Source organism: Nonomuraea sp. NPDC052116, assembly GCF_040680035.1.
In the GTDB taxonomy this organism is placed as follows: Bacteria; Actinomycetota; Actinomycetes; order Streptosporangiales; family Streptosporangiaceae; genus Nonomuraea; species Nonomuraea angiospora_A.
This window is the reverse complement of the sequence record NZ_JBFAWA010000030.1, coordinates 55,466-170,808: the sequence shown is the minus strand read 5'-3', so window position 1 is coordinate 170,808 and position 115,343 is coordinate 55,466. Positions and strand designations below refer to the sequence as shown.

At 70.5% G+C, this 115,343-nt stretch carries 98 protein-coding genes and 2 pseudogenes (2 of these 100 running past the window's edge); 50 read left to right on the top strand and 50 right to left on the bottom strand.

Translation table 11 applies throughout. The annotated features are described in order from the left end of the window. A protein-coding gene (locus AB0L65_RS43930; protein ID WP_364258812.1) for a glycoside hydrolase family 3 N-terminal domain-containing protein crosses the window boundary here: on the top strand, positions 1–1,697 show its 3' portion. It extends 1,324 nt beyond the left edge of the window; the window shows 1,697 of its 3,021 coding nt (coding positions 1,325–3,021); the start codon falls outside the window, past its left edge; its stop codon occupies positions 1,695–1,697. Positions 1,698–1,742: 45 nt separating this feature from the next. On the opposite strand, the gene AB0L65_RS43925 is transcribed toward AB0L65_RS43930, so the two are convergent. Then, entirely contained in the window at positions 1,743–2,114 is a 372-nt protein-coding gene (locus AB0L65_RS43925; RefSeq protein ID WP_364258809.1) for a VOC family protein, read from the bottom strand. Positions 2,115–2,189: 75 nt separating this feature from the next. On the opposite strand from AB0L65_RS43925, the gene AB0L65_RS43920 reads away from it, so the two are divergent. Continuing rightward, positions 2,190–2,753 carry a thioredoxin family protein gene (locus AB0L65_RS43920; protein WP_364258806.1) on the top strand — a complete coding sequence of 188 codons (564 nt, stop codon included), beginning with the start codon at positions 2,190–2,192 and terminating at the stop codon, positions 2,751–2,753. 284 nt (positions 2,754–3,037) lie between these two features. Here AB0L65_RS43920 and AB0L65_RS43915 read toward each other — a convergent pair whose 3' ends face one another. Further along, positions 3,038–3,355: a hypothetical protein gene (locus AB0L65_RS43915; protein WP_350739125.1), complete on the bottom strand. Its 318-nt coding sequence runs from the start codon at positions 3,353–3,355 to the stop codon at positions 3,038–3,040. A 139-nt stretch (positions 3,356–3,494) separates the two neighbouring features. Between AB0L65_RS43915 and AB0L65_RS43910 the strand changes: the two genes are divergently transcribed. Then, on the top strand, positions 3,495–3,989 hold the full coding sequence (locus AB0L65_RS43910) for a carbonic anhydrase (protein WP_364258802.1): 495 nt from the start codon (positions 3,495–3,497) through the stop codon (positions 3,987–3,989). A gap of 1,296 nt (positions 3,990–5,285) precedes the next feature. On the opposite strand, the gene AB0L65_RS43905 is transcribed toward AB0L65_RS43910, so the two are convergent. After that, on the bottom strand, positions 5,286–7,352 hold the full coding sequence (locus tag AB0L65_RS43905; protein ID WP_364258799.1) for a DNA topoisomerase IV subunit B: 2,067 nt from the start codon (positions 7,350–7,352) through the stop codon (positions 5,286–5,288). Positions 7,353–7,599: 247 nt separating this feature from the next. On the opposite strand from AB0L65_RS43905, the gene AB0L65_RS43900 reads away from it, so the two are divergent. Continuing rightward, the gene (locus AB0L65_RS43900; RefSeq protein WP_364258796.1) at positions 7,600–7,830 is read left to right on the top strand and encodes a hypothetical protein; all 231 of its coding nucleotides are present in this window, start codon (positions 7,600–7,602) and stop codon (positions 7,828–7,830) included. Between the two features lie 495 nt (positions 7,831–8,325). Here AB0L65_RS43900 and AB0L65_RS43895 read toward each other — a convergent pair whose 3' ends face one another. After that, positions 8,326–9,066 carry a GNAT family N-acetyltransferase gene (locus tag AB0L65_RS43895; RefSeq protein ID WP_364258794.1) on the bottom strand — a complete coding sequence of 247 codons (741 nt, stop codon included), beginning with the start codon at positions 9,064–9,066 and terminating at the stop codon, positions 8,326–8,328. 347 nt (positions 9,067–9,413) lie between these two features. Between AB0L65_RS43895 and AB0L65_RS43890 the strand changes: the two genes are divergently transcribed. After that, the gene (locus tag AB0L65_RS43890; RefSeq protein WP_364258791.1) at positions 9,414–10,160 is read left to right on the top strand and encodes a peroxide stress protein YaaA; all 747 of its coding nucleotides are present in this window, start codon (positions 9,414–9,416) and stop codon (positions 10,158–10,160) included. 1,306 nt (positions 10,161–11,466) lie between these two features. Here the strand turns inward: AB0L65_RS43890 and AB0L65_RS43885 are convergent. From AB0L65_RS43885 to AB0L65_RS43875, 3 genes are all read right to left on the bottom strand, one after another. Continuing rightward, a complete protein-coding gene (locus tag AB0L65_RS43885) occupies positions 11,467–13,119 on the bottom strand; it encodes an RNA polymerase sigma factor (protein WP_364258788.1) in 1,653 nt (550 codons plus the stop codon). 242 nt (positions 13,120–13,361) lie between these two features. After that, entirely contained in the window at positions 13,362–15,458 is a 2,097-nt protein-coding gene (locus AB0L65_RS43880; protein WP_355204572.1) for a SpoIIE family protein phosphatase, read from the bottom strand. A 246-nt stretch (positions 15,459–15,704) separates the two neighbouring features. After that, the gene (locus AB0L65_RS43875; RefSeq protein WP_350739143.1) at positions 15,705–16,268 is read right to left on the bottom strand and encodes an HhH-GPD-type base excision DNA repair protein; all 564 of its coding nucleotides are present in this window, start codon (positions 16,266–16,268) and stop codon (positions 15,705–15,707) included. 154 nt (positions 16,269–16,422) lie between these two features. Here AB0L65_RS43875 and AB0L65_RS43870 point away from each other — a divergent pair, with 154 nt between their 5' ends. The 6 genes from AB0L65_RS43870 to AB0L65_RS43845 all read left to right on the top strand — a co-directional run bounded on the left by AB0L65_RS43870 (position 16,423) and on the right by AB0L65_RS43845 (position 21,360). Continuing rightward, positions 16,423–16,647, top strand: a complete 225-nt coding sequence (locus AB0L65_RS43870; protein WP_185078019.1) for a hypothetical protein — start codon at positions 16,423–16,425, stop codon at positions 16,645–16,647. Between the two features lie 175 nt (positions 16,648–16,822). Beyond that, entirely contained in the window at positions 16,823–18,313 is a 1,491-nt protein-coding gene (locus AB0L65_RS43865) for a hypothetical protein (protein ID WP_350739327.1), read from the top strand. 53 nt (positions 18,314–18,366) lie between these two features. Then, entirely contained in the window at positions 18,367–19,137 is a 771-nt protein-coding gene (locus tag AB0L65_RS43860) for a thioesterase family protein (protein WP_364258785.1), read from the top strand. Between the two features lie 23 nt (positions 19,138–19,160). Next, positions 19,161–19,916 (top strand): 5-oxoprolinase subunit PxpA, encoded by a 756-nt coding sequence (locus tag AB0L65_RS43855; protein WP_364258782.1) that lies wholly within the window; start codon positions 19,161–19,163, stop codon positions 19,914–19,916. After that, entirely contained in the window at positions 19,913–20,527 is a 615-nt protein-coding gene (locus AB0L65_RS43850; protein ID WP_364258779.1) for an allophanate hydrolase subunit 1, read from the top strand. The genes AB0L65_RS43855 and AB0L65_RS43850 overlap by 4 nt, the downstream gene beginning before the upstream one ends. Next, positions 20,524–21,360: a biotin-dependent carboxyltransferase family protein gene (locus tag AB0L65_RS43845; RefSeq protein ID WP_364258776.1), complete on the top strand. Its 837-nt coding sequence runs from the start codon at positions 20,524–20,526 to the stop codon at positions 21,358–21,360. The genes AB0L65_RS43850 and AB0L65_RS43845 overlap by 4 nt, the downstream gene beginning before the upstream one ends. Here AB0L65_RS43845 and AB0L65_RS43840 read toward each other — a convergent pair. Beyond that, on the bottom strand, positions 21,338–22,168 hold the full coding sequence (locus AB0L65_RS43840; RefSeq protein ID WP_364258774.1) for a PhzF family phenazine biosynthesis protein: 831 nt from the start codon (positions 22,166–22,168) through the stop codon (positions 21,338–21,340). The two genes, AB0L65_RS43845 and AB0L65_RS43840, sit on opposite strands and share 23 nt — an antisense overlap. A 60-nt stretch (positions 22,169–22,228) precedes the next feature. Here AB0L65_RS43840 and sthA point away from each other — a divergent pair, with 60 nt between their 5' ends. Further along, the gene (gene sthA, locus AB0L65_RS43835; protein WP_350739158.1) at positions 22,229–23,644 is read left to right on the top strand and encodes a Si-specific NAD(P)(+) transhydrogenase; all 1,416 of its coding nucleotides are present in this window, start codon (positions 22,229–22,231) and stop codon (positions 23,642–23,644) included. On the opposite strand, the gene AB0L65_RS43830 is transcribed toward sthA, so the two are convergent. The 4 genes from AB0L65_RS43830 to AB0L65_RS43815 all read right to left on the bottom strand — a co-directional run bounded on the left by AB0L65_RS43830 (position 23,645) and on the right by AB0L65_RS43815 (position 29,222). Further along, positions 23,645–25,489, bottom strand: a complete 1,845-nt coding sequence (locus AB0L65_RS43830) for a ricin-type beta-trefoil lectin domain protein (protein ID WP_364258771.1) — start codon at positions 25,487–25,489, stop codon at positions 23,645–23,647. 131 nt (positions 25,490–25,620) lie between these two features. Continuing rightward, positions 25,621–26,643, bottom strand: a complete 1,023-nt coding sequence (locus AB0L65_RS43825; protein WP_364258768.1) for a LacI family DNA-binding transcriptional regulator — start codon at positions 26,641–26,643, stop codon at positions 25,621–25,623. A gap of 348 nt (positions 26,644–26,991) precedes the next feature. Next, the gene (locus AB0L65_RS43820) at positions 26,992–27,657 is read right to left on the bottom strand and encodes a DoxX family protein (protein ID WP_364258765.1); all 666 of its coding nucleotides are present in this window, start codon (positions 27,655–27,657) and stop codon (positions 26,992–26,994) included. A gap of 35 nt (positions 27,658–27,692) precedes the next feature. Then, positions 27,693–29,222: an MFS transporter gene (locus AB0L65_RS43815; protein WP_364258762.1), complete on the bottom strand. Its 1,530-nt coding sequence runs from the start codon at positions 29,220–29,222 to the stop codon at positions 27,693–27,695. 261 nt (positions 29,223–29,483) lie between these two features. Between AB0L65_RS43815 and AB0L65_RS43810 the strand changes: the two genes are divergently transcribed. The 8 genes from AB0L65_RS43810 (at position 29,484) to AB0L65_RS43775 (ending at position 41,464) form a co-directional block, all read left to right on the top strand. After that, positions 29,484–31,259, top strand: coding sequence for a hypothetical protein (locus AB0L65_RS43810; RefSeq protein ID WP_364258759.1), 1,776 nt, complete (start codon positions 29,484–29,486; stop codon positions 31,257–31,259). Positions 31,260–31,274: 15 nt separating this feature from the next. After that, positions 31,275–32,171, top strand: coding sequence for a haloalkane dehalogenase (locus AB0L65_RS43805; RefSeq protein WP_364258756.1), 897 nt, complete (start codon positions 31,275–31,277; stop codon positions 32,169–32,171). Between the two features lie 64 nt (positions 32,172–32,235). Continuing rightward, complete coding sequence (locus AB0L65_RS43800; protein WP_364258753.1) at positions 32,236–34,587, top strand: AAA family ATPase; 2,352 nt, start codon at positions 32,236–32,238, stop codon at positions 34,585–34,587. Positions 34,588–34,687: 100 nt separating this feature from the next. Continuing rightward, positions 34,688–35,671, top strand: a complete 984-nt coding sequence (locus AB0L65_RS43795; RefSeq protein WP_350739178.1) for an ABC transporter permease — start codon at positions 34,688–34,690, stop codon at positions 35,669–35,671. Continuing rightward, complete coding sequence (locus AB0L65_RS43790; protein ID WP_364258749.1) at positions 35,671–36,585, top strand: ABC transporter permease; 915 nt, start codon at positions 35,671–35,673, stop codon at positions 36,583–36,585. Before AB0L65_RS43795 ends, AB0L65_RS43790 begins: the two co-directional genes overlap by 1 nt. Next, on the top strand, positions 36,582–38,594 hold the full coding sequence (locus AB0L65_RS43785) for an ABC transporter ATP-binding protein (RefSeq protein WP_364258746.1): 2,013 nt from the start codon (positions 36,582–36,584) through the stop codon (positions 38,592–38,594). Before AB0L65_RS43790 ends, AB0L65_RS43785 begins: the two co-directional genes overlap by 4 nt. 30 nt (positions 38,595–38,624) lie before the next feature. Further along, complete coding sequence (locus tag AB0L65_RS43780) at positions 38,625–40,316, top strand: ABC transporter family substrate-binding protein (RefSeq protein WP_364258743.1); 1,692 nt, start codon at positions 38,625–38,627, stop codon at positions 40,314–40,316. Positions 40,317–40,357: 41 nt separating this feature from the next. Next, positions 40,358–41,464: a winged helix DNA-binding domain-containing protein gene (locus AB0L65_RS43775; RefSeq protein WP_364258740.1), complete on the top strand. Its 1,107-nt coding sequence runs from the start codon at positions 40,358–40,360 to the stop codon at positions 41,462–41,464. A gap of 28 nt (positions 41,465–41,492) precedes the next feature. On the opposite strand, the gene AB0L65_RS43770 is transcribed toward AB0L65_RS43775, so the two are convergent. After that, on the bottom strand, positions 41,493–41,744 hold the full coding sequence (locus AB0L65_RS43770; RefSeq protein ID WP_350739188.1) for a hypothetical protein: 252 nt from the start codon (positions 41,742–41,744) through the stop codon (positions 41,493–41,495). Positions 41,745–41,845: 101 nt separating this feature from the next. Continuing rightward, complete coding sequence (locus AB0L65_RS43765) at positions 41,846–42,934, bottom strand: MFS transporter (protein WP_364258737.1); 1,089 nt, start codon at positions 42,932–42,934, stop codon at positions 41,846–41,848. Between the two features lie 80 nt (positions 42,935–43,014). On the opposite strand from AB0L65_RS43765, the gene AB0L65_RS43760 reads away from it, so the two are divergent. After that, positions 43,015–43,464 carry a hypothetical protein gene (locus AB0L65_RS43760; protein ID WP_364258734.1) on the top strand — a complete coding sequence of 150 codons (450 nt, stop codon included), beginning with the start codon at positions 43,015–43,017 and terminating at the stop codon, positions 43,462–43,464. Positions 43,465–43,487: 23 nt separating this feature from the next. Here AB0L65_RS43760 and AB0L65_RS43755 read toward each other — a convergent pair whose 3' ends face one another. Continuing rightward, complete coding sequence (locus tag AB0L65_RS43755; protein ID WP_364258731.1) at positions 43,488–46,958, bottom strand: serine/threonine-protein kinase; 3,471 nt, start codon at positions 46,956–46,958, stop codon at positions 43,488–43,490. Positions 46,959–47,046: 88 nt separating this feature from the next. On the opposite strand from AB0L65_RS43755, the gene AB0L65_RS43750 reads away from it, so the two are divergent. Further along, on the top strand, positions 47,047–47,490 hold the full coding sequence (locus tag AB0L65_RS43750) for a carboxymuconolactone decarboxylase family protein (RefSeq protein ID WP_364258728.1): 444 nt from the start codon (positions 47,047–47,049) through the stop codon (positions 47,488–47,490). A 293-nt stretch (positions 47,491–47,783) separates the two neighbouring features. Continuing rightward, positions 47,784–47,951 carry a hypothetical protein gene (locus tag AB0L65_RS43745; protein WP_364258725.1) on the top strand — a complete coding sequence of 56 codons (168 nt, stop codon included), beginning with the start codon at positions 47,784–47,786 and terminating at the stop codon, positions 47,949–47,951. A 64-nt stretch (positions 47,952–48,015) separates the two neighbouring features. On the opposite strand, the gene AB0L65_RS43740 is transcribed toward AB0L65_RS43745, so the two are convergent. Genes AB0L65_RS43740 through AB0L65_RS43730 form a run of 3 tightly spaced genes read right to left on the bottom strand, consistent with a single transcriptional unit; the run spans position 48,016 to position 51,027 of the window. Continuing rightward, a complete protein-coding gene (locus tag AB0L65_RS43740) occupies positions 48,016–48,636 on the bottom strand; it encodes a pyridoxamine 5'-phosphate oxidase family protein (protein ID WP_350739204.1) in 621 nt (206 codons plus the stop codon). Between the two features lie 48 nt (positions 48,637–48,684). Then, positions 48,685–49,758, bottom strand: coding sequence for a PrsW family intramembrane metalloprotease (locus AB0L65_RS43735; RefSeq protein ID WP_364258722.1), 1,074 nt, complete (start codon positions 49,756–49,758; stop codon positions 48,685–48,687). Positions 49,759–49,815: 57 nt separating this feature from the next. Next, positions 49,816–51,027 (bottom strand): amidohydrolase, encoded by a 1,212-nt coding sequence (locus AB0L65_RS43730; RefSeq protein ID WP_350739210.1) that lies wholly within the window; start codon positions 51,025–51,027, stop codon positions 49,816–49,818. A 113-nt stretch (positions 51,028–51,140) separates the two neighbouring features. Here AB0L65_RS43730 and AB0L65_RS43725 point away from each other — a divergent pair, with 113 nt between their 5' ends. Beyond that, entirely contained in the window at positions 51,141–51,605 is a 465-nt protein-coding gene (locus AB0L65_RS43725) for a PPOX class F420-dependent oxidoreductase (protein WP_364258719.1), read from the top strand. Here AB0L65_RS43725 and AB0L65_RS43720 read toward each other — a convergent pair. Then, entirely contained in the window at positions 51,556–52,965 is a 1,410-nt protein-coding gene (locus AB0L65_RS43720; protein ID WP_364258716.1) for an MFS transporter, read from the bottom strand. The two genes, AB0L65_RS43725 and AB0L65_RS43720, sit on opposite strands and share 50 nt — an antisense overlap. 158 nt (positions 52,966–53,123) lie before the next feature. Between AB0L65_RS43720 and AB0L65_RS43715 the strand changes: the two genes are divergently transcribed. Further along, a complete protein-coding gene (locus tag AB0L65_RS43715; protein ID WP_364258713.1) occupies positions 53,124–53,942 on the top strand; it encodes a glycerophosphodiester phosphodiesterase family protein in 819 nt (272 codons plus the stop codon). A gap of 96 nt (positions 53,943–54,038) precedes the next feature. On the opposite strand, the gene AB0L65_RS43710 is transcribed toward AB0L65_RS43715, so the two are convergent. From AB0L65_RS43710 to AB0L65_RS43695, 4 genes are all read right to left on the bottom strand, one after another. Then, positions 54,039–56,879: a vitamin B12-dependent ribonucleotide reductase gene (locus tag AB0L65_RS43710; RefSeq protein ID WP_350739220.1), complete on the bottom strand. Its 2,841-nt coding sequence runs from the start codon at positions 56,877–56,879 to the stop codon at positions 54,039–54,041. Further along, a complete protein-coding gene (gene nrdR, locus AB0L65_RS43705) occupies positions 56,876–57,331 on the bottom strand; it encodes a transcriptional regulator NrdR (protein WP_185078046.1) in 456 nt (151 codons plus the stop codon). Before nrdR ends, AB0L65_RS43710 begins: the two co-directional genes overlap by 4 nt. A gap of 1,282 nt (positions 57,332–58,613) precedes the next feature. Beyond that, positions 58,614–58,925 (bottom strand): LysM peptidoglycan-binding domain-containing protein, encoded by a 312-nt coding sequence (locus tag AB0L65_RS43700; RefSeq protein ID WP_364258710.1) that lies wholly within the window; start codon positions 58,923–58,925, stop codon positions 58,614–58,616. A gap of 182 nt (positions 58,926–59,107) precedes the next feature. Beyond that, positions 59,108–59,326 (bottom strand): hypothetical protein, encoded by a 219-nt coding sequence (locus tag AB0L65_RS43695; protein WP_364258707.1) that lies wholly within the window; start codon positions 59,324–59,326, stop codon positions 59,108–59,110. Positions 59,327–60,431: 1,105 nt separating this feature from the next. On the opposite strand from AB0L65_RS43695, the gene lexA reads away from it, so the two are divergent. After that, the gene (gene lexA / locus AB0L65_RS43690; protein ID WP_364258705.1) at positions 60,432–61,139 is read left to right on the top strand and encodes a transcriptional repressor LexA; all 708 of its coding nucleotides are present in this window, start codon (positions 60,432–60,434) and stop codon (positions 61,137–61,139) included. 579 nt (positions 61,140–61,718) lie between these two features. Here the strand turns inward: lexA and AB0L65_RS43685 are convergent. Further along, positions 61,719–62,564 carry an aminoglycoside adenylyltransferase domain-containing protein gene (locus tag AB0L65_RS43685; RefSeq protein ID WP_364258702.1) on the bottom strand — a complete coding sequence of 282 codons (846 nt, stop codon included), beginning with the start codon at positions 62,562–62,564 and terminating at the stop codon, positions 61,719–61,721. Positions 62,565–62,629: 65 nt separating this feature from the next. Between AB0L65_RS43685 and AB0L65_RS43680 the strand changes: the two genes are divergently transcribed. Continuing rightward, on the top strand, positions 62,630–63,739 hold the full coding sequence (locus tag AB0L65_RS43680; protein ID WP_364258699.1) for an aminotransferase class I/II-fold pyridoxal phosphate-dependent enzyme: 1,110 nt from the start codon (positions 62,630–62,632) through the stop codon (positions 63,737–63,739). A gap of 580 nt (positions 63,740–64,319) precedes the next feature. Here AB0L65_RS43680 and AB0L65_RS43675 read toward each other — a convergent pair. Further along, on the bottom strand, positions 64,320–67,421 hold the full coding sequence (locus AB0L65_RS43675) for a PDZ domain-containing protein (protein ID WP_364258696.1): 3,102 nt from the start codon (positions 67,419–67,421) through the stop codon (positions 64,320–64,322). A gap of 165 nt (positions 67,422–67,586) precedes the next feature. Here AB0L65_RS43675 and AB0L65_RS43670 point away from each other — a divergent pair, with 165 nt between their 5' ends. Together AB0L65_RS43670 and AB0L65_RS43665 are read left to right on the top strand one after the other, a co-directional pair. Further along, positions 67,587–68,009, top strand: a complete 423-nt coding sequence (locus AB0L65_RS43670; RefSeq protein ID WP_364258693.1) for a hypothetical protein — start codon at positions 67,587–67,589, stop codon at positions 68,007–68,009. Between the two features lie 29 nt (positions 68,010–68,038). After that, on the top strand, positions 68,039–69,007 hold the full coding sequence (locus AB0L65_RS43665; protein ID WP_364258690.1) for a TIGR03557 family F420-dependent LLM class oxidoreductase: 969 nt from the start codon (positions 68,039–68,041) through the stop codon (positions 69,005–69,007). A 1-nt stretch (position 69,008) separates the two neighbouring features. Here AB0L65_RS43665 and leuS read toward each other — a convergent pair whose 3' ends face one another. Continuing rightward, positions 69,009–71,459 carry a leucine--tRNA ligase gene (gene leuS / locus AB0L65_RS43660; protein ID WP_364258687.1) on the bottom strand — a complete coding sequence of 817 codons (2,451 nt, stop codon included), beginning with the start codon at positions 71,457–71,459 and terminating at the stop codon, positions 69,009–69,011. Between the two features lie 562 nt (positions 71,460–72,021). Between leuS and AB0L65_RS43655 the strand changes: the two genes are divergently transcribed. Beyond that, positions 72,022–73,968, top strand: coding sequence for a hypothetical protein (locus tag AB0L65_RS43655; RefSeq protein WP_364258684.1), 1,947 nt, complete (start codon positions 72,022–72,024; stop codon positions 73,966–73,968). Here AB0L65_RS43655 and AB0L65_RS43650 read toward each other — a convergent pair whose 3' ends face one another. Next, positions 73,969–75,210 carry a cytochrome P450 gene (locus AB0L65_RS43650; RefSeq protein WP_364258681.1) on the bottom strand — a complete coding sequence of 414 codons (1,242 nt, stop codon included), beginning with the start codon at positions 75,208–75,210 and terminating at the stop codon, positions 73,969–73,971. Positions 75,211–75,427: 217 nt separating this feature from the next. Between AB0L65_RS43650 and AB0L65_RS43645 the strand changes: the two genes are divergently transcribed. Beyond that, complete coding sequence (locus tag AB0L65_RS43645; RefSeq protein ID WP_364258678.1) at positions 75,428–76,474, top strand: methyltransferase domain-containing protein; 1,047 nt, start codon at positions 75,428–75,430, stop codon at positions 76,472–76,474. On the opposite strand, the gene AB0L65_RS43640 is transcribed toward AB0L65_RS43645, so the two are convergent. Continuing rightward, positions 76,464–77,345: an alpha/beta hydrolase gene (locus AB0L65_RS43640; protein ID WP_363966313.1), complete on the bottom strand. Its 882-nt coding sequence runs from the start codon at positions 77,343–77,345 to the stop codon at positions 76,464–76,466. The genes AB0L65_RS43645 and AB0L65_RS43640 overlap by 11 nt on opposite strands. A gap of 75 nt (positions 77,346–77,420) precedes the next feature. On the opposite strand from AB0L65_RS43640, the gene AB0L65_RS43635 reads away from it, so the two are divergent. After that, positions 77,421–78,713, top strand: a complete 1,293-nt coding sequence (locus AB0L65_RS43635; RefSeq protein WP_364258675.1) for an MFS transporter — start codon at positions 77,421–77,423, stop codon at positions 78,711–78,713. Here the strand turns inward: AB0L65_RS43635 and AB0L65_RS43630 are convergent. Next, complete coding sequence (locus tag AB0L65_RS43630) at positions 78,701–79,954, bottom strand: cytochrome P450 (protein ID WP_364258672.1); 1,254 nt, start codon at positions 79,952–79,954, stop codon at positions 78,701–78,703. The two genes, AB0L65_RS43635 and AB0L65_RS43630, sit on opposite strands and share 13 nt — an antisense overlap. Positions 79,955–79,998: 44 nt before the next feature. Beyond that, complete coding sequence (locus AB0L65_RS43625; protein ID WP_364258669.1) at positions 79,999–81,543, bottom strand: GMC family oxidoreductase N-terminal domain-containing protein; 1,545 nt, start codon at positions 81,541–81,543, stop codon at positions 79,999–80,001. A 141-nt stretch (positions 81,544–81,684) separates the two neighbouring features. On the opposite strand from AB0L65_RS43625, the gene AB0L65_RS43620 reads away from it, so the two are divergent. Together AB0L65_RS43620 and AB0L65_RS43615 are read left to right on the top strand one after the other, a co-directional pair. After that, on the top strand, positions 81,685–83,220 hold the full coding sequence (locus AB0L65_RS43620) for a long-chain fatty acid--CoA ligase (protein WP_364258666.1): 1,536 nt from the start codon (positions 81,685–81,687) through the stop codon (positions 83,218–83,220). 64 nt (positions 83,221–83,284) lie between these two features. Next, on the top strand, positions 83,285–83,833 hold the full coding sequence (locus AB0L65_RS43615) for an AAA family ATPase (RefSeq protein WP_364258663.1): 549 nt from the start codon (positions 83,285–83,287) through the stop codon (positions 83,831–83,833). On the opposite strand, the gene AB0L65_RS43610 is transcribed toward AB0L65_RS43615, so the two are convergent. After that, entirely contained in the window at positions 83,799–84,227 is a 429-nt protein-coding gene (locus AB0L65_RS43610) for an SgcJ/EcaC family oxidoreductase (RefSeq protein ID WP_364258660.1), read from the bottom strand. The genes AB0L65_RS43615 and AB0L65_RS43610 overlap by 35 nt on opposite strands. Before the next feature lie 80 nt (positions 84,228–84,307). Between AB0L65_RS43610 and AB0L65_RS43605 the strand changes: the two genes are divergently transcribed. The 7 genes from AB0L65_RS43605 to AB0L65_RS43575 all read left to right on the top strand — a co-directional run bounded on the left by AB0L65_RS43605 (position 84,308) and on the right by AB0L65_RS43575 (position 88,773). After that, positions 84,308–84,754 (top strand): MarR family transcriptional regulator, encoded by a 447-nt coding sequence (locus AB0L65_RS43605; protein WP_364258657.1) that lies wholly within the window; start codon positions 84,308–84,310, stop codon positions 84,752–84,754. Beyond that, the gene (locus AB0L65_RS43600; protein ID WP_364258654.1) at positions 84,751–85,398 is read left to right on the top strand and encodes an HAD family hydrolase; all 648 of its coding nucleotides are present in this window, start codon (positions 84,751–84,753) and stop codon (positions 85,396–85,398) included. The genes AB0L65_RS43605 and AB0L65_RS43600 overlap by 4 nt, the downstream gene beginning before the upstream one ends. A 26-nt stretch (positions 85,399–85,424) precedes the next feature. Then, on the top strand, positions 85,425–86,357 hold the full coding sequence (locus AB0L65_RS43595) for a phosphotransferase (protein WP_364258651.1): 933 nt from the start codon (positions 85,425–85,427) through the stop codon (positions 86,355–86,357). Between the two features lie 34 nt (positions 86,358–86,391). After that, positions 86,392–86,652 carry a hypothetical protein gene (locus tag AB0L65_RS43590; RefSeq protein WP_364258648.1) on the top strand — a complete coding sequence of 87 codons (261 nt, stop codon included), beginning with the start codon at positions 86,392–86,394 and terminating at the stop codon, positions 86,650–86,652. A 293-nt stretch (positions 86,653–86,945) separates the two neighbouring features. Further along, positions 86,946–87,542 (top strand): MarR family transcriptional regulator, encoded by a 597-nt coding sequence (locus AB0L65_RS43585; RefSeq protein WP_364258645.1) that lies wholly within the window; start codon positions 86,946–86,948, stop codon positions 87,540–87,542. 32 nt (positions 87,543–87,574) lie between these two features. After that, positions 87,575–88,003 (top strand): hypothetical protein, encoded by a 429-nt coding sequence (locus AB0L65_RS43580; RefSeq protein ID WP_364258642.1) that lies wholly within the window; start codon positions 87,575–87,577, stop codon positions 88,001–88,003. 224 nt (positions 88,004–88,227) lie between these two features. Next, positions 88,228–88,773 (top strand): YceI family protein, encoded by a 546-nt coding sequence (locus tag AB0L65_RS43575; protein ID WP_364258639.1) that lies wholly within the window; start codon positions 88,228–88,230, stop codon positions 88,771–88,773. On the opposite strand, the gene AB0L65_RS43570 is transcribed toward AB0L65_RS43575, so the two are convergent. The 5 genes from AB0L65_RS43570 to AB0L65_RS43550 all read right to left on the bottom strand — a co-directional run bounded on the left by AB0L65_RS43570 (position 88,774) and on the right by AB0L65_RS43550 (position 92,212). Continuing rightward, entirely contained in the window at positions 88,774–88,992 is a 219-nt protein-coding gene (locus AB0L65_RS43570) for a hypothetical protein (protein ID WP_364258636.1), read from the bottom strand. Further along, positions 88,989–90,239 carry a hypothetical protein gene (locus tag AB0L65_RS43565; protein ID WP_364258633.1) on the bottom strand — a complete coding sequence of 417 codons (1,251 nt, stop codon included), beginning with the start codon at positions 90,237–90,239 and terminating at the stop codon, positions 88,989–88,991. The genes AB0L65_RS43570 and AB0L65_RS43565 overlap by 4 nt, the downstream gene beginning before the upstream one ends. Continuing rightward, positions 90,232–90,738, bottom strand: coding sequence for a SigE family RNA polymerase sigma factor (locus AB0L65_RS43560; RefSeq protein WP_364258630.1), 507 nt, complete (start codon positions 90,736–90,738; stop codon positions 90,232–90,234). Before AB0L65_RS43560 ends, AB0L65_RS43565 begins: the two co-directional genes overlap by 8 nt. 125 nt (positions 90,739–90,863) lie before the next feature. Beyond that, on the bottom strand, positions 90,864–91,340 hold the full coding sequence (locus AB0L65_RS43555) for an SRPBCC family protein (protein ID WP_364258627.1): 477 nt from the start codon (positions 91,338–91,340) through the stop codon (positions 90,864–90,866). 176 nt (positions 91,341–91,516) lie between these two features. Then, positions 91,517–92,212 (bottom strand): Scr1 family TA system antitoxin-like transcriptional regulator, encoded by a 696-nt coding sequence (locus tag AB0L65_RS43550; protein ID WP_364258624.1) that lies wholly within the window; start codon positions 92,210–92,212, stop codon positions 91,517–91,519. Between AB0L65_RS43550 and AB0L65_RS43545 the strand changes: the two are divergent. Continuing rightward, positions 92,198–92,386: pseudogene (locus tag AB0L65_RS43545) on the top strand (ISKra4 family transposase); the annotation flags it as partial. The gene AB0L65_RS43550 and the pseudogene AB0L65_RS43545 sit on opposite strands and share 15 nt — an antisense overlap. 197 nt (positions 92,387–92,583) lie before the next feature. Here the strand turns inward: AB0L65_RS43545 and AB0L65_RS43540 are convergent. Continuing rightward, positions 92,584–93,357 carry a maleylpyruvate isomerase N-terminal domain-containing protein gene (locus AB0L65_RS43540; RefSeq protein ID WP_364258621.1) on the bottom strand — a complete coding sequence of 258 codons (774 nt, stop codon included), beginning with the start codon at positions 93,355–93,357 and terminating at the stop codon, positions 92,584–92,586. Between the two features lie 42 nt (positions 93,358–93,399). Here AB0L65_RS43540 and AB0L65_RS43535 point away from each other — a divergent pair, with 42 nt between their 5' ends. Then, positions 93,400–93,621 carry a hypothetical protein gene (locus AB0L65_RS43535; protein ID WP_364258619.1) on the top strand — a complete coding sequence of 74 codons (222 nt, stop codon included), beginning with the start codon at positions 93,400–93,402 and terminating at the stop codon, positions 93,619–93,621. Positions 93,622–93,656: 35 nt separating this feature from the next. Here AB0L65_RS43535 and AB0L65_RS43530 read toward each other — a convergent pair. The 5 genes and pseudogenes from AB0L65_RS43530 to AB0L65_RS43510 all read right to left on the bottom strand — a co-directional run bounded on the left by AB0L65_RS43530 (position 93,657) and on the right by AB0L65_RS43510 (position 99,788). Then, positions 93,657–94,348: pseudogene (locus tag AB0L65_RS43530) on the bottom strand (helix-turn-helix domain-containing protein). Between the two features lie 177 nt (positions 94,349–94,525). Beyond that, on the bottom strand, positions 94,526–95,785 hold the full coding sequence (locus tag AB0L65_RS43525; protein WP_364258616.1) for a cyclopropane-fatty-acyl-phospholipid synthase family protein: 1,260 nt from the start codon (positions 95,783–95,785) through the stop codon (positions 94,526–94,528). Positions 95,786–95,788: 3 nt separating this feature from the next. Continuing rightward, entirely contained in the window at positions 95,789–97,138 is a 1,350-nt protein-coding gene (locus AB0L65_RS43520; RefSeq protein ID WP_363966626.1) for an FAD-binding oxidoreductase, read from the bottom strand. A gap of 131 nt (positions 97,139–97,269) precedes the next feature. Continuing rightward, on the bottom strand, positions 97,270–98,253 hold the full coding sequence (locus AB0L65_RS43515) for a 2-hydroxyacid dehydrogenase (protein ID WP_364258613.1): 984 nt from the start codon (positions 98,251–98,253) through the stop codon (positions 97,270–97,272). Next, positions 98,250–99,788 (bottom strand): serine/threonine-protein kinase, encoded by a 1,539-nt coding sequence (locus tag AB0L65_RS43510; protein WP_364258610.1) that lies wholly within the window; start codon positions 99,786–99,788, stop codon positions 98,250–98,252. Before AB0L65_RS43510 ends, AB0L65_RS43515 begins: the two co-directional genes overlap by 4 nt. A gap of 119 nt (positions 99,789–99,907) precedes the next feature. On the opposite strand from AB0L65_RS43510, the gene AB0L65_RS43505 reads away from it, so the two are divergent. Beyond that, complete coding sequence (locus AB0L65_RS43505; protein ID WP_364258607.1) at positions 99,908–101,029, top strand: CaiB/BaiF CoA-transferase family protein; 1,122 nt, start codon at positions 99,908–99,910, stop codon at positions 101,027–101,029. Here the strand turns inward: AB0L65_RS43505 and AB0L65_RS43500 are convergent. Beyond that, positions 100,984–102,213 carry an FAD-dependent monooxygenase gene (locus AB0L65_RS43500; RefSeq protein WP_364258604.1) on the bottom strand — a complete coding sequence of 410 codons (1,230 nt, stop codon included), beginning with the start codon at positions 102,211–102,213 and terminating at the stop codon, positions 100,984–100,986. The genes AB0L65_RS43505 and AB0L65_RS43500 overlap by 46 nt on opposite strands. A 78-nt stretch (positions 102,214–102,291) precedes the next feature. Here AB0L65_RS43500 and AB0L65_RS43495 point away from each other — a divergent pair, with 78 nt between their 5' ends. Continuing rightward, positions 102,292–102,810, top strand: a complete 519-nt coding sequence (locus AB0L65_RS43495; protein WP_363966351.1) for a TetR/AcrR family transcriptional regulator — start codon at positions 102,292–102,294, stop codon at positions 102,808–102,810. Here AB0L65_RS43495 and AB0L65_RS43490 read toward each other — a convergent pair. Beyond that, the gene (locus AB0L65_RS43490) at positions 102,807–103,259 is read right to left on the bottom strand and encodes an effector binding domain-containing protein (protein WP_350739316.1); all 453 of its coding nucleotides are present in this window, start codon (positions 103,257–103,259) and stop codon (positions 102,807–102,809) included. The two genes, AB0L65_RS43495 and AB0L65_RS43490, sit on opposite strands and share 4 nt — an antisense overlap. A 97-nt stretch (positions 103,260–103,356) precedes the next feature. On the opposite strand from AB0L65_RS43490, the gene AB0L65_RS43485 reads away from it, so the two are divergent. After that, positions 103,357–104,796, top strand: coding sequence for a GuaB1 family IMP dehydrogenase-related protein (locus AB0L65_RS43485; RefSeq protein ID WP_350739319.1), 1,440 nt, complete (start codon positions 103,357–103,359; stop codon positions 104,794–104,796). 131 nt (positions 104,797–104,927) lie between these two features. Here the strand turns inward: AB0L65_RS43485 and AB0L65_RS43480 are convergent, their stop codons facing one another. Continuing rightward, positions 104,928–105,683 carry an SDR family oxidoreductase gene (locus AB0L65_RS43480; protein WP_350739322.1) on the bottom strand — a complete coding sequence of 252 codons (756 nt, stop codon included), beginning with the start codon at positions 105,681–105,683 and terminating at the stop codon, positions 104,928–104,930. A gap of 72 nt (positions 105,684–105,755) precedes the next feature. On the opposite strand from AB0L65_RS43480, the gene AB0L65_RS43475 reads away from it, so the two are divergent. The 3 genes from AB0L65_RS43475 (at position 105,756) to AB0L65_RS43465 (ending at position 109,499) form a co-directional block, all read left to right on the top strand. Further along, complete coding sequence (locus AB0L65_RS43475) at positions 105,756–106,130, top strand: FKBP-type peptidyl-prolyl cis-trans isomerase (RefSeq protein ID WP_364258601.1); 375 nt, start codon at positions 105,756–105,758, stop codon at positions 106,128–106,130. 642 nt (positions 106,131–106,772) lie between these two features. Continuing rightward, on the top strand, positions 106,773–108,296 hold the full coding sequence (locus AB0L65_RS43470; protein ID WP_364258599.1) for an ATP-dependent DNA ligase: 1,524 nt from the start codon (positions 106,773–106,775) through the stop codon (positions 108,294–108,296). 480 nt (positions 108,297–108,776) lie between these two features. Next, positions 108,777–109,499 (top strand): septal ring lytic transglycosylase RlpA family protein, encoded by a 723-nt coding sequence (locus tag AB0L65_RS43465; RefSeq protein ID WP_364258596.1) that lies wholly within the window; start codon positions 108,777–108,779, stop codon positions 109,497–109,499. Positions 109,500–110,419: 920 nt separating this feature from the next. On the opposite strand, the gene AB0L65_RS43460 is transcribed toward AB0L65_RS43465, so the two are convergent. Next, entirely contained in the window at positions 110,420–110,971 is a 552-nt protein-coding gene (locus AB0L65_RS43460; RefSeq protein ID WP_364258594.1) for a DUF1707 and DUF4870 domain-containing protein, read from the bottom strand. A gap of 180 nt (positions 110,972–111,151) precedes the next feature. Here AB0L65_RS43460 and AB0L65_RS43455 point away from each other — a divergent pair, with 180 nt between their 5' ends. Then, on the top strand, positions 111,152–111,499 hold the full coding sequence (locus AB0L65_RS43455) for a hypothetical protein (protein WP_350741812.1): 348 nt from the start codon (positions 111,152–111,154) through the stop codon (positions 111,497–111,499). A 633-nt stretch (positions 111,500–112,132) separates the two neighbouring features. On the opposite strand, the gene AB0L65_RS43450 is transcribed toward AB0L65_RS43455, so the two are convergent. From AB0L65_RS43450 to AB0L65_RS43435, 4 genes are all read right to left on the bottom strand, one after another. Continuing rightward, positions 112,133–113,158 carry a DUF4192 domain-containing protein gene (locus AB0L65_RS43450; protein WP_364258819.1) on the bottom strand — a complete coding sequence of 342 codons (1,026 nt, stop codon included), beginning with the start codon at positions 113,156–113,158 and terminating at the stop codon, positions 112,133–112,135. Between the two features lie 769 nt (positions 113,159–113,927). Next, positions 113,928–114,662, bottom strand: coding sequence for an EI24 domain-containing protein (locus tag AB0L65_RS43445; RefSeq protein WP_364258591.1), 735 nt, complete (start codon positions 114,660–114,662; stop codon positions 113,928–113,930). 10 nt (positions 114,663–114,672) lie between these two features. Next, the gene (locus AB0L65_RS43440; protein ID WP_364258589.1) at positions 114,673–115,254 is read right to left on the bottom strand and encodes a Maf family protein; all 582 of its coding nucleotides are present in this window, start codon (positions 115,252–115,254) and stop codon (positions 114,673–114,675) included. A 34-nt stretch (positions 115,255–115,288) separates the two neighbouring features. Beyond that, a protein-coding gene (locus AB0L65_RS43435) for a DUF937 domain-containing protein (protein ID WP_364258586.1) crosses the window boundary here: on the bottom strand, positions 115,289–115,343 show its final stretch. Its footprint extends 695 nt past the window's final position; the window shows 55 of its 750 coding nt (coding positions 696–750); its start codon lies beyond the right edge, outside the window — the gene reads right to left on this strand; its stop codon occupies positions 115,289–115,291.

Sequence of the window (115,343 nt, the reverse complement as noted above, 5' to 3'; positions counted from 1 at the left end):
CCCGCGAGGTCAAGGCCACCGGCATCCCCTGGGACTTCGCGCCGTGCCTGTGCGTGTCGCGCGACGACCGGTGGGGGCGGGCCTACGAGTCGTTCGGGGAGGACCCGGCGCTGGTGTCGCGGATGGCCACGGTCATCGACGGCCTGCAGGACAACGGGGTGCTGGCCACGGCCAAGCACTACGTCGGCGACGGCGGCACCGCGTACGGCTCCTCGACCAGCGGCGACTACACGATCGACCAGGGCGTCACCAAGGTCGGCCGCCAGGAGCTGGAGGCGGTCCATCTGGCGCCGTTCGTGGAGGCGGTCAAGCGCGGCGTGGCCACCGTCATGCCGTCGTTCTCCAGCGTCGACTTCGGTGACGGACCGCTCAAGATGCACGCCCACAAGGAGCTGATCACGGACGTGCTCAAGGGCCGGCTGGGCTTCAAGGGGTTCGTGATCAGTGACTGGCAGGCCATCGACCAGATCCCCGGCGACTACCCGAGCGACGTGCGCACCTCCGTCAACGCCGGGCTCGACATGATCATGGTGCCGTACGCCTACCCGGCCTTCGAGAGCACGCTGAAGGCCGAGGTCGAGGCCGGGCGCGTGCCGGTCGGCCGGGTGGACGACGCGGTCGCCAGGATCCTGACCCAGAAGTTCCGGTTAGGGCTGTTCGAGCGCCCGTACGCCGACCGGTCGGGGATCGACGACGTCGGCTCGGCGGCGCACCGGGCGGTCGCGCGCACGGCCGCGGCCAGGTCGCAGGTGCTGCTGAAGAACGACGGCGGCCTGCTCCCCCTGCGCCGCGACGCCAGGATCTACGTGGCCGGCTCGAACGCCGACGACATCGGTAACCAGACCGGCGGCTGGACGGTCACCTGGCAGGGCTCGTCCGGGCCGATCACCCCCGGCACCACGATCCTGTCGGCCATCCGCTCCCGCGCGTCCTCCGTGACGTACTCGCGCGACGCCTCGGCCGACCTGGCCGGGCACGACGTGGGCGTCGTGGTGGTGGGCGAGACCCCGTACGCCGAGGGCCAGGGCGACGTGGGCCGCGCCGGGCGCACGCTGGAGCTGTCGGCCGCCGACCGGGCCGCGATCGACAAGGTGTGCGGGGCGATGAAGTGCGCGGTCCTGGTCGTCTCCGGGCGTCCGCTGCAGCTCGGCGCCCTGTCGGGCGTGGAGGCCGTGGTGGCCTCCTGGCTGCCTGGCACCGAGGGCGCGGGGGTGGCCGACCCGCTGTTCGGGGCGGTGCCGTACACGGGGCGGCTGCCGTTCACCTGGTTCCGCTCGGTGGCGCAGTTGCCGATCAACGTGGGTGACGCGGCTTATGACCCGCTCTGGCCTTACGGGTGGGGGCTGCGTACCGACCGGGCCCGCGACCGGCTCAAGGCGGCGCGCGACCGGCTCGCCTCCGGCGACGGCTTCTCCAAGGCCGCGTCGCTGGTCCTCACGCTGCCCGCGCGCGCCTGGAACGCCGACGGGTCCGTACGTGACGCGCGGGCCGTCCTGGGCGCCCTGGGCACGGCCGCGACGCTGCTCGAACGGTCGAAGACGGACGCGTACACCGTGGACGACGCGGTCGTGTCGGTGGCCAGGGACGTCGCGCAGAGCGCGGGCAGGCGGCCCGACCTGCAGGCGGCGGCCGACCACGAGCTGGCGGCGGGCAACCTGAGGAAGGCGGTGGACCTGCTGGCCCAGGCCGCCCGCTGAGGTCACGAGGGGCTGCTCCCGCCGGGGCGGGGGCAGCCCCTCACGTCAGGCGCGGCACAGGCAGAACGGGTGTCCGGCCGGATCCAGGAACACCCGGAAGCTGCCGTCCTCGCTCGGCTGGTGCTCGTGCTTGGTCGCGCCGATCTCGATCACCTGCTTCTCCGCCTCGTCCATGTCGACCACCGTCACGTCGAGGTGGAGCTGCTGGGGGCGCTCCGGATCCGGCCAGGTGGGCGGCCGGAAGTCGGGCGCGAGCTGGAACCCGACTCGCTTGGGAGCCCCGCCGTCGCTCACCAGCGCCCACTCGTCATCGGCATAGGTGACAGGCCATCCCAGCAGCCGGGAGTAGAACTCGGCCAGCGCCCTGGGGTCGGGACAGTCGAGCACGACAGTGCGGAACTCCGCGATGCCACTCACGCGATTCACCTCTCAGATTCGTTTTGCGGGCACGTCTTCGTTTTGCGGGCACGTACGCAGACAAGAATGGATGCCATGGCTGCCAACTCGTACATGGTGCCGCTCGGCACCCCAGCACCCGCCTTCGACCTGACCGCCATCGACGGCGGCAGTGTCTCACTCGCGGATCTCAAAGGCTCGCCCGCCACTCTGGTGGTCTTCCTGTCCAACCACTGCCCGTATGTGCGCCACATCGAGAAGGGCCTCGGCGTCTTGGCCGCCGACTACGGCGCCAGGCTTTCCATCGTCGCGATCAGCAGCAACGACAGCGTGAACTACCCGGACGATGATCCGACACACCTTGCGGAGCAGGCGGCGCGGGCCGGGTTCACGTTCCCGTACCTGCTGGACGACACGCAGGAGGTCGCCAAGGCCTACCGGGCGGCGTGCACGCCGGACTTCTTCCTGTACGACGCGCACCTGCAGCTCGTCTACCGGGGCGAGTTCGACGGCGCCAGGCCGGGCAACTCGGTGCCGGTGACCGGCGAGTCGCTGCGCGCGGCCATCGACGCCGTGCTCGAGGGCGAGCCGGTGCCCGGGGAGCAGAACCCGTCGCTCGGCTGCGGCATCAAGTGGAAGCCGGGCAACGCGCCCGCGTGACCCGGTTCCGGCCCTGCTCACCGGGCGGTGCCCAGCCGAGCAGCACCGGGACGCGGTGACGGCCGACCGACCTCGGCAAGCCGGGCTGCGGTGCCCCGCTGCCTGCCCCCGGCAGTCACCTGGTCGGCCCTGGCCGTGGGGGTGGGGGTGGGGGTGGCGGTCAAGGAGGCGTGCGAGGGCGCCGCGGCCGCGAGAGGGTGGCACGCATGTTCGCCGGGTTCGACGTGCTCGAACCCGGCGGCACCCGCGTGGCGGAGCCCGCGGGAGGCGAGTGGGCGTGCCGCTCAGGCGCCGGCGGCGCTGACGGCGGGCGGGAGGGCCAGCAGCAGTTCGTGCGGCTCGCCGCCGTCCCAGTGGCGGATCAGCTGGTTGCCCCCCTCGCCGGGGTCAAAGCTCTCGCACCCCAGGGGCCCGTAGCAGCCCGCCTGGTCCAGCATGAGGATCAGCGGATCGTCCTCGGGCAGGCTGGCCGCGTAGGCGGCGGTGTCGAGGAGAGCCAGGGCCAGCCTGGCGTTGCGACCGCCGTCCTTGGACTCCACGCGGTCGAGGCGGCGCCGGGCTTGGGCACGGAGGTACTCGGCGAGCGATTCGGACCTACTCACGACAAACCTTCTTCGATCACGTACATACGGCTACGACATCATCACGCAAGGTGACGGTTTTTCGTGGGACGTTTGCCAACTCCAGCCAGTCGCCACCCCGTCCATCACTGGCTTTGGGGCGCAGTGCATCATTTGTTGCATGAGTGCGTTCGACGACCTGTATGCCGCCAACGCGAGGTTTGCCAAGAAGTTCGGAGACTCCGGCCTCACCGGCCGCGCCGGCCGTGGGCTGGCCGTCGTGACCTGCATGGACTCCCGCATCGACCCGCTCGGCCTGCTGGGCCTGAAGCCCGGCGACGCCAAGATCCTGCGCAACGCGGGCGCGCGGGTGACGGACGACGTCCTGCGCACCCTGGTGCTGGCCGTCTACCTGCTCGGCGTGGAACGCGTGCTCGTCATGCCCCACACGGACTGCGGCATGGCCAAGGTCACCGACCCGGACGTCCACGCCCTCACCCAGGAACGCGGGGTGGACACCCGCAGCCTGGAGTTCCACACGGTCCCCGACCAGACCGAGGCGCTCCGCCACGACCTCACCCGCGTCAGGACCAGCCCGTTCCTGCCGGAGGGCATGCCGATCGCGGGAGCCATCTACGACGTCCGCACGGGCCGGCTGACGCCTGCCGCGTTCTGAAAGAATTCAGCTGACCTGAGTGGTGCCCGGTTGTGCGGCCGTACAACATGACCGGGCGCCCCCGGACCCGCCCTGGGCGCGTACGAGAGGACGCGCTTTGGGCGATCTGAGCTCTCCCCCGTCCTCGACGGCACGAGCGCGGACGGCTTCGTGAAGGCACTGCGCCGGTTGCGGTTGTGGGCGGGCTCGCCGTCGATGCGGCGTCTGTCCAGGCTTGGTGGAACCGAGGTCGTCTCAGGGACCGAAGTCGCCGTCATTCCCCCGAGCACGATCTCGTACGTGCCGGCGGGGTCGGGGCTGCCCAAGCTGCCGCGCCTGGAGTTCGTGGAGGCGTACGTCACGGCCTGCCTCGCGGCCTGCGCTTGGCCGGAGGGGGACAAACGGGAGCAGGTGGAACACTGGCGCACGATCTGGCACCAGTTATCCCTCCCATCCCCCTTCCTCAGCTCGACGTCGCCCTCGCACACACCAGCAGTCCGGAGGCGCCACAGACGCGCAGACCACCCATCCAGAACCCGGAACCCCACAACCGACCAGCCCACACGCCAAAGCCCTGGGACAACCTGTGAAACCCGCACACCAGGCAGCTAAGACGACCTGACCAGCCCGCCCCAAGGCACCCAAGTCGACCCGAGCGGCCCGCGCATCCAGAGCCCAGGACCCCCGCAACCGAGCGGGGAGCGCCGCCACTGGCGCGACCACGACCAGGTGACGGCGCCGGATGAGCATCTCACCCTGCCCCCGGCGGCGTCCGCCGACTGGGACGCCCGTACACCACGGCCCCTGAGACGACGCGACCAGCCCGCACATCGAGGCCCTTGAAACGACCCGAGCGGCTCGGACATCGTGAACCCTGGGACAACCCGAGCGGCCCGCACAAAGGCCCTGAGAACCGTCAGCGAGGAGCCCGCGGCGCGCGCGTAGCGATCTGGAGCCCCGCTCCGCGCGTCAGAGCCCCCAGAGGCCGCGCTTAGCCGCGACCCGGCGTACCGCTCCAGGAGATCGCCAAACGGCCCTGCATGGCACCTCAGAGCCGCGCGAGCATGCCTCAGGAACTCCCTTGACCGTTCACAGCGAGCTCACCAGCCACCCTGGGCACCCCGGCCGGTCTCTCCCTGGGCGCTGTGGGCGGTCTCCCAGACGCCCGCCGCGTACCCAACCTCGCCGGACGACAGAGCAGCTCCCCGTCCTCACCAGACGGCGGAACAGCTAGGCGTCCTCGCCGGACGGCGGAACAGCTAGGCGTCCTCGCCGGACGGCGGAACAGCTAGGCGTCCTCGCCGGACGGCGGAACAGCTAGGCGTCGATGTGGTCGCGGTCGACCTCGGCGGCGCTGTTGACGATGAACTCCCGCCGAGGCGCCACCTCGCTCCCCATGAGCAGGTTGAAGATGGCCTCGGCCTCCTCGACGTCCTCGATGCGGACTCGGCGCAGGACGCGGTGGCGCGGGTCCATGGTCGTCTCGGCCAGCTGGTCGGCGTCCATCTCGCCCAGACCCTTGTACCGCTGCACGGGGTCCTTCCACCGCTTGCCCCGGCGTTCGAGATCACGCAGCACCTTCTGCAGCTCGGCGTCCGAGTAGCAGTAGATGTACTTCTCCTTGCCCCGCCCGGGGTTGGTCAGCTCGATGCGGTGCAGCGGCGGCACGGCGGCGAACACGCGCCCCGCCTCCACCATCGGCCGCATGTAGCGGTGGAACAGGGTCAGCAGCAGGCAGCGGATGTGAGCGCCGTCCACGTCGGCGTCTGCCATGAGGATGACCTTGCCGTAGCGGGCGGCCTCGATGTCGAACGAGCGCCCGGACCCGGCCCCGACGACCTGGATGATGGCGGCGCACTCGGCGTTCTTGAGCATGTCGCTCACGGACGCCTTCTGGACGTTGAGGATCTTGCCCCGGATCGGCAGCAGCGCCTGGAACTCCGAGTCGCGGGCCAGCTTGGCCGTGCCAAGGGCCGAGTCACCCTCGACGATGAACAGCTCGCTGCGGTCGATGCCGTCGCTGCGGCAGTCGACCAGCTTCGCCGGGAGCGCCGAGTTTTCCAGCGCGCTCTTGCGCCGCTGGTTGTCGCGGTGCTCGCGGGCCGCGATGCGGGCCTTGGCGGCGGCGACGATCTTCTCGAGCACGGCGCGCAACTGCTGCTTGAAGCCGCGCGGCGGGTTGGTGAACAGCTCCCTCAGCTCGCGGGAGACCACGTGGGAGACGATGCGGGTGGCCGCCGAAGTGCCGAGCACCTCCTTGGTCTGGCCCTCGAACTGCGGCTCCGGCACCCGGACCGTGACCACGCCGGTCAGGCCCTCGGAGATGTCGCTGTTGGTGACGGGGTCGTCGCCGTTCTTCAGCAGGCGCGTCTCGCGCAGCAGCTCGTTGACCGTGCGCACCAGGCCGCGCTCGAACCCGGTCAGGTGCGTGCCGCCCTTGGGGGTGGAGATCACGTTGACGAACGAGCGGACGGTCGACTCGTAGCCCTTGCCCCAGCGGATCGCCACGTCGACGGTGAGCTCGCGCTGCACCTCGGTCGGCGTCATGTGGCCCTGGTCATCGAGGACCGGCACGGTCTCGTGGAAGTGGCCCAGGCCCTGCAGCCGCAGCACCTCGCACACAGCCTCGTCGCGGGCCAGGAACTCGGTGAACTCGGAGATGCCGCCGTCGAAGCGGAACTCCTCCTCGGTGCGCTCCTCGTGCCTGCTGTCGAAGACGGCCAGCGTCAGGCCGGGCACCAGGAACGCGGTCTGCCGCAGGCGCACGTGGATCTCGTCGAGCGAGACCTCGGCGTCGGGCAGGAAGATCTGCTTGTCGGCCCAGAAGCGCACACGGGTGCCGGCGACGTTCTTGGGGAGCTTGTCGCCGATGCGCAGGCCGGACTTCTTCTTGAACTTCGCGGTGGGCCCGGGGCCGTCGAAGATCCCGGGGACGCCACGGCGGAAGCTGATCTCGTGGACCTTGCCGTCGCGGTCGACCTCGACATCCACTCGCGAGGACAGGGCGTTGACCACGGAGGCGCCGACGCCGTGCAGACCGCCGGACGCGCCGTAGGAGCCGCCGCCGAACTTGCCGCCCGCGTGCAGCTTGGTATAAACCAGTTCGACCCCGGCCAGACCGCTCTTGGGCTCGATGTCGACGGGGATGCCCCGGCCGTTGTCGCGCACCTCGATGGAACCGTCGGCGTAGAGCTCGACCTCGATGCGGTCACAATGACCCGCCAGCGCCTCGTCGACGCCGTTGTCCACGATCTCCCAGAGGCAGTGCATGAGCCCGCGGCTGTCGGTGGACCCGATGTACATACCAGGGCGCTTGCGAACTGCTTCCAGGCCCTCAAGCACCGACAGGTGACGAGCCGTGTAACCCGCCTCCACTAGCGTCACTCCAGCTCCCCTGGTCTAGGCATCGAACACGTGTGCGTAGCTTACCGTTCTTCCCACACACGCGCGTACAAGCTTGCCATGCCGACACGTTTGCTGTTACCAACCGGCTGATCGTCATTACTTTGGGACACATTCCGCTCTGGGCGTAGAGAGGGGGCGGTTGGGAACGTCCACGTCCGGTTAGATGTTGTTCCAAGTGACTGACGCCAGATCCTCGCTTCGGCGGGGGTGACCCGAAAGGCGATACGTGACTGGAGCTCTCGCCCCCGTTAAGCCGCTGACGGCCCTCGACCGCTGCGACCGCTGCGGCGCCCAGGCCTACATTCGCGCGACCCTGCCTGTGGGTGGGGAGTTGCTGTTCTGCGCCCACCACGGGCGTCAGCACATCGCAGTGCTGCGCGAAAAGGGTGCCGACATCCTGGACGAGTCGGCTCGACTCAGCGAAACCCCTTCAAATGCCCCCAACGACGAGCGCTGACGCAGCGCCTGTCGTGCTGAGATAACCACATATAGCGACAACGCAGAACGGCGACCCCGGCACCGCCCGGGGCCGCCGTTCTGCGTTCAGTCACTCGGGTATGCCCGGAGACACGCCGTCATGCACGGAAAACGGGGTTAACGGGGTTTATACGAGCGGAACGGCCGGTGCACACGCAGACGTGCGACTTCGCAGGCAGACCGGCCACTTCGCAGGCAGACGCGCGACTTCGCGACGGACACGCCGCTTCGCAGGCAGACACGCCGCTTCATGAGCAGACACGTGACTTGGTAGGCACGCTGCTTCACGCTGCTTCACGGGCAGGCACGTGACTTGGCAGGCATGCCGCTTCACGCTGCTTCACGGGCAGGCACGTGATTTGGCAGGCAGACGCGCGACTTCTCAGGACGCCAGAGCCCCAGGGCGGCCACCGGGACCGATGACGACGCGGTCGTGCCCAAAGCAGCGGCCGTGCCCAAAGCGACAGTGGGCCGGTCAGCGGACCCGGTAGTGGTACCGGTCCACGATCTCGAATCCCTCACCACGGTAGAGAGCCTGCGCGGCCAGGTTCGGGGCTGTGGTGACCAGGTAGGCGGATTTCGCATCCGCATGCCGTACGAGCGCCCGGATGACCGCACGAGCCAGTCCTCGCCTGCGGGCCCGGGGCAGGGTGGCCATGCAGTAGATCCCGAGCGTGTCGCTCTGCGGGGACGCCTCGTCCCGGGGCACACCGTACGTGCCGGCCTGGGGCACGGCCCGGCCGACAGCCAGCGCCACGCCGTCCTCCTCGAACGCCGCGTACCAGGCGGGCACCCCGGTGCAGATGCGCTCCGCCTCCTCGAACCCGGTGCCGTAACGACCGTCCACGGCCCACCACGTCTCCAGCCAGCCCTGCCACGGCCGGTCCTCGATCCTCACCTGGTACGGGGGCGGAGGGCCGGCGGGCGAGCCGGCCATGATGACGGTCGGATCGACCAGCTCATAGCCTCTCCGCTCCAGCTCCTCGTCCAGCCCCGGTGTGGCGTTCGGCCCCAGCGAGAAGACGCAACGCACCCCGCGCTCCCCGTAGAAGGCCTCCGCCGCCTCGATGGCCCCGTCCAGGTCGGCGGGCTCGTCCAGAGGGAGCACCGAGTTGGCCCGCTTGGTCACGCCACCGGCGTAACGAAGCACCCATCCGTCGTGAACGCGCTGCTCATAGGCGGGCCAGGCCTCATGGACAAGGAGGTCGAAATTCACCCGCGCAGCCTAGCCGACCTCCGAATACGCCTACCCTCCTGCCTGCCGGGCGCCGGTTGCCCGGGCTGAAGCCTCCTCAGAACGCTTCAACAGCGTGCTGCGGGGCCCGGGCCCACGCCAGAGCGGGACTTGCCGCCATGCCGGGAGCCTGGGACCGAGGCCGACGATTCAGCGAAGAACGTGGCCCAGGGGGCGCCGTTGCGGCGGCCGGCCATGTCCACCCGGTGAGCGTCACCCTGGACAGGGCCCGGCCATGGTCGGCGGGTGGTGCCCCCTTGGGCCACCGTAAAAGATCGTGACGGGGACGGCGGGAGAGCCTCCGACCAGGAGCAATAAGGTAAGGGGTTGTGCTGATCCTGTTGCCGCCGTCCGAGGGGAAGGCGCCCGAAGGCAGCGGGCCGCCCGTCGGCGAGCTGTCCTTCCCCGCCCTCGACAAGGCCCGCAAGCGCGTGCTGAACGCGCTCGTACGGGCCTCCAAGCGCCGTGACGCCCTCGACGTGCTCGGCCTCACACCCGGGCTGGCGGGCGAGCTGGTCAAGAACGCGGCCCTCAAGACCGCCCCCACCCTGCCCGCCGCCGATCTCTATACCGGCGTCCTCTACGACAACCTCGGGCTGGGCACCCTCGACGACGAGGCGCGGAGGCGGGCGGAGGAGTCGGTGCTGATCTTCTCCGGCCTGTGGGGTGTGGTGAGAATCACAGATCTCATCCCGCCGTACCGGCTCTCGATGGGCGTCAATCTCCCGGTTCTCGGCGGGCTGGCCCCGTTCTGGCGTCCGTTGATCGCCAAGGAACTGGACCGGGTGCCGGGGCTGGTGGTGGATCTCCGTTCGGCCACGTACGCGAGCGCCTGGCAGCCTGGTGCGCGGTCTGTGACGGTACGGGTGTTCCGGGACGGCAAGGTCGTCAGCCACATGGCCAAGGCGACCCGGGGCGAGATCGCCCGAGCCCTTCTGCGGCACGACACCACCCCGGACACCCCTGACGAGTTGGCCAAGACCCTCGATGCCCTGGGCTACACCATCGACCTGGCCGAGCCCGCCCGCGCCAACCGCCCCTGGACCCTCGACGTGCACGTCACCGACCCGGCGTAAGGGTCGCGGGCGCGGCTACTGCCCATCGCCGGGAGCCGTTCAAGGGCGGGCCTGCCCTGGTGATGCCACCTCTCGACGGTGACCGTCCGTAGCAACGACCCTCAGGCGGGGGTACGTCTCCACGAGCCGTGCCACAACGGGCGGGGCGGGGCGGTGGGCGTGCGGTGGAGGTGCTGGCACTGCTGACCGTCGCTGACGCGGGGGCATACATCCGGGCTCGGGCGAGGCGCATGCGCCTGAGCCCGGGCGTGTCGGAGGCGCGTTGCGGGCTGCGGGCCACGATCGTCGGTGCGGCGCCTTGAGCGTTTCGATCGGTCACAGGCTGCCCGGGCGTGTCGGAGGCGCGTTGCAGGTTGCGGGCCACGATCGTCGGTGCAGCGCCTTGAGCGTTTCGGACGATCACGGGCCGCCCGGGCGTGTCGCACGATCGCGGGCTGCCCGGGGCGTGGCGGAGGCACATTGCGGGCTACGGGCCCAAGTCGTCGGTGCAGCGCCCGAGAGTTTCGCACGATCACGGGCCGCCCGGGCGTGTCGCACGGCCGCGACGCTGGATATGCGCGGCGTCAGCCATGCGACCGGGGCGCCCCGTAGTGCGGTGGGGAGCGACGGGAGCGCGACAGAGCCGCCCGTGGTGCCGTGGGGCGGCGGTAGTGCGACATGCCATCGACGCTGCAGCGGCGGTCCCGTCGGGGTGTGACGGCGTGTCGATGGTGTGACTGAGGCGTTGGGGACTGCGAGAAACCACCGACGGCGCAGCGGCGGCGCCATCGGCCGGTGCGGAGGGGGCGGGGTGCAACCGAGGTGCCAACGGCCGGTGTGGTGGGGCGGAGGCGGTGGCGCAACGGCGGTGTCATCGGCCGGTGCAGTGGGCGGTGGAGGCGCAGCTGAGGTGCCAACGGCGCGACGAGCGACCATGATCCAGCGGCGGTGTCATCGGCCGGTGCGGTGGAGGCGCAGTCGAGGTGCCAACGGCGCGACAAGCGACCATGACCCAGCGGCGGTGCGGGGAGTACGGCATGGCCGTCAGCGGTCCGGCGCGGCGTGCAGCAGAGCCGTCGGCTGGGTGGCGGGCGTGCGGCAATGCCGTCGGCTGGATAACGGGCGTGCGGCAGAGCCGTCAGCTGGGTGGCGGGCGTGCGGCAATGCCGTCGGCTGGATAGCGGGCGTGCGGCAGAGCCGTCAGCTGGGTGGTGGCGGGGCGTGAGACCAGGGCCGTCAGCGGTGTGGCAGATGCGGAGTGGGATGGTGGGTGGGAATGCCGCCGCCCCGCGCGGAAGGACCGGGCGGGGCGGGGGATTCGTGCGGGTTAGTCCAAGTAGTCCCGGAGGACCTGGGAGCGCGAGGGGTGGCGCAGCTTGGACATGGTCTTCGACTCGATCTGGCGGATGCGCTCACGGGTGACCCCGTAAACCTTGCCGATCTCGTCCAGCGTCTTCGGCTGCCCGTCGGTGAGACCGAAGCGCATCGAGACGACGCCCGCCTCCCGCTCCGACAACGTGTCGAGAACGGAGTGCAGCTGCTCCTGGAGCAGCGTGAAGCTGACGGCGTCGGCTGGGACGATGGCCTCGGAGTCCTCGATGAGGTCGCCGAACTCGCTGTCGCCCTCCTCACCCAGCGGGGTGTGGAGAGAGATGGGCTCACGGCCGTACTTCTGGACCTCGACGACCTTCTCGGGCGTCATGTCCAGCTCGCGGGCCAGCTCTTCCGGCGTGGGCTCGCGGCCCAGGTCCTGCAGCATCTGCCGCTGGACGCGGGCCAGCTTGTTGATCACTTCGACCATGTGGACCGGGATGCGGATGGTCCGCGCCTGGTCGGCCATGGCACGCGTGATCGCCTGCCGGATCCACCACGTGGCATAGGTGGAGAACTTGTAGCCCTTGGTGTAGTCGAACTTCTCGACGGCCCGGATCAGACCCAGGTTGCCTTCCTGGATCAGGTCGAGGAAGAGCATGCCGCGGCCGGTGTAGCGCTTGGCCAGCGAGACCACGAGCCGGAGGTTGGCCTCCAGCAGGTGGTTCTTGGCCCGGCGACCGTCCTCGGCGATCCACTCCAGCTCGGCCTTGACGTCGACCGGCAGCCCTTCGGTCTCCCCGCCGCCGAGCTGCTCCTCGGCGAACAGGCCCGCCTCGATGCGCTTGGCGAGCTCGACCTCCTGCTCGGCGTTGAGCAGGGGGACCTTGCCGATCTGCTTGAGGTAGTCCTTGACCGGGTCGGCGGTGGCGCCGGCGGCGGCCACCTGGGCGACCGGGGCGTCATCGTCGTCGTCGGACAGGATGAGGACCTCGTCCTCGGTCTTCGCGGTCGCGGCGACCTCGGAGGGCTTGGGCTCGGCCTCGGTGTCGTCCTCAGACTCGTCGTCACCTTCCGAGTCGGAGTCCTCGGCCACGATCTCGTCGTCCTCGACGTCGATGTCCTCGAGGTCCTCCAGCTCCACGTCGCCGTCGAGCTCGATGTCCTCGTCGTCGTCGCCGTCGGCCCGGGACTCGGGCTTCGGCTTGGTCTCGGCAGGCCCAGCGCTCTTCGGCTCGGCCTTCTTGGCGGCGGCGGGTGCCGCGGCCTTCTTCGCCGCCGGAGCGGCCTTCTTGGCAGGGGCCGCCTTCTTGGCGGCCGGCTCGGCTTCAGTGGTGCCCACGACCGCGGTCACGGTCTCGGGCTGCTGCTCTTTGGCGGCCGCTGCCGTCTTGGTCTTGACGGGGGCAGCGGTGCGGCGCTTTGCTGGACCACGAGACTTCTTCGGCGCAGCCGAATCCGCGGCGGTCACGACCACGGTCACGCCCTCTTTGCTGAGGTTCCGCAAGAACGCGGCGGCGTGCGACATGGGGATGTCCGCCTCCTCAAAGGCCTGACGGACATCCTCAGACTCGAGGAAACCCTGCGAGCGCCCACGCTCGAGCAGTCGCTGAATGACGGGCTCGTTCAGCTCTTGTGGCTTCGAGCGAGTCGAACTTGCAGGCGACACGAACACCTCTCGAACGAACGCGTGGCGACTATGGACCCAGATGCCCGCTGGGGGGCTGTTGCCTCTCTCGGAGATCGGTGAGGCCGTGCGGACCGCGACGGACCTGCACAGCATTCTGGCACGACCCCGCGCTCCGTACGGCCACCTCCCGGCGGTTGACCTCCACCCTAGGCCGACCGAGACAGTAGTGCGTACGTAAGCGGGGCACTGATACCCGAAAGCAACCGTTATGACTGTTTCATTCAGTCACTCTTCGTGGCTGGCGGGACGTGAATTGCTAGCGCGGTAACGTCATCATCCTGTTCATATCCAGACAACATCCGGTCAACCAGGAAGTCCAGCAACATGTGCGGACTACTCACAACTTCAGGCGGAGCTTCGGTCACAACACTGCAAAGGTCTGCCAATCCGGCATCCAGCCCGCGCTTCCTGTTCTCGACGAGACCGTCGGAGTAGAGCACGGCGGTATGGCCGGGCGGCACCACGAACCGGAACTGCCTGCGGCTGGTCGGCCAGCCTAGCGGAGTGCCGGGCTCGCCGTCGCACAGGATCGCCGTGCCCTGCGGCGAAACCAGGACGGGCGGCGGGTGGCCGGCCAGGGCCAGAGTGCCCTCGCCGGTGACCGGCTCCACGACCATGTACGCCAAAGTCGTGACCTGTTCTTCCTCTTCCGTGGCCTCGAAGACCCGGTCGAGCCCCGTCAGCACGGCCGCGGGCGGCGGGTTGGTCAGCGCCAGCGCCCGCATGGCGTTGCGGATGCGGCCCATGCCCGCCGCGGCCTTGACGCCCTTGCCCATGACGTCGCCGACGACCGCCGCGACCCGCCCGTCCTGCAGGACGAACGCGTCGTACCAGTCGCCGCCGACCTGGACGTGGCGGCTGCCCGAGCGGAAGCGCTGGGCCAGCACCAGGCCCTTGATCACGGGCAGGCGGTCGGGCAGCAGGCTGCGCTGCAGCGTCTCGGCGGTGCGGTGCTCACGCTCGAACAGCGTGGCCCGCTCGACCGCCAGCGCGCACTGGCCGGCCAGCGCCTCCAGGAAGACGCCGTCCTCCTGGGAGATCTTCACCGGCCTCGTGAAGGAGAATCGGAGCGCTCCCAGAGCCCTCCCCGCCGCCAGCAGCGGCAGGCCCACCCAGGCCCGCTCGTCGCCGTGGGTGATGAAACCGGCCAGGATCTCCTCGTCGTCGCCCGCCTCGAGCAGCTGGGCCTTCAGCGACTCGGGCGACTCGGCGAAGACCGGGCGGCGGCTGTTGACGGCCATGGTCATCACGTTGGAGTGGGACAGCGGGATCTCGTCACCCGTGATCCCGGAGGCCTCCATGATGCCCTCGCCGTTGATCAGCTTGAGCGCCGCGCGGTCGGGGTCGAGCAGCGCCACGGCCGAGCGGTCGGCGGCCAGGGCCGTGCGGCCCACGTCGATGATGACCTGCACCACCTGCTCGACCGTCAGGGCCTCGGCCAGCTGGGCGGTGGCGCCCTGGAGCCGGGCCGTGCGCAGGGCGGCGGCGCCGAGCTGGTCGGTCAGCCGGCCGCGCATCTCCTCGGCCTCGCGCTGCGGGGTGACGTCGGTGTTGGCGCCGACCCACTCGACGACCCGGCCGTGCCTGATGATCGGCACGGCCCGTACCTCGAAGTGTCGGTAGCCGCTGGCCCGGGTGCGCACGCGGTAGTTCCACTCGAACATGGTGCGCCCGCGCAGCGCCTCCCTCCAGGCCTCCTCGGTCTGCTGGCGCTCCTCGGGGTGGACGACCTCCAGCCAGCCGTTGGCGAGGTATTCCTCCAGGCCCTGGCCGGTGATGGCGCGCCACTGGGGAGCGTCCTCGACGACCGCGCCGGTGGGGGAGGTGATCCAGACGAGCTGCGACTGGGCCTCGACGAGCGAGCGGTAGCGCTCCTCGCTGCGGCGCAGCGCCTCCTCGGTCTGGCGGCTCTCGGTCACGTCGAGCCCGACGAGCGCGATCGCGCGCAGCTCGCCCGCCGCCTCGTCGTGGACCGGCGAGAACGACAGCGACCAGTGCCTGGTGTCGCCCTCCGCCGTCCGCACGCGTACGCGGCCCTCGGTGACGGGCGCGTCGGTCTCGATGACGGCCTGCACGGCGTGGGTGATGATCTGACTGAGGTCGGCGGCCAGCACCTCGACCGGCAGCCTGCCGGCCATGCGCTCGGCGGGCACGTTGACGACGTCGCTGAACACGTCGTTGACCCGCTGGATGCGGCCGTCGCCGTCGAAGAACGCGAAGGCGAACTCGGCCTCCGACAGCATGCCCTTGAACAGAGCGGAGTCCGAGATGTCCACATCCGACTCCCGGGGACGGGGAACGGAGGTCTCGGCACTCATGGTCCGCACCTCCGTCGCGTGCCAGGGTCTCCCACGCGGCACATCTCCATAACTGTGTATCGGCGTAGCGCAGCTCCGGGCGACCGGATTCTGCAGTACATCATCGGCGATGGGCATGTGTGGACGGAAGCCCCCGTCGCGGCCCGGTCGCCTTTAGGGTCTACGCATCCTGTCAAAGTCGCTCCACATTGCGCAGCAAGATCAGGTTACAGCGCTCGATCGCCGGGGCCGAGACCCCGGCCCCAACTACTTCGCCGCGCGCTTCGCCTCCTGCTTGAAGGCGCGCACTCGGGCCAGGCTGTCGGCGTCGACCACGTCGGCGACCGACCGGCTCGACCCCTCCTCGCCATAGTGTCCGGCCGCTTCCCGCCAGCCCGGCGGCTGGACCTCCAACTGCTTCCCCAGCAATGCCAGAAAAATCTGGGCCTTCTGTTTGCCGTATCCCGGCAGGGCCATCAGTCGTTTCAGCAACTCTTTGCCGTCGGCGGCGTCTGCCCACAGCTTCTCCGGCTGACCGTCATAGTGCTCGACGAAGTAGGCGGCCAGCTGCTGGACCCGGGCCGCCATGGACTTGGGGTAGCGGTGCACGGCCGGCTTCTCGGCCAGCAGCGCCGCGAACGCCTCCGGGTCGTAGGAGGCGATCTCCCCGGCGGTCAGGTCGTGGCCCAGACGCTGGGAGATCGTGTATGGCCCCGTGAACGCCCATTCCATGGGGATCTGCTGGTCGAGCAGCATGCCGACGAGCAGGGCGAGCGGGCTGCGGCCGAGGAGCTCGTCTGCCTCGCTCCGCTGGGCGAGCTGGATGCGCATGGAGACAGCTTCGCACGAATGGGCACCGGGTGAAGTGAACACAACCGCCGCGGAGCCTTGACAGCCGCCCGAGAAAAGGTGAAATGAGAGCGCAAGTCGCCCTGCCGACATTCCTGGGGGTTTGCCCCCTGGTCTCCAGAGGAATCTCACTTCTATGCTCGCTCTGGCCACACGGTTCCTGCGGGAGCCGGTCAGCCTCAGGCTGGCCGAAGAGTTCCTGACCGTGCCCGTGGACACGATCGACCGCTGCGTGGCCGACGTGTGCGCGTGTGCGCAGCATCTCGGCGTCTCGGCGACGCCGGAGATCGTGGAGCGCATCGCTCGCGAGCACCTGCTCGCGATCGTCAACTCAGCGCCTCCGCCCCGAAGTTCCCGGTAGACAAACAAAAGCCCGGAAGTCGAGTTAAGTCCCATCCAGAAGTCCCCGATAACATCGGGGTCACCAGGCCGAGTTCTCCGCACCGTTTGCGCCTGGAATACGAGAGAGTGAGGGTGTGCGCCGACACCGACGAGATCCCCGGGAGAGCACCCCGCCAGACGACGTGTTCAAGGAGATGGTGCAGGCGGCTCGCGAGCTGCTCGCCGTACGCACCCCTCTGGACGCGGAGCTGATGGTCTCCGACATGATCGGGGCCTGGTGGGGCAGGCGGGTCAGGGGCGGCGACGTGGAGCAGGTGCTCGGGGAGGGGCTGGTCGACTACGCCGCCAAGGCCGGCACGCCGGCCTCGCTGACGCTGCTCATCTGCCTGGCCTATCTGGGCACGGCCCGCCAGGGCGCCAAGGCCGAGGGCGCGGCGCTGGCCATGATGGAGTCGGGGGTGGCCAGGCCTGGCTGGGCCGACCGGGTCGGCGCGGTCAAGCCGGCGGGCTGTTACGTCTCCCGCGACTCCTACGGCGACCAGGACACGGTGATCTGCACCTTCGCCTACCGCTGGGACGAGGACTCGCTGCCCGTCGACCGGCACGCGCTCGTCATGGTGGTCGACTACAACATGAGCGGCATGGCCCGGGACGCCTGGGTGTCCTCGCAGGTCGACAAGCTGCTGGAGCAGGCCAGGGCCGAGGCGGCGGGCAATCCGCTGCTGCTGTTCGAGGAGATCGAGCCCGAGCAGGCCAGGGCGCTGCTGGAGTCGGCCATGAAGGCCACCAGGGAGCCGAAGACGCCGCCGCCGGTGAGCGACAGCTACAGCGCCTACCACGCCTTCGCCCGCGCCAGGCTCAAGGCGCTGCCTCCCGGGCGCAAGCGTCCGGCGCCGCGGCACACCGAGGCCCCGTACAGCAGGGAGCGGCGGGCCATGCTGGCGGCGGAGTTCCTGGCGTCCGACGCGGCCGAGCACCTGTCCGACCCGTCGGCGGCCTCGCGCTGCGCCGACCACATCATCGACTACGGCTGCGACCAGGACTTCAACCGCCCGCTGCGGGTCAGCCCGACCAAATGTGAAACGTTCCTGCTCGACTGGCTGCCGCGCAAGGTGATGCTGAGCGTGGCCGAGCAGGAGGCGATGCCGCACGTGCTGTCGGCGTGGGTGCGCTTCGCCGCCCACCGCACGGGCCTGCCGGAGCAGGGGCTCAAGGCCACGCTGGACGCGGTGTGGGAGGCGATCGGCAAGTTCCCCGAGGCCTACCGGGACCCGACGTCCTTCGGGCTCGACCGGCCGCTGCTGGAGCGGCTGCTGCCGGACGGCGACCTGTCGGCGCTGGCCAGGCGGGTCTTCGCGTTCCCGTACCTGCAGGGTGTGCACAACGGGATCGAGCTCGACAAGCTCAACCCCGCCGACCAGGCGGACCGGCGCACGCTGCTCGAGATCGACCACGGCGACGCGATCGACCAGGAGCACCTGGCCTGGCACGAGGAGATCGCCACCCGGCTGTGGGAGGGCGACCCGCCGCAGCTGTGGGAGGCCGCGCAGCGCCTGCTCGACCTCGGCCACGACCGCCACGACGTGCTCCACGTGCTGATCGAGATCGCCGAGCGGATCGGCGGCGACCCCGACGAGTTGGCGGCGGCGCTGGACGACATCGCCGACATCCCGGACGAGTTCTAGGAACGGTCCCCGCGACGGGCCGCCGGGCGTGGATCGCCGTAGAATTTTCTTCTATGGCGATGTACACCCGCTTGACCGAAGGGCGTTACCGGGCCTCCGAGCACACGCAGGGCCCGTGGGACCCGCGTACCCAGCACATGGGCCCGGTCACCGCCCTGATCGTCCACGAGCTGGCCCAGACCGCGCCGCGCCCGGGCCTGGAACTGTCCAAGCTCGTGGTGGACGTGTTCGCCCCGGTGCCCGTGGCCGAGCTGGAGATCACCACCGACGTGACCCGCGACGGCAAGCGCGTGCAGTGCCTGTCGGCGAGCGTGTCGTCCGGCGGCCGCGAGTACGCCAGGGCGAGCGCCTGGCGCATCCGTACGGCCGACACGCCCGCCTCGCCGGTCCCCGGGCCGCCGGGGCCGGTCCCGCCGCCCTCGGAGGAGGTCGCCGGCTCGTGGCTCGGCTCGGGATTCGGGTACGGCCGCGCGCTCGACTGGCGTTTCGCCGAAGGCGGCCCCACGCGGCCCGGCCCCGCCACGGTCTGGGGCAGGTTCACGGTCCCGCTGGTCGAGGGCGAGGAGTTCACCCCGATGGAGCGCCTGGCCGCCTTCGCCGACAGCGGCAACGGCGTCAGCGCCGCCCTCGGCTTCGACACGCACGTGTTCGTGAACGTGGACCTGACCATCTCGCTGTTCCGCGCCCCCGAGGGCGAATGGATCTGCATGGACGCCGCCACGGTCGTCGGCCCGTCCGGCAGGGGCCTGACCCGGTCCACCCTGTTCGACGGGACGGGTGAAGTCGGCACGGCGATCCAGACGTTGTTCGTCGCACCGAGATAGGCGCCGAGATAGCCTCTACTGCCATGGTGATCGACCTCAACGCCGACCTGGGTGAAGGGTTCGGCGTCTGGCGGCTGGGCGACGACCTCGCTCTGCTCGACATCGTCACGAGCGCCAATGTGGCCTGCGGTTTCCACGCGGGCGACCCCGTGACGATCAGACGCACGTGCGCGGCGGCCGTCGACCGCGGGGTGACGATCGGCGCGCAGGTGTCCTACCGCGACCTGGCCCACTTCGGGCGCAGGGAGATGGACACCGAGCCGGAGGAGCTGTGCGCCGAGGTGCTGTACCAGCTCGCGGCCGTGGACGGCATCGCCAAGGCCATGGGCGGCCGGGTCTCGTACATCAAGCCGCACGGCGCGCTCTACAACCGGATCTGCCGGGACGAGGTGCAGGCGGCGGCGGTGATCGACGCGGTGGCCGACTACGACCCCTCGCTGCCGGTGCTCACGCTGCCCGGCTCGGCGGTGCACGCGGTGGCGGCCGCCGCGGGCGTCCCGACCGTGAACGAGGCGTTCGCCGACCGCGCGTACACCCCCGAGGGGAGGCTGGTGTCGCGCAGGGAGCCGGGCGCGGTCATCCACGACCCCGCCGCGGTGGCCGACCGAGCGTGCCGGATGGCCGTGCAAGGCTCCGTGACGGCCATCGACGGTAGTTCTGTCCCGGTTTCGGCACGTTCCATCTGCGTGCACGGGGACACGCCCGACGCCGTCCGGCTGGCGCAGGGGGTGCGGGACGCGTTGCTGGCGGCCGGAGTGGTCCTGCAGGCGTTCGCGTGATCCGGGCGGCCGGGGAGCACGGGCTGCTCGTGGAGACCGGCTCGCTGGAGCTGTCTCACCGGCTGGACGCGGCGCTGCGGGCCGATCTGCCGGCCGGGGTGGTGGAGATCGTGCCGGGGCCGGAGACGGTGCTCGTGGTGGCTCCTGGGGCGGATCAGGCGCGGCTGCGGGCGCTTCTCGCGGACATCGTCGGCCGCGAGCGGGACAGGGCCGGTGCGCGGGCGGCCGAGGGGGAGGTCGTGACGATTCCCGTCGTCTATGACGGGGCGGATCTCGATTCCGTGGCGGCACTGGCCGGGATCCCGGTGGACGAGGTGGTCTCCCGGCACTCGGGGCGGGAGCTGGTGGTGGGCTGGCTGGGGTTCGCCCCGGGGTTCGCCTATCTCACGGGGCTGGATCCGGTGCTGGAGACGCCCAGGCTCGACACGCCGCGCACGTCGGTGCCGGCCGGGTCGGTGGCGGTGGCGGGGCCGTACTCGGCGGTCTATCCGAGCGCCTCGCCGGGCGGGTGGCGGCTGATCGGGCGCACCTCCGTGCGGGTGTGGGACGTGACGGCCGACCCGCCGTCGCTCTTCAGGCCGGGCATGCGCGTACGATTTCAACCCACATGATCGAGGTGATGGCGGCGGGGCCGTACGCGACCGTCCAGGATCTGGGGCGGCCGGGCCTCGCCCACCTGGGGGTCCCCCGCTCGGGGGCGGCCGACGCGCCGAGCCTGCGGCTGGCCAACAGGCTCGTGGGCAACCCGGAGGGGCTGGCGGGGATCGAGCTGACGTTCGGCATGGCGCGGCTGCTGTTCCATGACGGGGCCTGGGTGGCGCTGGCGGGCGCGCCCGTGGACAGCGCGGCGGGGATGGGGGCGCCGTACTGGGTCGCGAAGGGCACGGAGCTGCGGCTGGGCATGCCGGAGTGGGGGCTGCGCACCTATGTGGCCGTGCGCGGCGGGATCGCAGTGGAGCCGGTGCTCGGCAGCCGCTCCACCGACTCGCTGTCCGGGCTGGGCCCGGAGCCGCTGCGGGCGGGCACGCTGCTGCCCGTCGGGCGGCCCGAAGGCGTGATCTCCGTCGACCTGGCGCCGCCGCCCGGGCCCCGGCCCGCCGTGCTGCGGGTGACGCCGGGGCCGCGGGACGACTGGTTCGTGCCGGACGCGCTGGCCGAGTTGTGCGCGCGGCCGTACTCGGTGAGCCAGGACAGCAACCGCGTCGGGGTACGGCTGAGCGGCGCCGAGCTGGTCAGGGCCAAGGAGGGGGAGCTGCCGAGCGAGGGGATGGTCACCGGGGCGATCCAGGTGCCGCCGAGCGGGCAGCCGATCGTCTTCCTCGCCGACCACCCGCCGACGGGCGGCTATCCGATGATCGGCGTCGTACGCGAGGCGGACCTGCCGGTCGCCGCCCAGCTGCGGCCGGGCGACGAGGTGCGGTTCACAGTTCGACCTGCCCGGTGACGCAGGTCAGCACTGAGCCGCCCACCCACACGTCCCCCTCGGCGTCGGTGGAGATGTGCACCCGGCCGGAGAAGCCCAGCACCGTGCCCTGTCTGGCCACGTACGGGGCCTTGGCCCGGCCCGAGCGCAGCAGCCACTGGGCCATGGAGGCGTTGAGGCTGCCCGTCACCGGGTCCTCGATGGTGGAGCCGTGCGCGTGCGTGAACGCCCGGACCTCGAAGTCGTACGGCCCCCCTTCGGGGTAGGGGCCCGCCACGCCCACGTAGTTGGGGACGAGGCCGGGGCGCAGCGCGAGCACGGACTCGGCGTCCGCGAGCAGCACCGCGATCCAGCCGGGGCCGTTGTCGGCCCACTCCATGTCCACGATGTCGGCCCGCCCGATCCCGAGGGACTCGGCGATCCGCCCGGCCAGCGGCTCCTCCACGGGACCCGACCGCACGAGGGGCGGCGCGTGGAAGGCCAGTCCGTCGCCGGTCCCGCGTACCCGTACCAGCCCGGCCGCGCACTCCTGGACGATCTCTCCCTCCTGGCGCGGCACTCCCCCGGCCTCCAGCCAGGCGTGGCAGGTGCCGAGGGTCGGGTGCCCGGCGAAGGGCAGCTCCACGGACGCGGTGAAGATCCGCACCCGGTAGTCGGCCTCGGGTGTGGTCGGCGGCAGCAGGAAGGTGGTCTCGGCCAGGTTCGTCCAGGTGGCGAACCGCTGCATCTCCTCGGTCGTCAGCCCCTGACCGTCGAGCACGACCGCGAGCGCGTTCCCGTGGTACGGGGTGGTGGTGAAGACGTCAACCTCGGTGAAAGGGCGCAACATAATTCGGAGTCTCGCAGACAGGTCTTTTCCCGTTAACACGCCACCAGCAGACTGGACGGTGTGGCGGACTTTGATGTTGTGGTCCTGGGTTCCGGGCCAGGTGGACAGAAGGCCGCGATCGCGGCGGCGAAGCTCGGCAAGCGTGTCGCCGTGGTCGAGAAACGGCACATGCTCGGCGGCGTGTGCATCAACACGGGGACGATCCCCTCCAAAACCCTCAGGGAGGCCGTCCTCTATCTCACAGGGCTCAACCAGCGGGAGCTGTACGGCGCCAGCTACCGCGTCAAGGACGAGATCACGGTCACCGACCTCGGGATGCGCACCCAGCACGTGATCGGCCGCGAGATCCAGGTGATCCGCAGCCAGCTCGCCCGCAACCACGTGACGGTGCTGCAGGGCACCGGCCGGTTCCTGGACGCGCACACGATCGGGATCACGCACGAGGAGGGCAAGTCCGAGGAGACGAAGATCACCGCCGAGAAGGTCGTGATCGCCACCGGCACCTCGCCCGCCCGTCCCGACAGCGTCGAGTTCGACGACAGGACGATCATCGACTCCGACGCGATCCTGCACCTCGACCGGATCCCCGAGACCCTGGTCGTGGTGGGGGCCGGGGTCATCGGCATCGAGTACGCCTCCATGTTCGCCGCCCTCGGCACCAAGGTGACGGTGATCGAGCGGCGCGAGCGCATGCTGGAGTTCTGCGACCTGGAGATCGTCGAGGCGCTGAAGTACCACCTGCGCGACCTGGCCGTGACGTTCCGCTTCGGGGAGAACGTGGCCGCCGTCGAGCGCCGCCCCGGCGGGGCGCTGACCCTGCTGGAGAGCGGCAAGAAGATCCCCGCCGACTGCGTCATGTACTCGGCGGGGCGCCAGGGCAAGACCGCCGAGCTGTGCCTGGAGGCCGCCGGCCTGGCCGCCGACGCCCGCGGCCGCATCTCGGTGGACTCCAACTACGCCACCGAGGTGTCGCACATCTACGCCGTGGGCGACGTGATCGGCTTCCCCGCGCTGGCGGCCACCTCCATGGAGCAGGGGCGGGTGGCCGCGCAGCACGCGTGCGGGGAGCCGGTCGAGGACGCCCGCGAGCTGCCGCCCATCGGGATCTACACCATTCCCGAGATCAGCTTCGTCGGCCGGTCGGAGGACGAGCTGACCCGGGACAAGGTGCCGTTCGAGGTGGGCATCTCGCGGTACCGGGAGCTGGCCAGGGGGCAGATCATCGGCGACTCGTACGGGATGCTCAAGCTCCTCGTCTCCCCCGAGGACCGGCGGCTGCTCGGCGTCCACGTGTTCGGCACGGGGGCGACGGAGCTCGTGCACATCGGTCAGACGGTCATGGGGTGCGGCGGGACGATCGACTACCTGGTCAACGCCGTGTTCAACTATCCGACGCTGGCCGAGTCGTACAAGGTGGCCGCGCTGGACGCGATGAACAAGATGCGGGTGGTCGCCCGACTCACCGCCGGCATGTGATCACGACAGCGTCCACTTCTGGTTGGCGGCGCCCGTGCAGGTCCAGATCTGCAGCCGGGTGCCGTCGGCGCTGGAGTTGCCGGTGACGTCGGCGCACTTGTTCGCGGCGGGGTTCACCAGGTCGCGGCCCGAGGTGTAGGTCCACTGCTGGTTGGCGCCGCCCGAACACGACCAGAGCTGGAGCTTGCTGCCGTCGGCGGTGCCGCGGTCGACCACGTCGAGGCACTTGCCGAGCGCGCGCAGCGTGCCGTCGCCCGGGCGGGTCCACTGCTGGGCGGCGGTGCCGTTGCAGGTGTAGAGCTGCACGGCCGCGCCGTCCGCGCTGCTGCCGCCGGCCACGTCGACGCACTTGCCGGCCAGGCCGGTGATCGTGCCGGCCGGGTTGCCGCCCGGCGTGCCCGACCAGGTGAAGGTCGCGGTGGTACGGGCGGGCAGCGTGTACACGAACGACTGGTTGCCCCAGTTGACCCTGACCGACTGGGCCGAGGTGCCGCCGTTGTGGGCGATCAGGGCCTTGGAGCCGTCGGGGTTGCGCCAGGCGACGTTCTGCACCGTGGAGTTGGCGGTCGAGTCGATCCGGTACGCCCCAGGTCTGACGAACTTGGTGAGGTGGCCGGTCGTGTAGTACTCAATCGTGTAGTCCACCTGGCCGGCGCGCGAGCCGCCCTCCTGGACCGTGATCAGGCCGGTGCAGGTGTCGCAGCCGCCGTTGTGCGGGCCCATCTGCTGGTTGAGCGCCAGGCTCCACTTGACCAGGCTGCGGCTCCAGTTGCGGGTGTAGTTCACGATGTCGGCCATGTCCTCGTTGTGCTGGTTGCCGATCCAGGTGCCGCCGGAGTGCTCGGTGCTGAACTGGGGCACCGACGGGTACTGGTCGTGCACCTGCGAGCCGACCGCCGGGTCGCCGAAGTAGCCGTGCCAGGCGATGCCGCCGAACAGCGGGTCGTTCCGCAGCGCCGCGTCGGCCAGGATGGGGCCGCCGATCTGGCCGTAGTCGCCGTAGTTCCAGTCGTGTACGAGCACCTTCGTGGTGATGCCGGCCGCCCGGAAGGCCGGGTACACGAAGTTCTTGGTCAGCTCGATGAGGCCGGAGGAGTTCCAGTTCATGCCGGGGTAGTTCATGGCGGTCGGGTTGGACGCCTGGCAGCAGTTGGGCTCGTTCTGGACGGAGATGTAGTTCACCGGGACCCCGGCGGCCTGGTAGCTCTGGACGTACTTGACGAAGTACTGGGCGTACATGGCGTAGTACTGCGACTTCAGCCAGCCCATCTGGTCCATCCGGCCGTTGTCCTTCATCCAGCCGGGCGCGCTCCACGGCACGCCCTTGACCCGCAGCTCCGGGTTGAGCTGCTTGGCCTGGACGGTGAGCAGGCGGACGTTGGTGTCGTAGCCGTTGGCGCCGAAGTCGTTGAGGTCGCAGCAGGTGTCGTCGAGCGAGACCATGCCGGGGCGCGACAGGTCGGAGGCGCCGATCGGGTTGCGGACGAACGACAGGCCGATCCCGTCCGTGGGCGAGAACAGCTTGCGCATGGTCGCGTCCCGCGTGGCCGCGCTGACGGGGCCGCCGCGCAGCAGGTACGCGGTCGTGTCGGTGATCGACGCGCCGCCGCCCTCGAACTGCTGGTACGTGGCGCCCTCGTTGACGGTGATCGTCTGGTTGGCGCTGCCGCCGGCGGAGCCGAAGGCGATCGGGGTCTGTTGCGCGAGGCCGCGGGTGACGTTCCGGCCTCCGGCGTCCGAGGTGGTGGTGAGCCAGACGTTCACGGTCTCACCGGCGGCGTACGCCGGGACGGGCACGGCCAGCGCCAGCACGGCCGCGCAGACGAGCGTGAGTATTCGGGACACGGCGTTGTTTCCCTTCCGGGCGGGGGTGATGCCGATGTAACAAATGAAACAATAAAGAAACTTTCTTTTAGGTGACCACGGGTCATGGGCAGCGTCAAGGCCCATTTGTGGCTATGAAACAAATGAAACGATCAGGCGGGGCCGGTGGAGCCGCGGACGATCAGCTCGGTCTCGAGCGAGACGTGCAGCGCCTCCACCGTGTGGCGGCTCAGCAGCCGCATCAGCAGCGTGACCGCCATCCGGCCCATCTCCTGCAGGGGCTGGCGCACCGTGGTGAGGGCGGGCGAGGTGGCCCTGCTGACGTCGATGTCGTCGAAGCCCGCCACCGACAGGTCGCCTGGGACGCTCAGCCCGCGCTCGGCCGCCGCCCACAGCGCTCCGACGGCCATCTTGTCGTTGAACGCCACCAGGGCCGTCGGCCGCTCCGGCAGGTCGAGCAGCTCGCAGGCCGCCAGGTAGCCGTACTCGGTGCTCGGCTCCGGCACGCTGCGCAGCAGCTCGGGCTCGGGCAGCACCCCGGCGTCCGCCAGCGAGGCCGTGTAACCCGCCAGCCTGGCCTCGCTCGGCAGCCACTCCACCGGCCCGCCGATGATCCCGACCCGGCGGTGGCCCAGCCCGACCACGTGCGCCATCAGCTTGCGCCCGCCCGCGAAGTGAGCGGCCGACACCGCCGCGATGTCCTTGGGGGGCGGGGTCCGCGGGTCGATCACCACGAAGGGGAAGCCGCTGTCGCGCAGGCGTACCAGCTCGTCGCCCGGCTCCGGGGGCAGGACGAGGATCGCGCCGGCCACGCCCTGCCTGCCGGGCAGCCCGGCGAGCACCGGGGCGTCCTGGGCGGCCTCGCCCGCGCCGAGGATCATCTGCCTGCCGTGCAGCTCGATGGTCTCCCCCACCGAGGAGACGATGAGCCCGAAATAGTCGGTCAGCACGTACGGGCAGCGCACGTACACGGCGCCGGCCGACGGGTCGTGGACCGTGCGCGGCCGAGGCGCCTGATCACCGAGGCGCCCGACGGCGCGCAGCACCAGCTCCCGGGTGTGCGGGGCGACGTTGGACTGGCCGTTGAGCACGCGGGAGACCGTGGCGATGGACAGCCCCGTCTCCGCCGCGACGTCACGCACCGTCGCGCGCGCCCTGCCGGACCTGGCCGCCATCCACGCCCCTCGCTCCGCCCTGCCGCCAGAATAGCCGGGCCCGCGCCGCGGCCGGGGCGGCCACCGCCGCGCTCTTACCGCGACTGGTGGTCACCGGGCCGATCGCCGCGCCGTACGTCGCCTCCAGTCCGTCCGGGGTAGCGATTCGCGACCGCCTCAAGGGACTGACCGACCAGGACGAGACGGTGCTGCGGCTGGTCGGGACGCATCTGGGGGCGCTGGCCTCGAAGGATCTCGCGGTGCGGTGCCGTGACGGGCTGGCGCATGTCGCTGATCGGTGGGCGGCTCGTAAGCGGGAGCTGACCGTGGAGTCATCGGCGCGGCACAAGCGCGGGACGGCGGGATGGGTCAGTCGGAGGGTGGGCGGCGGGTGCGGGCGGTGGGTTTCTTGCGGCCGGCGACCAGGGTGTCGCCCGGGGCCGGTGCGGGGTCCTGCGTGCGGCTCGTCTCCCCGCTCTTGGCGCGCGGCCGCGGATGGGGCGCCGTGTCCTCCGTGGCGGCGGTGTCCTTGGGCTCGTCCTGCGCCTCCGGCTCCGGAGCCGGTGATTGGTCGGGTCCCCGGAGCGAGGCGATGACGCGGTCCGCCTCCGTGTCGGCCGCGAACTCGTTCGCCGCCTCCGACTCCCTCCGCCTGATCACCACCATGTGGTCCACCGACACCCGTCCCGCGCCCACCACGGCGAGCAGGAGCGAGGCGGCGCCCAGGAGGATGAGCTCGTTCAGGCTGATGGGGTTGAGCGGCGGGGCCACCACGAAGACCCCCAGCGCCTCGGCGAAGAGGATCAGGCCCGTGACCGAGACGGCCAGGCCCGCGATCAGCAGCGCGCCGCCGATGAGCTCGGTGAGCATGGTCACCGTGGCCCAGGCGCCGGGTGCGGGGGCGCCCTGCGCGAGAAACTTCGCCCCGGTGGCCTTCAGCCCGTCTTCCAGCTTGGTCCAGCCGTTCGCGAAGAAGATGCCGCCCACGCCGACGCGGGCGACTAAAGCAGCAAGATCACGGAGGGCCTGTTTCACGGTAGTTGTCTGCCCTAAACGGGACATGGCACACCTCAATCACGGCTGAGCAGCGTGGCCACCGCGACGGCGGTCAGGCTGAGCAGGACGACGCTCACGACCACGGTCGTGTGCAGGGCGTTCACGAAGGCCCATCGGGCCGCGTCGAGCAGGGCGCCGCCCGCGCTGCCGCCCACCTCGTGCGCGACGTGCGCCGCGCCCGCGAGCGACTGCCTGGCCTTGTCCATGCCGCTGGCGGACACGCCGGGCACGGAGTGCAGGCCGGGGGCGTACACGACGGCGGTGATCGTGCCGAGCACGGCCACTCCCAGGCCGGCGCCCAGTTCGTACGCGGTCTCCTCGATGGCCGCGGCCCCGCCCGCCTGGGACTCCGACGCCGCGGACATGATCGTGTCGGAGGCGGCCAGCAGCGCGACCTGGACCCCGAACCCGATGCCCACGAAGCAGAACGCCAGCATCACGGGATGACCCTCGACGCCCCAGGAGAGCGTGGGGGTCAGGGAGAGCGCGACGAGCCCGAGCCCGCCGCTCATCGTGGTCCGCATGCCGATGCGCGGCAGGATGTGGGCGGCGGCGAGCCCGCCGGAGATGGCCGAGATCACCAGCGGCAACATCCGGATCGCCGCGCGCAGCGGGCTGTCGCCGAGCACGAGCTGCAGGTATTGCGCGAGCATGAGCTGCAGGCCCACCAGCGCGAACACGCCGAGCAGCACACCGGCCACCCCGGTCGTGAACTCGCGCCGCCGGAACAGCCCGACCTCCAGCAGCGGGTGGCGCAGGCGCGTCTGGCGGCGTACGAACAGGAAGAGCAGCCCCAGCCCGGCCAGGAACACCAGCACCGACGCCCACAGCGGCATCAGGCTGCCCGAGCCCGCCTCCTTCAGCCCGAACGCCAGCGCCAGGATGCCGAGCACCGACAGCACCGCGCTCGCGCCGTCCCATCCCCTGTCCTTGCGCCCCGGCGAGTCCGGCAGCAGGCGGACGGCGGCGGGGATCAGCGCCAGCAGGATCGGCACGTTGATCAGGAAGACGGCGCCCCACCAGATGCCGACGAGCACGCCGCCGATGAGCGGGCCGACGGCCGCGCCGGCCGCCGCCACCGCGCTCCAGACGCCCAGCGCGATGGCGCGCTCGCGCCTGTCGGTGAAGATCTGGCGGATCAGGGACAGCGTGGCCGGCATGATCATCGCGCCGCCGATGCCGAGCAGCGCCCTGGCCAGGATCAGGGTCAGCGGCGTCGGGGCGAACGCGGCCCCGGCCGAGGCCAGGCCGAACAGTAGGTAGCCGCACAGCACCAGCCGTTTGCGCCCGTACCGGTCGCCGAGCGTGCCGAACATGATCAGCAGCGGCGCGACCACCAGCGAATAGATGTCGATGATCCACAGCAGTTGCACCGCGGACGGCTCCAGCGCGGCAGTGAGCGCGGGCACCGCGATGTGCAGGACGGTCGCGTCGACGGTGATCAGCAGCAGGCTCACGCAGAGCAGCACGAGGATGGACCAGCGGCGGTCCCCGTGCTCCCGATCGGCAGTCCGTACGAGGGGTGCGGCCTGTATGACGGTCATGGGCCTCCTTGCAGGCCGATCCGTTGACAGGGCCCGCACGTGCTCTTTGGTCGGCGGCGAGAGCCCGGCTCGACGCTCGCTCCTTCTCGAGCTCCTCCGCCTCGACTCCTCGCACTCCGGCTTGCGTCGCAGCTTAGGGCATGTCCAGCACTTGTCATAGCAGTATCGACTGATCCACAGATGCCCCGTTACCTCTCTAGAGAGATACAGCCATATGTCGGCATCTATCCAGGGTTCGTCCTCGACCCGATCATGGAGACCGTGGGGCGCGACGAAAGTGACAGAAAAGGCGATATTTCCGACCGATCCTCACGTGAATGGTGTGACGAGGCCCTGACCAGGCTGAACGCCGGCCGCCCCGAGTCCGCGCTCGACGCCGCCCGCCGAGCGGCCGACCTGGATCCGGGCGCGGAATGGGCGTACCGGCTCATCAGCCTCGCCCACGAACGGCTGGGCCGCGACGCCGACGCGCTGCCCGCCGCCGAGCATGCCGTGGAGCTGGCCCGCGGCTCCTGGCCGGCCCGCCTGCGCCTGGCCGCGATCCTGCGCCGCTCCCCCGGCCGCCGGCGGGAGGCGGTGGAGCACGCCACGCTGGCCGGGAAGTTCGCGCCGGAGCGGCCCGACCCCGAGGTCATGCTGGGCGACCTGGCGCTGCTGGGCGGCGACCACACCGGCGCCGAGCGGTCGTACCGGGCCGCGCTCGCCGTCGACCCCGCGAACCCCCAGGCCCGCATGAACCTCGGCCTGTCCCTGCTGCGCTGGGACCGCCCCCGCCCGCACCACGATCCCGCCTGGCCGGTCGATCCGCGCGAGACGGGCCGGATCAGGCGGGCGCTCGAGGTCTGGTCCCGCCAGGCCCGCCTGCTGGTCGCGCTCGCCACGCTCGCGATCGCCGGGGCCGCGCTCCTCCTCGACCGGGACACCCAGCTCGGCGGTTTCGCCGTGCTGGTGCTCCTGGCGCCGCTCACGGTCAGGCAGGCGCGGCGGGTGGGCCTGTGGTCGTACGTGCCCGCGATGCTCTGCCGGGATCCCTGGCTCGGCGCGGCGGTGGTGTCGGCGGCCGTGTCGGTGGTCGCGTTCGCCGCCTGGCTGCTGCTGGGGGCGGTGCCGTCCGTTCCGTCCGCGCTCGACCCGGTCTGGGCAGGGCTGGCGGGCATCGTGGTGCTGGGGTGGCCCGCTTTGGCGGCCGTACGGGCCCTGGCCGAGACGTGGCGCGGCCGCCCGCTCCTGGCGCTGGCCGAGACCACGCGCGCCCGGGAAGCCCGGGAACACGTCCACGCGGCGCAGATCGACCGCACCGCCCGCAGGAACGCCGGCGTCCTGCTCTGGATCCTGCTCGGCAGGACCTGGTCCGTGCTGGTCCCGCTGGTGGGCGGGGCGCTCGCGGTGGAGCCCAGGGCCGCCGTCGCCGCCCTGGCGGTGCCGTACCCGATGGTGCGCGGCTACCTGCGCGCCCGTCACCGCGGCGACCGGTGGCTGCCTGCCGCGACCGCGCTCGTCGTCCTGGCCGCGGTCTCCTGCGCGGCGGGCGGGCTGCTGGAGACCTGGCGGGCCGAGCCGGCGGCGACGTGGGCGTGGCGGGCCGGGCTGGGCGCGCTCGCGGCGGCGATGGCCGTGTTCGGGGCGCGGGCGGCGCGGGCCTGGTGGCGGGGCGGACCGGGCCCGTGGCGGACCTCCCTGATCATGTGCGACCTGCCCGTGGGCGATGAGCCGTCCGTCACGCTGGACCCGGAGGTGCGCCAGACCTTCTCGTACGCCCGCAGCATCGTCCTTTCCTACGGCGACGCCCTCGGTCCCCGGGTCGCCGGCGCGGTGGCGACCGTCACCTCGTCGGGCGAGCTCCGGGTGATCACGGAGCTGGCGGCGTGGGACGCCATCGCGGCCGACCCCAGGGTGGCGGTGTTCGCGGCGGACCCGCTGCAGCGGCGGTTCTGGGTGGAGGTACGCGGGATCGCCCAGCCCGACTCCGACGTCCTGCGCGTCACCCCCAAACAAGTGCTCGTCGGCGAATTCCCTGGGCGGCACCAGCGCCGCTAGCTAGAATCTTGTTCTATGCGTATCCTGCGCACGCCAGAAGAGCGCTTCGCCGACCTGCCCGACTTCCCCTACGAGCCCCGCTACGCCGACGTCCCCGACGGCCTGCGGATGGCGTACGTCGAGACGGGCCCCGCCGATGGCGAGCCCGTCGTGCTCCTGCACGGCGAGCCGAGCTGGTCGTTCCTCTACCGGCACGTCATGCCCGAGCTGGCCGCGGCCGGGCTGCGCGCGATAGCGGTGGACCTCGTCGGCTTCGGCCGCTCGGACAAGCCCGCCGACCAGGCCGAGCACACCTACGCCAGGCACGTCGAGTGGACCCGCGCCCTACTGTTCGAGGCGCTCGGGCTGAGCCGCGTCACCGTCGTCGGCCAGGACTGGGGCGGCCTGATCGGGCTGCGGATCGCCGCCGAGCACCCCGAGAGCGTCGCCAGGATCGTGGCCGCCAACACGGGCTTGCCGACGGGTGACATTCCCATGCCCGAGGTGTGGCACCAGTTCAGGAACGCCGTGCTCAAGGCCCCGGTGCTGGACATCGCCCGGCTCGTCCAGGCCGGCTGCAGGACGGAGTTGCCCGAGGAGGTCCGGGCGGCCTACGACGCGCCGTTCCCCGACGAGTCGTACAAAGCGGGCCCTCGCGTCATGCCGAGCCTCGTCCCGATCACCCCCGACGACCCGGCCGCGCCCGCCAACCGCGCTGCCTGGCAGGTTCTCACGACACTCGAGCGGCCTTTCCTCGTGGCGTTCTCCGACGGAGATCCGATCACCGGGGGCATGGCGCCCATTCTGCTCAAGTCGATCTCGGGCACGTCCGGCCTGCGGCATCCCGTCATCAAGGGCGCCGGGCACTTCCTGCAAGAGGACGCGGGGGCCGAACTCGGGCGACAGATCGCCGCTTTCGTGACCTCCACCTAGCGTGTCAGGAGCGCCCAATCGTCGGTCCGGTGCGGTATAACCGGGGGCGGACCGGGGAGGCGTGATGCAGGAGTCCGGCAGGGCCCAGGCCGCGGGGCGGGTCGCGGCGCGGGATCTGTTCGAGAAGGTTCGGCTGCGTTATTACCAGATTCCCCCGGCTGTGCGCCGGGTCCTCTACGTGGTGGTGCTGGTCGCCGTCATGGGCCTGGGGGCCGCGCTCGGGTGGAATCTGCTCAACACCTTCCCCCTCGTCCTGCTGGGGCTCGCGTTCGTCGCGCTGACCATGCGCTTCCCCCGGGCCGCCGCCACCGTGCTGGTGGTCGCGGGCTGGGTCGTGCTGACGCTGCCGATCTTCTCCGGGCTGTTCCCCGCGGGCTCCGGCTCGGTGCACCTGATGGTCGCGCTGGCCCTGCCCGCCGCCGCGGGCGCCCACCTCATCCGCTGGGTGGCGCCGTGGGTGACCACGCTGCTGGCGCTCGCCCCCGCCGGCGTGCTCGCCGTGCCGCTCTCGTTCGTCTCGGCGAACGTGGCGGTCTGGGTGGCGTACGCGGTGGCCGCCGCGGTGCTGGTCTACCGGTTCGTGCTGGCCCGCAGGGTCAAGGCGGAGAGCGCCGCGGCCGAGGAGCAGCAGGTACGCGTCAGGGCGCGCGAGGGCAGGCCCGAGTCCCCGCAGGACAGGCAGGGCGGGCTCCCGCAGATCTCCGTCGAGGAGGCGCTCAGCGAGCTGGAAAGCATGATCGGCCTGGCCCCCGTCAAGGAGCAGGTGCGCTCGATCGCCGCCTCCATCGAGGCGTCCCGGCTGCGCGCCGAGGCCGGCTACACCACCGAGCGGCCCACCAGGCACTTCGTCTTCCTCGGCCCGCCCGGCACCGGCAAGACCAGCGTCGCCCGCGCCCTCGCCAAGATCTTCTACGCGTTCGGCCTGCTGGAGACCCCCTACGTGGTCGAGGCGCAGCGGGCCGACCTGGTGGGCGAGTTCCTGGGCGCGACCGCGATCAAGACCAACGAGCTGGTCGACCGGGCGCTGGGCGGCGTGCTCTTCATCGACGAGGCGTACGGGCTGGTCAACTCCTCCGACGGGCAGCCCGACCGGTTCGGCGCCGAGGCCGTGCAGACGCTGCTCAAGCGCGCCGAGGACGACCGCGAGCGGCTGATCATCATCCTGGCCGGCTACGAGCAGGAGATGGGTGCGTTCCTGTCCAGCAATCCCGGGCTGGCCAGCCGGTTCGCCACCCGGGTGCGCTTCCCCGGCTACTCCCCCGCCGAGCTGGTCGAGGTCACCGGGCTGCTCCAGCGGCGCCGGGGCGACACGATGGACGCCGAGACCAGGCGGGGGCTGCTCGGCCTGTTCGAGGACGTGCACCGGCGCGGCCTGGTCGACGAGCTGGGCAACGCCAGGTTCGCGCGCAGCCTGGTCGAGGCCGCCGCGCAGGCCCGCGACGTGCGCGTGGTGGGCGCGGGCGGCACCCCGACCACCGAGGACCTGGTGACCACCACCGCGCCCGACGTGACCAAGGCGTTCGAGGAGCTGACCGCGCGCTTCCGCGGCTACGTCGCCACGCCCACGCTGGAGGAGGCGCTGGCCGACCTCGACAGGATGGCGGGCCTCGCGCCCGTCAAGCGGCAGGTCCACGCCATCGCGGCCCAGCTCCAGATGGCGCGCATGCGGCAGGAGCGCGGGCTGCCCACCCCGCCGCAGATGCGGCACTTCGTGTTCGTCGGCCCGCCCGGCACCGGCAAGACCACGGTCGCCAGGGTCATCGGCCGCATCTTCGCCGCGCTCGGCCTGCTGGCCAGGCCCGATGTGGTCGAGGCGCACCGCGCCGACCTGGTCGGCCAGCACCTCGGCGCCACCGCGATCAAGACCAACGAGCTGGTCGACCGGGCCCTGGGCGGCGTGCTCTTCATCGACGAGGCCTACAGCCTGGTCAACCCCGGCTACCAGGGCGGCGACGCGTTCGGCGCCGAGGCCGTGCAGACGCTGCTCAAGCGGGCCGAGGACGACCGCGACCGGCTCGTCATCGTGCTGGCCGGCTACGAGCGCGAGATGGACGCGTTCCTGTCCACCAACCCCGGCCTGGCCAGCCGGTTCAGCCAGCGCGTGGGCTTCCCCAGCTACTCGCCGCAGGAGCTGTCCGAGATCGCGGTGCTGCTGGCCGGGAAGGCCGGCGACACCTTCGACGAGGAGGCGCTGCGCGACCTCGACGACGTGTTCGCCTGGGTGTGCGAGGAGCGGCTGATCGACGGGCTCGGCAACGGCCGCTTCGCCAGGTCGCTGTTCGAGCGCGCCGCCATGCGCCGCGACGTGCGGCTGGCCGCCCATGCCTCGCGCGGCGGGTCCGCCAGCTCCGCCGACCTGACGACGATCACGAGCGAGGACGTCCGCACCGCCGTGGACGAGCTTTCCGGACGCTGACCATCTCCGGAGCCGACCATCTTCGGCGGTTCCCTGCGCGCGACCCATCACATGGTGTAGCAATATAACTACGTGCGGTGCGCGTCGGAGGGGGAGCGCGATGGCGGGGTTTCTGGCCCGCAGGCTGCTCAACTACGCCGTGCTGGTCGTAGTGGCCGCCAGTCTCGCCTACCTTCTGGCTGCCACGGCTCTGAATCCTCGCTCCAACTACGCGGACCGCACGCCAAAGCCTCCGCCCGCCGTCGTGGACGCGCAGCTCACGGCGCTCAACCTCAACGACAAGACGCCGCTGCTGCAGCGCTACGCCACCTGGGCGGGCGGGGTGATGCGCGGCGACTTCGGCAAGTCCGTCGGGGGCGCCCCGGTCAATGAGGATCTCAAGCGGCGCATGGGTGTGACGGCCCGGCTGGTCGTGCTGGGGATGCTGTTCGGGAGCCTGCTCGGGGTGCTGGTGGGCGCCTTCGCGGCGGTCCGGCAGTACGGCTGGTTCGACCGGATCTCGACCGCCCTGTCCTTCGTGGTGCTGGCCGTGCCGGTGGTCGTGCTGGCCAACATGCTGATCCTGGTCGCCGCCTGGGCCAACGAGAACGTGTTCGGCCGCTCGGTGTTCCTGGTCAGCGGCGAATACACCGACGGGCTGGAGGCCGGCTTCTGGGGGCACGTGGTCGACCGGCTGCAACACCTGATCCTGCCGACGATCTCGCTGTCGGTGGGGCTCGTCGCGGTCTTCAGCCGCTACCAGCGCAACATGATGCTCGACGTGCAGGGCGCCGACTTCGTCCGCACCGCCCTGGCCAAGGGGCTGAGCAGGCGCCGGGCGCTCGTCAAGCACGCGCTGCGGACCGCGCTCATCCCGGTCGTGACCTATTTCGCGTTCACGTTCGGGGCGCTGCTGACGGGGGCGACGTTCACCGAGAAGATCTTCGGCTGGCACGGGCTGGGGGAGCAACTGATCAACTCCATCTTCAGCAACGACGTCAACACCGTCGCGGCCATCTCCCTCCTCGCCGCCGTCGCCGTGCTGTGCTCCGCGCTGGTCTCCGACCTGCTGCACGCGGCGCTCGACCCGAGGGTGCGGGCGTGATGACGCTTTCCGACGAGGAGCTCGCCGAGGAGCTGACCGACGGCACGGCGGCCACGGCGCCGTCCCGGCTGCGGGTGGTGGCCGGGCGGTTCTTCCGCTCCTCGCAGGGGCGAATCGGGTTCGCGGTGCTGGCCGCGATGTTCCTGCTGGCGTTCGCCGGGCCGATCTTCTCCAGGTGGACCTACACCGACAAGGACTTCACCGCGTTCATGCAGCCGCCGTCGGCCACCCACTGGTTCGGAACGCTCCAAACAGGCGCCGACGTCTACGCGGTCACGCTGCGCGGCATGCAGAAGTCGCTGGTCGTGGGGCTGCTCGCGGCCCTGATCTCCACGGCGCTGTCGGCCGTGGTGGGCGCGTTCGGGGGCTACTTCCTGGGGTGGACGGACCGGACGCTGAACTGGGTGACCGACCTGCTGCTCGTGCTGCCCGGCTTCCTGATCCTGGCGATCATGTCGCCGCTGTTCGAGACCGGGCAGTGGCCGCTGTTCGTGGTCATGCTGGCGTTGTTCCTGTGGATGGTCACCTCGAAGATCGTCAGGGGGATGACGATCTCGCTGAAGGAGCGGGAGTTCATCCAGGCCGCCCGCTTCATGGGCGTGTCCCCCGTACGGATCATCTTCCGCCATGTGATCCCCAACCTGTCGTCGCTGCTGATCGTGGACGCCACGCTCAACGTCAGCAGCGCGATCCTCACCGAGACCTCGCTGTCGTACTTCGGCTTCGGCATCCAGCCGCCCGACGTGTCGTTCGGGACGCTCATCGCCGACGGGTCCAGGACGGCGGTCTACGCGCCGTGGACGTTCTGGTTCGTGGCGGGGCTGCTGGTGGTCACCGTGCTCGCGGTCAACCTCATGGGCGACGCGCTGCGTGACGCGTTCGATCCCTCGGCCTCGCGGAGGAGGCGGCGATGAGCCCGGTCCTCGAGGTCACCGACCTCAACGTGTCGTTCGGCGGCGTGCCGGCCGTACGCGGGGTGAGCTACCACGTGGAGCCCGGCGAGGTCCTGGGCATCGTCGGCGAGTCGGGGTCGGGCAAATCGGTCACCTCGGCGGCCGTCATGGGGCTGCTGCCGCCGGGAGCGCGCGTCACCGGGTCCGTACGGCTGCACGGCAAGGAGCTGATCGGGGCCCCCGAGCGGGAGCTGACGTCCTTCCGCGGCAAGACCATCTCGATGGTGTTCCAGGACCCGCTCTCGGCGCTCACCCCCGTCTACCGCGTCGGCGACCAGATCGCCGAGGCGGTGCGCGTACACCAGCGGGTGAGCAAGGAGACGGCCCTGGTCAAGGCCGTCGAGCTGCTGGAGCTCGTGGGCATCCCGCGGCCGGCCGAGCGGGCGCTGGCCTTCCCGCACGAGTTCTCCGGCGGCATGCGGCAGCGCGTGGTGATCGCGATGGCCATCGCCAACGACCCCGACGTGATCATCTGCGACGAGCCGACCACCGCGCTCGACGTCACCATCCAGGCACAGGTGCTGGAGGTGCTGAAGAAGGCGCAGCGGAAGACCGGCGCGGCGATCATCATGATCACGCATGATCTGGGCGTCGTGGCCGGGTTCGCCGACCGGGTGCTGGTCATGTACGCCGGGCGGCCCGTCGAGGTCGGCGACGTGGACGACATCTACTACGGGATGCGGATGCCGTACACGGTGGGCCTGCTCGGCTCGATCCCGCGCGTGGACCGGGGCGCGCGGCAGCCGCTGGCGCCCATCGAGGGCAGCCCGCCCTCCCCCGAGGCGCTGCCGCCGGGGTGCCCGTTCGCGCCGCGCTGCCCGATGAAGATCGACGCCTGCGACGAGGGCGAGCCGCCGCTGTTCGAGGTGGGGGCGGGACACCGGGCGGCCTGCATCCGCTGGCAGGAGGTACGCCCCCGCGAGCCCGTCCTCGTCCCCGTGGAACCGGGGCGGCGCGAGCGCGGCGAGCGCACGGTGCTCGAGGTGCACGGCCTGGTCAAGGAATATCCGCTGCTCAAGGGCGCGATCTTCAAGCGCAGGGTGGGCACGGTGCACGCCGTGGCGGGGGTCGGCTTCGACATCCGGCAGGGCGAGACGCTGGGGCTGGTCGGCGAGTCGGGCAGCGGTAAGACGACCACGCTGACGCAGATCCTGGAGCTGGCCGCGCCCCAGAGCGGGCGCATCGTCGTGCTCGGACGCGACACCGCGCGGCTGAGCGGCCCCGAGCGCAAGGCGATCCGGCGCGACATGCAGGTCGTCTTCCAGGATCCGCTGGCCTCGCTCGACCCGCGCATGACGGTGCACGACATCCTGGCCGAGCCGCTGCGTACGCACGGGCTGCGGCGCCCCGGGCGGCGCATCGCCGAGCTGCTCGCCCTGGTCGGGCTCGACGCCTCCCACGCGGCCCGCTACCCGCAGGACTTCTCGGGCGGCCAGCGGCAGCGCATCGGCATCGCAAGGGCACTGGCCCTGGAGCCCCGGCTGCTGGTGCTGGACGAGCCGGTCTCCGCGCTGGACGTGTCGATCCAGGCCGGGGTGATCAACCTGCTCGGCTCGCTGAAGGCCCGGCTGGAGCTGTCCTACCTGTTCGTGGCGCACGACCTGGCCGTCGTGCGGCACATCGCCGACCGGGTGGCGGTGATGTATCTCGGCAGGATCGCCGAGATCGGCCAGGTGGACGCCGTGTTCGACGCCCCGGCGCACCCGTACACGCAGGCCCTGCTGTCGGCGATCCCGCTGCCCGATCCGGTACGCGAGCGCGCCCGGGAGCGGATCCTGCTCGAAGGCGACCTGCCCAGCCCGGCCAACCCTCCGACGGGCTGCCGATTCCGCACCAGGTGCCCGAAGTTCCGCGGCGAACTCACCGACGAACAACGCAGGCTCTGCGTGGACGTCGAGCCCGAGGTGCGTCCGTTGGGCGAGGACCAGGGGGCGGCCTGCCATTACGCCGAGAGGCGCGAAGTCGTATAGACCTCGCTCGGACCAGGAGGAAATCTCTCGATGAAAGCATCACGTCTTGTCGTGGCCGCCGTTGTCACGGCCTCGCTGTGCCTGGCGGGCTGCGGCAAGGGCACGGGGAGCGGGCCGGGCCGGCAGAGCGGCGGTGACGAACGTACGATCAAGGCCTACGACATCAACCCGCGGCCGCGCGACAAGGTCAAGGACGGCGGGACGCTGCGCTGGGGCATCAACGAGTTCCCCGCGCAGTGGAACAGGAACCACGTCGACGGCAACCTGGCCATGGCCGCCGTGGTCAGCAACGCGCTGCTGCCCTCGCCGTTCCATTCCGACGAGAAGGCGGAGATCTCGGTCGACCGCAACTACGTGCTCGACGCCGAGGTGACCGACCAGCGGCCCAAGCAGGTGGTCACGTACAAGCTGAACCCGAAGGCGAAGTGGTCCGACGGGAAGCCGATCACCTGGGCCGACTACGAGGCCCAGTGGCACGCGCTGAACGGGCGCAATCCGGCCTTCCACATCGCCTCGTCCACCGGCTACCAGGACATCGAGAAGGTGGCGCGGGGGAAGGACGACTTCGAGGTGGTGGTGACGTTCGACAAGCCGTTCGGGGACTGGCAGGCGCTGTTCGGGCCGCTGCTGCCCGCCGCCACCAACCGGACGCCCGAGGCCTTCGACAACGCCTGGCTGAACAAGATCCCGATGACGGCCGGGCCGTTCAGGTTCGGGGGGTTCGATCAGACGGCGAAGACGATCACGATCGTGCGGGACGACTCGTGGTGGGGGAACCGGGCGAAGCTCGACAAGATCATCTATCGGTCGTCGGAGCAGGACTCGCTGATCTCGGCGTTCAGCAACGGGGAGCTCGACCTCATCGACGTGGGGCCGTCCGCGCCCGACTACGCGCGGGCGAAGGGCACGCCGGGGGCGCAGGTGCGGCAGGCGGCTGGCCCCGATTTCCGGCATTTCACCTTTAACGGGTCCAGCGAGCTGCTCAAGGACCGCAACGTCCGGCAGGCCGTCCAGCTGGGCATCAGCCGCCAGGCCATCGCGCAGTCGGACCTGCAGGGCCTCGACTGGCCGATCGCCCTGCTGAACAACCACTTCTTCATGAACACCCAGGAGGGCTACCAGGACAACGCCGGGAAGCTCGGGGCGTACGACCCCGGTCAGGCGCGGCGGCTCCTGGACGCGGCCGGGTGGAAGCTGAGCGGCTCGTTCAGGCAGAAGAACGGCAAGGTGCTGGAGCTGCGGTTCGTGGTGCCGTCGGGGGTTCAGATCAGCAAGGCGGAGGGGGAGTTGGCGCAGACCATGCTCGCCCAGATCGGCGTGAAGCTGACCATTCAGGCCGTGCCGAGCGATGACTTCTTCACCAAGTACGTCATCCCCGGCAACTTCGACATCACGCCCTTCGCGTACATCGGCACGCCTTTCCCGGTTTCCAGCAGTTTCGGGATTTATGCCAATTCCGCCGATGGCAAGACCTGGAACGCGAACTTCGGCCGTACCGGCTCGCCCGCCATCGACCAGGCCATGAACCGCGCCGCCCAGAGCCTCGACCCGGTGCGGGCGCGCGCGGCGGCCAACGAGGCGGACGCGCTGATCTGGCAGGAGGTCAACGTGCTGCCGCTCTACCAGCGCCCGCAGAACGTCGCCGCCCGCCAGACGCTGGCCAACGTGGGGGCCCGCGGCTTCTACGACCTCCGCTACGAGGACATCGGCTTCACCGGCTGACCCGTTCGGAAGTGTCGGCGGCCGGGTGTAGAAGTGGACGCGTGACTACCAAGCTGACCTGGCCGCAGATCCTGGCCTGGCGCCTGCGCAGACAGTTCGTGAGCGAGCCGGACGCGCCCGATCCCGTGGCGGTGGCCCGGCGGCTGTGCGGCGTCCAGGCACAGGTCGCCTCCTCGGCCCAGCTCGCGGTGGCGGTCCGGAGCGACAAGCCCGACCCGGGCGGGATCGACCAGGCCCTGTGGAGCGACCGCACGCTGGTCAAGACGTGGATCATGCGCGGCACCCTCCACCTCCTCCCCGCCGACGAGCTGGCCGACTTCTGCGCGGCCCTGGGCACGTTGCGCTTCTGGGAGAAGGGCTCCTGGCAGCGCGGCCACGGGGTCACCGCCGACGAGATCGCGGCGATCATCGACGCGGTCCCCCGCGCCCTGCGCGACGGGGCACCGGGCGGGCCGGCGCTGACCAGGGAGGAGCTCGTCGACGCCGTGGTGGCGGTGACCGGGGACGCTCATCTGCGGGAGGCGCTCACGTCCGGCTGGGGCGCGCTGCTCAAGCCGCTGAGCCGGCTGGGCGAGCTCTGCTACGGCCCGCCCCGCGACGGCAGGGTCACCTTCACCTCCCCGCGCACCTGGCTCGCCGGATGGCCCGCCGCGCTGCCGCCGTACGAGGAGGCCGGCGTTCGGGTGGCGCGCGCGTTCCTGGGGGCGCACGGGCCGGCGACGCCGGAGATGTTCGACACGTGGCTGTTCGGCGGCGTGGCGAAGAAGACGGTGCTGAAGGGATGGTTCCGCGACCTGGCGCCCGAGCTGACCGAGGTGGAGACCGACGACGGCCAGAGCCTGCTGGCCCTGACCGAGCACCTCGACGACCTCGCCGCCACCGGCCCGTCGGCCGAGGTCCACCTGCTGCCGGGCTTCGACCAGTACATCCTCGGCGCCCCGCGCGGCCTCGCCCCGCTGATCCCGCCGCCCCTCAAGCCCAAGGTGAGCCGTCAGGCGGGGTGGATCTCCCCCGTGGTCGTTCACGAGGGGCGGGTCGCAGGGGTCTGGGAGGCCAAGAACGGCCACATCACCGTCGATCTCGCCGCCCCGGTCCCCTCGGGCCCTCTTGAGGAGGCCGTCACCCGCATCCGCACCCTGCTCCCGTAACCCGCCCGCGCCCGGAGTGCGGGGTGGGTCAGCGGCCGGTGGTGGCCATGATGCGGTCGACGAGGCCCTGGCTGCCTTCCTCGCGCGCACAATGCGCACAGCAGTACCAGTGCTCCCCCGACTGCACCCCATGCCCGATGACCTTGGTGCCACAGTGCTCGCAGATGGGCGCCATCGCCTCGATCGCACACTGGAAGCAGTCGAAGGTGTGCACAGCTCCCTGCGCATGCACCTCGAACGCCATGTCGTAGTCATTTCCGCAGGTCTCGCAGACAGCCATGGTGATCCCTCCTACAGTCCATTCCGCCGGGGGGATACCCGGTTCTATGGCCTCTCTTCCTCAAAGGCCAACCAATTTCCCCAAATGTCCCTCGAAATCGTTCAGGACCGGGCGAAGCGGGCCACCAGTGGCAGGCCCAGGAGGCCGAGGAGGGCCAGGGCGGAGGGCAGGCCGAGCCATCCGCTCAGAGCCGCGACGAGCAACGGGCTGATCACGAACCCCGCGTACGAGATCGTCGACACCCCCCACACCAGCGTTCCGCTCGGGTCGTCGGCGGCGGCCCGGCTGAGGAGGGCGGGCACCAGCGGGCCCAGTGCCAGCCCGGTCACCGCGAAGCCCGCCATCGAGGCGAGCACGGTGCCGCCCAGCCCCGCCAGGGCGATGCCCGCGCCGCCACCTACCCCCGCCACCAGGTACAACGCCCGCAGCGGCACCCGAGGCAGCGCCTGCACGACGAGGCGCCCGGCCGTCAGCGCCGCCATGTAGACGGACGGCGCGGCGCTCGACACCAGGGGCGCGGCCCCGCGGTGCTCCTCCAGCAGCAGCACCGACCACTGCTCGACCGAGTTCTCGATGACCAGGACGCAGGCCGCCAGCGCCCCCACCACGACCGCGGCACCCCACAGCGCGCGCTTGTCCGGGCCGCCGGACGAGGCGGCCGTTCCCTCGCCCGCGGGCAGCGCCAGCACCGTCAGGGACGTGGCGATCACGATCACGGCGATGATCACGAGGACCGTGCCGACGTTCAGGCCCAGGGATCGGGCCAGGCCAGTGGCGGGCGACGCCGCTATGACCGCGACCGGGAAGGACGCGTGGACGGGCTGGAAGAGGCGGCGGCCGGTCTCGCGCTCGGCGCGCCCCGTGGCCAGGTTCAGGGCGATGTCGAGCGCCCCGCTGGTCGCCCCCACGAGCAGCAGCGCCAGCGCGAGCTGCCAGGGTGTGGCCACCAGCCCGATCCCGGCCACGCTGAGCCCGAACAGCGCCGTCGTCACCAGCAGGGCGGTCCGCTCGCGCCCCCGTACCAGCCGCCCGGTCAGCGCCATCGCGGGCAGGGCCCCCACGGGTACGGCGCTCAGCGCGAGTCCCAGGTCTCCCGCCGAGATGCCCAGCTCCAGCTTGATGGCAGGCAGGAGGGCCGACCAGGAGCCCCAGAACACGGCCCAGGCCGCGCACACCGCGATAAGCGGCATTTACCACAACCCCTTGATATTTCGGTCAAGGCACAGTAAAGATCGACGTTGTCCTTATTACCCCTGCCGAAGGGAAGCTCGTGCTCACCCGAACGGTCATCGCGACGGCCTTGGTCGCGGCCGGGATCGTCGCCACCCCCTCCTCCGCGTACGCGGCCACGGCCCGTTACACCCCCGAGCGGGTCTGCGGCCCCGGCTTCCATCGTGTCAAGGACGGCCAGCGGGCGATGAAGACCCGCGAGGGCGCGGTGCTGGGACAGGTGTACCTGATGTACAACAAGCGGAGCGGCAAGAACTGCGTGACCGCCATCAAGAGCGCGTACACGGGCACCCGCACGGTCACCGGCGCCTACCTGGAGGTCAGGGGCGGCGGCCGGGCGGAAGACGTGCAGAAGTACCGCTTCTACGCCGAGACCGGCCACATCGACGGCAAGTGGAAGTGCGTGAAGTACGCCGGCTGGACCCGCGACCCGGACAACCGCGTCGAGGCCTGGGGCGGCCGCAAGACCTGGGGCAACTGCAAGGGCTGAGGCCCCTGGAGGGCGGCGTCCCGTCAGGGGCAGACGTTCTGGTACGGCACGCCGCCCAGGTACCGGGCCCACTCCTCGGCCGATAGCGAACGCCCGGCCCGCGCGCACACCTCCTGCGCGACCCGCTCGCTCCGCACGGGGATCGCGTGCAGGGCCTCGTCGGTCCCGGCGTACAACGTCTCCCCGTCCGTGCCGAACGCCAGCGACACCGGGCCATCCCCCAGCCGGAAGGACCCGCCGAGCCGCCGCCTGGTCTCGACGTCCCAGAGCTGGAGCGCCCCTTTCTCCGTGACGGAGGCCAGGGTCCTGCCGTCGGGTGAGAAGGCCAGCAGGAGGAGTTCGTCGGCGGCCCGGGGCAGGGCGGGGCTCAGCCGGGTCGGCCCGTCCACCGACCACAGTCCGATCCGCCCGGTGGCCGACTCGTTCACGGCCATGAGCCCGGTCCGGCTGAACTCGATCGCGTCCGTGGACCCGAACCCGGCCCCCACGGGCTTGCCGGTGCGCAGGTCGACGAACCTGCCCCCGAGCAGCGACGCGTACGCCGTGTCGCCCGGCAGCAGCGGCCCGCCGTGATACACGGTGTCGATCGAGCTCAGCAGGCGGCCGTCGGCGGCGTCGAGCACCACCTCCTTGGCCAGCGATTTCTGTCGGAACACGACGTTCATGACCAGCCGCCGCCCGTCCTCGGTGAAATGCACGTCCGTGGGGGTGCCGCCCACCTTGGACACCCGCGTCGACCAGAGCTTCGCCAGGGTCCGCACGTCCCACAGCGTGATCGTGCTGTTGTCATCCGAAACGGCCAGCCGCGTTCCGTGGAACTCCTCGGGATCCTCGGCGTCCCGGTCGACGGGAAGGCTGCCGGTCTCCTTGCCGGCCCGCACGTCCCAGACCCGGAGCCTCTTGCCCGATTCGATCGCCGCCCACCGGCCGTCCCGGCTGAGGAGGGTCGAGCCCGGCACGGCCGTCCTGTGCGTACGGGGCCGCAGGTCCAGGCTGACGACGGCGTCGTCCACGATGTACCGCAGCGTCCTGCCGTCGGGGTCGAAGGCGACGTCCGTCAGCTCGCCCTCGGCGCGGTAGCCGAGTACCGGCCGCCGGGTGCGCAGATCCCAGACCTGCACGTCTCTGCCGCGGTAGGCCGCGAGGTGGCGGCCGTCCGGGCTGAAGCGCAGCTTGCTCTCGGATCCGCAGACCTCGCAGGTCAGCGTCTCGCCGAAGGCCCGGCCGGAGGCGACGTCGACGAGCGCGACGTCGGTCCCGTTGCCGCAGGCGAGTGTCCTGCCGTCCTGGCTGAACGCCGCAAGGTCGGGATGCGTCACGCAGGCGCGGAAGGGGCGCTCCGCCCGCCAGTCCGGCAGCGAGAGCTGGTCGAAGCGTCCTCCTGGCAGCAGCAGGTGCCTGCCCGAGGGGTCCACGAGGGGATCATTCACCGCCACCTCGCCGCGCTGTTCGAAGACGCCCTTCCCGAACCACCTGCCGGTGGACACGTCGAGCAGGCGATAGATCTCCTGCTGGGCGTACACCAGCGTGAGCGTGGTCTCGTGCTCGCCGAACACGGCGGTGTAGCTGCCCTCGTACCCTGCGGGAATGCGCCGTTCGAGCACCTTCCTGCCGGTCTTCAGGTCCCAGACGCCCAGTTCCTCCTCCGAGGAGGTCTCGGCCAGCAGCCGGCCGCTGCGGCTCAGCGCGGGCGGGCCGGTGATCGTCCCGTCGACCTTCATCTCGGGCCAGCTCGCCGTCAGCCTGCGAGTGCGCACGTCGTACACGTTGACCCCGCCCTCGCTGGCGCTGACCAGCGTGCGGCCGTCGCGGCTGAGCAGCCGCTCGGCCGAGCCCTTGACCGGCGGCTCGCGGAAGACGGCCGTCTCCTGCTGCTGCAGTGAGGCGATCAGGCTGGAACGGGCCTCCTGCTGTGCCGGTGCGACCCGCCAGGCCGCCACGCTGAGCAGCATCGCCAGGGCCGGGTCGGCGGTACGCATGCGGTCGGCCTCGACGGCCACCTCCTTGGCGGCGAGGATGTCGCGCTGGCGGGCGGTCTCCTGGCGCTGCAGGATCGCCAGCCCGCCGGCCACCAGCGCCGCCACCAGCAGCCCGGCCAGCGCGACCGTGGTCAGCGTCCGGCGTCTGGCCCTGCGCCTGGTCAGGTCGGTGCCGGCGCGCAGGAAGTCGCGTTCGAGCGGGGTCAGCGTGACATGGCGGCGCCCGGTGGCGGCCCAGCTCAGCGCCTGTTCCAGGCGGCTGCCCTGGAACGCGTCGGCGTCGCGGCGCCCGTTGCCCGCCCAGTGGCGGGCCGCGGCGTTGACGGTGTTCAGCGTGGCCAGCCCGTCACGGTCGGCGTCCACCCACATGCGCAGCCTCGGCCAGGCACGCAGCAGGCCGGGACGCGACAGCGCCACCGAGCCGTCCCCGTCGGCGATCACGTACGAGAACGCCTCCAGCACCCGCTTGACCGCCGCCGACTCGCGCTCGGACCGCCCGCCGAACAGCTCCTCGTACCCGGCCGCCCGCCCCTCCTCGTGCCCGTCCCCGTCCACGGCCACCAGGCGCAGGAACACCTCGGCCGCGACCTCCCGCTCTTCGGGAGCCAGCGACTCGTAGGCGTCCTCCGCGATCGTGCCGAGCGCGGGATCGGCGCGGCCGGGACCGTGCACGTCCCGGGCGGTCCGGCTGCCCGCGGCCAGCAGCCCCCTGATGTCGGAGCCGGTCCCGCTGACCAGCGCGAGCAGCAGGTCGCGGGCCGCGGGCCGGGCCGCCGGGTCCTTGTCGAGGGCGGCTTCGACCAGCGCGGCCAGCCGCGGGGGCAGCGCGCTCAGGTCGGGCCGGTGCGAGAGCACCCGGTGCATGACGCCGCCCAGGTTCTCGGCGCCGAACGGCTCGTGCCCGGTCGCGGCGAACACCATGACCGCGCCCCACGCGAACACGTCGGCCGGGGCGCCCGCCCGCTGCCCCGTGAACACCTCGGGCGCCATGTACGCCGGCGTGCCCGACACCTCACCGGTCCTGGTGAGCGACATGTCGATCGTGCGCGCGATGCCGAAGTCGATCACGCGTGGGCCGTCGGGTCCGAGCAGCACGTTGTCCGGTTTGAGGTCGCGGTGCACGACCCCGGCGTCGTGGATCGCGGTCAGCGCCGTCGCCACCGCCGTGGCCAGCCGGTGCAGGTCGTCGCCGCCGAACCGGCGCCCGTCCCGCACGGCCGCGCCCAGGCTCGGCCCCGGCACGTACTCCGAGACCAGGTACGGCTTGCTCCCCTCCAGATCGGTGGCCAGCACGCGAGCCGTGCAGAACGACGACACCCGCCCCGCCGCCGTGGCCTCCTTGGCGAACCGGTCGCGGATCGCGCGGTCGCCGTTCGCGTGCAGCACCTTGACCGCGACCCGTCGGCCGCCGGCGTCGTAGGCGTCGTACACGACACCCTGCCCGCCCGAGCCCAGCCGTCCCGCCAGCCAGTAGTCCCCGATGCGCTGGGGATCCCCCGCTCTCAGCGCTTCCATGGCGGGTTAGATGCCACTTTCTTCGCGGAAGTTGTCACAACTGGGCGGCTCACCCTGTCTCTCCTTCAAACGAACTGAGGAGAGACACATGACCCAGCGGATCAACGTCGCAGAGCAGGTTCCGCAGGCGTTCCACCACTTCCTGGCCGTGGAGAAGCTGCTGCACGAGAGCGAGGTGCCGGCCGCCACCCTTGAGCTGGTCAAGCTGCGCGCCAGCCAGATCAACGGCTGCGCCTACTGCGTGGACATGCACAGCCGCGACCTGAAGAAGGCCGGTGAGAGCGACGAGCGCCTCTGGTCGGTGGCCGCCTGGCGGGAGGCGACCGTCTACACGCCTGCCGAGCGGGCCGCGCTCGCGCTGGCGGAGGAGGCGACCAAGCTGGCCGACGGCGCGGGAGTGCCGGACGCGGTCTGGGAGGAGGCCGCGCGGCACTTCAGCGAGAAGCAGCTGGGACTGCTCATCGTGGCGCTGGCCATGATCAACGCGTGGAACCGGATCGCTGTCACGGCCCGGTTCACGCCCGGAGCATGACATTCGTAGAAATGCATTGAGAGAGCCGGTGGTGGCCCGTTAGGTTGGCGCGCATGGCGGGTGCCCGTCATGCCGCCGCCCAGCGGCGCGGACACGCGCTTCCGAAGGGGGAGGCCATGAAACGTGTCAGAGTCACGAAGTCGACGACCAAGCGGCCCACGAAGCCGGCTCTGGAGCTGGACCTGCGGACCCCGGCGGGCCGCACACTCCCCTACTGACGTGCTCTCTTTACGCCGGATTTATCGGTCCTTCGGTAGATAACTAGATAACAAAGTCATCACGGGGGGCTCACGATGAAGAGGCTTGTGGTGGTGCCGCCACACATCGCCAGGCACAAGGTCCGCGAGATTCCTTCGGCCGGCCGCCGCAAGCAGCCCGACGATCCCAAGGTGATCGACCTGCGGGCCTACAGCGGCCGCAACGTCCTCCGTTTCCCGGGCGGTCCGACCTCCGCCGCCTGAAACGCCTGAAAGCTGCCTGAAAAGCACCGCCGCCCGGCCCGGGGCCGAGCGGCGGGCTCCGAGGTCAGCCGTAGAGGCGCTCGGCGTAGGTCTTGCCGTAGTAGCTCTCGAGCTGTTCGAGGCTTTCCTCCACTTTCTGCACGTCCTTGACGAGCCGCGCGTGGGAGGGCAGGACCTCGGGCTCCCAGCTGTCCGGCTTCCACAGCGAGGAGCGCAGGAACGCCTTGGCGCAGTGGAAGAAGATCTGCTCGATCTCCACCACGAGCGCGAGGTGCGGGCGGTGGCCCTTCACGATCATCTCGTCGAAGAACGGGGCCTCGCGGATGAGCCTGGCCCGGCCGTTGATCCGTAGGGTCTCGTTGCGGCCGGGGATCAGGAAGATGAGCCCGACGTGCGGGTTCGTCAGGACGTTGAGGAATCCGTCGGCCCTGCGGTTGCCCGGCCGGTCCGGGATGGCGATCGTGGTGTCGTCGATGACGTGGACGAACCCGGCGGGGTCGCCCTTGGGCGAGACGTCGCAGGCGCCCGCGTCGTCCGACGTGGCGATCAGGCAGAACGGAGAGGCCGCCAGCCACTCCCGGTCGCGCTCGTGCAGCCGTACGCGCTCCTTGGTCGCCGCCCTCGGCATGACCTCGCCGAGCAATTCGCGTAGCTCAGTCTCGGACCCGATCTCCACCCAGCTCATCTGCTCTCCCTTCGAGGGTTCACCCCATTTTGCCAGGGAGCGTCTGGGTCACCAGCGGCGGGCGTTCGCCATCATGCCCAGGTGCGCGTCGCGTTCCACCGCGAAGCGGACCGGGTCCATGCCCTGGCGCTCGGCCCGCAGGTGCAGCATGGTCAGCTCGGTCGCCGCCTGCTGGTAGTCGCCCATGGCCCGGCCGAGCCCGGCGCCCCTGGCCCACTTGCGGGCCGCCTTGCGGCCGGACAGCGTGCTGAGCATCCTGACGTCGGCCTCCGTGATCAGCCCGGTCTGCTGGTAGCCGGGCAGGTAGACGCCCATCCTGGTGACGAGCTGGCGGCGTTCGATGACGGTCACGGTGATCAGCAGGATGAGCGCCCCCATGATCACGAGGTACGCGGCGACCACCCAGGTCAGGGAGCCCGTGGTGGCGGAGCCGTTCCAGAGGCCGTGCAGGAAGACCGCGCCCAGGTAGCCGAGCGGGATCGCGGCGAACCTGGCCGCGGTGCGCCTGGTCAGGGCGTAGGCGACACCGAGGCCGATCATGGAGGTGTAGATGGGGTGGCCGAGCGGGTCGATGAGGCCCCTGATCACGAACAGTTGCAGCGCCCCGCCGGCCCCGTCCTCGTTGTACGCGAGCAGGTAGTAGCCGACGTTCTCCACGGCCGCGAAGCCCAGGCCGGCCATGGAGGCGTACACGATGCCGTCGGTCAGCCCGTCGATCTCCTGCCGCCTGCGCAGGAGCAGCAGCAGCGCCGAGCCCTTGAGCGCCTCCTCGATCACGGGGGCCAGCAGGACGGTGCCCACGTCGTCGACGACCGCCTCGCCGAACCCGGCCCTGGTGAACAGCGCCTCCCCCACGAACGACAGCGCGACGCCCAGCACGATCGCCACCCCCGCGCCCCACGCGAAGGCGAAGGCCAGGTTCAGCTTCGGCTCGGGCTCCAGCCGGTCGAGCGAGAGCACGGCCGCCAGCAGCACGGGCAGCGGCGCCACGCCCAGCAGCGCGGACAGCCCGAACCCCACGGGCCCGCCCGACAGCAGCATGACGGTCAGCACGATCAACGCCAGGGCGCTGGACACGACCAGGCCGATCAAGAGGGCCTTGCTGGGACGCTGGACTGGCATCGTGGTGCCTCCCTTTCGCTGGTCCGACCACTATGCTCGGCCCGCATCTACAGCCGCTTAACGGTCACTTGATTCGCGGTAGTACGGATCCGCCACGACGGCCTCGCCGTCGGCGTAGGTGTACACCTCCCGGCCGGAGACGAACACCCGCAGCGCCCGGCTCATGACGTCCAGCGGGTCCCCCGACCAGATCACGACGTCGCCGTCGAGCCCGGGCCGGAGCGCGCCCACGCGGTCGTCGATCCCCATGATCCGGGCCGGGTTCAGGGTGATCGAGCGCAGCGCCTCGGCCGGGTCCAGGCCCTCCTTGACCGCCAGCGTGGCCTGGTGGACGAGGAAGTGGATCGGCACGACGGGATGGTCGGTGGTGATGGCCAGCCGCACCCCCGCCCGCGCCAGGATGCCCGGGTTGCGCAGCGAGCGCCGGCGCAGCTCGACCTTCGACCGGCTGGTGAAGAGCGGGCCGATGATGACGGGGACGTCCCGGTCGGCCAGGGTGTCGGCCAGCAGGTGGCCGTCGGTGCCGTGGTTGATGATCAGGCGGTAGCCGAACTCGTCCGCCAGCCTGAGCGCGGTGGAGATGTCGTCGGCCCGGTGCGTGTGCTGGCACCAGGGCAGCTCGCCGTCCAGCACACGGACCAGGATCTCCAGCGTGCCGTCCCGGTCGAACGGCTTGCCCTCATCGGCCGCCGCCGCCCGCCTGGCCTTGTAGTCCTGCGCCTTCATGAACGCGTCCCGGATCACGGCGGCCACGCCCTGCCGGGTGGACGGCAGCTTCTTCTGGTCGCCGTACACGCGCTTGGGGTTCTCGCCGAGCGCGCTCTTGACGCTGGCCGGCTCCTTGACCAGCATCTCGTCCACGGACCTGCCCCAGCACTTGATCGCGACCGTCTGGCCGCCGATCGGGTTGCCGGAGCCCGGCTTGATCACCGCGGTCGTCACGCCGCCGGACAGCGCGTCGGCGAAGGCCAGGTCGGCGGGGTTGATGGCGTCGAGGGCGCGCAGGCGGGCGCCGTTCGGGTCGGTCATCTCGTTGGTGTCCTGACCGGCCCAGCCCTCGGCCTCCTCGTACACGCCGAGGTGTCCGTGGGCCTCGACGAAGCCGGGCAGCACCCAGCCGCCGGCGGCGTCCACGACGGGGGTCCCCTCGGGCACGGCCACGTCCCGGCCGACGGCGGTGATCTTCCCGTCCTGGACGAGTACGGTGCCGCCGTCGATGGGGTCGCCGTCGATCGGCACAACGTATCCGCTGGTAATAGCAAAATTCATGACTCGTAACCTACCGGTGGGCGGGTCGCCGAACCCGTACGCATCGGGTCCTCCAGGGCCGGGTGACATGGGGATAGGCTGACATTTCAGGATTTGCACGAGGGAGAGGATGCATGTCGCAAACGTACGGGCCAGGCGCGGGCCCGGCCCCCCAGTCCCTCGGCGACGAGGAGCTCTCGCAACTGCTGGCCGGGCAGCGCTTCGGCGCGCTGGCGACCAACAAGAGCAGCGGCCACCCTCACCTGTCCACCGTCCTGTACACCTGGGACCCCGACCAGCTCGTGGTGCGGATCTCCACGATCGCCGACCGGCTCAAGGTCCGCCAGCTCCACAAGGACCCCCGCTGCGCCCTCTACGTGGCCAGCGACGACTTCTGGTCCTACGCCGTCGCCGAGGGCCAGGCGGAGTTGTCGCCGGTGAGCGCCGAGCCGGGCGACGAGGTGGGCATGGAACTCCTCGCCATGCAGCAGCACATGGACGACCCGTACGCCTTCCTGCGGCAGATGGTCGAGGACCGGCGGCTGGTGATCAGGATCCGCGTCTCGCGTTTGTACGGGACCGCGCTGCCCGTTTCGTGACGACGGCGCGGTGGCGGTTGTAGGCCACCGACGCGATCACGACGAGGACGAGCCCCAGGTCGATGCCCGCCGCCCAGCGCATGGCAGTGACGTGGTGCCCCCCTTCCGCCGCCGCGAAGAAGACCGCGCCGATCACCGCCACGCCGCCCGCGCCCGCGAACTGCTGCGCCGTGCTGAGGATGCCCGACCCGATGCCGGCCTGGTGCGGCGCGACCTCCACCAGCGCCGCGCCGATGAGCTGCGGCAGGACCAGCCCGTTGCCCGTGCCGACGAGCATGAGCGCGGCCATGATGTACGGCAGGCCCAGCCCGGCCCCGACCACCATCAGCGCCAGTCCGAGCCCGATGATCACGCCGCCGATCACGACGACGATCAGCCCGTACCTTCTGACCAGTCGTGTCCCCAGGATCGACGTGACCGAGAACAGCACCCCCATCGGCGCGAACGCCAGCCCCGCCTGGAAGGCCGTCAGCCCCAGCCCGCCCTGCAGCAGCAGCGTCAGCGTGAACATGAACGAGGCGAAGTACGCCATGAACGCGACGATCGAGCCCACGCCCGCCAGGTAGGAGTGGACCTTGAGCAGCGCCAGGTCGAGCACCGGTTGCCCGCCGCGCGCCCCGAGCGCCTGCTGCCACCGCCAGGTCAGCACGAACACGGGCACCGCGGCCCCCATGCTGATCCACGTCCAGACGGGCCAGCCCAGGCTGTTGCCCAGGCCGAGCGGCACCAGCACCAGAGCCAGCCCGACGGCCAGGCCCGCCGCGCCGGGCACGTCGAGCCTGGCCCGCCGGGCGGTCTCGACCTCCGGCAGCAGCCAGATGGCCAGCGGCACCACGATCAGGCCGACGGGCAGGTTGATCAGGAAGATGACCCGCCAGCCGAGCCCCAGCGTGTCGGCGGTCAGCAGCAGGCCGCCGAGCACCTGGCCCGCGATCGAGCCCAGGCCGCCCGCGACGCCGTACCAGCCGAGGGCGTGCGCCCGCTCCGACGGCGAGTAGGCCGCGGAGATCGTGGCCAGCACCTGCGGCACCATCGCCGCGCCCGCCAGGCCCTGGAGCAGGCGGGCGGCCACGAGCTGGACCGGGTTCACGGCCATCCCGCACAGCACGGACGCGATCGTGAACGCGACCACGCCCCAGATGAACAGCCGCCGATAGCCGTAGCGGTCGCCGAGCCGGCCTCCGGTGATCATGCCGGCCGCGTAGGTGAAGGCGTACCCGCCGACGATCAGCTCGAGGGCGGCCGGGCCCGCGTGCAGGTCGCGTTCGATGGAGGGAGCGGCCACGTTGACCACGAAGAAGTCGAACTGGGCCATGAACCAGGCCGCCAGGAGTACGGCCAGCATCCCACCATGTTTCACGACATTCAGGCTAGAACTCCATGATTCGCTCCTCCGGCACGGGGGTCGCGTGTCGAATGCTCATCGGTCGGGCACCGGGCCGTTACTCTGCCATCAACCAGCAGTCATGCGATCTTGTCACCGTCGAGTCGACTGTCTCTCCCCACCCGAGGAGACCCATGTTCAGGCGACTCGCCGTCATGATCGCGATCTCGTCCACCCTGCTGACGACCCCTGCCGAGGCGGCCACCGCCGTCGTCAACGTCGCGCACCGAGGCGCCTCCGCGTACGCGCCCGAGAACACCATCGCCGCCTTCGAGCTGGCCGGCAAGCAGCGGGCCGACGTGTTCGAGCTCGACGTCCAGGAGACCAAGGACCACGAACTGGTCCTGATGCACGACACGACCCTGGCCCGCACCACCGACGTCGAGCGGGTCTTCCCCGGTCATGCGCCGTGGCGCGTCGGCGATCTCACGCTCGACCAGATCCGCAGGCTGGACGCCGGCTCGTGGTTCTCCGACAAGTACGAGGACGAGCGGGTGCCCACGCTCGACGAGACGCTCAGCGAGATGAGCGGCTCGGGGCTGGACCTGCTGCTGGAGATCAAGGCTCCGGAGCTCTACCCCGGCATCGAGGCCCGCGTCGCCACCGAGCTGCGCCGCCATCCCGGCTGGCTGGCGGAGGGGCGGCTGGTGGTGCAGTCGTTCAGCTGGGCGTCGATGCGGACCTTCCACCGCCTGCTGCCCGACGTGCCGATCGGGCTGCTCGGCACGCCGTCCAGCGCCGACCTGCCGGGACTGGCCAAGTTCGCCGACCAGATCAACCCGCCGTACACCTCGTTGTCGGCCTCGTACGTACGGCGCGTGCACGCCCTCGGCATGCAGGTGCTCGCCTGGACGGTGGACAACCCGGACACCATGCAGCGGATGCTGGACTACCAGGTGGACGGCATCATCACCAACAAGCCGGACGTCCTGGACGAGCTACTGAGCGACTGAGGCGGCGAGCACAGCCTGCGCGAGCGCTCCCAGGACCGCACGGGGCGGAGGCGAGCCGAATCCGCTCGCCCCCGCCCCGGTCAACCGATCTCGCGACTAGCTGCAGCCGCTGGTGGAGCCGCAGCCCTCACAGACGTAGCAGCTCCCCGCCGGCCGCATCTTGGTGCCGCAGGTCATGCAGAGCGGCGCGTCGGCCGTGAAGCGCTGGTGGCTCTCCAGCGTCAGCTCCTTGACCGCCGGCGACTGCTCGGCGACCTCCGCCTTCGGCTTCTCCTCGATGGGCGCCGACTGGGCCAGCGCCTCGCGGTCCACCGTCTCCTGCAGCGCCGCCGGGTCCTCGCCGCGCTGCTGCGCGGCGCGCTCGGCCGCCGAGAAGATGCCCAGGGCCGCCCGCTCGTCGTAGGGCAGGTGGTCGAGGGCCAGGCGGCGGAAGATGTAGTCCATCACCGACGTCGCCATCCGGATGTCCGGGTCGTCCGTCATCCCGGCCGGCTCGAACCGCATGTTGACGAACTTGCTCATGTACGTCTCGAGCGGCACGCCGTACTGCAGGCCGATGGAGATCGCGACGGAGAAGGCGTCCATGACGCCCGCCAGCGTCGAGCCCTGCTTGGACATCTTGAGGAAGACCTCGCCGAGCCCGTCGTCAGGGTAGGACGAAGCGGTCATGTAGCCCTTGGCACCGCCCACCGTGAAGCGGGTGGTCATGCTCGGCCGCTGGTTGGGCATGCGCCGCCGGGTCGGCCGGTTGACCTCGATGACCTTGACCTCGGGCTCCGCCTTGGCAGCCTCGTCCTTCTTGGCGGCCTCGTCCTTCTTGGCGCCGTTGCCGGCCGACAGCGGCTGGCCGACCTTGCAGTTGTCGCGGTAGACGGCCAGGGCCTTGAGCCCCAGCTTCCAGCCCTCCTGGTAGACCTGCTCGATGTCGTCGATCGTGGCCGACTCGGGCAGGTTGACCGTCTTGGAGATGGCCCCCGACAGGAACGGCTGCGTGGCCGCCATCATGCGCACGTGGCCCATCGGCGCGATCGCCCGCTCGCCCATCGCGCAGTCGAACACCTCGTAGTGCTCCTGGCGCAGGCCGGGCGCGTCGACGACGTGGCTGTGCTCGCCGATGTACTCGACGATGGCCTCGATCTGCTCCTGCTGGTAGCCGAGCTGCTTGAGCGCCCGCGGGATCGTCTGGTTGACGATCTGCATGGAGCCGCCGCCGACGAGCTTCTTGAACTTGACCAGCGCCAGGTCCGGCTCGATGCCGGTGGTGTCGCAATCCATCATCAGGCCGATGGTGCCCGTGGGGGCCAGCAGGCTGGCCTGGGCGTTGCGGTAGCCGTTCTTCTCGCCGAGCTTGAGGCACTCCGACCACTGGCGGGACGCCTCGGAGTGGATCTTCGCGTCCATGGAGCCGACGGTGCGCAGGTCGTCGTTGGCCGCCGCGTGCTTGCGCATGACGCGCTTGTGCGGCTCGGCGTTCCTGGCATATCCGTCGTACGGGCCGACCACCGCGGCCAGCTCGGCGCTGCGGCGGTAGGACACGCCCGTCATCAGCGACGTGATCGCCCCCGCCACGGCGCGGCCGCCGTCGGAGTCGTAGGCGTGGCCCGTCGCCATGAGCAGCGCGCCGAGGTTGGCGTAGCCGATGCCGAGCTGACGGTACGCCCGCGAGGTCTCGCCGATCTTCTCGGTCGGGAAGTCCGCGAACGTGATCGAGATGTCCATCGCGGTGATGATCAGCTCGGTCAGCTTGACGAAGTTGGGGACGTCGAAGGAGTTGTCGTCCTTCAGGAACTTCAGCAGGTTGATGCTGGCCAGGTTGCAGGAGGAGTTGTCCAGGTGGACGTACTCGGAGCACGGGTTGCTGGCCGTGATCCGCCCCGTCTCGGGGGTGGTGTGCCAGTCGTTGATCGTGTCGTCGTACTGCACGCCCGGGTCGGCGCACTCCCAGGCGGCCTTGGCCATCTTGCGGAAGAGCTCCCGAGCGTCGACCGTCTCGATGACCTCGCCGGTCAGGCGGGCACGCAGGCCGAACTTCTCGCCCTTGTCCACCGCGCGCATGAACTCGTCGGAGACGCGCACGGAGTTGTTGGCGTTCTGGTACTGGACGGAGACGATGTCCTTGCCGCCCAGGTCCATGTCGAAACCGGCGTCACGCAGCGCGCGAACCTTGTCCTCTTCGCGCGCCTTGGTCTCGATGAACTCCTCGATGTCGGGGTGGTCGACGTCGAGCACGACCATCTTGGCCGCCCGGCGGGTGGCGCCGCCGGACTTGATCGTCCCCGCGGACGCGTCGGCGCCGCGCATGAAGCTCACCGGGCCGCTGGCCGTGCCGCCGCTCGACAGCAGCTCCTTCGAGGAACGGATGCGGGACAGGTTGACACCCGAGCCCGAGCCGCCCTTGAAGATCACGCCCTCTTCCTTGTACCACTCGAGGATCGACTCCATCTGGTCGTCCACCGAGAGGATGAAGCAGGCGCTCACCTGCTGGGGCGACTTGGTGCCCACGTTGAACCAGACCGGCGAGTTGAACGCGAACACCTGGTGCGCCAGCGCGTGCTTGAGCTCGTGATCGAAGATCTCGGCGTCCTCGTCACTGGCGAAGTAGCCGTGCTCGATCCCCGTCTTGGTGTAGACGCCGACGACCCGGTCGATCAGCTGCTTCAGGCTCCACTCGCGCTGCGGGGTGCCCACGGCCCCGCGGAAGTACTTGGTCGTCACGATGTTGGCCGCGTTGACCGACCAGAACTCGGGAAACTCCACGCCCCGCTGCTCAAAATTGATCGAGCCGTCGCGCCAGTTCGTCATGACGACGTCGCGGCGCTCCCACTGGATCTCGTCATACGGGTGCACGCCGGGCTTGGTGAAGATCCTCTTCATCTTCAGTCCCTTACGCGGACGCTTCCCCCCGCGCGCGACTGAACCGCTGGCCGTCTCCGTCATGACTCCCCCTTCTCCGCCTTCAACTGTGAGATCTCGGCCTCGAAGTCCGCCAGGCTCTCGAAACCGCGATATACCGATGCGAACCGCAGGTAGGCCACCTCGTCGAGGTCCCGCAACGGGCCCAGGATGGCCAACCCCACCTCGTTGGAGGGGATCTCGGCCGCGCCCTTGGCCCTGATGGCCTCCTCCACCCGCTGCCCGAGCTGCGCCAGCGAATCCTCGCCCACCGGTCTGCCCTGACAGGCCCGCCGCACGCCCGCGACGACCTTGTCCCTCGAGAACGGCTCTGTCACTCCGCTGCGCTTGCTCACCATCAGCAGTACGGTCTCCTGCGTGGTGAACCTGCGCCCGCACTCGGGACAGGTGCGGCGTCGCCTGATGGCCGCGCCGTCATCCGTGGAGCGGCTGTCGATGACCCTCGTGTCAGGGTGGCGACAGAACGGACAGTGCACGCTTTCGCCTCCTAGACCCGCGGTCACCACACGCCGCGAAACCGCCGTCGACGGACGCTCGCGCACACTCCACGGCTAGCCGTGGAGCGGTACATAAAACACAAGGTGTGGTGAACTACATCGGTGTAACTACTAGATGTTGTGGTCCAACCGTAGAAGCGAGCGACCATGAACGCAAGTTGAGCAAGCCCATCGAACCGAAGTCGCTGATCAGCCCGCCGTCACCGCCGGAGCTTGGGCGTGTCGCCCGTCGAGGTGATCTTTGTGCTGCTGGAAGCGTCACACGAGTTGCTTACGCGCCCCTTCGTGAACAAACCTCACAACGGTACCCAACCCCCGAACCTTCCCCCACCAGCCCCACCACCGCACCCCCCAAACCACCTCACAACCGGACAGCCTCGCAACGCCAACAGCCCACGGGCAACCGTTCCCATGCCCCGACCCGGCCCCCACCGCCAGGCCACTCCGCGCTCCGGTACGACACACCGCCAGCCAGTCACACCCGAGCAACCGGCCGACGCGCGCTCCCACGCGCGGCCTCGCGGCCCGGACGGACTCACGGCCCGGACGGACTCACGGCCCGGACGGACTCACGGCCCGGACGGACTCACGGCCCGGACGGACTCACCGCCCGGACGGACTCACGGCCCGGACGGACTCACCGCCCGGACGGACTCACCGCCCGGACGGACTCACCGCCCGGACGGACTCACGGCCCGGACGGACTCACGGCCCGGACGGACTCACGGTTTCGAGCGGATCAGCGGCTCGGTCGCCATCACGGTCCGAGCGGACCAGCGGCCCGAGCATGCTCGCGGGTTCGAGCGGACTCGCAGCCCAAGTGAACCAGCGTCTCGATCGCGATCACCGTCCGAGCGGACCGGCGACCCCAGCAGACTCCCAGGCCGAGCGCGCTCACAACCCGACCGAACAGCGCCGCACCCCAGTGGCCCGCGCACTTACAACCCGAGCGGACCAGCGGCCCGAGCTTACTCACGGTTCGAGCGGCCTGGCGGCCCCAGTGGACTCACAGCCTGAACAGACTCACAGCCCAGCCGAACTGGCGGCCCAAGCAGACTCACAGCCCGAGGCAGGGTTGCGACCCGGGCGGACCAGCAGCCCGTGCGGACCGGCAACCCGGGCGGACCGTGCGGACCGTGCGGACCGGCAGCCTGGGCGGACTGGCGGGCCAGCCGAGCTGGCGGCCTGGGCGGACTCGCGAGCCGAGCGAACTCACAGCTCAGGCGAACTGGCAGGCCGGCCGCACCCCCGAGTCGGGCGGTCAGCGTAAGGCGGCGGTGTCGTTCGGGACGTACAGGCGGGTGCCCGGGCGAATGGGGGAGTCGGACAGGCCGTTCAGGCGCTTGATCTCCTCCACCACAGGACCGGGATCGTCCCCCTGAGAGAGCGCCTCCCCGATGGCCCAGAGCGTGTCGCCCTCGCGCACCTCCACCCACGGCAACCCGGCATGGCTGGTAACGACGACCTGCACCGCCGCCTGCCCCACCGCACGCGTACCGAGCCAGAACCCGCCGAGCGACAGCAACGCCACGACGACCACCAGCACGACCCGCCCGCGCCGGGTCAGCCGCAACGGCGGAGCGGACCGCCGACGCACGCGCGCCAACGCCCGCCGCGCGCGCCACCTCGCCACCCGACGGCCCCACCGCCGGGATCCCCAGCGCATGCCGCCTGTACCACGCCGAGATCGGCCGGCCCGGACGACACCTCCCCGCGCAGCCCGATCACCCCCACCAGCACCCCGAACACCCTTCCCTACCCCCGGGACACCCCCACTCCGAACACCACGAACGCCTCCCCCAGCACCCTGGGCGCCACGCCGGGCACCCCGAACGTCCCTGCCAGCTCCTTGGACACCGCTCCGGAGCCCCCGCACGTCTCCGCCAGCACCTTGGACCCCACCCAAGGGCCCCCGAGCGTCCCCATCAGCACCGTGGACCCCATCCTGGGGACCGCGAACGCCTTCCCCCGCACTTCGGGCACCACTCAGCGAGCTGCGAACACCTTGCCCGGCACCCTGGGCGGCACGACGACCGCCGCGAGCGCCCTTTCCAGCACTTCGGCCACCACCCTCGGGACCGAAGTCCTTTCCCCCAGCGCTCCGGGCACCGCCCCTGGGGCCAAGGATCTTTCCGACGGCCTTCCGGACGCCACCCCTGGAGCCAAGGGCCTTTCTCACGGCTCTCCGGGCGGGACCCCGGGGACTGCGCGCGCCTTCCCCAGTGCTCCGGGCCAGGCCCCGGGCACCGCGAACGCCTTCCCCGGAGCCCCGGACACCACCCCCGAGACCTAGAAGCTCTCCCCCAGCACCCTCGACGTCTCTCTCCGCGATCTGCGCGGTGCGCCGATTTCCGCGTGCGTCTCCCGCGGCGGGCTGGACGCCACCTCGAGGGCCGACGGCGCCTCCTGCTTCTCTCGTCCCGGTGCCTCCTGGCCCGCGCGCCCGCGACCGCGCGTCGCCCGCAGGGGCGCGTGCACCCCGATCGTTCACCCTCGTCCCCCGCCCAGCGTCGGCGCCCCCGCCCGAGCGCCGTTGGTCTCTGTCTGCGCCGGATCTCCGGCCGGCCACCGTTTCGTCGCCCTCGTCCGCACGGGCTCCTCCCCTGCCCGGCGGTACGGTGGCGTCCGCGTCGGAACCCGCACGCGGCGGCGGCACCAATCGCAAATGGGGCCTTCCACCATGAGTCGTGCGGGGCCCCAACCTCTTCCCCGAATTCCCGCGGGAACCGGCCTCAGTCCGCGTATTGTCTCCCCGTCGATCGTTACCCTGCGTGGCGTCGGCGATGAGTGTGAGTCGTTTGGCGTCTTGGCTGGTCGTGTCGGTATTTGTGGGCGTTCGCATGGTTGACCTCCTGCCGTGCGGCCCGAGGAAAAGGCCAAATAAAGATCAGCAAATCGAACACGGTGTCGATCGAACTCCCGTACGATGTTGTACACCACGCTGGCGACAATTTCGAGGAAGACTCGAACAATTGTTTGAAGATGATCTTCAACAGCGATACGGTCGCTGTGTGCGACATTGGGACCACAGACCGGGAGGTGCGCCGGTGAGGCGGGCCGCCAGGCGAGGAGGAAGAGCATGAGCGAGCAGGAAGGCGCAAACGGGGTCAGCGACCTCGCGGTGCGCCGGCGCGACTCTCTGGGCCTGACGCCCAGGCAGCGCAAGATCCTTGAAGTCATCCGCGACTCGGTGCAGCAGCGCGGTTATCCGCCCTCCATGCGCGAGATCGGCGAGGCGGTCCAGCTGACCAGCACGTCGAGCGTGTCGCACCAGTTGACGGCGCTTCAGCGCAAGGGTTACCTGCGTCGCGACCCGCACCGGCCGCGCGCGCTCGAAGTGCGCCTCCCGGGCGAGCCCGTGCTGTGGGTGGACCCTGACGCGACCGACGAAGAGCCCACGATCAACCGCCCCACGGCCGCCTATGTCCCGCTCGTCGGCCGCATCGCCGCCGGTGGTCCGATCCTGGCCGAGGAGAGCGTGGAAGACGTCTTCGCGCTGCCCAAGCAGCTCGTCGGCGAGGGCACCCTGTTCCTCCTGCAGGTCGCCGGCGACTCGATGATCGAGGCCGCCATCGCCGACGGCGACTGGGTGGTCGTCCGCCAGCAGCCGGTGGCGGAGAGCGGCGACATCGTGGCCGCCATGATCGAGGGCGAGGCCACCGTCAAGACCTTCAAGCGCAAGGACGGCCATGTCTGGCTCGTCCCCCACAACCCCAACTACGAGCCCATCCCCGGCGACGAGGCCAGCGTCCTGGGCAAGGTCGTGGCGGTCCTGCGCCGGCTCTAGCGGCGGTCAGGGCCCGAAAGGGTCTCGGGCGCGCGTCCTACCGCTCGCGCCGCGTTCCGGCGCGCGCCGAAACACACCTGTTCATCGGGTACGTACGGCTCCACCCCCGCCTCGCCCTCGGGCCGAAGCCCCGTCACCGGCCATCCGGACCCGGCGAGGGAGGCCATGCCCCTGAGGACTGAGCCGTCCGGGGGTCGCCATTCAGTCCCATGTTGTCGGTCGCGGCGCCCAAGGCCACCCAACACCGGCATCGCACCGTGTCGCCACCCCGCCATCGGACGTTGGCGCCGAACTCAGTCTCGGCATCGGTCCATGCCGCGGAACTCGGTCTCAGCATCGCACCGTCTCGCCACCCGGTCATCGGGCACTGGCGCGGAACTCGGTCTCGTCGTCGCACCGTTTCGCCGCCACCCCATCCTTCGCCACACCCGTAGTGCCCGGACGTCGCCGCACCGGCCCGCTCACTCCAGCACGAAGCTGGCGCTGCCCTTGAAGGCGCTCGACCCGTCGTTCTGCTCGACCCTCGAGTCGCAGCCCGCGTGCGGCACCGACTGAAGCTCGGCGCGGGTCCTGCGGCTTCTAACGGGCCGCGTACAGCTCGTGCGCGGCCATGATCGCCTGGTCGGCGAAGGCGAGCACGTCGCGCCGCCGTTCGAACGGTGAGCCGTACAGGGACTTGCGGGGGGTGCCGAAGTGCTCGCTCAGCCCGCTGACCGCGCCCGAGAGCGTCGGCAGCGCGGTCTCGTCCTCCTCGCGCAGGCGTAGCGCCTCGTTCACCACCCGGTGCCAGCGCTCGGGGAACACCGCCAACGCGTACTGCCCGGCCCCCGACTTGGAGGTGATCTCGCCGGTCGCCAGCGTGTAGTGGAGCCGGGCGACGCCCGTGACGACCCAGACCGTGTTGTAGCCGCCGAGACAGGCCAGCCCCCAGGGCGAGGCCAGGTGGGAGGCCCTGGCCACCAGGCGGCGCCAGTACCGGTCGAGGTTGCCGTCGGTCCAGGCCGCGAGGGCTGCTGGATCGTGCCAGATATCGAGCTCGTCCGGCTTGGGGCCGCGGCAGGTCAGGCCGTTCTGGGCCAGCGTGTGCCAGGTGACCGGATTGAGAGCGCCCCGCGGGTTGATCTTCCCCGCGTGTGCCCGGGGACGCGTCCCCAGCTCAGCGGGGTCCCGGCCGAGGTCGTCCCACGTGAGGTAGCAGCCCTCGAACGGGTACGCGCCCAACCGGGCGTGAATGCGCTCCACCACCCCGAACGGCGCCTCCGAGGCCGTCACCGCGACGAAGTCCACGTCGCTCGCGCCGGGCCGGTAGTCGCCCAGCGCCGCCGAGCCCTCCAGATAGAGACCCTCCACGAGCCCGGGAGCCTCCGCGTCGGCCACCGACAGGTAGGTCTCGACAATGGCATCGACCTTGGGGTTAGACATCATCGCCGTCCAGCCTCCCATAAGCGGCCTCGCCACCTCATCACAATCAATAATCCTAGAATTGCCGCGTGAATGAGGCATATACCCCTGAAGACCTCAAGACATCCCACGATGGCATCAAGTGGTCAGAAGTCCCGCCGGGCGTCATCCCCGCCTGGGTCGCCGACATGGACCTGTCCACCGCTCCCGAGGTGATCGAGGCACTGCGGCGGCGGGCCGCCGGCGACCTGGGCTACCCGACCTGGCTCGAACAGCCCTCAGCCGGGCCGCTGGCCGAGGCGTTCGCCGAACGCATGACGAACCGGTACGGCTGGCAGGCCGACCCCTCGCTCGTACGCTCGTTCAACGACCTCAACCAGGCGCTCCAGGTCCTCCTCCAAGTCTGGACCCGGCCAGGCGACGGGGTCGCGTTGCACACCCCGGCCTACCATCCGTTCCTGGAGACGCTGAAGGTCATGGAACGGCCCCTCCATCCGATCCAGCTGGAGCCCGACGGGGACGCGTGGCGCTTCGAGGTGCCCGACCTGTCGGGCTGCCGGGTGCTCCTGCTCGTCAATCCGCACAACCCGACCGGCCGCTCGTTCACCCGCGAGGAGCTGACGAAGCTGGCCGAGCACGTCGAACGCCACGACCTGCTGGTCATCGCGGACGAGATCCACGCGGACCTCACGTTCGAGCCGCACCAGCACATCCCGTTCGCCACGATCCTCCCCGAACGCACCGTCACGCTCACGTCCGCCACGAAGGCGTTCAACCTGGGCGGCATCCGCTGCTCGGCGGCCCATCTGGGACACGCGGGCGTCCGCAAGGCCCTGGAGGCGCAGCCGCCCTTCGTGTACGGCTCGGCGAACCTCTTCGGCGTGGAGGCCACGGTGGCGGCGTGGCGGCACGGGGACGCCTGGCTGGAGTCGACCCGCGCCCTGCTGGACCGCAACCGCCGCATCATCGCCTCCCGGCTGCCGGCGTCGGTCGGCTATCGGGTTCCGCAGGCCACGTACCTGGCGTGGCTGAACGTGGGGCGGCCGGGGATGGCGGAGGTGTACGAGCGGGAGGCCAGGGTGCGGCTGGTCGACGGCGCGGTCTTCGGGCCTGGCGGTGAGCATTACGTCCGGCTGAACTTCGCCACGACGGAGGCGATCCTGGCCGAGATCCTCGACCGGCTGATCCAGATGCCCTGACCGGGGTTTTCCCAGGGGTGTGGCGGGACGACCCTACGACGCTCCCGCCACGCCGCCCGGCTGGGTGGTGATGGACCCGCACACCGGGCAACGGGGTGCCCAGGCAGCCGCCCGTCCCACTGGGCGCGCGAATGGCGCGGCGGATGGGGTGGCGCGGCACGCATCGCGTGGAGGAAGGGAACGGCGGGCTGCGCGGAGCGATGGCATGGGCGGCCCAGCAGTACGGCGTGCCGGCGTCAAAGGCGCGCGGCTCGATGTGGCGACTCGGTGTGGCGACGTTGCGCGGCGGCGTGGTGGTGTGGCGTGGTGGTGTGGCGTGGCGGCGCGGCGTTAGTGCGGAGGTCGGCAGGGGTGCGGCCCGGTACCGGAGGTGGGTGGAGCGGAGGGAACGCTCGGGGCGCGGCACGTCGGTATGGACATGAGGCGTAGGGGGGTGGGCCTCGACGGCGAGGCTGGTGGCCAGGTGCCGGTCGAAGTGGCGAATGGGGGTGAGTGGGCAGGGGCCCCGACGGCGAGGCCGGCGGCCGGGTGCCGGTCGGGGCGGTGGGTGAGGCGGTGAGTGGGGGTTACCGCGGCGAGGTTACTGCAGCGGCGGGAGGTCCGGCGGCGTGGCGGGTGGGTGTTCTTCGAGGGCGGCCAGCGCCAGCTCGATCGCCTTCTCGAGCTGCGGGTCCCGCCCCGCCACCCGATCCTGCGGCGTGATCACCACCTCGATGTCCGGCTCCACCCCGTAGTTCTCCACGCCCCAGCCGTGCCCTTCGAGCCAGAACGAGTACCGGGGCTGCGTGACCCGCGTCCCGTCGACCAGCGAGTACCGGGAGTCGATGCCGATCACCCCGCCCCACGTCCGCGTCCCCACCAGCGGGCCGATGCCGCGGATCTTGATCCCGGCGCTGACGATGTCCCCGTCCGAGCCCGCGAACTCGTCGGTGATCGTCACGATCGGCCCCCGGGGCGAGTCCTCCGGGTAGCGCATCGGCTCATAGCCGCGTGCCCGCGCCCACCCCGTGACCTTGCGGGACAGCTTCTCCAGCACGAGCTCCGACAGGTGCCCGCCGCCGTTCTCGCGCACGTCCACGACCAGCCCGTCGAAGGCCATCTCGGTACGCAGGTCGCGGTGGAACTGCGCCCACCCCGTCGCCACCATGTCGGGCACGTGCAGGTATCCGAGCCTGCCGCCGGAGGCCTCCCGGACGCGGGCACGGCGGCTCTCCACCCAGTCGTGGTAACGCAGCCGGGTGTCCTCCGCGATCGGGCTGACCACGACGCGGCGGGTGTCGCCACCGGCGGCCGGCCGTACGGTCAGCTCAGTGGGCTGGCCGGCGGTGCCCGCCAGGAGGGCCAGCGGACCGCGTACCGGATCCACGGGACGACCCCCCACCGCGACGATCGCGTCGCCGGGACGGACGGCCACCCCGGGCGCGAGCAGCGGGGAGCGCGCGTCGTGGTCGGAGGACTCGCCGGGCAGGATGCGTACGACCCGCCACACGCCGTCGTCGTCCCTGGCGAGGTCCGCGCCCAGGAGCCCCTGGCGGCGGCGCGGGTCGGCGCCGGCGTCATTGGCGCTCGCGTACGCGTGGGAGGTGCCCAGCTCGCCCTGCGTCTCCCAGAGCAGGTCGATCAGCTCGGAGTGGGCGCCGATGCGCCCCACGAGGGGCTCGTAACGGTCGAGCACGCCCTGCCAGTCGACGCCGTTCATGTCCTCGCGCCAGAAGTGGTCGCGCATGAGGCGGCCGGCCTCACGGAAGCCCTGCCGCCACTCGGCGATCGGGTCGATCTCCACGGCGATCCGGTCGAGGTCGATGGAGACGACCTCGTCGCCCTCGGTGGCGGCGCGGGTCTGCAGGCCGTTCTTGCCGTTGGTGACGAGCCTGCCGCCGTCGCCGCTGACCTCGAACGCACGCACCTCCTTGCCCAGCTCGGCCTTGGCGCGCTTCTTGAGGTCGTAGCGTTCGAGCACGATCTCGGTGACCGGCTCGGTGCCGTCGCCGAGCTGCCCCGCGAGGGGGTGGCGCAGCCAGAGCAGGGCGTCCTTGGCGGTGCGCAGGTTGCCGTAGCGGCCCGCGGGCACCGGCACCGGCACCACGCGCGAGGGGAGCCCTTCGGGATCGACCTCGGTACGCGGCGCGGAGTCGTCCTTCTTGTCGTCCTTGGCGGGCTTGTCGTCCTCGCCGTTGAACCCGCGTCCCTGCAGGGAGGGGTCGAACGGCGACGGCGTGGTGGCCTGCAGGGGCACGATGTACGGCTTGCACCCGCCATGGAAGGACATGTCGAAGACGTGCGCGTCGTACACCGGGTCGAAGGTCCGCACCGACAGGAACGCCAGGTGCTTCCCGTCCTTGGTGAACATCGGGTCGAAGTCGGAGAACCGCACCGACGTCACGTCGATCACCGACGTCCCGTCGACCCGCCCCATCTTGATCTGCGACAGCGGCTCGTGGTGCGGGTGCACCCAGGCCAGCCACCCCGAGTCGGGCGAGAACGTGAGCCCGCTGACGTCTCCCTGCGTGGTCCGGTCGAGCTGCCGGATATTTCCGGACTCGACGTCGACGACCAGCAGCCGCCCGTCATGCGTGGCGACCGCCACGTGCTTGCCGTCGGGCGAGACCGTCAGTTCGAGCACCCGCCCGAGCTCCCCGGTGGCCAGCGTCCTGACCTCGCCGCCCGGCGTGCCGATCTCCAGCCCGTCCTCGCCGCCGGCGTCCGACACCCAGACGGCCCGGCCGTCCGTGTCGAGCACCCGCGGCAGCCGTACGCGGACGCCCGGCTGCGCCCGCAGCACGCCGGCGGGCCCGTCGCGGTGGGTCACCCAGTGGGCGGTGCCGCGGATCTCCACGGCGCTGGCCCGCCCGCTCGCGTCCGGCGAGAACGCGCCGACCCGCAGCGGCGCGGGGCGCTTGGCCCGCCCCGGCCGCGGCCCGCCCAGCGTCACGTCCAGCCGGTACGGCTCCGCGTCCAGACTCTCCAGCAGCCACAGGTCCCCGGCGTGGCTGTAGATGACCCGCTCCCCGTCGCCGGCGGCGTGGCGGGCGTAGAACTCCTGGTGATCGCTGTGCCGGCGCAGGTCGGACCCGTCGGGCAGGGCGGAGTAGAGGTTGCCGACGCCGTCGACGTCGGACAGGAAGACGAGCCGGTCCCCCACCCAGTTGACCGCCCAGTACTGCGCGGTGCTGTCGGCGAACAGGCGGGCGAACTCCCCGTCGCCCTCCGCGTCGACCCAGATCTTGCCGGCCGTGCCGCCCCGGTACCGCTTCCACTGTGACGGCTCGCGCCACATCGGCGACACGGTGGCCACCCGCGCGCCGCTGACGGCCACGTCGCTGACCCACCCGGACGGCAGGCGCGTGGCGGGGCCGCCGTCGAGCGGCACCGCGTACGCCCAGGTCCGGCCCCGCTCGCTCTGCCCGGCCGCGGTGATCGCCAGCACGTGGCCCTCGCCCGTCCAGCCGCGTACGCCGGTCGTGGCGCTACCCCAGTAGGTCAGCCGCTCGCCCTCGGGGCCGTCGATCCCGGCCGCGAACACCTCCGGCGCGCCCTCCTTGCCGCCCGTCCACGCGATGCGCGTGCCGTCGGGCGAGAATCTCGGGTGCGACACCGGGACGCGGTCGGCGGTGAACCGCCAGGCCCTGCCTCCGGACAGGGGAGCCAGCCAGACATCGTCGTCTGCGACGAAGGTGACCATGTCACCGTGGATATGCGGGTATCTGAGGTATGCGCCATTTGTCACATGTGCACATTAATGCCAGATGCCAAGGTCAGCCCAAGAATTCTCCCCCGAACGGGCCCACCACGTCCCGCGAACTGTCAAGTAGGGGATGTGCCCGAAATGCCGGGAAGAGGGTTGACTATGAAGTTTTGCGCCCGTCCACACCAGCTCCCGTCCCGCCTGGCGGCCGCGGCCGTCATCCTCAACTCCGGGCTCAGCAAGGTCCACGCCGACGAGCAGACCGCGGCGGGCCTGCACGGCATGGCCGCGAACACGTACCCGTTCCTGCGCGACATGGACCCGGTGGCCTTCACCAGGCTGCTCTCCAGAAGCGAGATCGCGATCGGGACCGCGCTGCTCGTGCCGATCGTGCCGTCGCTGGTGGCGGGGGCCGCTCTGACCGGGTTCGCGGCGGGGCTGGTCGGCCTGTATCTCAGGACGCCGGGGATGCGGCAGGAGGGCAGCCTGCGCCCGTCCGAGCAGGGCATCGGGCTGGTCAAGGACATCTGGCTGCTCGGCATCGGCATAGGGCTGGTGCTCGAGGAGCTCCAGTCCACCGACTAAGACCGACAAACCCGGGTACGCGGCACCATATGGTACAAATCGGCTACACCTTGATGTCCGAGCAGACCCCCGCGCGGGAGCTGGTCGATCACGCCGCGGTAGCCGAGCGGATCGGCTTCGACTACGCGGTCATCTCCGATCACTACTTCCCGTGGATCGAGGAGATGGGGCACTCGCCGTACTGCTGGTCGGTGCTCGGCGCGGCGGCCCAGGTCACCCGGCGACTGCCGCTCATGACGTACGTGACCTGCCCCATCATGCGCTACCACCCGGCCGTGGTGGCCCAGAAGGCGGCGACCATGGGTGTGCTGACCGAAGGCAGGTTCACGCTGGGCCTCGGGGCGGGCGAGAACCTGAACGAGCACGTCATCGGCGAGGGCTGGCCGCCCGTGGACACCCGGCACCGGATGTTCGCCGAGGCGATCCGGATCATCAAGCTGCTGTTCGGCGGCGACTACGTCACGTACCAGGGCGAGTTCTACGACGTCGACTCGGCCAAGCTCTACGACCTGCCGGAGCGGCCGGTCCCGCTCGCCATCGCCGCCTCGGGCGGCCAGTCCGCGGAGATCGCCGCCGAGTACGGCGACATGCTGGTGGTCAACGAACCGCTGCCGGACGTGGTCAGGCAGTTCAACGCCGCGGGCGGGCACGGCAGGCCCGTGTACGGGCAGCTGCCCATCGCCTACGACACCGATCCCGAGGCCGCCAGGGATCGGGCACACCGACTGTGGCGCTGGGCGGCCGCCGGCGGCTGGAAGGTCATGGCCGAGCTGCCCGCTCCGGTGAACTTCGCCGCCGCGACCGGCACCGTACGCCCCGAAGACGTGGCCCAGAGCGTGCCGTGCGGCAACGACGTGGACGCGGTCGTGCAGGGCGTCAGGCAGTTCGCCGACGCCGGGTACACCCACGTCGCGCTCGTCCAGATCGGGCACGACCAGCAGCAGCCCTTCTTCGACTGGGCGGAGAAGGAGCTGCTGCCGGCCCTGCGCGAGCTATGAGTTACGGGACGATGTTGACCAGCTTGGGCGCCCGGACGATCACCTTGCGGGGCGAGTTCGTCAGGTAGGGGGCGACCTTCTCCGAGGCCAGCGCCAGCTGCCGCAGCTCGTCCTCGGTGATGTCCGGCGAGACCTCCAGCCGGTCGCGCACCTTGCCCGCCACCTGCACCACGCAGGTGACCGACTCCTGCACCAGCAGCGCGGGCTCGGCCACCGGCCACCCGGCGAAGGCGACGGCGCCGGTGCGGCCCAGCCGCTCCCAGCCCTCCTCGGAGGTGTACGGGGCCACCAGCGACAGCATGATCGCCAGCGTCTCCGCGGCCTCGCGCACCGCGGGGTCGCCCGCGCCGGGGCCGGAGTCGATGGCCTTGCGCGTGGCCGAGGTCAGCTCCATCATGCGCGCCACCGCGACGTTGAAGCGGTAGGACTCGACCAGCTTGGTGACCTCGTCGATCGTGCGGTGGGTGACCTTGCGCAGCTCCACGTCGCCGCCCTCGAACGCCACGCCGGGCGCGCTGTCCACCTCGGACATGACGCGCAGCGCGCGGGCCAGGAACTTGAGCGACGCGGCCGGCGAGAGGTCGGCCCAGTCGATGTCGTCCTCGGGCGGCCCGGCGAAGACCATGGTCAGGCGCACGGCGTCGACGCCGAAGTCGTCGATCTGCTGGCCCAGGTCCACGCCGTTGCCCAGGGACTTGGACATGGCCTTGCCGCCGTTGATCACCTGGCCCTGGTTCAGCATGCGCCGGAACGGCTCGGTGAAGTCGACCATGCCCATGTCGTGCAGGACCTTGGTGAAGAACCGCGAGTAGAGCAGGTGCAGCACCGCGTGCTCGATGCCGCCGACGTACTGGTCGATCGGGCCCCACTTGCGCACCCGCTCGACGTCGAACGGGCCGTCGGTGTAGCCGGGCGAGCAGTAACGCAGGTAATACCACGACGAGTCGACGAACGTGTCCATCGTGTCGGTGTCGCGCTTGGCCGCGCCGCCGCACTTGGGGCACTCGACGTTGACCCACTCGGTGGCGCTGGCCAGCGGGGAGACGCCCTTGGGGGCCAGTGCCTCGCCGCGCATGTCGGGCAGCGTGACCGGCAGCTGCTCGTCGGGGACGGGCACCTCGCCGCAGTCGCCGCAGTGGATGATCGGGATCGGCGTGCCCCAGAACCGCTGGCGGGACAGCAGCCAGTCGCGCAGCCGGTAGTTGACCGCGCCCGTGCCCCTGCCCTCGCGCTCCAGGATCTCGATGATCTTGGAGATGGCCTCGACCTTGGTCAGGCCGTCGAGCGGCCCGGAGTTGACCAGCGTGCCCTCGCCCGGCGTGGCCTCGCCGGTCTCGCCCGGGTCGGCCAGGCCGGTGTGCACGACGACCTTCACCGGCAGCTCGAACTTCACCGCGAAGTCCAGGTCGCGCTGGTCGTGGGCGGGCACGGCCATGATGGCGCCGTGGCCGTAGTCGGACAGCACGTAGTCGGCCGCCCAGACCGGGATGCGCTCGCCGTTGACCGGGTTGACCGCGTAGCGGCCCAGGAAGACGCCGGTCTTCTCCTTGTCGGTGGACAGCCGCTCGATGTCGCTCAGCTTGGCGACCTCGCGGCGGTAGGCCTCGAACTCGGCGCGGTGCTCGTCGGTGACGATCTCGTCGGCCAGCTTGGCGTCCACGGCGACCACGAAGAAGGTGGCGCCGAACAGCGTGTCGGGCCGCGTGGTGTAGACGTGGACCGGCTCCTCGCGGCCCTCGATCTCGAACAGCACGTCGGCGCCCTCGGAGCGGCCGATCCAGTTGCGCTGCATGGTCAGCAGCCGCTCGGACCAGCCCTCCTGCAGCTGGTCCATGTCGTCCAGCAGGCGCTGCGCGTAGTCAGTGATCTTGAAGTACCACTGCGTCAGCTCGCGGCGGACGACGTCGGCGCCGCAGCGCTCGCACTTGCCGGCCACGACCTGCTCGTTGGCCAGCACGGTCTGGTCGTTGGGGCACCAGTTGACCAGGCCGCCCTTGCGGTAGGCCAGGCCGCGCTCGAAGAACCGGTTGAACAGCCACTGGTTCCAGCGGTAGTAGTCGGGGTCGCTGGTGTGCAGACGGCGCGACCAGTCGAAGGACAGCGCGTAGCGCTTGAACGAGGTGACCTGCGTCTCGATGTTGGCGTAGGTCCACTCGGCCGGGTGGGCGTTCCGCTTGATCGCGGCGTTCTCCGCCGGCAGGCCGAAGGAGTCCCACCCGATCGGGTGCATGACGTTGTAACCCTGCTGGTACCAGTAACGAGCGACCACGTCGCCCAGCCCGAAGGCCTCGGCGTGCCCCATGTGCAGGTCGCCGGACGGGTAGGGGAACATGTCGAGCATGTAGCGGCGCTCGCGCGGGTCAGCCGGGTCTTCGCTCGCCCGGTAGGGTTCCTGCTCCTCCCACCGCTGCTGCCACTTGGCCTGCAGCGCCTGCGGATCGTACTCACTCACGGCTACTGTCCTTCTGGCTTGATTCGGACCCCATAAGAAAACCCCCCGTGCACACAACGAGGGGTAGCCGCGACGGCGAGAATCTTCAGGGCCGTCGCGGCCCGCTAAGAAGCAGGGTCGCGGAACGCATGTGTCAAGCCTAGCGCACGTCTTCGGCTGAATGCAGATACTCGATCGAGGTCCGCAGGCACAATGGACCCTTCAGGTCCAGCGAGACCTGATGGTGATGTATCCGTTGTGACCTCATTCGTCCCCTATGAATACCCTTGTCACCGTGGTGTACCCAGTTGAGCCCGAGCGACCGGAGGCAGGCCTGCCCATGCAGGACCCGCCGACGGATCCGCACGGCTTCGCTCGTTTCGCTGCGGAACCACCTGTATCTCCTGGAAAATCCCATGAGATCATGCCTGGTACGTCAAATCCGGATATAACGGGCTATCCGGACAGATACTCGGGAGGGCCGGCAGCAATGGCAACGGAGAATTCCGGACCACACCTGCCACCGTCCTGGCCAGACGCACCGCGCCGCGACGCGCCCGGCTCCCCCGCAACGGAGGTCCCCATGTCCTGGCCCGAGGCCCCGAGGTCCGCTCAGCAGGACCCGGCGTGGCCCGAGCCGCCGCGCACGGACGACTCCTGGCCGGAGCCACCCCGCAGGTCCCGCCCCGAGCCCGCCCGTTCCGAGGCCGGGGGCCCGCAGTCGTGGCCGGACCTGCCGCCCCAGGGCGCCACCGGACCCTCCTGGCCGGCCCCGCCGGCCCGCGACGCCACCGGCCCCTCCTGGCCCGAGCCCTCCCCGCAGGGCGCCTCCGGCCCTTCCTCCTGGCCGGACGTGCCGCCCTCGAGCGCGGCGGGCCCGTCCTCCTGGCCCGACTCGTCGCCGCAGAACGCCGGACCGTCCTCCTGGCCGGAGGCGTCCCCGCAGAGCGCGCCGACCGCCTGGCCCGACTCTCCTCCGCAGAACGGCCCCTCCTCGTGGCCGGACTCCCCGCCGCAGAACGGGCCGTCCTCCTGGTCCGACGCCCCGCCGCAGAACGGCCCGTCCTCGTGGCCGGATGCCGCACCGCAGGGCGGGCGGTCCTCCCGGCCCGACCTTCCGCTCCCCGGCGGACCGTCGCCGCTCCCGGGCGGGCCGTCCTCGCTCCCCGGCGGGCCGTCCTCATGGCCGGACGGGCCTCAGCAGGGCGCCGCCGGGCCGGCCTCCTGGTCCGAGGCCCCGGCACGGGGCGGCTCGGAGTTCCCCCCGCGAGGCGGGGAGCGCCCGGTGCCGGACCCGATCCCGGCATGGGAGCAGCCGCCGGACCCGATCCCGGCGTGGGAACAGCCGCCGCCCCAGCCCGCCGGCTCCTGGTCGAACCTCTCCTCCCCCGCCCCCTGGCCCCCCGCCGATCGGGACAACGCCGGCTCCCCGGAGCAGGCGACGGCCATGTACCAGGTCGACGACCTTCCGCAGGGCGCGCACGCGCCGCCCCGGCAGGCACACCCTTCCGAAGAGCGGACGATGACGTACGCCCAGCACACGGAGAACCTGCTCAACGACCGCGCCACCCCCTCCCCCACCATGGACTCATCGAACATCAGCGCCACGCCCCCCGCCGAGGACACCGGCGCCCCGCGCCCCGGCTCGAACCTGAACCGCGACCCCTCGGACCCCGACCGCCCGTTCGTGACCGCAGGCCAGATCAGCGGCTCCCGCACACCGCCGCCGGAGCGCCAGCAGGAGCTCTGGAACACCGTCTTCGGCGACGACTACCAGGCCATGGGCGACGAGGACTCCCTGGAGGAGGAGAGTCAGGGCAGGCCCATCTGGATCTACGCGCTCGGCGGCTCCGTGGCGATCGCGCTGGTCGCGGCGCTGCTGTGGGCGTTCCTCGCCGGCCCGCTGGCCGGTGACGACCCGGCGGCCTCCAACACCGTGGCCGAGAAGCCGACCGCCTCGCAGAAGCCGAGCTCCACAAGGACCTCGACCACGATCGGCGCGCTGCCGAAGTACCCGGGCAAGACCGCCCCGGTCCTCGGCAGGGTGCCCGACGCCGCCGCCGGGATCTCGCTCCCGCGCCTGGGCGGCACGTGGCGGCTGGACACGCGTACCACCGTCAAGGCCACGTACAACTACGACACCCGCCAGTTCGTCCCGATCACGCAGGACACGAGCGCCCAGCTCATGTCGGGCCCGCTGCCGCAGAAGCTGGCCTCGTACTACGAGAAGGACAACCTGGAGCCGGTCATCAAGCAGGTGGTGCTGGACGCGCGCAAGCGCTTCTTCCCCACCGGCAACAAGGTCCGCAAGATCGCCCAGCAGCCGATCAAGGTGGGCGACAACACGGGACGGCTGATCGCGTACTCGCTGACGTCGGAGAGCGAGAAGGCCACGATCGTGACGATGGCCGTCAACACCGGCGGCAACCTCCCGGCCATCGTCTACATGTCGATCCCGGCGGACAGCAAGCAGCTCCTGCCCGACATCCGCACGGTCATGAACCAGCTGAGGATCGGCGCCCAGGGCTGATCAGAAGTCGCACTCCATGTGCTTGATCCCGTTGATGAACATGGAGTGCAGCCGGTCGGGCCGGCCGCCCTCGATCCGCGGCAGGCGGCGCAGCAGCTCGCGGAACATCACCGTGATCTCCCGCCTGGCCAGGTGCGCGCCCAGGCAGAAGTGGGGACCGGGCCCGCCGAAGCCGACGTGCGGGTTGGGCTGCCGGGTGATGTCGAAGCGGTGCGGGTCGGCGAACACGCTCTCGTCCCTGTTCGCCGACCAGTAGAACAGGACCGCCTTCTCGCCCTTGCGGTAGAGGTGCCCGTTCATCTCGTGGTCCCTGGTGACCTTGCGACGCATGAAGTTCACCGGGGAGGCCAGCCGGACGATCTCCTCCACGGCGCCGGGCGCGTGCCCGTCGATGTCCTCCAGCCAGAGCGCGCGCTGGTCGGGGTTGTTGGTGAGCAGGCGCAGCCCGTACGAGATGGCGTTCCTGGTGGTCTCGTTGCCCGCCACCACCAGCAGGATGAAGAACGACCCCAGCTCCTGCATCGTCAGCCGCTCGCCGTCGATGTTGGCGTTGACCAGGGACGACGTCAGGTCGTCCGTGGGGTTCTCGGCGCGATGGGCGGCGAGGCCCTGGACGAGCTGCTGGAGCTCCATGCCGGCGGTGAGCAGGCGCTCGGCGAGCTGGGTGAGATCGGCGCCGCCGTATTCGGGGTCGAAGCCGCCGAGGATGACGTTCGAGTGCTCGAAGACGAACCGGTAGTCCCGCTCGGGGATGCCCATCATGTCGCAGATGATCTTCAGCGGGAGGCGCGCGGCGACCTCGGTGACGAAGTCGCAGCCCGGCCCCTTCGCCAGCAGGTCGTCCACGATGCCGGCGGCCGCCGCCTCCACGTCCGCCTCGAACTGCTTGATCATCTTGGGCGTGAACGCGCGCGAGACGATCCTGCGCAGCCTGGCGTGGCGCGGGTCGTCCATGTTGATCATCGAGCCGAAGTACTCGGCGAACTCGGCGGGCATGTCGGGGATGTTCGTCGCGCCGCCGTCGCCCGAGCAGAAGACCTCGGGGTTGCGGCTGGCCTCGAGGATGTCGGCGTGCTTGACCAGGGCGTGGTAGCCGGGGCCCCTGGGCGCGAAGTCGATCTCCATCTCCTGGAAGAAGGCGGGGGTCTCCAGCGCGCGCAGCCGCTCGAACGCCTCCTCGCGCTCGCTCATGGGCCTGGCCCAGAAGTCGCGATCCGACAGATCGAAGTCAAGGACGCTCATAAGCCCATCTTTTGTGAAAGCAACCACTTACGTCAATGTGCTCGTGGCCCGGAAAACCAGTGGCTCCCGGTGGCGGGCGGGCTCTAGGGTGGCGCGCATGACGTTCTTCTTCCACCTCCGGTAGCGATCCGCCGGCGGGTCGCGGACGACCCCACCGCCGGCGATGCGGGACGGCTGAGCGAGCGCCGTCCCGGGTCGCGACGTGGGAGAAGGACACGTGCATACCTTTGCCGTGGCCAGGGCGGTGCATGGCATCGAGCCCCTGGTGGCCACGGAGATTCGACGTTCCCGGCTGGGCGTGGTGCACGGGGTGCGCCATCGCGAGGTGTGGTTCGAGGCCGCGCCGGGAGCCGACCTGACGGGCCTGCGGACCGCGGACGACGTGCTGCTGGCCGCCGCCGTGGTGGACGGGATCGGCCACGGCCGCTCCGCGCTGCGCCGGCTGGCCCGCGCGGCCCGCTCCGTGAGCCTGGGAGGGCTGACGGGCAGCGGGGTGGAGGTGTCGGCGTCGTTCGTCGGGCGGCGCAACTACACCCGGTTCGAGATCGAGGACGCGGTCGGGGCCGAGCTGGCGCGGCCGCTGCGGCTGCCGTACCACTCCAGGAGGGACGGCGCGCGACCGCCACGGGACGCGATGGCGTGGCGGGTGACCATCGAGGGCGACCGGGCGCTCATCGCGCTGCGGCTGGCGGACCGGCCGCTGCACCGGCGGGCGTACAAGACGGACTCGATCCGGGGCACGCTGCACCCGCCGGTGGCCGCCGCCATGGCGGCGCTGGCCCGCCTCGGGGGCGCGGGGACGGTGCTCGACCCGTGCTGCGGCGCGGGCACGACGCTCATCGAGGCCCACGCGCTGGCCCCCGGGGCGCGTCTCCTGGGCTTCGACCACGACCCGGCCGCACTCCGCGCCGCGACCGCCAACGCACGGGCCGCAGGCGCAGCAAGCGCCGGGGTCGGGGCGGCGTTCGGGTGGGGGGTGGCGGACGGCGGGCGGATCCCGCTGGCCGACGGGAGCGTGGACCGGGTGCTGGTGAACCCGCCCTGGGGGCGTCAGGTGCCGCCCCGCGGGCTGCTCGCGCGGGACCTCGGCCCGCTCTGGCGGGAGGTCCGGCGGGTACTGGCCTCCGACGGGCTCGCCGTGGCACTGGTGCACGACGGGATCCCGCGCGGGTTCGCGCTGGAGGAGGCGGTCCGGGTCAGCCTCTCGGGGCAGCATCCGGAGATCGCGGTCCTCAGGAAGGAGGCGGGCCGCGTCAGGAGGTGAACCCCCGCGGGCGGACCTGGGTCATCTCGGCCGCGGACGGCGAGCCGAGCCAGTCCAGGATCAGCCGGTTGACCTCGGCCGGGCGCTCCAGGTGAAGGAAGTGCCCGGCGCCCGCCACCAGCTCGGCCCGCGACCCCGGGGGCAGGTGGCTCATCGCGTTCTTGGCCAGCTCGGCGCTCAGGCATCCGTCCTGGGCGCCGTGCAGGAACAGGACGGGGGCGGTGATCCCGCCCTCCAGCGCCGGGTAGCGGCCGGACGGAGGCGTGGTGCCGAGCATGGCCCGGTAGTAGCCGAGGGCCGCGCTCAGGTTGGCGGGCTCGCCGATGCTGCGCCGTACGAACTCCAGGTCCTCGCGCGCGTCGTAGCCGGGCGACCAGTCGCGCCAGAGGTTCTCGAGGAAGCCGGGGCTGGCGGCGGCCGCCTCGCCCACGGCCGTCTGGAAGAGGAAGACGTAGAACGACCGCTTGAGCTGCTCGTACTCCAGGAACCCGGCGCCGAGCGAGCCGGGCGGCGGCACCGCGAGCGTGACGGCGCGCCGGAAACGTCCTGCCAGGTGGTACACGGGGAAGGCGCCCCAGTCGTGCCCGATGACGACCGCGTCCTCGTCGCCCCCGAGCTCCTCGTGCAGCGCGCGGACGTCGGCGACCAGCGCGGCGTCCTCGTACGCGCCGTCGGCGGGCACCTCGGTGGGCGCGTATCCCCGCATGAACGGCGCGACCGCGCGGTAGCCGCGCTGGGCCAACGCGGGCATCAGGTGCCGCCAGGTGTGCGCGGAGTCGGGGAAGCCGTGCAGGCACAGCGCCAGCGGCCCCTCACCCAACGACAGATACGCGAACTCCACCCCGTTGGCGTGGATAGTCCTGATCTCCATGACTGCGAAACCTAGCATTCGGCCCGCCTCAGGAGTACCACTACTCGAAGGGGGCTGCCTCACAGAGGAGAACTCATGCGGCGGGGATGGGTGCTCGCGCTCGCGTCATTGACCATCGTGCTCGTCGTGGTGGACCTGACCGCCGTGACGATCGCGCTGCCCGACATCCGCTCCGGCCTGGGGGCGAGCCTGCCCGAGGTGCAGTGGGTGGTGGACGCGTACGCGCTCACGCTGGCCGCGGTCCTGTTACCCGCCGGGGTCCTGGCCGACCGCTACGGCAGGCGCCGGCTGCTGACGGTCGGGGTCTCGGTCTTCACGCTGGCCTCGCTGGCCTGCGCCCTGGCGCCGACGGCGCCCCTGCTCGACCTGGCCAGGGGCGTGCAGGGCCTGGGCGCGTCGGCGCTGTACGGGACCACGACGCCGTTGATCGCCTCCGTGTACCCCGAGGGGCCGGAGCGGGGCAAGGCGCTCGGGATCTTCAGCGCGGTCTCCGGCCTGGCCATGACGCTGGGCCCGGTCGTGGGCGGGGCGCTGACGGGGGCGTTCGGCTGGCGGGCGATCTTCCTGATCAACCTGCCGATCGGCGCGTTCGTGCTGGTGGCGCTGCGGCAACGGGTGGCGGAGTCGCGCGGCAGGGGCCACCTCGACCCGGCGGGGATCGTGCTGGTCGCGGCGGCGCTGTTCGCGATCATCCCGGCGCTCATCCACGACCTCCCGTGGCTGCTGGTGGCGGGGCTGGTCCTGCTGGCGGCGTTCGTGGTCGTGGAGCGGCGCTCGGCCGAGCCGATGATCGACTTCGGGCTCTTCAGGAACGGGGTGTTCGCGGTCGGCTCGGGGACGACGCTGCTCATGCTGGCGGCGCTGCTGGGCGCGTTCACGTACCTCACCCTGTACGTGCAGGGCGAGCTGCACACCAGCCCCGTCGAGGCGGGCACGCGTTTCCTGGCCTTCAGCGCGGCGGCCGTCATCGGGCCCGTCGCGATCGGCCGGGTGCTGCACCGGTGGCCGATGGGCGTGCTCATCGCCGCCGGTCCGGCGCTGATCGGGGTCGCGCTGCTGGTCATGAGCGTCCCCGCGGCCGACCCGTGGACGCCGATCATGTTCGGGCTGTTCCTCGGCGGCCTGGGCCTGGGCGCCGGGAACGTCGTCGCCAACCAGGTCGGCCTGACCGCGCCGATGGACCGGGTGGGCATGGCCACCGGCGTCGTGAACACGGTCAAGCAGGTCGGCACGGCCGTGGGCGTGGCCGTGCTGGCGGCGCCGTACCGGGCGGGGGTCACCTCGATGTTGCTGGTGGCGGCCGGGCTGGCGCTGGCCGGAGCGCTGCTGCCGGTGGCGCTGCTCCGGCGCGCAGGTCAGAAGGTGTAGCTCATGTGCTTGATGCCGTTGATGAAGTTGGACAGCAGGTGGTCGGGCTCGCCCACGGCCTTGATGTGCGGCACCCGGGTGAACAGCTCGCGGAACATCACGGTCATCTCCCTGCGCGCCAGGTGCGCGCCCAGGCAGTAGTGCGGCCCGGGCCCGCCGAAGCCGACGTGCGGGTTGGGGTCGCGGGTGATGTCGAAGGTGTCGGGGTCGGCGAAGACGGCCTCGTCGCGGTTGGCGGAGTTGTAGAAGAGCAGCACCTTGTCGCCCTTCTTGTACCGCATGCCGTTCATCTCGTGGTCCCGCGTCAGCGTGCGGCGGAACTGGATCACCGGCGTGGCGTAGCGGATGATCTCGTCGCACGCGGTGACGATGTGGCCGTCGAAGTTGTTCAGCAGGATCGCGCGCTGGTGGGGATGCTCGGTGAAGAGCCTGAGGCCGTGCGCGATGGCGTTGCGGGTGGTCTCGCTGCCCGCCACCACGAGCAGGATGAAGAACGACCCGAGCTGCTGCGGGCTGAGCCGCTCCTCGCCGTTGACCAGCAGGCTGACCAGGTCGCCCGTGGGGCGCTTGCGCCGCTCGTCGCCGAGGCGGGCGGCCAGCCGGTTGAGGGAGTAGCCGGCGCGCAGCAGCTTGCCCAGGCCCTTGGCGACGTTGCGGCGGGTGAGGTCGGTGCCGACGCCGGTGTACTCGGGGTCGGCGTTGCCCAGGATGACGTTGGTCTGCTGCAGCACCATGTCATGGAACTCGGCCGGGATCCCCATCATGTCGCAGATGACCCGTACGGGGAGCTTGGCGGCCACCTGCGCGACGAAGTCGCCCGGCCCCTGCTCGATCGCGTCGTCCACGATCTCGGCGGCGGCCCTGGCGAGGTCCTCCTCCATCTTCGCCAGGATGCGCGGCGTGAAGGCCCTGGAGACGATCCGCCGTAACTGCGCGTGCCTCGGGTCGTCCATGTTGATCATGGAGCCGAAGTACACGCTCAGCCAGCGGGGCATGTCGGGGATGCTGTTGGAGCAGGGCTCGCTGCTGAACACGGCCGCGTTCCTGCTGGCCTCGGTCACGTCGGCGTGGCGCACCAGGGCGTAGAAGCCGGGGCCGCCGCCGATGAACGGCAGGATCTGCTCCCGCATGAAGACCGGGCGGTCCATCTGTCTCAGCCTGCGAAAGGCCTCATTGCGCTCGGACTGCGGCAGGCCCCAGAACGGGATCTGCGACAGGTCCAGGTCAGCGGACAGTGTCATATCACACAAGCCTTCTGCAAGTGCCCACTTACGTCAAGGGGCACTTACCGGTGCTTCCCGATCAGATCGGCTGCCTTTTCGCCGATCATGATAGCCGGGGCATGGGTGTGGCCGCGGTTCAACGTCGGCATCACCGACGCGTCGACGACCCTGAGCCCTTCGACCCCGCGTACGCGCAGGGAGGGGTCGACCACGGAGGCGTCGTCCGTCCCCATGCGGCAGGTGCCGACCGGGTGGTAGAGCGTCTCGCCGCGCTCGCGCACCCACCGCGCTAGCTCCTCGTCGCTCTCCGGCGCCCAGTACGGCGCCATCGGCCCGCCCGCCCACGGCTTCATCGCGGCCGTGGCGAAGACCTGCTTGGCCGTCTTCAGCCCCGCGACCAGGCGTTTGACGTCGGCCTCCGCGCTCAGGTAGGCGGGGTCGATGACCACGTCCCGGCCATTGAGCCCGACCCTGCCGCGGCTCTCCGGCTGCAGCAGCACGACGCCGACGGTGAGCCCGTGTCCGGTCGGCGGGGTGAGGCCGTGGTCGACGAACGGCCCGGGCGCGAAGATCAGCTCGATGTCGGGGGCGGGCTCCTCGGCCGAGGTCCTGATGAACGCGACCGCCTCACCCACGTTCGTGGTGAGCATGCCGGAGCGCAGCACGATGTAACGCAGCAGGTTGCTGATCGACTCGGCCTTGGTCAGCGTCACCGGCTGCTTGCACTCGACGTACACGCCGCTCGAAAGGTGGTCCTGGAGGTTCTTGCCGACCTCGGGCAGCTCGTGCACGACGGTGACCCCGGCGTCGCGCAGCTCGTCGGGGGCGCCCACGCCGGAGCGCATCAGCAGGTACGGGGACCCGATCGCGCCCGCGGACAGGATGACCTCACCCTTGGCCCTGACCTGGGCCCCGCCGCCGTGCTCGATGCCGATCGCGCGCCTGCCCTCGAACACCACCCGGTCCACGGTGGCCCCGGTGATCACGTGGAGGTTGGGCCGCCCCTTGGCCGGGCGCAGGTAGGCGTCGGCCGAGCTCCATCTGCGGCCCCGGTTCTGGGTGACGGGGGTGGGGCTGTAGCCCTCGTTGGAGGGGCCGTTCAGCTCCTTGAGCCGGGTGAGACCGAGCTCCTCGCACGCCTTGAGGAAGGCGGCGGTGGTGACGTTGGGGCTGCGCAGCTCGGAGATGTAGAGGGGTCCGGAGGTGCCGTAGACGCCGCCCTCGTTGCTGCCGACGCGGTGCTCGGCCCTGGTGAAGTACGGCAGGACCTCGCCGTACGACCAGCCCGGGACGCCCCACTGGTCGTAGTCGCGCTCGCAGCCGCGTACCCACATCTGGGCGTTGAGCGAGGACGAGCCGCCGATCACGCGGCCCCGGGGCCAGTAGAGCTCGCGGCCCGACATCTCGCCCTGTTTGGCCGTGGTGTAGTTCCAGTCGTAGTCGGTCTTGAACAGCTTGGCGAAGCCCGCGGGCATGCGGATCTCCAGTTTGTCGTCCTGGCCGCCCGCCTCGACCAGCGCGACCGTCACGCCGGGATCGGCCGAGAGCCTGTTGGCCAGCACACACCCGGCGGATCCCGCCCCGACGATCACGTAGTCGTACTCCATGGCTCCTCCAAGTAACTTGTTACTTGCTTACTCCAGGCCGGGCGGCACGTCCATACGCAGTTGTGACCTCCGTTACCTACCGGTCGGTATGGGGTCCTGCGAGGATGGCGCCCAAGCCCCGGCTTTGAGGAGGAAGGCGCCATGCTCAACCTGTCGACCGTCCTGGAGGACAGCGCCAGGAACACCCCCGACGGCACCGCCATCGTCTTCGGCGACATGCGGCTGCCGTACTCCATGATCGACACCATAGCCAACCAGGTCGCGAACCTCCTGGTCGCCCGCGGTGTCGGCAAGGGGGACAAGGTGGCGCTGGCGTGCCCCAACCTGCCGTATTTCCCGTTCGTCTACTTCGGCATCCTGAAGGCCGGCGCCACGGTGGTGCCGCTCAACGTGCTGCTGCAGTCGCGGGAGATCACCTACCATCTCGGCGACAGCGACGCCAAGGCCTTCTTCTGCTTCGAGGGCACCCCCGAGCTGCCGCTGGGCGAGCGCGGCAAGGCGGGCTTCGAGGCCGCGGAGGGCTGCGAGCACTTCTTCGTGCTGCCCGCGACCCCGCTCGCGACCGAGTCCGAGTACGGCGAGTCGATCTGGGCAGCGCTGGGCGGCATGGCGGGCGAGTTCGAGACCGTGCAGACGTCGCCGGACGACACCGCGGTGATCCTCTACACCTCGGGCACCACGGGCCAGCCCAAGGGCGCCGAGCTCAGCCACCAGAACATGCTGCTGAACGCCATGGTCAGCGACAAGATGTTCCCCCGCTCCGACGAGGGCGACACGTACCTGGCGGTCCTGCCGCTGTTCCACTCCTTCGGCCAGACCGTGGTCATGAACACCGGCTTCCTGCGCGGCGCCACCGTCGTGCTGCTGCCGCGCTTCGACCCGGGCGACGCGCTGGCGCTCATGGCCAAGGAGGAGGTCACGTTCTTCGCCGGGGTGCCGACGATGTACTGGGGCATGCTCACCAAGATCCACGCGGACGGCGTGGAGGTGCCCCGCTCTCTGCGCGTCGCCGTCGCGGGCGGCGCGTCCTCGCCGGTGGAGGTGCTCAAGGACTTCGAGCGCACCTTCGGCGTCGGCATCCTGGAGGGGTACGGCCTGTCGGAGACGTCGCCGGTGGCCAGCTTCAACCAGCTCGGCCGCCCCACCAAGCCCGGCACCATCGGCACCCCGATCTGGGGCGTGGAGATGAAGCTGGTCGACGGCGACTGGAAGACCGTCGAGGGCGAGGGCCCCGGCGAGATCGCCGTCCGCGGCCACAACATCATGAAGGGCTACTACGGCCGCCCGGAGGCGACGGCCGAGGTGATGAACGACGGCTGGTTCCGCACGGGCGACATCGCGACCCGTGACGCGGACGGCTACTATTCCATCATCGACCGGGCCAAAGACATGATCATCCGTGGCGGCTTCAACGTCTACCCGCGGGAGCTCGAAGAGGTCCTGATGACCCACGAGGCCGTGTCGCTGGCCGCCGTGGTGGGGGTCGCGCACGAGTCCCACGGCGAGGAGATCAAGGCGTACGTCATCCCCGCGCCGGGCTCTGCGATCACCGAGGACGAGCTGATCGCCTGGGCCAAGGACAACATGGCGGCCTACAAGTACCCCCGGATGGTCGAGTTCCGCGACTCCCTGCCGATGACGGCCACGGGCAAGATCCTCAAGCGCGAGCTGCGGTAACCGGTCGACTCCTTTCCCTCAGGCGCGGGCACTCTGCCCGCGCCTTTCTCTTTGCGGAGGTCTCGTGGCGGACGGATACGTCGTCATCACCGGAGGGCCGGGCGCCGGGAAGAGCACCCTGGTCGAGCACCTCGCCTCGCTGGGGTTCCGGGTGCAGCCGGAGGCCGGGCGGGCGATCATCCGGGATCAGGTGGCGATCTCGGGGCCGGCACTGCCGTGGCTGGACCCGGAGCTGTTCGCCGAGCTGATGCTGGCGTGGGACCTGCGGTCCTACCACGCCGCCTCGGGGACGGGGCCCGTGGTCTTCGATCGGGGGCTGGTCGACACGATCGGATATCTGCGCATGCTGGGACGTACGGTGCCGCGGCACCTGCACAACGCGGCGCGGACGTACCGCTATCACCGGCGCGTGTTCGCCGCGCCGCCGTGGCCGGAGATCTACGAGCACGACAGCGAGCGGAGGCAGAGCCTCGGGGAGGCCGAGCGGACGTACGACGCGGTCGTGCGGGCCTACGCCGACTACGGCTATTCGGTGGTCACGCTGCCCCGGGCGCCGGTCGAGGAGCGGGCCGCGTTCCTCATCCGCGCGGCCGGCTGGCCGGCACGTACCTGAACGACACCGCCTCCATCAGCGGCCGGCGCCGGGTGTTGTGGAAGGACGCGATGCGCCACCTGCCGTCGGCCTCGCGGACCAGCGTGTACGTCTGCACCTTGGCCGGCTTGGCGGGGCGCTTCCTGGCCACGTCTCCCCTGCCGGTGACCACGGCGGCGCCGGGGCCGTAGAAGCGCACCTCCGTGATCTCGTTGAACATCTTCGTGCCCTTGAGCACCGTGTCGAAGAGGGCCTGGTGACCGGTGGCCAGGTCGTCGCGGCCGTGGTAGACGGTGCCGACGAAGGTCGTGTAGCTGGCGTCCTCCGTGAAGCACGCCCCGTACGCGACGCCGTCGCCGCGGTCCCAGGCGCTCTCCAGCTCGGTGAACAGGTTCTGGATCTCGCTGGTGATCATTGCCGCTCCCTCTGATATTATTTGCACTAGTTAAATCTCTGCCCTCATGCAGATATCAACTTAAGGAAGAGGAGTTGGGCTTGTCAACCGACCCGAGCGCCGTCTTCCGGCGCTACCTGAGCGCGATGGTGCTCAACAGCCTGGCCGCCGCCGAGGCCGCCGGGCTCAACGCCACCGACTACTACGCGCTCAACCTGCTCGACCTCACCGGCCCGCTCACCTCCGGCGAGCTGGCCGCCCAGACGGGGCTGACCACCGGCGCCACGACGCGGCTCATCGACCGGCTGGAGCAGGGCGGGTACGCACACCGCGCGCCCGACCCCGCGGACCGGCGCAAGGTGATGGTCGAGTCGGTGGGCCGGCCGGAACGGCTCGACGAGGTGCTGGCGGGGACCAGGGCCCGGCTGGCCGAGTTGCTGCAGGGATATCCGGAGGCGGAGCGGGCCACGTTGTTCGACTACTTCGAGCGGGCCGCGACGGCGTACCGGTCGGCCACCGACGAGCTCATCGCGGCGCGGGACGCATGACCCGACGCCTGGCCCTCTTCGACCTGGACAACACGCTGATCGACCGGCTGGCCGCCTTCGAGCTGTGGGCCGCCGAGTTCGCCGCCGAGCGAGGGCTCGGCGAGGGGGCTGCGGCGTGGATGGTGGCGACCGACGCGGACGGGTCCCTGCCCATGGACACGTTCTTCCGGCTGGTACGCGACCGGTTCGGGCTGGCCGAGCCGGCCGACGAGCTGTGGGCGGCGTACCGGGCCCGGCTGCCGCACCTGGTCCACTGCCCCGGCGAGGTGCTCGACGGGCTCGACCGGCTGCGGGCGGCCGGATGGGCGGTGGGCATCGCGACGAACGGGATGGCCGACAACCAGACCGGCAAGATCGAGCGTACGGGGCTCGCGACCCGCGTGGACGGCTGGGCGATCTCGGGGGCGGAAGGCGTGCGGAAGCCCGACGTACGGCTGTTCGAGATCGCCGCCCGGAGATGCGGCGCGTCGCTGGAATCGGGCGGCTGGGTCATCGGCGACGACCCCGAGAAGGACGTCGAGGGCGGCCGCCGGGCGGGGCTGCGGACGATCTGGATCGACCGGGGAGTCACCGGCGGGGTCGTGGCCGATCACACGGTGACCGACGCGCTCTCCGCCATCGAGCTGCTGATCCAGCTGAATTGAACCGCCCGGATCGATAGCGTGGCCGGATGCGGGACAGGCCGGATGCGTTCGACGAGGGGTTGCTGCTGCCCGCGCTCGGCGCGTGGGGCATCGGGGCGCGCACGCTGGACTACGCGCCGGTCGGCTTCGGCGACTACCACTGGGTCGCGGACGGGCGTTGGTTCATCACGGTCGCGGACGTACGGCGGCGCGGCTTCGACGGGCTCGGGCTGGCCATGGACACGGCCGCCGCGCTGCGGGCCGAGGCGGGGCTCGACTTCGTGGTGGCGCCGCTGCGCACCGCCGACGGCGCGACGCTCCTGCGGCTCGACCGCCACCGATGGGCGATGAGCGTCTTCCCCTACGCGAACGGGCTCGCCGGCGAGTTCGGCGAGGAGCAGCCGGCGGGAGACCGTGCCGCGATCATCGACCTGCTCGCCGCCCTCCACGCCACGCCGCCGCCCCTGTCCACTCCGCCGCGCCCCCTGGAGCTCTCGGGCCGGGCCGTCCTGGAGCAGGCGCTCCAGGACACGCGCCTGCCCTGGCCGGGCGGCCCGTACACGGAGCCCGCCAGGGAGGTGATCGCCGACCACGCCGGAGTGCTGCGCCGCAGGCTCGCGGAGTTCGACCGGACGGCGGCCGGCCCCGGCGAGCCCGTCGTGACGCACGGCGAGCCGCACCCGGGCAACCTGCTGCGGTCCGGCGAGCGGTGGCTGCTGGTCGACTGGGACACGGTGGGACTGGCGCCGCCCGAACGCGACCTGTGGCTGGTCGCCAGGGACGCCGACGACCTGGCCCGCTACGCCGACGCCACTGGCCGCTCGCCCGACCCGGCGGCGCTGGAGCTCTACCGGCTGCGGTGGGCCCTCGACGACGTGGCCGAGTTCGTGGAGTGGTTCCGCTCGCCGCACGGGCGCACACCGGACGCCGAGGAGAGCTGGGAGGCGCTGACGGGCACCCTCAAGACCCTGGCGTCCTAGGGCGCCGGCCGGGCGGTCCACCACGCACGACATCGTGATCAAGCGATACCGCTCGTGGGAGCGTGGCGAACACCGCCGCGAGTGGGCCGTCCTCAACGTACTCGCCTTGCACGCCCCCGGCCTCGCGCCCGCTCCCGTGCGTGCCGACCTCGACGGATCGCCGCCCAGGGTGGTGATGAGCCGTCTGCCCGGCACCCCGCTCCGCGGCCTCCCCACCGGCCCCGCCACCCGCCGCAATCCCCCCGGCACCCTCGACCGTCAGGCCGAACGCGTGCTCGCCCTCCTGGATTCGTGAATCTTACTCTTGCTTCAATGCATACTGTAGCCATATGGTCACCCTTAGCAATGACGTTCGCCAAAGGAGATCACGTGGGCAGGCACGCCAAGCCCCATAGTCCCAAGGACGAGCTACCAGAGCCCCAAGAGGACTCCACCGAGGACGAAATCCACACCAGCCGCGGAAAACACGCCAAGGACCGGCAGCCGTCACAGTAGACGCGCACCGCTCCCCACCAGGGGACGGTGCGCCGCCGCTCCACACCCCCGACAGCGTTGAACTTGCATAAACTGCAAGCTACCTTGCAGTTCATGAAACAACCGCCGCCCGTCCTGCTCCCGTTGTTGCGCTCCCCCTTCCAGGGCGAGCTGCTGGCCTGGCTGTTCCTGCACCCGGGCGAGGAGTATTCCCAGATCGAGCTGGCCACAAGGTTCAAGGTCTCGCCCTCGACCGTGACCCGGGAGATCGATCGCCTGGCCGCGGCAGGCTTGGTCGGCACTCGGAAAGCAGGCAACATGCGGATGGTCAGCGCCGACACGAACGTGGTCGTGGCCCGCCCGCTGACCGAGCTGCTCGCCTTGACCTACGGCCCGGTGGCCGTGCTCGGCGAGCAGCTGTCCGGCATCGCCGGCATCGAGGAGGCCTGCATTTACGGCTCCTGGGCCGCACGCTACTCCGGCGAGCCGGGCAGGGTGCCGAACGACGTGGACGTCCTCGTCGTCGGCACCGCGGACGAGGACGAGCTTTACGACGCCGCCAGGGCCGCGGAGCGGCAGCTCGGCCGCGAGGTGAACATTCGGCGGCTGAGTCGCCAGGACTGGGACTCCCCGAAGGGGGATCCTTTTCTGGAGACGGTCAAGGCCCGACCGCTCGTACGCCTCACGATCGACAAGGGTGAGGATCAATGAGGTGGGAACAAGGACGTGCCGCGATCGAGGGCATGCTGACCCGCGGCGAGCTCGAGAAGGTCGCGGCGAGTCGTTCGCAGGCCGAGGAACTGCTCGACCAGGCCGGGAGACACGTGGCGACGGCCCGTCTGGCGTTGGAGCAGGATTCGATCGGGGCCTACCAGCTGCTGTACGACGCGGCCCGGAAGTCGCTCTGCGCCATCCTGGAGAACCAGGGCCTCAGGGCCAGTAGCCGGGGCGGCCACATCGCGGTGTACGAAGCGGTCGTGGCGCAACTCGATCCGCCGCTGGGCAAGAGCCTGCGGCCGTTCGACCGGATGCGCCGACGGCGGAACGAGGCCGAGTACCCGCGGCCGGGCGCTCCGCGATTCACGGCGGACGATGTACGCGCCGACATACCGAAGGTCGAAGCGATCCTTGCGATCGCGGCAACGGTGCTCGACGAAATGCAACCCTTCTGACGGGTGGACGAGACCCTGATCGCCGCGGATCGGCAGCGTGGCCGCCTTGACGCCGTGCGGCCGTCCGCGAGGGTGAGCCGCCTGCCCTGACGTGCCCGTCCGGTATCGGCCGCGCCGTCCATCGTCCATGCCATCCCACTGGAAAGTTGCGCACTGAAACAAGCGGGGGATAGTCTCGCACTAAATCTTCCAGTGCTGAACTAACAGTGGAACGGAGCCCCGGCATGCACCCCAGCGACCTCACCGGCACCTACACCCTCGACCCCGCCCACAGCCGGTTCGGCTTCGTGGCCCGCCACGCGATGGTCACCAAGGTTCGCGGCAACATCCCCGTCAAGGAGGCCACCGCCTCCCTGGACGCGGGCGACCCGGCCGCCTCCACCGTTCACGTGGTCCTCGACGTGGCCGGCATCCAGACCGGCAACCATCACCGCGACGACCACCTGCGCACCGGCGACTTCCTGGACGCGGCCGCGCACCCGTACATCACCTTCGACGCCACCGACGTCAAGCACCTCGGCGGCGACAGCTTCGAGGTCACCGGCGAGCTGACCATCCGCGGCGTGACCCGGCAGGTCACCGTCCCCCTCGACTACACCGGCACCGCGATCGACGCCCAGGGCCTGACCCGGGTCGGCTTCGAGGGCAGCACGGTGATCAATCGCAAGGACTTCGGCATCACGTACAACGCGGTTCTGGAGACGGGCGGCGTGATGATCTCCGAGAGGGTCACGCTCGAGTTCGACCTGTCCGCCGTCAAGGCCGCCTGATCACCGGACGTCGCCGCCCCGGCGCCACGCCCGCAGTACACTCACGGCGGCGAGCAGGTCGGCGACCAGCCAGATGTCCAGCAGCCCCGCCTCCGTGACCAGACGCAGCAAAGGCGTCGGGAGCGACGGCGTCCAGATCCACGTCGGGCCGCCGCCGGCCAGGTTCGCGACGGTCGGGATCGCGACGAGCACCAGCAGGACGCCTGCCGGAGACCTCAACGAAGGTTGGCCAGACGGTAGCCGTCGCCGGACCTCCACAGCAGCCAGTCGCCCGCCGCCAGGACGACGTCCGGGCTCTTGTACCGCCGGCCGGTGACCGGATCGAGCACGAACGAGGTGGCCCCGGTGTTGTAGGTGATGATCCGGTTGCCCGCCGTCATCCAGGGGGAGACGCCCTTCTTCGGCGTCGGCACTCCGGGCAGCACCGACACCGCCCCCCAGGTGTCGCGCGGCGTCCACCGCAGCGTGTCGCCGGCCACCCAGGCGAACCACTTCCCGGACGCCGCCGCGTACCACTTCTGGTCAGGATCACCCATCCTCTGCGCGCGGACGCCGTCGGGCAGCGGATGCTCGGCTGTCACCTTGCCGGTCTCGACGTCGACGATGCGCAGCACCTTGTCGTTCGCCCGCTCGGCGGTGAACAGGTCGGGGTAGGAGAACGCCACCGCGACCCCGCTCGCCGGTTCCCCGGACTTGACGACCGTACCCACCTGCGCACATCCCTTGGCCATCCATGGCTGCCGCATGACGTCGTTGCCGACGACCACGCCGCCGTCCACCCAGACCCGCCCCCGAGGGTCCGTGCCCTGCGGGCTGATCGTGCGCGTGGTCCCGTCCGCCGCGCGGCACCGCTGGTCGGCCGCCGATCCGTTCAACTCCGTCCAGGTACGGAAGTCCGCGGCCGTCCCCAGCCCCGACCTCGCCAGGAAGCCGAGCTCCTCGGGCGTGCCGCCGCCGGCGTCCACCGCCGCCACCTGTCCGTCGGGCGTCGCGCCCAGGACCGTCCCGTCGCTGCCCAGCGCCGCGGGCACGAATGGCTGGCCTTGCGCCGTGCGGCCCCCGACGTCCACGACGCTCGTCACGTTCATGAACTGACGCAGGGCCTGTTCGAGGCGGACCCCGGCGGGGAGGCGGACGTCAGCCTGATGCGGGGTGGCCGTCACGGTCCTGGTCACGGTCGGCTCGGGCCGCTTGGACGCCGTCACGGTCGGCTCGGCGGGTGTGGTGGAGGCGGGGGTCGGGCTCAAGTTCGCCGTGGTCGCGGCGTCGCCGTTCCCGCCGCGTACGGCCAGGGGCACGCCCACCAGCACCGCCGTCGCCCCCGCCGCGACGGCCAGCGCCAAGGCCCGCCTGTTCCTGCGGCGCGTGGCCACGGCCCGGTGGACCCGATCGGCCAGGCCGGGCGGCGGATCGTCCGGGGAAGGTTCGCCGAGCAGCGCGGCGAGACGGCGTTCCAGGTCATCCATGCTCGATCTCCTCGGTCTTGACGGCCTCACGCAGCCGGGCGAGCCCGCGCGACGCCTGGCTCTTCACGGTCCCGCGGCTGCAGCCGAGCAGCCGGGCGATCTCCTCGTCGCCGCGTTCCTCGACGTAACGCAGCACCAGTACGGCCCGCATGCGCGGAGGCAGTTCGGCGATCTTGGCGCGGAGGCCGTCGTCCAGCAGGCGTTCCAGCCCGGCGTCCTCCGTCGCGGGCTCGGGCGGATCCGGCACGCTCACCTCACGCTTCGGCCGCCGCCAGCGGTTGGCCATGATGCGGACCATGGCCGTGCGGACGTACCCCTCCGGGTCGTCCTTGCGCCTGATCGCGCTCCACCGCAGGCCGGTACGGGTCAGCGCTTCCTGCACCAGGTCCTCGGCGTCATGCCTGTTCTGGGTCAGGACCATGGCGTAGCGATAGAGCGCCGGCAGCCGCTGCTCCGCGAATCTCTCAAACGTCGGATCGTCCACTCCCACCTCCGGCATCCAAGGACACTTCAGTCGGCCGGATGGTTGAGTGGCGACGGAAAAATGCCGCGGACAGCACTCGGGCCGGGAGCCTCACCAGGTGTCGCGGACCTTGGCCATGATGAACGGCGACAGTGGGGTCGTCACTGCGTGGCGGTTTCGGTCGTCTCCTTGATGTGCGCGTTCCGCAGCAGGATCAGCTTGGTCATGTAACGCCGCAGCACGAGAGCGTCGGCGAGAGTGCCCAGTGGACCGGCGGGCGCGGCGAAGTCGACGATGTCTTTCATGAGGGTCGCCTCGACGCCGCTGTCGCCGTCGTGTGCCGGTTCGAAGGTGTGCGCGTGACGCCAATACCGGAACGGGCCGCTCACCTGTTCGTCGACGAAGTACGACGGGCGGATGTGGGCGCTGATCGTCGAGGTCAGGTGCCAGGTGAAGCCGAAGTGCCGCGCTCGCCACGTGACCTGGTCGCCCGGGGAGAGCTGTCCGGAAGTGACCCCGGCGACCGCTTGCTCGCGCGAGCCGCGCATGGAGGAGGCGTGCAGCTCGACCGACAACGACGCATCGAAGACGACCGACGGCGGCGCGAGGACCAGGGTGGCCACCTCGAAACGGGACATGCGCGGATCTTAGCCATGACGTGAAAGGCATCACCGTGCGAGTGCGGCGCTCGGGTGCTCGGTCCGGGTCCGGCACGCCCTCCTCCGGACGGAACTCGCGAACGGGGTCCCTGCCGGTGCCGTCGCGCTCCGAGGACAGGGCGTCACCCCGAGACGTCTCACGGTGGAGGTTCTTCCTACCAGGGGGAAGGATCCTCCGCTCTGGAGGAGAAAAGGCACCCCATGCCATACCGATCATTCAAGAGGAACCTTCCCAGCTCTACGGTGTCCATGCCGATGACGCCCGTAAGACGGTCGAGCTGAACGGCGAGCGCCGAAGGCGGGCAGATCAGGGCGCGTAGCACGGGCTCCCAGAGGATGATGTGATAGCGCCTGCCTCCGCTGTAGAGGAGCTCCTGCCGTTTCATACGAGACCGGACGGCATCTTCGGTATCCCGTGGCGACTTGTGCAGTTCGGCGGAACGAGTGAGCACAGCGCGCGCATAGTCGGGTGTCTGGAGGACGCCGACAATCCATGAGGACTCCCACGCGCGCAGCACGGCGGAATTGGCCTGAGCCTCGTCATGCGCGTCCTGAACCGGCCTGTGACCTGCGGCAAGTTGGCGTCGCCAAGATCTGATATGGGACTCGAAGCCTCGTAGCTTGGCGAGCAGTTCGTCGTACGTCTCGGACTGCCCGCACGCGTCCACCCACATCCGCAGATCATCGGGCGTAGGAGTCTGCTTCCCGTTCTCCAGTCGGCTGACATTGGACTTGTTCCAGCCGTATATCTCGGCGAGCTGGGTACCGGTGAGTCGACCCCCGGAGGCCGAGAGTTGTGGGCGGGTCGTCGACGATGCGGACGCGGCCGACGGCCGGGCGCCTGCCGCCACCTGATCGGCGACTGCCTGGACATCACCGGAGCCCGATGGTCACTGGCCGGCGCCGAAGCCGTCCTGAGACTCCGCGCCCTGCTCGCCAACGGCGACTTCGACCGTTACCGGACCTTCCAACTCGACCAAGAACACCAGCGCAACCACCGGGCCCGCTACCGACTCGCTGCTTGATCTACGAGGTCAGTCTCAGCAGTCTGCACCCGCCGCGCACTGTCCCCAGTCGAGCGCGAGCCGCCCGCAGGTGCGCCTTTCGCCGTTGAACAGCAGGCCCGCAGCCTGCCCGCAGCCGCGCGATGTCCGTAACCCCGGGCCCAGTGGCGCCCGGAGGAGCGCGCGCACAACCGACAGATGCGTCACAAGTGCGCGTTTTACGCGTTCGGGTCCCAGTCTGCGAGCTGCTCCATCGGCTCGGTGTCGCCGGTGGTCTCCAGGCCGTCGAGCGGGACGCGCTCGTAGAAGTAGAGGACAAGTTCGCTCGCTGCGCCTCGCATCGCCATGTCGCCCGGCTCCGCGTCGGCGGCGAGGTCGTCACAGCGGACGCCGTCGGCGTTGAGGGTCAGGCGCCAGGAGCGGCCCTCGGTCGTGTGCAGGTCGATGGTCGCCGGCTTGAACGGCCAGGGGACGGTCGTCGCCGAGACGGTCGTCAGGAACTCGTCGACGCCCTCGACCGCGACGTCCGTCGGCAGCGGCTGTGCGGCCCCCTGGGTGAGCTGGGCGTCGTAGGTGTGGACGGCGATCTCCTGGATCTGGTGCCGGGCCACGGCTCCGCTGGTCTCCGGGGCCTGCGAGCGGCCCCACCAGGTCCAGCAGCCGCGGTCCGGGCCGGCCTCGCGCATCGCGTCGAGCATGAGCTCCGTCGACTCGGCGAGCCAGGCGTCCAGGGCTTCGCGGTCGCGGGGCGCGGTCGGGGCGCCCTTCGGGTCCGTCCTCGCCGGGGGCTCAGCGCCCGGGCCCGCCGCGACGATGGCGGCCTGGCGGCGGCGGCCGTCGCCGAGGTGCTGCGCCAGTTCGCGCAGCGTCCAGCCCGGGCAGGTCGGGACCTGGACGTCAAGGTCGGGGGCGGACGCGATCGCGGCGCGGAACGCGGCCGAGCGGTCTTCGATCAGCCGCAGGACCTCGGGGAACTCCAGAATGTTTTGCACCTCGGTTGTGTATCACGGCGCTCCGGCCGCCGGGTAGCGAATTTGTCGGAGCACCTCGACGACGAGGGCGTGTTCATCAACGAGCAGGACGGCGACGACGTCAAGCTGCTCGGCATCTACTCCTCCGAGGCCGTGGCCGAAGAGCGGATCCGCCGCGCGCGTCTTCTACCGGGCTTCACCGACGAGCCAGACTGCTTCCAGATCGGAGAGTACGACCTCGATGAGGACCACTGGACCGAGGGCTTCGTCCGCGTGCCGGTCTAGGCCTTCGGGTGGGCGACCCTGCAGAGGCAGGCCGTTCACGCCGCTTCGGTGAATGTCCTTCCTCCCCAGCGAAGGCCCTTTTCGCTGCGGATGCGCGCGCGTTCCTTGCGGTGGGCGGCCAGGACGTCGGGATGGCGGGCGTTCGCGTTGCGCCAGCGCAGGTAGGCGTGCAGCGCGCGGGTCTGGACCGTGTGGTCCGGATAGTTCGAGTTGGCGAGCGTGAACTGCCGCAGCGGTCCGAAGTGCGCCTCGATCGGGTTCGCCCAGGACGCGTTGGTGGGCGTGAAGCACAGGTGGACGTTGTTGTTCTTCGCCCGGCGCAGGATCTTCTTGCCGTTGTGGGCGGACAGGTTGTCGAGGATCACGTAGACCGGGGCGCCGTCGGGGCGGGCGGCGCGGATCACCCGGCCGTGCACCTTGCGCAGGTAGGCGAGCAGTTTGCGGATGGACCAGCGGGTGAAGGGCTGGCCGAGCTTGGTCGGGCGGGTGGTGGCCGTCTGGACGACGAAGTCCTCGTCGTCAGGGCTGAGCAGGCGGGGACGGCCTCCCGCCCACCGAGGGTCCAGGCAGGCCGGGCCGATCTGGTTGAACCGGTGGATCACGTCCCGCACCGTGTCCTCGTCGGCCTGCACCAACTGGGCGATCACTGGACTCGGTTGCCGCCGGCCGAGGCCGGCAGCATCATCGCCCGTCGATAGCGCACTGTGTTGGTGCTGCCCCACCGCAAAACCCGCTGGCGCTCCGGCGAGCGGAGCGAGCGGGCTTTGGGGTGGGCTCCAACAGGCCCACCGTGTAACCACGCAACGGGGGCTTGCGGGGGATCGAAAGGGGGGCGGCAGCCCTTGGGAGGCGCTGCCTGAGCGCTCGCATGGCGCGTAGCGCCTCCCAAGGTGAAGGCCGTGCCTCAGGGCCAGTCGAGAGCCGGGCGGAGGGGGATGCTGGAGCGGCCGTTCTTGTCGAGCTTGACGCCCAGCACCTGGTGCAGCTGGACCTTGTTGCGCTCGAAGCCCACGATGCAGCCCGCCATGTACAGGGCCCACACCCGGGCCGTGCCCATGCCGACCTCCTCGACCGCGTCCGACCAGTTGGCGTCGAGGTTGTCGCACCAGTGGCGCAGCGTCCTGGCGTAGTGCTCGCGCAGGTTCTCCTCGTGGCGGATCTCGAAGCCCGTGTCCTCCATCTGCCTGACCAGCCAGCCGACCGACTCCAGCTCGCCGTCGGGGAAGACGTACCGGTTGATGAAGCCGCCCTTGTTGAACGTCTTCTCCTTGCCGGTCGGCCGCGTGATGCAGTGGTTGAGGATCCGGCCGCCCGGCCTGAGCTTGCCGTACAGGAACTCGAAGTACGACGGGACGTTGTCCTTGCCGATGTGCTCGGTGAGGCCGATCGAGCTGACCGCGTCGAAGTTCGACTCCTTGACGTCGCGGTAGTCCATGAAGCGGACCTCCGCCAGGTCCTGCAGGCCGGCGTCCGCGATGGCCTTCTGGGCCCATTCGGCCTGCTGGCGGCTCAGCGTCACGCCGAGGGCCTTGACGCCGTAGTGCTTGGCGGCGTGCATGACCATCCCGCCCCAGCCGCAGCCGACGTCCAGCAGGCGCATGCCCGGCTTGAGGTCGAGCTTGCGGGCCACCAGGTCGAACTTGGCGTACTGGGCCTCCTCGAGCGTCGACTCCTCCGAGGGGAAGACGGCGCACGTGTACGCCATGGACGGCCCCAGGACCCACTCGTAGAAGCGGTTGGAGACGTCGTAGTGGTGGTGGATGGCCTCGGCGTCACGCTGCTTGGCGTGACGGGAGCCCAGCCTGGCCAGGGCGCTCTGCCGCATCTCCTGTGGTGGTGGTGGCACCCGCATGAGGAGTGGTTTGACGCCCAGGGCGCGGACGGCGGCGATCTTCTCTTGGGTGGTCAGGTCGTTGGTGGTGATGTTCCACATGCGGTCGAGCAGTGCGTACATGTCGCCGTGTACGTCGATGTGGCCGGAGATGTACGCCCTTGCCAGGCCCAGCTCGCCGGGCGCCTGCGCCAGATAGGCGACCGCGATCGGCGACTTGACCTCGATGCTCAGGTCGGACCCGTCCGGACCTGCCTTGCTGCCGTCGTACGCCTGGAACGCGACGTTCGCTTCCGAGCCGACGATTTTCTCAAAGATGGTTGCCAGCGCCACAGCTCACCTTCCCGCTACACATTTTTCGTAGAGGTCAAGCAGGCGACCGTTCGGGTCGTATTCCCGCTTGACAGGCCAGTAGGCGTCGCCGTTGTACAGCTGCCAGAACTGCTCGCGCGCGTAGAACGAGGTCGAGTAGAGCGACTTGTGACCGTCGAGCTCGTGCACTTCGCGCTCGATCAGCCGGTTGTAGTAGCCGTCGAACTGCCCCCGCGGCAACGGCACCATGCCCCAGAATCCGAAGTTGACGTAGAGCCTGCCCGGCTCCAGAGGGTAGAGCGGCCAGCGCGAATTCGAGCGCAGCGGGCACATCCACACCGGTGTCATGCCCACCTTGTCGTGGAAGAACTCCAGGAACTCCGCCCCCCGCTCGACCGGAGCCTCGACGTCCTGGATCACGGACTCCTGCACGGGCTGGTCGCGCCACCTGTCGACGCGGGCGGTGACCCCGTACTTCCTGTCCAGCGCCACCAGGCGGCGGTAGACGTCGGAACGCATCCAGCGGCGCGGCATGAGGGAGCGCACGACGGGCTGCTGCACGCCGAACGCCCGCGAGCACCAGAACCAGTCGGTGTCCCAGCGCCACAGGTAGTCGCGCACGGTCAGCCAGTCGCGGTTGCGCTGCCTGATCGACTGGTAGTAGATGCGCATCCCCGTGTAGTCCGAGGCATAAGGGGCACGCTCGGCGAACCGGCCGACCGTGATGTACATCTCCCCCGGGTTGAAGTAGACGCCGTCGACGAAGTCGACGCTCTCCCCGTCGTGCACCATGCTGTCGCAGATCTCCTGCAGGGCCAGCATGCACTTGGCCGCGTCCGTGAACTTGACGTGCGTGAGATGCACGTACGGCTGGACCTTGCGGAGCTTGATCCGGATGCGCAGCGCGTAGCCCAGCGTGCCGTAGGAGTTGGGGAACGCGCGGAAGAGCTCCCGGTGCTCGTTGTCGTCGCGGGCCACGACGACGCGCCCGTCACCGGTGAGGATCTCGAGCTCCTCCACCGACTCGTGCGGCAGGCCGTCCCGGAAGCTCGTGGACTCGATGCCGAGCCCGGTCACGGCGCCGCCCAGCGTGATCGTCTTGAGCTGCGGCACCACGTACGGCATGAGCCCGTACGGCAAGGTGGCGTCCACCAGGTGCTCGTACGTCGTCATGCCCTGGACCTCGGCCGTCATGGTCTCGGGGTCGACGCTGATGACCTCGTCGAGATCCCTCGCCGAGAGCTTGGCCGTCCTGCCGCCGTCGCGGAACCTGAAGAGGTTGGACGTGGACTTGGCCAGGCGCGGGGCGGCACCGCCCGGGATCTCGGCGTACGACTGCCGGATCTGCTCTACTGCCCGTTGGTGTGTCGACATCTTCGTCGGCACGGCAAGCACCCCCTTGAGCTGGTAGAGATCGTCCGTAAGACGGTATCTCCCGGGAGCGACCTCGAATAGACCGGGGTCGTTAAAGACACGAAAACTGTTCATAGTGACAGGTGAAATGCCTACGTGGTAGGCGATTGCGTAAACTTTCTGAAGATCACGGAGCTTACGCCGTTAAGCACGTTATGCACCTCGCGGCCCTCGACGGCGGCGGTGAGGTTGTCCAGGGTCGCCGTGAGCAGCCGGCCCGTGGCCTCGGGCGTGACGCCCGCGACGTGCGGCGACAGCAGGACGTTCGGGAGGTCCCTCAGCGGGTCGTCCGCCGGCAGCGGCTCCACGTCGAAGACGTCGAGCGCCGCGCCGCCCAGGTGCCCCTCGCGCAGGGCCGTGACGAGCGCCTGCTGGTCCACGACGCCACCCCGCGCGGCGTTGACGAGCAGGGCGCCCTGCTTCATGCGGCCGGGGTCGACGAGCCCGCGGGTCTCGTCGGACAGCGCGATCACCACGACGAGCACGTCACTGGAGGAGATCAGCTCCGGCAGGTCCGCGAAGCCGGGGTCGGCGCGGGGCGTGCGGGTCCAGTAGGAGACGTGGCAGCCGAGGGCGCGGAACATCTCCGCGCAGGTGGCGCCGATCGGGCCGTACCCGACGATGCCGACGCGGCGCCCGCGCAGCTCGTACGGCTGCAGGCCCTGCTGCGGCCATTCACCCGCGCGTACGGCGGCGTCGGCGGCGGCCAGCTTGCGCGACAGCGAGAACGTGGCCGCCAGGCACCACTCCGAGACCGCCACCGCGCTGACGCCCGGCGTGTTGGCCAGCGGCACCCCGGCCGCCGCCAGGGCGTCGAGGTCGTGGCCGTCCACGCCCACGGACGGCTGCTGCACGAACGCCAGCAGGGGCGCGGCCTTGACCGCCTCGGCGTCCATCGCGAGCGTGCCCGTCCAGTCGCCGAGCACGATCTCCGCCTCCGGCAGCGCGGCCAGGAGCGCGTCCCTGTCGCGGGCGGCCGGCACGCGTACGGTCACCTGGTCGCCCAGCGGGGCGAGCAGGTGGCGCAGGAGCTCTTCGGGGAGCGGGGGCAGAGCGAGCAGGTTCCAGGGGCTCATGCCCCCACAGTAAAGCTGCTGATCACCTGCCGCATCAGTCCTCTGTTACGCATCCACTGGGCCTCGTCGACCGTCCAGGACAGGACGTACGCCGTGTCGCCGATCGCGACGGCCCGGCGTATCTCGTGGTACCGGGTGCCCGGCGTGGCCCACGGGGCGTCGCCCCCGGTGCCCGCGGTCCAGGAGAACTCCCACTCCACGGCCTTCGTACCCTGGTGCACGACCACCCTGCGACCGCGGTTGACGACGTTCTGGGCGTTCTGGGCGACGGTCTCCTGCGCGTCGCGCATGATCTGGTGCGGGTCGACGACGGAGTAGACGGCCTCCACCCCGAGATGCGCGTTCCGGTCCCGGCGCGTCCACTCCGTGTAGGCCTCTTTGAGAGCTCCGCGCCAGCCGGTGGGCCGCATGATGGACCAGCCGTCACGCGACCTCCACATGCGCGTGATCGGGACGGCCCTGGTCACGCTGGGCGTCGGAGTGGGTGTCGTGCTCGGCTCCGGCGTGTCCGTGGCCGCCGGCGTGAGCGGGCGGGTCGCGGCGGCCGGTTGAGCGCTCTGCCGCGGGGCGCCCTCCGCCGGGGGCGCGAGCTGGAAGTACGCCACCGAGCCGCCCGCGATCACCAGGACCGCCGCCGCGGCCGCCGCGAGCACGGCACGGCCCCGGCCGCCGCCGGGTTTCCGCTCCGGCACGTCCCGGTCGGCGCTCGCGGGCTTGGCCGTGAGGATGGCCTGGAGCAGCCGCTCGGCCTCCGCGGCGTCGACCCGCTGCGCCGGCTCCTTCTGCAGCAGCCCGCGCAGGACCGGGTGCATGATCGGCGGGATCCTGCGGTAGTCGGGCTCCTCGCTGAGCAGCGCGTTGAGCGTCGACATGGGGTCGCCCCGCTCGAACGGCGAGCGGCCCACCATGCACGCGTACAGCGTGGCGCCGAGCGACCACAGGTCCGAGGGCGGTCCCGCGTGCTCGGCGCGGACCCGCTCGGGAGCGAGGAAGCTCGGCGAGCCGGTGACCATGCCGGTCTTGGTGAGCGACGCGTCGCCCTCGGCGGTGGCGATGCCGAAGTCCATGAGCACGACCCGGCCGTCCTCGGCCATCAGGATGTTGCTCGGCTTGACGTCGCGGTGCAGGATGCCCACCTCGTGGGCGGACCGCAGCGCCGACAGCACCTGCCGGCCCAGCTCGGCCGCCTCCCGCACCGGGAGCGCGCCGGACGTGAGCACGACCTCCTCCACCGTGGGATGGCGCAGCAGCTCCATCACGATCCACGGACGGCCGCCCTCCTCGACGACGTCGTAGATCGCGACGACGGACGGATGGCTCAGCTTGGCCGCGGTACGGGCCTCACGGGCGGTCCTTAAAAGCTGGCGCTCCTGCTCGCCCGGCGACAAGCCGTCGGGCAGCAGCACCTCCTTTATGGCGACCTGCCGGTTGAGCAGGGTGTCCTGCCCTTCCCAGACGACGCCCATGCCCCCGCGGCCCAGTTCGCGTACTAACTGGTAGCGTCCCGCGATGAGCCGGTTGCTATCCGAAACCATGTCCTACCCCTGTTGACCACCCGAACACAGTGGGCAAGTTTCCCATACCTCCCACCTCTTCGCGGGAAGGTCGCGAAGGCCGCTTGCGATAGATCACCGAATGTTGTTCTACTGGGGGGATGCCTGAAGTTCACAACGGCCCGCTCGCCGGGGTACGCGTACTCGAGCTCGCAGGGCTCGCACCTGGGCCGTTCGCCGGGATGATGCTGGCCGACCACGGCGCCGAGGTGCTGCGCGTGGACCGGGTCAAGGCGGTCTCCGACCGGCCGCGCGGCGATGTCATGGATCGCGGGAAGCGCACGATCGGGCTGGACCTGAAGTCCCCCGAAGGCGTGGCCGCATTCAAGGGGCTGGCGCGGCATGCCGACGTCGTGATCGAGGTGTTCCGCCCGGGGGTGGCCGAGCGGCTCGGCATCGGCCCCGACGACCTCCACGCGGTGAACGAGCGGCTGATCTACGGCCGGATGACCGGCTGGGGCCAGGACGGGCCGCTCGCGTCCACGGCCGGCCACGACATCGACTACGTCGCGATCTCCGGCGTCCTGTCGATGCTGGGGCGCGAGGGCGGCCCGCCGACCCCGCCGATCAACATCCTCGGCGACTTCGCCGGCGGCGGGCTGATGCTGGCGTACGGGGTGCTGATGGCCCTGTTCGAGCGGGAGCGCACCGGCAAGGGGCGGGTGATCGACGCGGCCATGGTGGACGGGGCGGCGATCCTGTTCTCGATGTTCTACCAGGCGGCGCAGAGCGGCTACTGGGGGCCGCGCGGCACGAACCTGCTCGACACCGGCGCCCCGCAGTACGACACGTACGAGACGGCCGACGGCGAGTTCGTGGCCGTGGGCTCGCTGGAGCCGCAGTTCTGGGACGCGATGGTGAACCTGATGGGGTTGGCCGACCTGCCCGACAGGAACGACAGGGCGCAGTGGCCCGCGCTGAAGGCCCGCCTGGCCGAGGAGTTCAGGAAGCGCACGCGGGCCGAGTGGGAGGCGCTCTTCGAGGGCTCGGACGCGTGCGTCTCGCCCGTCCTGTCCATGGCCGAGGCCCCGCACCACCCGCACAACACCGCCCGGGGCTCCTTCGTCGAGGTCGGCGGCGTCACCCAGCCGATGCCCGCGCCCCGCCTGCTCGGCGCGCCCCGGCCGGACCTCTCCCCCGCGACCCGCCTCAGCGACCTTTCGGAGTGGGGGCTGCCTCAGGAGGAGGCGGACAAACTTCGCGACCAGGGGGTGCTCGCGTAGTCCTTCAGCACGATCGAGTCGTGCAGCCGCACGCCCTTGCTGCTGATCTTGGCGGCCGCCGTGGTGAGCGCGACCGGCAGGTGGTTGATCAGCCGCACCGTCGCGGCCAGCGCCCAGAGGTCGAACCGGCTGCCGGGGACGATCTTCTTGGCCGCGTTGATGGCGAACGTACGGCTGCGGCGCACGTAGTCGCCTATCTCGGCCTCATAGGCGGGGAAGGCCCGCGTGTGGTCGCCGCCGTAGGTCGCGAGCTCGCCCGCCAGGATGTACGCCCCGACGACCGCCAGGCTCGTGCTCCCGCCGACGGCCGGACCGGGGCAGTACCCGGCGTCGCCCACGAGCGTCACCCGGCCGCGTGACCAGGTGTCCATGCGGAGCTGCGTGATCGAGTCGAAGTAGAAGGCCGGCGTGCGGTCCAGCTCCTCCAGCAGCCGCGGCACCTCCCAGCCCATCCCCTCGAAGTGCTCGCGCAGCAGCTCCTTCTGCCGGGGGACGTCGCGGTGATGGTAGTCGAGCTGCCGCGGCGTCCTGAACAGGAACAACGCTCGCGCGTCCCCCATGTCCACGGCGCCGATCCCGGCCATCCGGCCCGCCCCCGCGATGACCTCCGTCCGGCCGTCGAGCCCGAGGTAGTCGGGCACCGAGACGACGGCCAGATAGGCGCCGATCCACGTGGCGTAGTCCGACTCGGGGCCGAAGACGAGGCGGCGGACGTTCGAGTGCAGGCCGTCGGCGCCGATGACCAGGTCGAACGTGTCCGTCCTGCCGCTGTCGAAGGTGACCTCGCCGTCGTCGGAGATCGAGGCGATGGAGTCGCCGAAGACGTAGTCGACGTCTTCCTTGGTGGCGTCGTAGATGATCTCGCTCAGGTCGTCGCGCATGATCTCGACGTGCCGGTCGGAGACGGCGCTCATCACGCGGCGCAGCTCCACCTCGATGGGCCGCGACTCGCCCTCCCGGTGCACCGTGAGCCGCTCGATGCCGGTCTTCTTGGCCATGACCTGCTCCAGCAGGCCCATCTTCTCGACGATGTCCATCGCCGGCCTGAACAGGTCGACGGCGTGGCCACCGGTCTTCCTGAGCGCCGGGGCCCGTTCCACGACGGTGACGGTGGAGCCGTACCTGGTGAGCCAGTACGCGAGAGCCGGGCCCGCGACGCTCGCTCCCGAGATGAGGATCCGCATGACCGCCTCCTTACTTAACGATAGGTAAGTGCCAGGCTAGCAGCTTACTTAACGATAGGTAAGGGGTATTCTTCAGCCATGCCCAGTGACACGAGGACGCGCATCCAGGAGGTGGCCCGCGAGCTGTTCGTCTCCCAGGGCGTTCAGAACACGAGCCTGCGCCAGATCTCAGACCGCCTGGGCATCACCAAGCCCGCGCTCTACTACCATTTCGCCTCGCGCGACGACCTCGTCCGCAGCATCGTGCAGCCGATGGTGGAGGACATCGAGCGGTTCGTCGCGACGCGTCAGCCCGGCGACGCCCGGCAGCTGCTCGACGACTACTTCGAGCTGATCTGGCGGCACCGCGAGGTGACCATGATGATGGTGCGGGAGCTGTCCGTGCTGGGCTTCCTCGACCTGGGCACCCGCATGTTCGACTGGCGGCGGCGGATCATCACGCTGCTGCTGGGCCCGGAGCTCACACAGGCGCAGCACATCCGGGCGACGGTGGCGCTGGGCGGCATGTCCGACTGCTCGGTGGAATACGCGAACCTGCCGGTCGAAGAGGTCAAGCCGGCGGCCGTCGAGGCGGCGGCCGCCGCGCTCGGTCTCTAGATGGCCAGGTAGAGGTCCACGCCGTCCGGGTGGTGGACCTCGAGGTCAGTGGTGAACGCGCGGGACGGCGTACCCCCTGACTCGGTGTGCTTCCACACCTGCTGCCACATGTCGACGAGGGCCTGCGGCATCGGGCCGCGGACCTCCACCCGCAGTGACGGGACCGCCGGCACGCGCACGGCCACCATGCCCTCCGGCAGCCGCGGCACGGTGCGCACGCCGGTGCCGACGATCTGCGTGTACGCGCCGTGATGGTCGCTCTCGTAGTCGGTCAGCACCGCGTACAGGTTCTCGTCCACGCGCCCCGGCACGTGCGCGAAGGCCCCCGGAGCGCCGGCCCGCTGCCAAAGTACGGGCAGCTTCGCCCGCGACGGATCCATCTCGTCTGCATTCGTGGTGCGTACGGCGAAGCCGACCACGATCAATTCGCCCCGTTCGGTGACGTCCACAGGGCCCTCCCTCCCCCAAAAGTGTCCCGGCCGATCATAAGCCCCATCCAACGGGGGAAACCCCTCAATGTGCGGTCACCGCATAAGATGAATGAACGTGAAGTTTCTCAACGACCTCGAGCCTCATTACGACCTGACCTATAGCGACGTGTTCATGGTGCCGTCGCGATCCGCGGTCGGTTCGCGGCTCGCAGTCGACCTGTCGACGAACGACGGCACGGGCACCACCATTCCCGTCGTCGTGGCGAACATGACCGCGGTCGCCGGCCGGCGCATGGCCGAGACCGTGGCACGGCGGGGCGGCATCGCCGTGATCCCGCAGGACATTCCGCAGGACGTCGTGACCGACGTCGTCGACTGGGTCAAGAAACGCGACCTCGTCCACGACACACCGCTCACACTCACCCCCCACGACACCGTCGGCGAGGCGCTGCAGCTGCTGCCCAAGCGGGCGCACGACGCGATCATCGTGGTCGACTGGGACAACCGGCCGGTCGGGGTCGTGACCGACGCCGACTGCCAGGGCGTCGACATGTACACCCAGCTCTCGCAGGTCATGTCGAGCGAGCTGCTGACGCTGCCCGCCGGGCTGGACCCGCGCACGGCCTTCGAACGGCTGCACGGCGGCCGCCACCGGCTGGCCCCCGTCGTCGATCCCGGCGGGCGGCTGGTCGGCATCCTCACCCGCCTCGGCGCGCTGCGCGCCACTCTCTACCAGCCCGCGATCGACGCGCAGGAACGGCTGCGCATCGCGGCCGCGGTCGGCGTGAACGGCGACGTGGCCGCCAAGGCCAAGGAGCTGCTCGACGCCGGGATCGACTGCCTGGTCGTGGACACCGCGCACGGCCACCAGGAGAAGATGATCTCGGCCCTGCGCGCCGTCAAGGCCCTCGACCCCGGCGTGCCCGTCGTGGCGGGCAACGTGGTGACGGCCGAGGGCGTGCGCGACCTGGTGAACGCCGGGGCCGACATCCTCAAGGTCGGGGTCGGGCCCGGCGCCATGTGCACCACGCGGATGATGACCGGCGTGGGCCGGCCGCAGTTCTCCGCCGTGCTGGAGTGCTCGGCGGAGGCCCGGCGGCTGGGCCGGCACGTGTGGGCGGACGGTGGGGTACGCCATCCGCGCGACGTGGCGCTGGCGCTGGCCGCGGGGGCGTCCAACGTGATGATCGGCTCATGGTTCGCGGGGACGTACGAGTCGCCCGGCGACACCCACACCGATGCGAACGGGCGCAAGTACAAGGAGAACTTCGGCATGGCCTCCGCGCGGGCCGTGCGGCTGCGGACGGCCGACGACTCGGCGTTCGAGCGGGCCAGGAAGGCGCTGTTCGAGGAGGGCATCTCGACCTCCCGCATGTATCTAGACCCGAAGCGGCCGAGCGTGGAGGACCAGATCGACGGCATCGTGGCGGGGCTGCGGTCGGCGTGCACGTACGCGGGGGCGTCGAACCTGGAGGAGTTCCACGCGCAGGCCGTGGTCGGGATCCAGAGCTCGTCCGGCTATGCCGAGGGGATGCCGCTGCACCAGAGCTGGTGACTTGTGCGTTCTTGACTTCGGCTGCTTCGGCTTCGACTGTTTCGGCTTCAGCTGCTTCGGCCTCGGCTGCTTCAGCCTCGGCTGCTTCGGCTCCAGCTGCTTCAGCTTCGGCTGCTTCAGCTTCGGCTGCTTCAGCTTCGGCGCCAGCCGCCGGCTGCGTGGATGCCGCCGTCCACGTGCAACGTCGCTCCCGTGACGAACCTGGCCAGGTCGCTGGCCAGGAACACGGCCGCGCCGGCGGCCTCCTCCGGGCCGCCCAGCCGGCCGAGGGGCGGGACGCGTACCGGCTCGTAGGGCAGGGGGCGGGCCAGCATGCGCTCGCGCACCCCCGACTCGCCCTCGGTCCGCAGCGCGTCGGGCGCGATCGCGTTCACCCGGATGCCCCTGGGGGCGAGTTCCAGGGCGAGCGTCTTCGTCAGGCTCTCCAGACCGGCCTTCATCGCCGCGTACACCGCGAACCCCGGGGCCGCCTGGTGGGCCTCGCTCGAGGTCACGTTGATGATCGACGCGCCCGGCGACATCATCGGCAGCAACCGTCTGATCATGCCGGTGACCTGCGTGAAGTTCTCCTCGACCAGGATCTGCTCGCCGCGGGGCGAGGTGTCGGCGAAGGCCGCGTGGAAGGTGCCGCCCGCGTTGTTGACCAGGATGTCCACCCGGCCCCACCGCTCACGGATGGCCTGGGCGAAGATCTCCACCGCCACGTGGTCGCGTACGTCGAGCTTCATCGCCAGCTCGGCCCGCGGCTTGTCGCGGTCGCACACCGCGACATGAGCGCCGAACGCGGCGAACGTCTCCGCGATCGCCAGCCCGATGCCCCTGGCCGCCCCGGTGACCACGGCGACGCGCCCGGTGAGCAGGATCCCATCCGGAGAAAGGGCGGTCATGAACGATGACGATATCCCGACCGCATAGAGTCGTCGGGTCTCATTGTCAGCAATCATCAACAGGAGCACTTCGTGGCACTCGAAAAGCCCGAGATCGACTTTCCCGAGGGCAACCCGCCCGCCGACCTGGAGATCGTCGACCTGACCGTGGGCGACGGCCCGGAGGCCAAGCCCGGCCACACCGTACGCGTCCACTACGTGGGCGTGGCCTTCTCGACCGGTGAGGAGTTCGACGCGTCGTGGAACCGCGGCGACGCGTTCGAGTTCCCGCTCGGCGCGGGCCGCGTCATCGCGGGCTGGGACCAGGGGGTCGCGGGCATGAAGGTCGGCGGACGGCGCAAGCTCGTCATCCCGTCGCATCTCGGTTACGGCAGCCGGGGGGCCGGCGCGCGCATCAAGCCGAACGAGACGCTCATCTTCGTCGTCGACCTGCTCGGCGTCAGCTAGCACCTCCCCGGGGCGGGCCACTTGACCCAAAACGGCCCGCCCCACCCCTCCCCGACCCGACACCCCACCCGTGTCCAGCCCGACACCCACCCCTTCCAGACCCGACGCTCCTCCTCACACTGGCCGCCCGCCCAGACCCAACGCCCCCACACAACTCACCCCCACCGCTTCCGGACCCGCGCCCCCATTCCCTCCCACCTCGCCCCTCCGGATCGACACCCCCGCGCGCCTGCGCCGCCTTTCCAAACCGACGCGCCCACGCGCCCTGCGTCGCCCTTCCGGACCGACGCCCCGCTCCCTCCCGCCCCGTCTTTCCCAACCGACGTCCCCCAAGCGCCCTGCCCCGCCTTGCCCCGATACACCGGCCCACCCCGCTTCGGCGATCGCCCATTCAACGCGACAGTCGCCCTGACGCACGTACCGACGTGACACCGCATCACCCTCGCCCTCCCGAAACGAGAGGCCCCACCCACGCACCCGAGCGCCCCGCCCGAGAAGCCCCAAATAAGGGCCCTATACGCGGCACCCATATACGAGATCCCAAAAGGGAGCAACGCGCACGAGGGGCCGTGCCGGGAACAAGGCAGACACTTGGCCGATATCGGGTGGGGAAATGTCGGCACCATAAGGCAACATAGGCGTGTGCTTCTGATCGACGTGGTCCGGGTTTCCGAGGCGGTGGCGCGCACGTCCGCTCGGCTCGGCAAGGTGGGCCATCTGGCGGAGCTGCTGGGCCGGGTCGGCCCGGAGGAGGCGGAGATCGCGATCTCGTACCTCTCGGGCGAGCTGCCCCAGCGGCAGGTGGGCGTGGGCTGGCGCACGTTGGAGGACATCCCCCAGCCCAAGCTGGCCGCCACCGCCACCCTGACCGCGGTCGACGAGCTGCTGAGCAGGATCAAGGCGGTTTCCGGGCCGGGCTCGCAGGCCGCGCGCAAGGCGCTGGTGGCCGAGCTGTTCGCGGGGCTGACGAGCCAGGAGCAGCAGTTCATGCGGCGACTGCTGTTCGGTGAGCTGCGGCAGGGCGCGCTCGACGGCGTCATGATCGAGGCGGTGGCCAAGGCGTCCGGCGCGCCGTCGGCCGACGTGCGCCGCGCGCTCACGCTGCGCGGCTGGCTTCCCGCCGTCGGCGCGGCCGCGCTGAGCGGCGGGGTAGAGGCGCTGCGCGCGTTCCGGCTGCAGGTGGGACAGGCGGTCTCGCCCATGCTGGCGGGCAGCGCGCCCAACGTCGCCGCCGCGCTGGAGAAGGCCGGCGCCCCCGCGGCGCTGGAGTGGAAGCTCGACGGCATGCGGGTGCAGGCCCACCGTTCGGGCTCTGAGGTCAAGGTTTTCACGCGTACGCTCGACGACATCACGCCGCAGGTTCCCGAGCTGGTCGAGGCCGTGCTCGACATGCCGTACGACGATCTCGTGCTGGACGGCGAGGTGCTCGCGCTGCGTCCTGACGGGCGGCCGCACCCGTTCCAGGTGACGGCGAGCCGCGCGACCAGCAAGATCAACGTTGCCCAGCTGCGCGAGCAGACGCCGCTGAGCGTGTTCTTCTTCGATGCCCTGCGGGTGGACGGCGCCGACCTGCTCGACCTGCCCTATTCACAACGCCAGGAGGCCCTCGCCCGCGCGGTCCCCCAGGGGCTGCTGACACCGCGGCTGGTGACGGGTGACGTGGCCGAGGCGGAGAAGTTCTTCACCGATTTGGTCAAGGCGGGCCACGAGGGCCTGGTGGTCAAGTCCCTGGCCTCCCCTTACGCGGCGGGCCGCCGGGGTGCCGGATGGATCAAGGTCAAGCCGCGTCACACGCTCGACCTGGTGGTCCTGGCCGCCGAATGGGGTCATGGGCGGCGCGAGGGCAAGCTCTCCAACCTCCACCTCGGAGCGCGTGACCCTTCGGGCGGGTTCGTGATGCTCGGCAAGACGTTCAAGGGCCTGACTGACGAACTGCTGGCCTGGCAGACCGAGCGCTTCCTCGAGCTGGCCGAGGGGCCCACCGACAACTGGACGGTCACGCTGCGGCCGGAGCTGGTGGTGGAGATCGCCTTCGACGGAGTCCAGCGCTCCCCCCGCTATCCCGGCGGCATGGCCCTCCGTTTCGCCAGGGTCCTGCGCTACCGCCCGGACAAGCGCGTCGAGGACGCCGACACGGTCGACACCGTGCGCTCTCTGATGCTGTAGCCGGCCCTGCCTGAAATCAGCAAGCCGCAAACCCTCAAGCACAAAAACACCCACGATTGACGGCTTGATCACCAGGCGCTCGGAATATCAACCCACCCAGCTCGGCCGATCACCACACCCACCTCGGCCCATCACCCACCCAGCGCCGCCGATCACCACACCCACCTCGGCCTATCACCACCCGGCTCGGCTTATCACCCACCCGAGCTGCACCATTTGCCGATCAAGCCTGCTTTCTCGCGTTTCCCGGAGCCCCAAAGATCCATAGCGCCCACTGGGCGTTCTTAGCAATCTTGCGGCTTAAGTGAGATATGTCACTGACTGTCACATTAAGTTGCCTTTACTCGGGCTTTGTCGCATATGTTCGTCCTCACTGCGCGGGATCCCCCTCCCCGCTTACGGATCGGCCGCCGTGCGCCCTCCACCCCCTCCGGCCCGGCCTTTCCCTGCCCTATCCCCTAGCTAGGACTGTGGTTTACCTTGGGCCAGCATTCCCTCAAGCCGACCCCTCAGTACCGCAAGCTCATCGCAGGCAAGCGCCGCTGGATCACCCTCGCGGCCGGCGCCGCCGTCGTGGCCGCCGCCTCCACCGCTGCCTGGGCCGCCATGGACACCACCGGCTCCCCCAACCATCCCTCGGCAGCCCCCACCCCGCTCCAGGCCAAGCCCCTGAACGAAGCCGCTCGCCAGGCGACCCCCCAATCGCCCTCGCCGCTCCCCAAGCCCGCGGCGGCCCGCCCGAGGCCCACCAAGTCCCCGGCGACCGCCCAGCCGAACACCACCGCCTCCCCGGCAGCGGCCTCCTCGAGCCCGGCCGCCAAGCCCACGGCGACCAAGCGCTCAACCCCCGGGACCACGTCGCCCACGCCCGCGAAGGCCACCAAGTCCCCGGCCCACAAGCCGAAGACCCGCGTACTCTCATCCGGAACCTGCGGCGCCTCCTACTACGGCGACCCCCAGATGACGGCCAGCGGCGAGCGCTTCGACCCCTCGGCCATGACCGCCGCCCACAAGACCCTCCCCCTGGGCAGCAAGGTCCGCGTCACCAACCCCGGCACCGGCGAATCGGTCACGGTCCGCATCAACGACCGCGGCCCGTACGTGGGCGGCCGCTGCCTCGACCTCTCCGAAGCCGCCTTCTCCGCCATCGGCAACACCAGCGCCGGCGTCATGCGCGTCAAGTACGAGGTCCTGTCCCGCTAACCCCGCCCCACGCCAAGGCCCTGCCCCGCGTACGCCACCCCCACGCCGGGGCCCTGTCCGCTTACGCCACCCCCACGCCGGGGCCCTGTCCGCTTACGCCGCCCGGTCCCGAGGTCCTGCCCCGCTGCCGCCAGCACGCCCTAAGGTCCTGTCCCGCTGCCGCCGCCCCACCCACGAGGCCCGCCCCGCGAGGTTCTGCCCCACTACCGCCACCACGCCCTAAGGGCCTGCCCCGCTACCGCCGCCCCGCCCCGCAGGCCCTTTCACCGCATCTGAACCACGCGGCCATTCAGTGCGACGCCAGCACGAGGCGCCCGGCTCAACGGTGACGTCAGTCCACCGCACCTCTACGCCTGGCCGGAGCCCCCACAGCCCTTCCACCGCACCCAATGCACTCACTTGACGGCACCAGACGGGGCACGGTCGTCACACCGAACCACCACGCACCAAGCCCCGCCCAGACCCCCACCCTTAACCAGCCGACGCGACCGTTCAACCGAACCAGCGCCCGCCCACATCAATCCCCGCCCTGACTCCCACCCCAAAGCCAGCCAACGCGACCGTTCTACTGAACCTGCACGCGCCCGCATCAACCCCCAGCCCCGACACCCACCCCCAAACCCAGCCGACGCGACCGTTCAACCAAACCAGTACGCGCCCGACATCAAGCCTCAGCGCTGAAACCCATCCCAAAGCCAGCCGGCACGACCGTTCAAACGAACCTGCACACGCCTGCGTCAACCCCCAACCCAGACACTCACCCCAAAGCTGGCCGGCGTGCGGTCGTCACACCAAGCCAGCGCACTTCTCGCGCTGAACCCCGACCCAGTCGCCACTCCGAAAGGGCTTAACTGGATGCGCTCCCTTGCTGGGCTGGACCAGGCCGGGCTCGTATAGATCTCGGGTGCTGGCGAGTGGAGTCACTTCACCAGGCGCAGCGTCATCGGGTAACGGAAGTTGCCCTCCGTCAGGGACGTAATGCCGCCGACGATGGAGAGGACGACGGCGGCGACCCAGATGACCGGGAGCAGCACGACACCGATGACCGTGAACGGCAGGAGAATCGTGGCTCCCACCACCGTGAGCTGGAAGTTGAGTGCTTCGAGCGCCTGCCTGCGAATGTAGGGCGAAGTCTTGGCGCCGGTGAGCAGCAGGATCAGAGGGCCGGCGATCGGGATGCCGACGACCATCAGCAGATGACCGACGGCGGCGGCGGCGAGACGTTCGTTGCTCTCCGGCGCCCGCTCAGGGCGGACCGGGGGCGGGAGTGGGGCGAGCCGGGGTACGGCTTGAGCGCCGTACAGCTCAGTCATGATGGGCATCAGGTCACCGTGCGTGCGCGCCGTCATCGCGCGCTCCAGCCGGTCGTCGAACTCGAGCTTGTCGAAGCGGCCCTCCGCGTAGGCGGCCTTGACGTGCTCGACCACGTGCTCTCTGTCCTGGTGGGTGACGCGCAGATGAGCTGGCTGCACCTGTCCCGGCCCAGGGGTTTGCGGTACCCCAGCCATAATCGCCATGCCTCTCCTTTGAGAATCGGGCAGTCACCTCTCATACTGCGTCCCTCGGACCCTCGGTGCTATCGGGAGAATCCCGGATGTGACCCCTAGATCATCCCCGACGCACGGAGGCTCCAGACGGTATAAAAAGGATGCATGAGATGGCGAGACCGCTACGGCATTCGTCGACTGCGCGGCCCCAAGGTCGCGAAGTTCGACCGCGAGGCGACTGACGCCGACATCGAAGCGCTTATCGCTTTTGCCCGCTCGCGCCGCGGCGTCGAGTTTTACGTCGAGCCAGAGACTTTCGCCACCGACACGACCGCCGTGGCGGTCGCCGACGACGGCGAATGGACCAGGCGCAGGGTCGGTTCCCCTGCCGTGATCCACAAGGTTGCCCGCGATCTTGCCCTCCCGGTTTATGACGTACAACTCACCGGCTATCCGCCGCGCATGCGCGCTTACAACGAGCGCCGCCGCCGCGAAGAAGGCACCGGCAGCTGACCCCCGACAACCGTCCGCCAGCGGGTCACCCGTTGGCGGACCACTGACTGACTGACGATTGGCGCAGTGTCTGCTGACACCGAGAGCCGCCAACTCACAACCGGCAGCCGGCGACCGACAGCCACTCGACCTGCAATCAGGCTGGCGGCTCACAACCAACAGCCGCCGTCCCACGGCCAGCGATCGGCGATCGGCGATCGGCGACCAACCCCGCTTGCGGCTGCGGCCGTCAACCGCAAACAGCAGCCGGCGACTGGCGGCCAACCGCTCACGATTGGCAACCGGCGACCGACAAGCCTCCGAACTGCGACCCGACCAACAGCCGCACCCTCGCGGCCAGCGACCGGCAGCCAACCGCTCACGGCCGACAACTGGCAACCCGCAACCCGCGAGTCAGCGGTCGGTGGCCCGCGACCTGCAACTGGCAGTCGGTGGTTCACGACTGGCGACTGGCGGATGGCGACGATCCACTTCCTCGTGGCTGGTGGATGGCGACGATCCGCTTTCTTGTGGTTCGTGGATGGCGACGATCGGCGCCTCCCTGTGGATCAGGTTGTCCCCCCACTGCGTGGTTGCTCGGTGGTCTCGATCGGTGCTCTTGGCAGGGCGCTTGTGAGTGGTGGTGGGTGGGCGTTATTCGGGTGGGGAGTGCGGGTCGTCTTCGTCCAGGAGGTTCACCAGGGGGAGGAGCCAGGAGGCGTGGGGTGGGCCCATGGCGGCGTCGAGTTCGGCCGGGGTGGGGAGGCGGTCTCGGAGGATCGTGGGAGACAGGAGGTTTTGGAGGGCGTGCATGAGGAGGTTGGCCATCGAGTAGCTGGGGTCGATGGTCAGTGCGCGTTCCAGGGCGATGGTGGCCTGGACGTTGTTTCCCGCGCGCCAGGAAGCCATCGCCAGGAGGGATGCGGCCGGTGGGATGAAGCGGGGCTCCAGCCTGCGGGTCAGGTCCTTCCAGAGGAGTACGTGGGAATCTTGCATGAGGGTCCAGGCCTCGTCACGGGCTCGGGTGATCGATAGGGCCAGGCCTAGTTTTGCCGCTTCCGCGTCGTCCAGGCGGCCGCCTTCCTCGTGGGTCTGGAGGGCTGATCGGACTCTGTTCAGGCTTTCGGCGATGAACTGCGTCGCGAAGGTGTCGAGGTTTGTGGTGGCTGTCAGGTCGACTCGGAATTCTGCGATCGCGTCGGCTGTGGCTTGGCGCATGGCCATGCGTACGGGGCCTGCGATGGGGGCGATCGTACGTTCCAGGGATTCGCGATCGGGGAGGGCCACCAGGCCTCGGATGGTCGCCTCGGCGGCGATCTGGCTGGTGGTCAGGTCGTACGGAGTGCCTTCGGCCGGGCAGCACGTCGCGAGATCGCAGATGTAAGACCAATAGCGGCCCTCATGTGCTCGTAGTGCTTCGCCTACATGGAGTTCGGTCTTGTCGGCGAGGAGTCTGGCCTCGTCGGCTGCCGGTGTCACCAGCTCCCCCGGGCCGTAGCCGACGACGACGATCTCTGTCACGCCCTCCCGGTCGAAGACTGGCTCCAAGGAGGCGAGGGTGCCGGGAGGGAACGGGAGGCTCCATCTGGCCACCAACTTGGCCTGGCGACGGTCGAGGCCGATCACGATGAGGCTGGTCTTCGGGTGGAAACCGACGAGGTATGGCACTGCGGCCAGGATGTCGGTGGGGCTGGTGAGGGTGAGACAGGGCTCCAGCGACGTGAAGCTGGATGAGGGGGAGGAGGAAGGGGAGTGAGGGGAGGGAGGGGAGGGTGACGTAGGGGAGGTTGAGGGTGACGGCGAGGGAGCGATGGTGGTGGGGTCGGAGTCCTCGGAGGTGGAAGTGGAAGTGGGAGTGGGGTTCGGGGTTGGGGTGGTCGCGGGGGTGGAGTGGTTGGTCGTCATGGGCCCTTAGGGTGCCTGGGCGGCGGCTGTGGGATCGAGACCGAATGCGATTCTGGGGATAGTGGGGGGCGTCCGGGAGCGGGGTTGTGGATAACTGCCCGCTGGTTTTCGGCTGGGCTCTTTGGGTGATGGTGGTTCTTGCTGCCCAAGCCATGGCCGCCCAAGCCATGGCCGCCCAAGCCATGGCTGGTGCTGGTAGCGGGCGGCGGCGACGGCTGGTGCCCGATGGGCGATGACGGGTGATTGGCCCGCGAGGCCCCCAAGCGAAGTGGCCGGAGCCGGAGGGGGCAGGCTGAGCAGGAGGGGGCAGGCTGAGCAGGAGGGGGCGGGCTGAGGGGTGGGCCGAGCCGAAGGGGCTGAGCGGTGAAGGCTCTGAGGGTGAAGGCCCTGGGATCGAAGGGCTGGGGTCGAAGGGCTGGGGTCGAAGGGCTGGGGTCGAAGGGCTGGGGTGGAGGCGCTGACCGTGAAGCCGCTGACCGTGAAGGCGCTGACCGTGAAGGCGCTGACCGTGAAGGGATGAAGTGGGAGGTTATGAGGTGGGAGGTTATGAGGTGGGGGTCAGGTGGGCGCGGACGAGGAGGGCGGCGCCGGCCACGGCGGCGGGCATGGCGATGACTGCGACGAACGGCACCAGGAACAGCAGGAATCCCACCACCCCGAACCCCAACGCGCTGGCCTTGTTCGCGCGCAGCAGCGCGAAGCGTTGCTTGCGGGCCATGCCCCGCCGCTCCAGCGCCAGGGTGGTGAGCTCCACCGTCAGGAAGAAGCCCGAGACGAGCGCCCCGAGCACCGGCACCACCGTCTGGCCGACCACCGGGACGAAGCCCAGGAAGAACAGCGGGATCGTGAAAAGGAGCACGTAGAACAGCGTGATCAGGCTGTCCCTGAGCGAGCGCGGCAGGGTGCGCCACCACGGCTGCTCGTCGGCGTCCGGGAGCGGGTCCACCTCGGCCGACAGCCGCTCGTAGAACGGCTCCCCGATCGCCAGGGTGAGCGCGGTGAAGGTCAGTACGGCCAGCGCCAGCCCTCCGAGGAACAGCACGATCCCCACCAGCGTCCGGAACAGGTCACGCCAGCCCCACGACTCCGCGAACGGCGTCAGGAACGCGGCCAGGTCGGTGGCGTACGTGCCCAGAAAGATCAGCGCCGCGACGTACACCGCGAACGCGATCAGCGCCGGGATCAGCCCGAACAGCCACCACCGCCCGTGCCTGGCGACCCACCCCAACCCCTGGAAGAAGAAGCCGACGCCGGACGTGAAGTCGCGCAGTGATCGCATGCCCGGCAGGCTAGCGCCAGAACGACGTCACCGCGTAGCCCAGCTCCGCGAACAGGTCGTGCAGCAGCGGCAGCGAGATGCCGATCACATTGCCGTGGTCGCCTTCGATGCCCTCGATGAACCACCCGCCGCGCCCGTCGATGCTGAAGGCCCCGGCCACGCTGAGCGGCTCCCCCGTGGCGATGTACGCGGTGATCTCCTCGTCGGACGGCCGGCCGAAGCGGACCACGGTGGTGGCGACCTGCGCCGCCTGCTTGCCCGCGGCCACGTCGATCACGCAGTGGCCCGTCACCAGGCGTCCCGTGCGCCCGCGCATGAGCCGCCACCGCTCGGCGGCCTCCTCAGGCGTGGCGGGCTTGCCGTACGGGCGGCCGTCCAGCTCCAGGATCGAGTCGCAGCCGATGACCAGGCCCTCGTCGAGCTCGTTCGCGACCGCCTCCGCCTTGGCCTTGGCGAGCACGAGGCTGAGTGCCGCCGGGGTGTGCGCGGAGAACGAGTCCTCGTCGACGCCGCTGACGATCACCTTGGGGTCGAGCCCGGCGCTGCGGAGGAGGGCGAGGCGGGCGGGGGAGGCTGAGGCCAGAACGATCACCGCATAAGCCTACCGTTGACCTGCGCCGCGTCATTCACCAGTCGGGGTTGGAGGTGCCGGGGGCCACCTCGTGCGGGTCCCCCTCCTCA

Coding starts and splice junctions, on each gene's coding strand:
- AB0L65_RS43920 (WP_364258806.1), top strand. CDS start 2,190: ATGGCTGCCAACTCGTACATGGTGCCGCTCGGCACCCCAGCACCCGCC.
- AB0L65_RS43910 (WP_364258802.1), top strand. CDS start 3,495: ATGAGTGCGTTCGACGACCTGTATGCCGCCAACGCGAGGTTTGCCAAG.
- AB0L65_RS43880 (WP_355204572.1), bottom strand. CDS start 15,458: ATGAGTGCCGAGACCTCCGTTCCCCGTCCCCGGGAGTCGGATGTGGAC.
- AB0L65_RS43875 (WP_350739143.1), bottom strand. CDS start 16,268: ATGCGCATCCAGCTCGCCCAGCGGAGCGAGGCAGACGAGCTCCTCGGC.
- AB0L65_RS43870 (WP_185078019.1), top strand. CDS start 16,423: ATGCTCGCTCTGGCCACACGGTTCCTGCGGGAGCCGGTCAGCCTCAGG.
- AB0L65_RS43865 (WP_350739327.1), top strand. CDS start 16,823: ATGGTGCAGGCGGCTCGCGAGCTGCTCGCCGTACGCACCCCTCTGGAC.
- AB0L65_RS43860 (WP_364258785.1), top strand. CDS start 18,367: ATGGCGATGTACACCCGCTTGACCGAAGGGCGTTACCGGGCCTCCGAG.
- AB0L65_RS43855 (WP_364258782.1), top strand. CDS start 19,161: ATGGTGATCGACCTCAACGCCGACCTGGGTGAAGGGTTCGGCGTCTGG.
- AB0L65_RS43845 (WP_364258776.1), top strand. CDS start 20,524: ATGATCGAGGTGATGGCGGCGGGGCCGTACGCGACCGTCCAGGATCTG.
- AB0L65_RS43840 (WP_364258774.1), bottom strand. CDS start 22,168: ATGTTGCGCCCTTTCACCGAGGTTGACGTCTTCACCACCACCCCGTAC.
- AB0L65_RS43825 (WP_364258768.1), bottom strand. CDS start 26,643: ATGGCGGCCAGGTCCGGCAGGGCGCGCGCGACGGTGCGTGACGTCGCG.
- AB0L65_RS43815 (WP_364258762.1), bottom strand. CDS start 29,222: ATGACCGTCATACAGGCCGCACCCCTCGTACGGACTGCCGATCGGGAG.
- AB0L65_RS43805 (WP_364258756.1), top strand. CDS start 31,275: ATGCGTATCCTGCGCACGCCAGAAGAGCGCTTCGCCGACCTGCCCGAC.
- AB0L65_RS43800 (WP_364258753.1), top strand. CDS start 32,236: ATGCAGGAGTCCGGCAGGGCCCAGGCCGCGGGGCGGGTCGCGGCGCGG.
- AB0L65_RS43795 (WP_350739178.1), top strand. CDS start 34,688: ATGGCGGGGTTTCTGGCCCGCAGGCTGCTCAACTACGCCGTGCTGGTC.
- AB0L65_RS43790 (WP_364258749.1), top strand. CDS start 35,671: ATGACGCTTTCCGACGAGGAGCTCGCCGAGGAGCTGACCGACGGCACG.
- AB0L65_RS43785 (WP_364258746.1), top strand. CDS start 36,582: ATGAGCCCGGTCCTCGAGGTCACCGACCTCAACGTGTCGTTCGGCGGC.
- AB0L65_RS43780 (WP_364258743.1), top strand. CDS start 38,625: ATGAAAGCATCACGTCTTGTCGTGGCCGCCGTTGTCACGGCCTCGCTG.
- AB0L65_RS43770 (WP_350739188.1), bottom strand. CDS start 41,744: ATGGCTGTCTGCGAGACCTGCGGAAATGACTACGACATGGCGTTCGAG.
- AB0L65_RS43765 (WP_364258737.1), bottom strand. CDS start 42,934: ATGCCGCTTATCGCGGTGTGCGCGGCCTGGGCCGTGTTCTGGGGCTCC.
- AB0L65_RS43755 (WP_364258731.1), bottom strand. CDS start 46,958: ATGGAAGCGCTGAGAGCGGGGGATCCCCAGCGCATCGGGGACTACTGG.
- AB0L65_RS43750 (WP_364258728.1), top strand. CDS start 47,047: ATGACCCAGCGGATCAACGTCGCAGAGCAGGTTCCGCAGGCGTTCCAC.
- AB0L65_RS43745 (WP_364258725.1), top strand. CDS start 47,784: ATGAAGAGGCTTGTGGTGGTGCCGCCACACATCGCCAGGCACAAGGTC.
- AB0L65_RS43740 (WP_350739204.1), bottom strand. CDS start 48,636: ATGAGCTGGGTGGAGATCGGGTCCGAGACTGAGCTACGCGAATTGCTC.
- AB0L65_RS43735 (WP_364258722.1), bottom strand. CDS start 49,758: ATGCCAGTCCAGCGTCCCAGCAAGGCCCTCTTGATCGGCCTGGTCGTG.
- AB0L65_RS43730 (WP_350739210.1), bottom strand. CDS start 51,027: ATGAATTTTGCTATTACCAGCGGATACGTTGTGCCGATCGACGGCGAC.
- AB0L65_RS43725 (WP_364258719.1), top strand. CDS start 51,141: ATGTCGCAAACGTACGGGCCAGGCGCGGGCCCGGCCCCCCAGTCCCTC.
- AB0L65_RS43715 (WP_364258713.1), top strand. CDS start 53,124: ATGTTCAGGCGACTCGCCGTCATGATCGCGATCTCGTCCACCCTGCTG.
- AB0L65_RS43710 (WP_350739220.1), bottom strand. CDS start 56,879: ATGACGGAGACGGCCAGCGGTTCAGTCGCGCGCGGGGGGAAGCGTCCG.
- lexA (WP_364258705.1), top strand. CDS start 60,432: ATGAGCGAGCAGGAAGGCGCAAACGGGGTCAGCGACCTCGCGGTGCGC.
- AB0L65_RS43685 (WP_364258702.1), bottom strand. CDS start 62,564: ATGATGTCTAACCCCAAGGTCGATGCCATTGTCGAGACCTACCTGTCG.
- AB0L65_RS43675 (WP_364258696.1), bottom strand. CDS start 67,421: ATGGTCACCTTCGTCGCAGACGACGATGTCTGGCTGGCTCCCCTGTCC.
- AB0L65_RS43670 (WP_364258693.1), top strand. CDS start 67,587: ATGAAGTTTTGCGCCCGTCCACACCAGCTCCCGTCCCGCCTGGCGGCC.
- AB0L65_RS43665 (WP_364258690.1), top strand. CDS start 68,039: ATGGTACAAATCGGCTACACCTTGATGTCCGAGCAGACCCCCGCGCGG.
- AB0L65_RS43655 (WP_364258684.1), top strand. CDS start 72,022: ATGTCCTGGCCCGAGGCCCCGAGGTCCGCTCAGCAGGACCCGGCGTGG.
- AB0L65_RS43650 (WP_364258681.1), bottom strand. CDS start 75,210: ATGAGCGTCCTTGACTTCGATCTGTCGGATCGCGACTTCTGGGCCAGG.
- AB0L65_RS43640 (WP_363966313.1), bottom strand. CDS start 77,345: ATGGAGATCAGGACTATCCACGCCAACGGGGTGGAGTTCGCGTATCTG.
- AB0L65_RS43635 (WP_364258675.1), top strand. CDS start 77,421: ATGCGGCGGGGATGGGTGCTCGCGCTCGCGTCATTGACCATCGTGCTC.
- AB0L65_RS43630 (WP_364258672.1), bottom strand. CDS start 79,954: ATGACACTGTCCGCTGACCTGGACCTGTCGCAGATCCCGTTCTGGGGC.
- AB0L65_RS43625 (WP_364258669.1), bottom strand. CDS start 81,543: ATGGAGTACGACTACGTGATCGTCGGGGCGGGATCCGCCGGGTGTGTG.
- AB0L65_RS43620 (WP_364258666.1), top strand. CDS start 81,685: ATGCTCAACCTGTCGACCGTCCTGGAGGACAGCGCCAGGAACACCCCC.
- AB0L65_RS43610 (WP_364258660.1), bottom strand. CDS start 84,227: ATGATCACCAGCGAGATCCAGAACCTGTTCACCGAGCTGGAGAGCGCC.
- AB0L65_RS43600 (WP_364258654.1), top strand. CDS start 84,751: ATGACCCGACGCCTGGCCCTCTTCGACCTGGACAACACGCTGATCGAC.
- AB0L65_RS43595 (WP_364258651.1), top strand. CDS start 85,425: ATGCGGGACAGGCCGGATGCGTTCGACGAGGGGTTGCTGCTGCCCGCG.
- AB0L65_RS43585 (WP_364258645.1), top strand. CDS start 86,946: ATGAAACAACCGCCGCCCGTCCTGCTCCCGTTGTTGCGCTCCCCCTTC.
- AB0L65_RS43580 (WP_364258642.1), top strand. CDS start 87,575: ATGCTGACCCGCGGCGAGCTCGAGAAGGTCGCGGCGAGTCGTTCGCAG.
- AB0L65_RS43575 (WP_364258639.1), top strand. CDS start 88,228: ATGCACCCCAGCGACCTCACCGGCACCTACACCCTCGACCCCGCCCAC.
- AB0L65_RS43565 (WP_364258633.1), bottom strand. CDS start 90,239: ATGGATGACCTGGAACGCCGTCTCGCCGCGCTGCTCGGCGAACCTTCC.
- AB0L65_RS43560 (WP_364258630.1), bottom strand. CDS start 90,738: ATGCCGGAGGTGGGAGTGGACGATCCGACGTTTGAGAGATTCGCGGAG.
- AB0L65_RS43555 (WP_364258627.1), bottom strand. CDS start 91,340: ATGTCCCGTTTCGAGGTGGCCACCCTGGTCCTCGCGCCGCCGTCGGTC.
- AB0L65_RS43520 (WP_363966626.1), bottom strand. CDS start 97,138: ATGTCGACACACCAACGGGCAGTAGAGCAGATCCGGCAGTCGTACGCC.
- AB0L65_RS43515 (WP_364258613.1), bottom strand. CDS start 98,253: ATGAGCCCCTGGAACCTGCTCGCTCTGCCCCCGCTCCCCGAAGAGCTC.
- AB0L65_RS43510 (WP_364258610.1), bottom strand. CDS start 99,788: ATGGTTTCGGATAGCAACCGGCTCATCGCGGGACGCTACCAGTTAGTA.
- AB0L65_RS43505 (WP_364258607.1), top strand. CDS start 99,908: ATGCCTGAAGTTCACAACGGCCCGCTCGCCGGGGTACGCGTACTCGAG.
- AB0L65_RS43500 (WP_364258604.1), bottom strand. CDS start 102,213: ATGCGGATCCTCATCTCGGGAGCGAGCGTCGCGGGCCCGGCTCTCGCG.
- AB0L65_RS43495 (WP_363966351.1), top strand. CDS start 102,292: ATGCCCAGTGACACGAGGACGCGCATCCAGGAGGTGGCCCGCGAGCTG.
- AB0L65_RS43480 (WP_350739322.1), bottom strand. CDS start 105,683: ATGACCGCCCTTTCTCCGGATGGGATCCTGCTCACCGGGCGCGTCGCC.
- AB0L65_RS43455 (WP_350741812.1), top strand. CDS start 111,152: ATGAGATGGCGAGACCGCTACGGCATTCGTCGACTGCGCGGCCCCAAG.
- AB0L65_RS43445 (WP_364258591.1), bottom strand. CDS start 114,662: ATGCGATCACTGCGCGACTTCACGTCCGGCGTCGGCTTCTTCTTCCAG.